Here is a 110,414-nt window from a genome sequence, read left to right on the forward strand (position 1 = left end):
CAAAAAAACTACTCACAACACATCGAAATCCATAATCATAGATTGCCCATGCGGCGTGTTCTCTTGAAGAACCAGATCCAAAATTTTTCCCGCCAACCAGAATTTTACCACTATAGATTGGATTGTTCAGCACAAATTGTTCTTTTGGGGAATTGTCAGCATGATATCTCCAATCACGAAAAAGGTTATCACCAAAACCCTTTCGCTCGGTTGCTTTAAGAAACCTCGCGGGGATAATCTGATCCGTATCTACATTTTCAATTGGCAGCGGAACAGCTGAAGTGCTTAAAACTTTAAATTTATCGTATGCCATTAGTATTTATTTCCTTTAATTATTATTCTAAAAATTATGCCGTTTCAAAAACCATCAACTCCCTTGGGTCTGTTACCTTTCCTGTAACTGCTGCGGCTGCAGCAACCAAAGGACTGGCCAGGAGTGTTCTTGATCCGGGACCTTGCCTGCCTTCAAAATTTCTGTTAGACGTACTAACAGCATATTTACCTGCTGGAATTTTGTCGTCATTCATGGCCAGACAAGCAGAACAGCCAGGTTCTCTTAATTCAAAACCGGCCTCATTTAGAATATCCAGGAGACCTTCTTTTTTAATGGCGTCTTCAACTTTATGGGAACCCGGAACCAACCAGGCCGTAACATTATTAGCCTTTTGTCTTCCTTTGACCAAACTGGCAAAGGCCCTGAAATCTTCTATCCTGCCATTAGTGCAACTTCCAAGGAAAACGAAATCTATATCTTTCCCCAGCATATTATCACCTTCTTCAAAGTTCATATATTCAAGCGATTTCTTATAGGTAGAGGCACCGCCCTGAATAGCATCAGATTTAGGGATACCACCTGAAATTCCAATTCCCATTCCCGGATTAGTCCCATAAGTAATCATTGGTTCAATATCTTCACCATTGAATGTAACTTCATGATCAAAAACAGCGTCCTCATCTGTAAACAACGTTTCCCAATAAGTCATTGCCTTATCCCAGGCTGCGCCTTTTGGAGTAAACTCTCTATTTTTTATATAGTCAAATGTCTTCTCATCAGGGGCAATCATACCACCTCGTGCACCCATTTCAATACTGAGGTTACATACAGTCATGCGTCCTTCCATGGACATCTGTCTAAAGACATCCCCAGCGTATTCAACAAAATACCCGGTTGCGCCTGAAGTACTCAATTTAGATATGATATAGAGTGCGACATCTTTTGGCGTAACCGCATTATTTAGTTTTCCATTTATGGAAATACGCATGCTTTTTGGTTTCGGTTGCATAATGCACTGGCTGGCTAAAACCATTTCTACTTCAGATGTGCCAATACCAAATGCTATAGCACCAAAAGCACCGTGTGTTGAAGTATGTGAGTCACCACAAACAATAGTTGCGCCAGGTAATGTAATCCCATTTTCAGGTCCTATTACATGTACAATACCGTTTTTTTCATGGCCCAGACCCCAGTACGGAATTTGGTGTTGCTTTGCGTTTAGTTCCAAAGCCTTCAATTGGTTCGCGGATAAAGGATCTTTAACCGGCAGATGTTGGTTTATTGTAGGCGTATTATGATCTGCTGTTGCAAAAGTCCGCTCAGGATATAAAACTTTAATATTTCTATTTTTTAATCCCAAAAATGCCACCGGACTAGTTACCTCGTGAACAAGATGACGGTCAATAAAGAGCACATCAGGTCCATTCAAGACCTTTTTGACTACATGTGAGTCCCAAACTTTATCAAATAGTGTTTTTTTCATAAATATTTAAATAACTAAGGAATAGCTTTTTAGCACAGCCAACAAATGTATGAAATACAAACAAAATCGAGTAAAACAATGTACCTTTAAATTACGATGTTCAATGAGCTTACCACATATATAAAATATTGATAATCAATTATATAAATACATTATAACTACTTAATAGTTTTATGTTAATGGTGGGCAGCATACTAGTATTTTAGCCACAGGCAAAAAATTCAATAACATTTTTATGCAATTCTGGTTTAATATGGCCAGACATTGGTTTAACATTATTGTAACTATTACATGCAAATCCTATTCCTATCTTTAGTAAAACCTAACAACTTATTTCACAATTAAAAAACAAACTCATGAAAAAAAATTACAAAAAAGCTTCACTATTTTTACTAGTAGCCTTAATGTTCTTTAGCATTAATGGCAATGCCCAATTAGATTTACCGAGAGGTAGTCAAAAAGCGAAAGTTTCACAGCGAATAGGAATAACTGATATCTCTATTACTTATTCAAGACCTGCCGTAAAAGGCAGGGAGATATGGGGAAAGTTAGTGCCTTATGGTATGAACAATCTGGGATTTGGAACGGCCAAAGAATCCCCATGGCGAGCCGGCGCAAATGAAAACACCATAATTAAATTTACAGATGACGTTAAGATTGAAGGGCAACCATTGAGTGCCGGTAAGTACGGACTGCACATGATTCTTCATGATGACAAAAATGCAACTGTAATTTTTTCTAAAAACTATGAGGCCTGGGGCAGCTATTTTTACGAACCTAATGAAGATGCATTAAGGGTCGATGTTAATACGAAGGAGATTCCACATGTTGAAGAGCTAACTTATCTTTTTACTGAGGTTGGTGCTAATTCTACAATGGCTTCATTAAACTGGGAAAAGAAACAAATACCTTTTAAAATTGAAGTTGATGTTTCTGATATAGTCCTGGCAGATATACGTCATAAACTACAGAATACTCCTGGTTTTAACCGGCAAACCTGGGAGCAGGCGGCTAATTATTCATTTAATAATGGAGGAGATCTTGATGAGGCACTTGGCTGGATAAATGCTACTATAGAAGGAATGTTTTTTAGTCAAAAAACTTTCAACAACCTCAGTACAAAGGCTAGAATTCTAACAAAACAGGGAAAAACTTCGGAAGCAGATGCCGTTATGGATGAAGCCTTGGGTCTTGCAACAGTGCTAGAAGTTCATGGCTATGGAAGACAATTAATTGCCCGGGGAGAAAAAGAAAAAGCAATGGAGGTTTTTAAAATGAATGCAAAAAATAATAAAGGACAGTGGCCCGTTGATTACGGATTAGCAAGAGCTTATTCTGCGATGGGTAACTATAAAACCGCATTAAAGCATTTAAAAATTGCAGCTAATAGAGCCCCTGATCAGATAAATAAGGATGCCATCGCCTCTAATTTAACAAAGCTTGAAAAAGGCGAAGATATTAACTAAATAACTTTTTCCTTTGATATAATATTAGGAGCCGGATAAATTCCGGCTCTTAACTTATATAATTCCAGATATCCTTGTGCTTCATTAATTGGGCATAAGTATATCTGATTGGTTTATTTTCTTCTTTCTGTAATGCGGGATCATCATTAAGAATCTTAATTGCATAATACCTTGCGGTTTTTAAGATATCATTGTCTTTTACAATATCGGCTATTTTTAGATTCAGAATACCACTTTGCTGGGTTCCCATAAGATCACCGGGTCCGCGAAGTTTCAAGTCCACTTCTGCAATTTCAAATCCGTCATTTGTGCTTGTCATGGTTTCAAGCCTGGTTTTAGCGTCTGAAGATAGCTTGTGACCTGTCATAAGGATACAATAGCTTTGTTCAGCTCCTCGGCCCACACGTCCCCTTAATTGGTGTAATTGAGAAAGACCGAAGCGTTCTGCACTTTCTATAATCATAACAGAAGCATTAGGGATGTTTACCCCTACCTCAATTACTGTTGTGGCAACCATAATTTGTGTTTCTCCCTTAACAAAGCGTTCCATCTCATAATCCTTATCTTGTGGTTTCATCTTCCCATGCACTATTGATATCTGATAATGGGGTAGTGGAAAATCGCGTGCAATACTCTCATAGCCGTCCATTAAATCCTTGTAATCCAATGCCTCTGACTCCTGAATTAGCGGATATACAATATATACTTGTCTTCCCTTCTTTATTTCATCTCGCAAAAACTGAAACACTTTCAATCGGTTTTTGTCAAATCTGTGTACGGTCTTTACGGCTTTTCTTCCAGGAGGGAGCTCATCAATCACAGATATATCAAGATCTCCATAAAGGCTCATGGCCAGGGTTCTTGGAATTGGGGTAGCGGTCATCACTAAGATATGAGGAGGAACCTCGTTCTTGTGCCATAATTTAGATCTTTGTGCAACACCAAACCTATGTTGCTCATCAATTATTGCCAATCCAAGATTTTTAAATTGTACTTTATCCTCTAATACAGCATGTGTGCCAATAAGAAGATTAAGTGTACCATCTTCGAGGTGCTCATGAATATGCTTTCTCTCAGCCTTTTTAACAGATCCGGTAAGTAAGGCTACATTAATTCCAATAGTACCCAGCAATTCTTTAATGCTTTTATAATGCTGATTTGCCAATATTTCCGTAGGAGCCATTAAACACGCCTGATAACCGTTATCCAGCGCTATTAAGATAGCCATTAGGGCAACTACGGTTTTACCAGATCCAACATCCCCTTGCAAAAGGCGGTTCATTTGGGCTTTACTGCCCAGGTCTGCCCTTATTTCTTTAATGACTTTCTTTTGAGCGGTTGTAAGTTCAAAGGGTAAATGGTCTTTATAAAATGTGTTAAATAATTCACCTACACTTTTAAAGGGATAACCTTTTATTTTTTGTTTTCGAATTAATTTCTTTGAAATGAGCTGTAGCTGTACGAAAAACAACTCTTCAAATTTGAGCCGGAATTGTGCTTTGGATAATAATTTCAGATCCTTGGGAAAATGTATATTGAACATAGCTTCCTTTTTAGAAATCAACCTGAGTTCATCTCTTAAAGCCGGTGCAAGGGTTTCTCTGAACTCTCCCTTTGTTTCAATAAATAATTGCTGTATTAATTTACTGAGCACTCTGTTTGTAATACCCTTTGCACTGAGTTTTTCTGTAGAGGGATATATTGGTTGTAAAGACACCCTTATACCTTTTTCATGCTCGGTGAGCAATTCCATATCGGGGTGCGGCATGGAGAATCTGCCACTAAACCAATTCGTTCTTCCAAAAATGACATAGGGCGTATTCAGTTTGATATTTTCCCTAATCCATTTCTGTCCGCGGAACCAAACCAGTTCCATTTCCCCGGTGTTATCCATGAACTTAGCGACGAAACGGCTTCCTCTTTTTTGCTCTACAGTTTTAATATTGATGATTTTCCCAATAATTTGAACATCTGCATTACCTCTTTGTAACTCATTAATTTTATAATATCTTGTTTTATCAATATACCTGTTAGGAAAAAGATTAATCAAATCCTGATAAGTCACTATCCCTAACTCAGACTTGAGTATTTCTGACCTGTTTGGACCAACACCTTTTAAATAGGTTACCGGGGTTTGGAGATAGTTCGAATTCATAAAACGAAAATAACGGTTACGGAATAATACTGCAATACCGCAAATTGCTAAATTTGGATTGACAATTGTATATTAAACTTTATGAACCTTATTAATTCGCTTTTAGCAATTCTTTTTTCAGGTTTTTTGTTTAGTCAGCCTCAGCCTTCAGTAGATTTCTATAAAGCAGATATTGATATAATTCCCAATGCAGCGGATAAAAAAATAAATGGTAAGATAATCTATTGGTTTAATATTCTCAGTAAAACGGATTCTGTTTTTTTAGACGCAAAAAACATGAATTTCTCTGCTGTTTTAATAAATGGTAAAAAAGTTCGCCATAAGAATACAAAGGACAAGATAATTGTTTATAAGAAACTCAAGGCAAACAGAGCGTATGAATTAACGCTGGACTATTCGGCAATTCCAAAGCAAACAGTTTACTTTTTAGGATGGGAAGATTCAATTGCCGATAACAATCAAATTTGGACTCAGGGCCAGGGAAAATATACCAGTCATTGGCTTCCAAGTTTTGATGATATGAATGAGAAGGTTGAATTTGATCTCGAACTCACTTTTGATAAGGACTATGAAGTTATCGCAAATGGTAAATTAAAAAATACATTATTAAAAGATTCACTGAGAACCTCGATTTTTGATATGAAAAAGCCAATGAGCAGCTATCTTCTGGCTTTTGCGATTGGAACTTATAACTGTAAGAAAATTAAAAGTAAGAATGGAATTCCAATAGAGCTCTATTATTATCCCGGAGACAGCTTAAAAGTTGAACCAACTTACAGGTATACCAGTGAAATTTTTGATTTTCTTTCAGAAGAAATCGGGATAGATTATCCATGGCAAAATTACAAACAGATACCTGTTCGTGATTTTTTGTATGCCGGCATGGAGAATACGGGAACTACCATATTTTCTGATGGCTATGTAATAGATAGTGTAGCTTTTATAGATAAAAATTATGTAAATGTTAACGCCCATGAAATGGCACACCAGTGGTTTGGAAACCTGGTTACCGAAAAAGATGGGAATCATCACTGGCTCCATGAAGGTTTTGCAACATACTATGCTTTGCTTGCAGAAAAAAAACTGTTTGGCGAAGAGTACTTTTATTGGAAACTTTATAAATCTGCAAAACAACTTCAAGACCTATATAGGGAGGGGAAAGGTGAAGCGTTAACAGATCCAAAGGCGAGTAGTTTAACCTTTTATGAAAAAGGGGCCTGGGCTCTTCATATATTGAGAACAAAACTTGGGGACAAGGTTTTCAAAGCAGGTATAAGGTCCTATCTTAACAAATATCAGTATTCTAATGTCACTATATCTGATTTTATCTCAGAGATGCAACTGGTAAGCAAATCAGATTTGCGTGAATTTGAGCAAACTTGGCTGAGAGATGTAAAATTTCCATTTGAGAAAGCAAAGTTACTACTTGCTTCATCTTCCGCTGATTTGCAGGCCTTTTTTAATCTTCAAAGTGAATTAACATCAAGCAATGCAATGAATGAGCCAATTATTACTAAGGTATGGACTAGCAATACATCTTCAATGCTAAGAGAAAATATCATCTTTGACTATCATAAATCCTTATCTGAAAGTTTTAGCAGGAATGCATTTGATACAAAAGATTTGAAGACGAGGCAGGCTTTATGCATAACAACCGATAGAATTCCTTTGGGACTTAAAAAGCAATTTGAATCCTTATTAAAAGATAAAAGTTATCTTACAATTGAAAATGCACTTTACCGTTTGTGGATTTCCTTTCCTGAAGACAGAATGGCCTATTTGGAAAAAACTAAAGGTATCATTGGACTTCCTAATAAAAATGTTCGTTTATTATGGTTGTTATTGGCAGTATTGACAAAAGACTATTTAAATGACTCACAGAAGGCCGCATTTGCCAACGAATTATTCCGATATACTTCAATGGAAAATTCTATTGAGGTAAGGCAAAATGCATTTTCTTTGATTTCTGAAGTTTTTCCTTTTACGGATCAAAACCTGAAAGATTTGGTCAATGCCTCTGTTCATCATTCCTGGCAATTCAGAAATTTTGCCAGAAACCAGATAGAAAGGCTACTAAAAGACGAAAAACAAAAAGGGCGGATACATGAATTGTCAAAAGAACTAAAGGGAGAAGAATTGCGTTATATACAAAGTAAACTGAATGTGAGATGAGAGCTTTAGTAATATCAGGGGGTGGGAGCAAGGGCGCCTTTGCAGGAGGCGTTGCCCAATACCTGATGCAGGAATTGAATCATAATTACGATCTATATCTCGGTACATCAACCGGAAGCTTGCTAATTTCACATCTGGCACTACAAAAGATTCAAAAAATTAAAGAAGTTTATACCTCCGTAGATCAGGACAGCATCTTTAGTAATTGCCCTTTTGTGATTCAAAAAAAATATGGCGTGGCCAATATTGGCATAAACCATTGGAATGTGCTAAAGAACTTCTACAAAGGCAGCCGAACTTTTGGCGAGAGTCACAATTTATTGAAACTTATAAAAAACACACTCACACCTGAGGAATTTGAAATTCTTAAATCAGGTTCTAAGGATATCGTAGTTACAGTATCCAATCTCTCTTTAAATACCGTAGAATATAAGTCCATTAAGGATTTTGACTATGAAGATTTTTGTGAATGGATTTGGATTTCATGTAATTACACACCTTTTATGAGCCTGGTCCGAAAAGAGGGTTGCGAATATGCTGATGGGGGACTTGGCAGTATGGTACCTATTGAAGAGGCCATTATGAGAGGGGCAACGGAAGTAGATGCTATTATTTTACATACTGAAGTGACTCATTTTAACAGAATGCCCTCTAAGAATGCATTTTCGCTCCTTACCAGCATGTTTGCATTTATGTTAGATAGAATAGAACGCCAGAATATCCGAATTGGAAAGTTTGTTGCCAATAACAACAATGCAATAATCAATTTCTATTATACGCCAACCGTATTAACAACAAATTCATTAATCTTCGATAAAGAGAAAATGACCTCCTGGTGGGAAAAGGGTCATGAGTTTGCAAGAAGTAAAAATGTGGAGCTAAGTGCTTTTGAACCCGAACAGTAATTTATATTACTTCTAAAAATTTACCAAATTTCTCCAATTTCCTTTTTTACAAAGGCGAGTGCCGTTGCCGAAGGAGATTGTTTTTCCATAGTTTCATTTAGAATGTCTTCACGCAACTTATCAGCAGAGTCTGATTCAGACATGCCAGCTTTTCTTATAGATTGAATAGTCGCATTTTTAGCAGCCTTTATAATATTCCAACAATCATCGCTCATATAGATCTGTTGGGATAAATTGTGATCGAACTCATTTTCAATAGTTCGAATCAATAATTGCTCATATGCATTTTTATCAGCAGATTTGGGTGCTACCCTAACAACAAGACTTGGTATTGAGATACGTTCTAAGAACAGTGCCATACGTTCATAGGCCTGCAAGCGTATAGGCATGGCATTTTTTTGTGAATCTTTGTGAAGTAAAAATCTTCTTCTACCTTCCTCGTTCCTGGTATGTAATCTAAAAAAATAAAAAGCCACGGCTCCGGTAACCACCGCAGGTAACAAAAATGCGAAAAGCTGAAAAATATCGTCCCCAGTCATGTTTTGGTAATTTAGTTTGGTTTATGGATGTAGAACGTAAGAATATTCAAAAAATTATAGCTCTTATTTTTCTCTTTAAGAAAGTAGCACTGTAATACTATTTGAGCATATTTTCTTTCATTTCTTCATATTTTGTCTCAACCTAAGGTAGAATAAATTGAAGTTGGGGTGAAGCTTGATATACAATGATTTAACCATATCGGTTTTTCTTGAAACTACGATTCTCTCTGCTTTTACATCAGTAGTATTTCCAATTATTGCAGCTACAGGAGCAGCCTGTGAATATACATTTTCCCAACTGTTTGCATCATCTGTATGGAATTCAAGGGTTACAGCCATCTCAGGATTTACTTTAATTACACCGGCTATCTTGTTCAGCATATCGGTAGCTGCTCCTTCAAGTATAACACCATTGGGAGTAGCACCAAACAAAGTAGAATTATCCATGATTACGGTGACAGCACCACTTTCAACTTTAATATTAGCGTTCTCACCCAGCGTTTGCTTAAAATTAGTAAGGACAAGTAGTGAAATGGAATCATTGCTGGTCAGAGTCTCATTAATAAATTTCAACTCTCCTTCTTTCTTTCTCAGCGCCTCCATGACACCGCTAAGCTTGTCCTGTCTTTGACTAGCTTGCCCGGTAAAGCTATTTAGGTTTTCTAATAATATAGCATTGTTTTCTTCCAGTCCTTTTAACTGACTTTCAAAGGAATCTGCTCTGGCCTGGCTTATTTTTTCATTTTTTTTAGATTCTAAAAGTTCGGCTTTTAAACCTTCCAATTCCGCATTCAAGCTGTTAACCTGTGCGATGAGCTCTTTCTTCTTCTGAGCTTGCAAAGTACTTCCCAGCAAAAGCAAAAAGAGTATTGATAAAGTAATTCTATTCATGGGTGTTATCGATTAATTAAAAAACAGGAATATTTACCTTTATTTAAATGAAAGACAAAAATAGGTTATTTATACGTTTACCAATTTACCTCGGTCAACTAATTCTATATAATATTTAACCAAATTCAATTCAATCATCCATATTCAGGTAATCAAGGCTCATTTCAGCAAGTGTTTTTACACCCAAAATCAATCCGCTGTCATCAATTATAAAATCTGGTGTATGATGCGGGAATGACTCAGTAGTACCAGCTGTCATCCCACCTAAAAAAAAGAAAAACCCGGGGACTTGTTCTTGAAAATAAGAAAAGTCTTCGGCGCCTGTAATAGCTTTTTGAATTTGAACATTTTCCATTCCACCAACGCGTTGCATGGTAGGTAACATTTTAACCACCAGATCCGGATCATTATTAGTTATGGCAGTCATTGTTTGAATGTCTATGGTAGCATCACCGCCATAGGCTTTCGCTATTGTAGGTACCATTTCCTCCATTCTTTGATTGATCATTTTTTGCATGTCATAATCCAGGGTACGGATTGTACCTATAAGTTCGGCACTTTCCGGAATAATATTAAAACGAACCCCGCTCTTAATTTTGCCTACTGAAATTACAGCCGCTTCATTAGTAAGATCAGATTCCCTGCTTATGATTGTCTGTAATCCATCAATTATTTTGGCACTTATAAGAATGGGATCAACACCTAACCACGGCTGTGAACCATGACTTTGCTTTCCTTTTACATTGATTACAAAACGCTGTGCAGCAGCCATAGCGCCCCCTGATTTATAGCGAATGACACCTACCGGGATTTCAGATTTTATGTGTAATCCGAAAATTGCATCTACATCCGGAGCTTTTAACACACCTTCCTTAACCATCATAATTGCACCGCCTTCTTCCCCGGGAGGAGCTCCTTCCTCTGCGGGTTGAAAAATAAACTTTACCGTTCCCTTTATCTTGTCTTTATTTTTGGATAAAACCTCTGCCACGCCCATTAAAATAGCTGTGTGTGTATCATGTCCGCAGGCATGCATAACTCCAACCTGCTCTCCGAGAAATTCGGCTGTAACTGTAGATTTAAATGCTAGATCATTACGCTCAGTCACCGGTAAGGCATCAATATCTGCCCTTAAGGCCACAACCTTACCTGGCTGATCTCCTTTCAGAATACCAACAACACCGGTATGAGCTACTCCGGTTTGCACAGCTATACCTAATGATTTTAAATGTGCAGCTATCTTTTCAGCAGTCTTGAATTCCCGATTGGACAATTCCGGGTTTTGATGTATTTCTCTTCTCCACTTAACAACCTTTCCTTCAATAAGCTCATAATCATTAGATAAATCTGTTCCCTGAGCCAGAACTATTGTTCCGACAAGAAGAAAAAATATTGTAATTAACTTTTTCATAGTATCAAAATTTTATTAGTTGAAAACCATCATCCTGAAGCTGAATTAATGCCGTCATAGCAGATAAAGCCAGCTCAACACCATCAATGGTCTCAGAAATAGGAATATTGCGTGAAATTGAGGACTGACCACAAAATATAACCTCAGTGCCAGCATCCAAAAGATTTTGTAATAGCTCTTCATTGGGATTGTCAGTGTTGTACCGACTTCTATATTCAGAATTTTTCAGAAGGTCTTTTGAAGCTTTGTTGTGAACTACGAGGGCAACTTTGAGATTTGAATGAGGCACCCCACTCTGAGCGTGCATATTTAGAAAGCGAGCTGCAGTTTCAATACTTCTGTTTAATTTATCTGGTGATTCTGAAGTATTCATAACATCAAAAACCACCTTGTACTCTTTTGCAGGATTTGTTTTGAAATCGGGATTCTTTATTCGCCAAACTTCCCCATACCCCGTAATAATAGGTCCGGATTCTTTTATTTGAGATAGCAGTGGCGAAAATCCTAAATGAAGGATAGTGAAGAGACTAAAAAAAATAATTCTTAACATATGGTTCAATAGAATTTCTAAATATATTCAAATTGTCTAAAATAAGAAGTCAAAGTTCATAAATAATGATACGTCACTTTTTCATGAGGTTAATTATGGCTAAATTCACATCATAAAATACTATTGGATTGAAGACTTTTCTTGATGAATTAAATGATGCTCAAAAAGGCCCTGTTTTACACAAGGAGGGACCCTTAATGGTTATTGCGGGTGCAGGCTCAGGTAAAACCAGGGTTCTTACCTATAGAATTGCTCATTTAATGAGGCAGGGTGTTGATCCTTTTAATATTCTGGCGCTTACATTTACAAACAAGGCTGCCAGGGAAATGAAAAAGCGAATTGCAAGTATTGTTGGGGGCTCTGAGGCCAAGAATTTATGGATGGGCACATTTCACTCCATTTTTGCACGTTTGCTTCGGTTTGATGGCGATAAATTGGGCTACCCAAGTAACTACACCATTTATGATACGCAAGATTCACAGCGTTTAATTTCATCTATAATTAAAGAGATGGGATTAGATAAGGATATTTATAAATACAAACAGATTCAAAATCGTATTTCATCCTATAAAAACAGTTTGATTACCGTAAAGGCCTATTTCCAGAATCCTGAATTAATTGAGGCGGATGCCATGGCTAAGAGGCCCAGGTTGGGAGATATATACCAAAACTATGTGGACCGTTGTTTTAAAGCGGGCGCAATGGATTTTGATGATTTACTTTTACGAACTAATGAATTATTGAGCCGATTTCCGGAAGTTTTAATGAAATATCAGGAGCGATTCCGATATATCCTGGTAGATGAGTATCAGGATACAAACCACTCGCAGTATTTGATTGTTAAAGCCCTGGCCGATCGGTTTCAAAATATTTGTGTTGTTGGTGATGATGCCCAGAGCATTTACTCTTTCAGAGGCGCAAACATCACAAATATCCTAAACTTTCAGAGAGATTATGACGATGTTGCAGTTTATAGGTTAGAGCAAAATTATCGGTCAACCAAGAATATAGTCAATGCTGCAAATTCTATTATTGCAAACAATAAGAATCAACTGGAAAAAGTAGTATGGACGGCAAATGATGAGGGCACAAAAATAAAACTTCACAGAAGCATCACTGATGCTGAGGAAGGAAGATATGTGGCAGGTTCAATTTTTGAAAACAAAATGCAAAACCAGCGTTTAAATAGCGATTTTGCAGTACTCTATCGAACAAACTCACAATCGCGTGGCATAGAGGATGCATTACGTAAAAGAGATATTCCGTACAGGATTTATGGGGGTCTTTCCTTTTATCAACGAAAAGAAATCAAGGACTTGTTATCATACCTTAGGCTTGTAATCAATCCAAAGGATGAAGAAGCTTTAAAAAGAGTTATAAATTTCCCCACACGCGGAATTGGGCAAACTACAGTAGATAGGCTTACAGTTGCGGCAAACCATTACTCAAAATCCATATTTGAAGTAATGGAGAATTTAGATAAAATTGATCTAAAAATAAACGCAGGCACTAAAAGAAAACTCGAAGATTTTACGAATATGATTAAGAGTTTTCAAATAATGAATGAGAGTGCAGATGCTTTTACTTTGGCCGAGCATGTGGCCAGAAAAACAGGGATACTCCTGGAGTTCAAGAAAGATGGTACCCCGGAAGGGATTGCCCGAATGGAGAATATTGAAGAACTATTAAATGGTATCAAAGACTTTGTGGAAGGACAAAAGGAACTGGCAGATGCAAAAGGAGATTTAACTGAGTTTCTGGAGGATGTAGCACTGGCCACAGATTTGGATAAAGACACGGGTGATGATGATCGGGTAGCCTTAATGACCATTCACCTTGCCAAAGGTTTGGAGTTTCCTTTTGTTTATATAGTGGGGATGGAAGAGGATCTTTTCCCATCTGCAATGAGCATGAATACAAGAAGTGAATTGGAAGAGGAACGCAGGTTATTTTATGTTGCTTTAACCCGAGCTGAGGAGCAGGCTTATTTAACCTACACGCAAAACAGATATCGTTGGGGTAAATTAATTGATGCCGAACCCAGTCGTTTCATTGAAGAAATTGAGGATAGATTTATAGAGAACCTTACTCCAGTAGATACTTATCAATATAAGCCCTTAATCAATACCGATATTTTTGGAGATATTGACAAGTCGAAACTTCGAAAGAAGAAACCGGAAAATGGTGTCCCGCCCGGGATTAGAAAACCTAACGAAAATCAATTAAGAAGACTAAGAAAACTTAAACCAGAATTAGCCAAACCTATCGGAAATAGTAATCCTATTGATCCAAATCTATCAGAAGGCGCTTTGGTAAATCATACACGTTTTGGCCGTGGCAAAGTATTGCGAATTGAAGGAGCAGGCAACGACAAGAAGGCAGAAATAAAATTTGAAAAAGGAGATGTAAAAAAGTTGCTACTTCGATTTGCAAAACTTGAAATAATTGATGATTAGTTAAGGCACATTTATTTATCACTTTGAAGGGAGGATTTGTCCAATCGAAGATATAATTGCCATGGCATAATTATTTCATATTATATTTGGATTGTATATTAAATTAATTTGCGCAATGTATAAGAAGATCATAATCATATTTTTGGTGTTACTAATAGGATGCAGTAAGAGTAGTCCGCAAGAAGCAGATCAGGGAGAGGTATCCGGACCTATAGATATTGGTGACGTACAGGATGTTAATGCACCTGACTATTGGGATAAGGCAGTTTTGGTTTGGCAGGACGAATTTGATGGTGATTCGTTATCCGAAGAGAATTGGGTTTCCGAGACGGGGGCCACTGGTTGGGGCAATAATGAACTTCAGAATTATACTGAAGACGAAAATGTGCTGGTAAGCGACGGAACCCTAAAAATAATAGCAAAGAAAATAGAATTGGGCCCTGGAACTGTTGGTTATACTTCTGCAAGATTAAACAGTACCTCCAGCTTTAAATATGGCAGAATGGAGATTAGGGCAAAAATACCAGATCATATAGGCAATGGTTTATGGCCGGCACTATGGATGCTGGGTTCAAACATTCAAACAGCGGGATGGCCGGCATGTGGTGAAATAGATATCATGGAGTACGTAAGTTTTGAGCCCAATCGAGTTCATTTTTCCATTCACAGTGTTGCCAACAATCACAAAGATGGAACCCAGGTAACTTCCGGTCCGGTTTTATTGGAAACTATAGAAGAAGAATTTCATAATTATGGAATTCTATGGACAGACAAATACCTTAAATTTTACATAGACGATATAGACAATATTAAACTTCTATTTCCTCGCCCAGCTGTTACAAATGCAGAGAATTGGCCTTTTTCAGGATCATTCTACTTTTTAATGAACATTGCTGTTGGAGGTGATTGGGGAGGATTAGAAGGTGTTGATAATAACATTTTTCCGGCAATTATGGAGGTCGATTATGTAAGGGTTTATCAGGTTAAATAAAAATCCCATTTGTTATCTGCAAAGAATAATTATGATTCCTCCAAATATTCAATAAGAAAATGGCCGAATTCATTAAGATTTATGAGCAGAATCCTAATCCAAAAGAAATAGACAAGGTTGTATCTATCCTGCAAAAAGGGGGATTAATTATATACCCAACAGATACAGTTTATGGCCTGGGTTGCGATATTACCAATACAAAGGCCATGGAAAAAATTGCCCGAATAAAGGGAATTAAACTCGAAAAGGCTTACTGGTCATTTGTTTGTGCAGATCTCAGCAATCTTTCAGATTACGTCCGGCAACTAGACACACCTACATTTAAGATTCTTAAAAGAGCCCTTCCCGGGCCTTACACTTTTGTGTTACCAGGGAGTAGTAAATTACCTAAGGTATTTAAGAAAAGAAAGACTGTAGGAATAAGGGTTCCGGATAATAATATTGCAAGGGCTCTTGTAAAAGGCCTGGGCAATCCCATTATATCTACGTCTATTAGAGATGAAGATGAGCTGTTGGAATATACTACAGACCCTGAATTGATCTTTGAAAAATGGCATAATTTGGTAGATGTAGTTGTTGACGGGGGGTATGGAGGCAATTTGGGCTCCACAGTTATAGATCTGTCGGGAGATGAACCAGAAGTACTTCGGACGGGGAAAGGAGATCCGGATATTGTATAATAAAAAAACCGCGGTTATTGACCGCGGTTTTTTTAAGATTATTCAAAGATTAGTCGTTAATGGCAGGATCTTTCATGCCTTCTTCGATCATGCTATAGAACTGATCAAGTTTGGGAAGAACAACGATTCTCGTCCTTCTGTTCTTAGCCTTATTAGTTGGAGAAAGTGGAATATACTCTGATCTACCTGCAGCCGTCATTCTCTTCGGATCTACACCATAATCGTTCTGTAATACACGCACAACGGCAGTTGATCTTTTAACACTCAAATCCCAGTTGTCTAACAGAATACCTTTTCTGTAAGGAACATCATCAGTATGTCCTTCTACCATAAATTCAAAGTCAGGTTTGTTGTTAACAACCTTAGCAACTTTGCCTAAGACTTCTTTAGCTCTTGAAGTAAGATTATAACTTCCACTGCTGAATAATAATTTGTCAGATATTGAAACAAAAACTACACCCTTCTCAACACTGATTTCTATATCTTCATCATCCAGATTTCCAAGTACTCCTTTTAAACTTTGAACCAATGCCAGATTAACAGAATCTCTCCTGGTAATGGCGTTCTGCAGCTTACGTATAGTAAGATCTTTTTCCTGAAGGCTTTCCAAAGACTTCTCAAGGTTTTCTGCACCCTTTGTTGTCAGGGTTGTTAAGTTACCCATATTGTTAATTAGCTCCTGATTGTTTGCTTTCAGAAATGCATTTTGATCTTCTAAAGTTTGTAATCTTGCATCTGCAGTTGCCTTTTCTTCAAGACAAGAGTTCAATTTAACTGTTGCAGAGTTTAACAGATCCTGTGTTTCTTTTTGTTTGGTTTCTAGTTCTGCATATTTCTTTTGCGATACGCAAGAGGATAAAAGAACCGCCATTCCTAAAAAGCCTAGAATAAGTTTTTTCATAATAATGTTTATATAAATTAATTATTTGTTTGTTTAAATCATCTATCACCTAATACAAGGTAAAATTATAACATTTGCTTTCCTTTAATTTTCAAAATTAGTTAATCTTTTACTAAAATGTTAAAATTCCTTATATGATCTACGAAATAGGACCATACTATGGATTTTGTTACGTAGTACATTATGATAAAATTGGCTTTTTCCCTTTTCCTGTACATTTTACCAAAATGCCTGTAATAACTTAAATGGGCCCTTATTACTGCCAGACAGTGAGCAGGTTTAAGCTGTAAAATAAATCGAATAGCCGCAATGCCGTCCAAAAGAAGACGCACAAAAATTATGGGAAATGCTTTTTTGCGGGGAAGATTTTTAGTTATTGAGTAAAGAGAGTTTCTAAAATTTAAATAGGTTTTTTTTGGGTTCATATTACTAAGTGTTGAACCTCCCAGATGGTAAACATGAGATGCTCCAACATAGTAAATCTTTAGTCCTTTATTTTGAGCCCGCCAACATAGATCAACCTCTTCCTGATGAGCAAAATAATCCTCATCAAATCCGCCCAGGCTATGGAATACTTCACTTTTAATGAACATACAGGCACCTGTTGCCCAGAAAATTTCTCTGGTATCATCATACTGTCCTTCGTCTTTCTCAATGGCCTGAAAAATACGACCCCTGCAGAATGGGTATCCAAACTGATCTAAAAATCCACCGCAAGCTCCGGCATATTCAAAGTATTCCTTGCGTAATAGGTCAAGAATTTTAGGCTGAATTATGGAAGCCTCGGGAAGCTTTAGAAATGCTTCTTTTATGGGTTCCAACCAACCGGGTGTAACTTGCACATCTGAATTTAAAAGACAATAAATATCCGCATCAACATTTTTTAAAGCATCGTTGTAGCCTTTTGCAAATCCATAATTAGAACTATTTTGAAGCAATTTTACGTTGGGAAAGTTCTCCTGTACAAAAGCCACAGAACCGTCCGTAGAGGCGTTATCAGCTACATATATGTCTGCGTCACCGGAATATTTCACCACAAGCGGCAAGTATCTCTCCAGGAGGGCTTCTCCATTCCAATTAAGTATTACGATTGCAAATTTCAAAACGGTAGCAAATTAACGGCTAAATTCAGGAATTTGCCTTAAAAAATAATATTTTTCTTGCTCATAGTTCATTTTGCAATAGAAATGATCCAAACCATTGGTCACCATAAGGTATTCTGCCTGCATTTTTAAATTATAACGTGCAATCTGATCAAAAACAGCTTGTGAGATTGTGATATTCGGTGATTTGCATTCAACCAAAATGTGGATGCTGCCATCGGTGTTGAAAACTACTATATCATATCTTTTTCTCAAACCATTTAATGACAAGGTTTTCTCAACATTAATTAAAGAGACCGGATATTTCTTATCTGTATTAAGAAAATGAATTACATGCTGTCGAACCCATTCTTCGGGCTGCAGGCTTACAAACTTTTTGCGTATAATATCAAAAATCTGCTGCTTATTTTCGCTACTTTTGAATCTGAACCGGTAGCGAGGAAAGTTGAGAGATAACATAAAACAAATTTGGTAATTTTTTTTGGATGGAAGAAGTAAAGCAAATTGTAAATAACATCCGAAGCAGTATCATATGCCCTATATATTTTTTAATGGGTGATGAGCCTTATTATATTGATAAAATAGCTCAGTTTATCAGTGATAATGTTTTAACTGAGGAAGAGAAAGGGTTTAATCAAATGGTGTTATATGGTAAGGAAACATCATTGGATCAGGTTTTGGCGAATGCCAAGAGATATCCCATGATGGCAGAAAGACAAGTTGTTATTGTGAAAGAGGCACAGCATTTAGCAAGAAATATTGAAGATTTATACTCTTATGCCGAAAACCCCCAAACTTCAACGGTACTGGTATTTTGTTATAAATATAAAAAGCTGGACAAACGAAAAAAGTTGCATAAAACTCTTCTTGCCAATGGAAGTGTAGTTTTCGAAAGCAAAAAACTATATGAAAATCAGGTTTCAGATTGGATAAGACTAACATTGAAACATAAGGGCTATGCGATTTCCCACAAAGCTGCAATTTTGTTAGTGGAGTACCTGGGAACCGACCTTAGCAGGATTAATAATGAACTGGAAAAATTACAATTGGTACTTCCGGATAAAACCGAAATTGATCCCGATCTCATTGAAAAACACATAGGAATAAGCAAGGACTATAATAATTTTGAATTAAAAAAAGCCATCGGAGAAAGAAATGTTGTAAAAGCAACCAGGATAATCAATTATTTTGCTCAAAATCCTAAGGATAATCCCTTTGTTGTTACTGTCAGTCTCCTGCATAATTTTTTCACACAGCTGCTACAGTATCATGGATTATCGGACCATTCTCCCAAAAATGTATCTTCCGCCCTGCGAATTAATCCTTATTTTGTTGGTGAGTTTCAGACTGCTTCCAGAAACTATCCAATGAAGAGGGTTAGCAGTATTATTTCATATTTAAGAGAACTGGACTTAAAAGGAAAAGGGGTAGGTGCTTATAATATTTCTCAGGCTGATCTTCTAAAAGAATTACTTGTAAAAATAATTTAGATAAATTATTTTTTGTCTATGCTGTAGCGCCCGGGTCCAAGTAGCATTATAACAACAAAAATGACTAAATACATAAGTGCGAGTTCTTTTTTGCCAAAGGGATCTGCACTATGAACGATAAAGGCTGCGACGGCCATAACAATTACAATAGGCAAGGAAGCCCAACGAGTTTTGAAACCAATAATAACAAGAATTGGACAGATGAATTCCCCAATTGTTGCAAGAAAGAGAGAAGGAGTAGGGCCTATGCCTATTGGGTCTGCAAATTGAAAATCTCCACCTAATAGTTTCTGTAATTTAGGAATGCCATGAGACAACAGAAAAGCAGAAGGCAGAATCCGAAGTACTGCCAAACCAATATCACTTTTTAGCTTTTTAGTCATTCATTTTAAGATTGGAGACTCTAAAATAAGCTTTTTTTTCTAACTTATGCCCATCTGGTTTAGATAGTTCAAATTTTTCCAGATTCCGTTAATTATTAATTAACAGTTAAATTTAGAAAAAGTGATTCCCGGAAGTCTATTTTTCTGAAACTCTTTTATAACGATATCTATTTCGTAAAGTCTTTTGTTCAGTATTCAGATAATCCACTTTTTTTTCTACTGTGTATTCATTTTCACTTATGTTATAAGTTTTATAGATCACTGCAAGTTTATTGTTGTCCTTACCACGATATCTTGTTACCAGCTTCATAGTTCCCATTTCCAGCTTTTTTTCAATAATCTCTTCATTATCTAAATATGTTCCGTTTTTCTTTATTTTGATACTTTCTCTGGAATTTGCTTTAGGTTCATCCGGATATTGAATATTCGTCAGGATCTTATTTCCTTCAATCAAAATTTGCATTTTACTCCTTAGTGTTACTTCTTTTCCATCTCCATAATTAATATACATGAGGCTGCCTGACCATTGGGTATTATTCAGGTTTTCAAAATCAGAAATAGTAACTCTAGGTTGTCCGAAAGAGGACGAGGTTACTAAAAGGCAGAGAACTAAAAAGGATAGAGTTTTCATGATCGCCAGAGTATTGGTCAATGGGTCTTAATTAAAAAATTTCAATTTTAGAGAATTAGAGATCTATAAATTCGAGTCCAAAATGATAAATGAGGTTATCTTTTAGCGGAGTTTAGGATATTCGATAGGATTAGCCTCATGCATTATATCATATACCCTTTCATATATATCCTCTTCATTTGGTTTAGAAAAATAGTCTCCATCTGAAGCATACGCTGGTCTGTGAGCTTTTGCTGTTAGGGTTTGAGGGGTACTGTCCAGATATTTATATGCCCCCTGACGCTCTATAATATCCTGCATCAGATAAGCCGCACATCCTCCTGGGACATCTTCATCGATGATCAAGAGTCTGTTGGTTTTTTTAATACTTGCTAAGACAGAATTACTAAGGTCAAAAGGGAGCAATGACTGTGCATCAATTACTTCCGAATCAATTCCTACTTCTTTTAATTCCTGCGCTACGTTTTGAACAATTCGCAGTGTAGAACCGTAAGACAAAAGTGTTATATCCGTACCTTCTTTAACAATTTCAACCTCTCCAATGGGAGTGGAAATTTCGCCCAGGTTACTCGGTTTGTCTTCCTTAAGCCTATACCCATTTAAACTTTCAATGATAAGCGCAGGTTCATCACTCTTCATAAGCGTATTGTAAAAACCAGCTGCTTTGGTCATATTCCTTGGAGTCAGGATATAGATTCCTCTTAGTAAGTGAATAATGCCACCCATTTGTGAGCCGGAGTGCCAAATACCTTCTAAACGATGGCCACGGGTTCTAATAATCAGAGGCGCTTTTTGTTTACCAACCGTACGATAAAGTAATGTTGCCAGGTCATCGCTAAGAGTTTGCAGGCCATATAAAAGATAATCCAGATATTGAATTTCTGCAATCGGTCGCAGGCCCCTAAGAGCAAGGCCAATTCCTTGACCTATGATAGTTGCTTCTCTGATACCTGTGTCTGCAACCCGCAATTCTCCATATTTTTTCTGAAGACCCTCCAACCCCTGATTTACATCGCCAATGGCACCGCTATCTTCTCCAAAAACTAGTGCTTGTGGGTATTTGCCAAAAAGCTTATCAAAATTATCTCTGAGAATAATCCGTCCATCTACCTTTTCGGGCTTCTCATCGTATATAGGTTTTATTTCTTCAATGTTTATAGCCTTGTTGGGTAATTCACTATAGAGGTGAGAGCTGAATTTGATTTGAGAGTCCTCAAGGAAATTTTCAATCCATTTTAGCAAGTTATCTTTATCAATAGAATTTTCTCCAATCAAATAACGAAGTGCCTTTCTTGAATTTTTGGCCAAATCCCTTTTTAGAGGTTCTTCTACGGCGATAAGGTCATTTTTTATTTTATTTATAAATGCCCTGTTAGGACTATTTACAGCTACTTTGTTCAACAGTTCTATTAATTCTTTTTTAGCCTCCCGATGAGGAGATAAAAATTCTATCCAGGCCTCTTTTTTTGCGTTCCTTACCTCCTTTTTAATAGCTAATTCTATAGCTTGCAAAGATTCATTGTCTATGATTTTGTTTTCAAGTATCCATTCCCTGAATCGTTTATTGCAGTCATTTTCTTTTTCCCATTTCAATCTATCCGCGCTCTTATACCTTTCCTGCGATCCCGAGGTTGAATGCCCCTGCGGTTGCGTTAGTTCAGTTACATGGATTAATACAGGTATATGTTCATCCCTTGCCAGTTCTGAGGCATTCTCATAGGTATGAATTAATGCGGTATAATCCCAGCCTTTTACCTTCAGAAGCTCAAAACCATTATTGTTTTCATCTCTTTGAAATCCTTTGAGTATTTCGGATATATCTTCTTTAGTAGTTTGAAATTTAGCAGGTACTGAAATTCCATATTGATCATCCCATACACTAATGATCATAGGTACTTGTAAAACTCCTGCTGCGTTAAATGTTTCAAAAAAATGCCCTTCAGAAGTACTGGCATTGCCAATGGTTCCCCACGCAACTTCGTTACCATTTTTAGAAAATTTTTCGCTATCAATTCCCTTTACATTGCGGTAGATCTTAGAAGCCTGTGCTAAACCAAGAAGTCTTGGCATTTGGCCCGCTGTAGGGGATATATCAGGACTACTATTTTTTTGAGCAGTGAGGTCTTTCCATGAACCGTCTTCATTAAGGCTATAAGACCCAAAATGGCCACCCATTTGCCTTCCGGCACTCATAGGCTCTTTTTCTATATCTGTTGTAGCATACAGGCCATGAAAGAAGTCTTTAGCGCTAAGTTGCCCCAAGGCCATCATGAAGGTTTGGTCTCTGTAGTAACCGCTTCTAAAATCACCATTTCTAAAAGATCTGGCCATTGCTAATTGTGGTAATTCTTTACCATCTCCAAAAATTCCGAATTTGGCTTTGCCTGTAAGAACTTCCCTTCTTCCTAAAAGACTACACTCGCGGCTGGTGATTGCTATTTCATAATCTTTTAAAATCTGTGCCCTAAAATCTTCAAAAGAAATATCGTCGCTGGTTTGTAATTTTAAACTCATTAGGGAAAGATTTGCAGCAAAAATAGGAAAACAGGATGATTTTTACAATCAAAAAAATTGGTTTTTTGTTAACAAATAAATAAAAAATACACAAAAATATAGGATGTAATTATAAATAATTTAAAAAAAAGGAAAATATCTAAGAATAGTATAATTCCTAAAACCACTTTCTGGTGAAAAGACCTATTAAAGTTTTAGGGCTAAGTGTAATCACAAATCGAATTCTTTCAGCATAGTTTGGTTGTGCAATTTCCCAACCATTACTGGAATACACAGGAAAATATAATTCAAAATAGTCTGTAAGTAAATTAAGACGAATACCAGAGTCGTATACAAATCTTGCAGGTAGACCTCTATTTTTTATAAATCCGATATCACCATACAATTCTACCCATCTCCAAATATTTACACTAGAATTCGTCGTCGCGATCCAGTCGTTTGCAAAAGGGTTCTCCAACCTTGATTTAAAACCACCCTCGGCAATAATTAGCTGTTGACTCCATATGCCCGAGTCCTCAGATCTGCCCAGATAATTATAGTCAAATAAATAATCTGTAGGTCGGTCCAGCGCAAAGCTAAAGTAATCTCCGGTTGTGTTGTTTCTCAAAAATTTACCGGCAAAAAAGCGAAAGTTGAATTGGGTATTGTTTACGAATAGTTTACGGTATTCCAGATTAAAAGCTAGTTTGGAAAAGTCCACCGAATACTGGGCATCTAAAAACCATTTAAAATAATCTATTATGCCATTATTTGAATTCGTGAATCTTGCATTGAGGACGCTATAATCCGGGTCAGTTTCTATATCGAGACTCGGGTCTATATTTCTAAAGACGTTGACGTATCTGAGTGTGAGTTGTTTTCGTTTATTGGATATGAGGTCTGCAGGACGCCAGCCCAATCTAATGGTTGGGGTAAATGTGCTGTAACGCGAATTTGTCTGAAAATGAGATGACGATCCTCTTAGTTCATAATTAGTGACATAGAAACCACTTTTACCGTGATAATGGCGATAATTAAGCCTGCCATAGCCTACAAAAGTTTTTTCCCTGATTGCGTAGGATGGTGCAACATCAAATATAAAGGGTCGCTCTAAAAGGGTTTTGTTTGTAAATCTGATACCCGGACTTAAACCATCATAGATGTTAAAGTTTAGGATGGGCATATAAAAAATTTGATTGTAATAGGGGTCTTCAGTGTCTTTGAAGAATTGAAATTTCAATTTTTTATTGCTAATAAAAAAGCCTTTCAGTGTTTTCCAGTTATCTCTCTGATTAAATTCCGGGATAGTCTGGTCATAATTTAGCACCAGTCTTTTTTCAAAGTTACGAGGTATAGTAAAAGTTTCTTCAGTTTTAATCCCGGTAAACCAATATTTGGAAACGACCTCATCGTTTCTAAGTCCAAATAAGGATATTGGAACTTCGGTTCCCGTTTTGTTCTTAAGGGTTACATATAGAGAATCCTTGGTTTTAATTACATTGGAAATCTTATAATCAATGCGGTCATCTGTCTCAACATAGGTCCTAAAAAACCAATCAATGTCCTTCTCCGAATTTTCTTTTAAAATTCGCTCAAAGTCTGATGGTTTAACAAGACTTAATTTATATTGTTCATAAAACTCTTTAATAGCAGTATCAATACTCTCAACGCTGGTATAATCTGCAAGATATGCCAGTCCCAGGCCAGCTTTGTATGTATTGGCTATTTTCTGATTAAATTTTATCAGGGAATCATTTGGAGTTGTCAGACCCTGATCAAGATTTTTTCTTGCTGTGAACATGTAAAGAAAAGGGTATTGCTCATTGTAATCCATTTGGGCCATATGAAATCCTTTGATAAGCCAACCCTTTGATAATTTTCCTAATAGTTTTTGATCCGGATAAAACTCCTCTACAAACTTTATCATTAAATAATTGATAACAGCATCACTTACCCATTTTTCTTTGCGGGGATTAAGAAATATTGATTCTTTTATGTAATTGTTCAGGGCAGTTTTCAAAAATGACATTTCAAACTGAAATTGTTTCTCATAGGGGCGTATAAAAGATGGCAGTTGATTTAATCCATAAATTGGGTTTTTATTAAAATCTACCTCACTTACAAGCAGTTGCTCATATGGAAAGTCTCCCAGATTTTCGTGAATAAACCGAGATATTCGATGAATAGAAACACCCTGTGAAATTTCATCAAATTTGGTTCTCCTGAGATCTGTAACCACTAATAGCTCGGGAGTGACATGTTTTGTGAACTTTTTTTGTGCATTCAGAATAATATAGCAACTCTTTCTATTAACACCTTCCAGAGTAGCTACCTGTTTTCCGGGATAGCTTGTTATGTCTACTTCCTTGAAATTAGTCCCCAAAAACAAAGAATCAGGATAACTGAAAATAATATTGCTATCCGTATTTCCCGTATGAAGGTCTTCAAGATTTTTGTTTGAATACAACTGCCATTCCCCACTATAAACAGCCGGCGTGAGATACCAATCTTTCAAATAATACCCGCCAGTAATGTTATAACCAAATGAAGTATATCTATTTGGAGGTAGTTTGACAGAATACGTAAAAAATAATTTAGCGGAGGCACCGGGAGCCAAAGGGGCATTTAATTCAACTTTAATTATGTCAAAACTTGAAGTCCTATTCCACGAGGTAGCCCTGTATTCATCATCGACTATACTGAAAATTAAAGTCCTCCCGCGATCTTTTTCTTTAGCCAGGTGGAGACTTTTTTTAAACTCTTCTGCGAAACGCTTGGCAAGGGCAGTGCTCTTATCGGAATAAGCATTTGCCCAATCATTAAAATAAAGGACTTTCAGGGTATCTTTTGAATTATTGATATATTCAAATTCCTGTTGAATATTTATTTCATTGGATTCTGATTCTAAAGAGGCTTTAATACTGTTATTATGCTGCGCATAAATACCACTAATGCCAATAAAATAAAGCATAGCAGTAATTAATTGTAAACTTTGAATGCGCTTTAGAAACATATATGAATTAGAAATTTGGGCTCAATGTATGGCCTTTATAGAAGGCATCAATAATTTCTACAACTTCTTCCTCTGTATCAACAAGGCTTATTAAATCGAGGTCTGTCTCACTAATATTACCTTCATTTAGCATAGTATCTTTTATCCAGTTTATCAAACCTTTCCAAAAGGATTTTCCGACAAGAATAATTGGAAATTTACCGATTTTATTCGTCTGAATAAGGGTAAGGGCTTCGAAGAGTTCATCAAGTGTACCGAAACCTCCAGGTAAAACCACAAACGCCTGTGAATACTTTACAAACATTACCTTGCGGACAAAGAAGTAATCAAAATCCAGGCTCTTATCATCATCGATATAGGGGTTGTCATTTTGTTCAAAAGGAAGTTCAATATTCAATCCCACTGAGGTTCCTCCGGCCAAATGCGCTCCTTTATTACCAGCTTCCATAATGCCCGGACCCCCTCCTGTGATAATACCATATCCGGCTTCAGAGACCTTTTTAGCTACATTGACTGTCAGTTTGTAATAATTAGCATTTTCTCTGGTTCTGGCTGAACCAAAAATTGTAACACAAGGGCCAATTTCACTCATTTTTTCAAATCCATTTACAAATTCACCCATTATTTTAAAAATGGCCCATGAGTCATTGGTTTTTATTTCATTCCATCCTTTATGGTGCTTTTCTTTCCTCATATTCTTTTTTTTACTTACAAGTACAGTTGTATTGTAATATTGATTTAACTACGAACTTCTAATTTGGAGTTCATTAATTCAAATTCCTTGTTAAGGTAAAATGACGTATAACTTTTATCATCTTTAGCAACTTCTTCCGGAGATCCTGCTGCAACTATCATGCCGCCCCCGCGACCGCCTTCGTAACCTATGTCGATTATATGATCGGCCATTTTTATAACGTCCATATTATGTTCTATTACTACAATGGTATTGCCTTTATTGACTAGTTTATTTAAAACCTCCATCAGTACTCTAATGTCCTCAAAATGAAGTCCGGTTGTGGGCTCGTCCAGAATATAAAAGGTGTTTCCAGTATCTCGTTTGGACAATTCAGTGGCAAGTTTTACCCTTTGTGCTTCTCCTCCTGAAAGTGTCGTTGATTGCTGTCCTAATGAAATATAACCCAGTCCGACATCCTGAATAGTCTTTAATTTCCGATGAATCTTTGGTATTTGATCAAAAAAGGCCACGGCTTCATCAATGGTCATTTCAAGAACGTCGGCAATAGATTGTCCCTTGTATCGTATTTCCAAAGTTTCCCTGTTAAATCGTTTTCCATTACAGGTTTCACATTCAACATATACATCAGGTAAAAAATTCATCTCTATAATTCTTAGTCCTCCTCCCTGACAAGTTTCACACCTTCCACCTTTTACATTAAAACTAAACCTCCCCGGTTTATAACCCCTGATAGCCGCCTCAGGTGTTTTAGAAAAAAGGGAACGGATTTCTCCGAAAACACCGGTATATGTAGCAGGATTAGACCTGGGAGTCCTTCCAATAGGTGACTGGTTTATGTCTATTACCTTATCAATATTTTCAAGTCCCTTAATAGCCGCATATGGCATTGGTTTTTTTACACCATTAAAATAGTGTGCATTCATTATGGGATAAAGCGTTTCGTTAATAAGGGTAGATTTGCCACTACCTGAAACACCTGTCACCGCAACCATTTTTCCCAAAGGGAATTCAACCGATACATTCTTCAAATTATTACCTGTACAGCCTGTCAAAATTATACTTTTTCCATTTCCCTTTCTCCTTGTCTCAGGTATAGGAATCACCTTTTCTCCCGTAATAAATTGGGATGTTAATGTATGTTGATCAATGAGTTCAGACGGAGTTCCCTCCGAGATAATTTCACCTCCATGTTTTCCTGCGTGTGGACCAATATCAATTACATGATCTGCATTTTCAATCATATCGCGGTCATGTTCAACAACAATTACAGAGTTTCCAATATCCCTTAGGGATTTCAATGATCTGATCAGTCGATTGTTGTCGCGCTGATGTAAGCCAATACTAGGTTCATCCATTATATATAACACCCCAACCAGCTGAGACCCTATTTGTGTAGCAAGTCTTATTCGCTGGGCTTCTCCTCCGGAAAGAGACTTTGAACTGCGATTCAGGGATAAATAATCAAGACCTACATCTAACAAAAACTTTAATCTGGATTTTATCTCTTTTATGATCTCTTCGGCAATCTTTCTTTGATTACCTTTTAATTTGGAGTCGAGTTGATCAAAAAAGCCAGCGAGATCGGATATATCCAATTGACATAATTCTGCTATATTCTTATCCTCAATTTTGTAATAAAGTGATTCTATTTTTAATCTTGAACCATTACAGGCAGGACAGGTTCTCTTATCCATAAAATCTCTGGCCCAGCGCTTAATTGATCTGGAATCTGCCTGGTGATATTGGTTTTTAATAAAGTTCGCTATGCCCTCATAGTCAATATGGTATACTCGTTTTACACCAAGGGTTTTAGAATCAACTTCAAACTGTTCAGAACCTCCATATAATATAGTTTTAAGCGCCTCATCCGGAATAGTGGATATGGTATCTGTAAGCTCAAATTGGTATCGTTTGGCGATTGTTTCTAATTGTTTAAAAGCCCAGGAACGTTTATATTCACCCAAGGGTGCAATACCCCCTGATTGAATGGATAATTTTTTATTCGGAAAAATTTTATTTTCGTTTACCTCGAAAACATGCCCCAATCCATTACATTCTTTACACATGCCCTTAGGAGAATTGAAGGAAAATGTATTGGGTTCAGGTGTTGGATATGAAATTCCGGTAGTAGGACACATTAAGTCTCTACTGAAATATCTTGGAATTACTTCGCCTTCTTCAAGAACCATTAAGACGTTGTCACCGCTATACATGGCCGTATTAATTGATTCAGAAAGTCTTTTCTTCAAATTTTCGTTATCGTCAATTTTCAGGCGGTCAATAACAATTTCTATATCATGTGTTTTATATCTATCGACCTTCATTCCTTTGGTGATATCCATTATTTCACCATCTACCCTTACTTTTACGAAGCCTTGTTTTCCAATTTGTTCAAAAAGTTCTCTATAATGCCCTTTCCTTGATTTAATAACCGGTGCCAGGATGTTTATCCTTTTTCCAGAATAACTTTTATTAATAAGTTCTTTAATTTTATCATCACTATAGCTAACCATTTTCTCACCAGTATTATAGCTATAGGCATCTGATGCCCTTGCAAACAATAATCTAAGAAAATCGTAAACTTCGGTAATTGTTCCTACTGTAGAACGTGGAGATTTTGAGGTTGTTTTTTGTTCTATTGCGATTACTGGAGACAACCCATCAATTTTATCTACGTCGGGCCGCTCCAAGCCACCTAAAAACTGCCGTGCATAAGAAGCAAAGGTTTCTATATAGCGTCGCTGGCCTTCGGCATAAATAGTATCAAAGGCCAATGAGGATTTACCACTTCCTGAAAGTCCGGTTATTACAACCAGCTTTTCTCTTGGGATGGTTACATCAATATTTTTTAAATTATGAACCCGGGCACCCTTGACTTCAATATTCTCCTCGTAATTTATCATTGAATTGAACAAAGTTGCAAAGGTACATTTTTGACGACTAAAAAGGAAGTCTGGTTTCTTTTGATTTTGTTAAACCGTTGTACATGTATAATTGCCAATTTCATTCCAGGTAACTTGTTCTATTAAGTTCAGCACAAATATTATAGACTTCTAAGATAGAATCGCATAATCTAAATAATTAAACAAGGTAGAAATACGACAAGAATTTTAGACACAATAATCCCTCGCCAAAATTTTAGTGCATTAAAGCCGGCAGGATAACAAAAACATGATTTAAAGAGATGAAATGGAAGAAATAAATTAAAATATCAGAATATAATTACTCATGATAAGAAGCCATTTCGTAGTTGCTATAAAATATATATACTATTAAATTATACCGCCTCCAGATCTTTCTGATATTTCCTGCGCGGTTTGCTAAATTGATGTGTATGTAATTTATTGGAAATTAAAGATTTCATAGAATTTTTTGCAAAATAGGTATCCCACAACGCTATAGCTTCAATGGGCTTAGTTTGGAAAGAACCATTTAAGGATTCTTTATTCGCATATATTTCTTTTGAATCCAAGGTTATTAATTGTATCGTATGAAGGTCATAATAAAGACCATAGTTGCGCTTTATATCATAGATTATCCATTGTCTGTCTCCAAAATTAGATCTGAAGTGTTTGGATACAAGCGGCAATAGGTTATACGACGGTTCGGCAATACTATAGTGAACACCATCTATTGAGACGTTGAACTTCATAAATGCCTCCATTTGACTTTTTTTCTTACTTACCATATTTGCTAAATGGTTTATTTTAAAAGCCATATCATCGGTTAAATCTAAATGATTATTCGACCCTTTGGCAACTATTTTTTCAATGTATGAATAGAGTAATTGTTCAATACCGGCCGTTTCACTTAGAAATGCAAAATAAATATTTTTCATTACGAGATTGCTTCTTTGGCTTATGCCATTCCAAACTCGTTTAGCTTTGGGTACCTGGGTTAAAATTGTTTGTGTATCGTTAAACAAGCCTTTTTGTACCTCGTCTTTTCTTTGAATGTTAATAACATTGATTTTTTGTTCAAATGCCATGAATACAGAAGTTAAGAATCCATTAAAACTTCCATCATATACCAATATTTTTTCTTTTTCCATAACTTTTAGAATAAACTTAATTGTTTGCTGATTGAATTCTGCGATATTTTTTTAGATGCCTTTTGCTTAATCCCAAATGGTCTCTTTTCTTTTTTTACTTCTCTAACACTTCTTGCAATAAGGCCATCATCTAATCCTCTTTGAGCCCATTGACTAAGTTTTTTGGTAATAATTTCATCTAACATAACTGTGTTCATTTGTATATAATCCAAAAATATGGAAAATATCCTAAATTAGGAAATATTCCTATAATATTTTGGAAATAATCCAAATTTTGTATCTTTGAGTACCCGGGGCTGAAATATATTTTGCAGCAACATAGTACCAGCAGTTTTTGAAAGGTGCATTAAAGAAGGATCGGGTTTTTAAATTGACGTATAGGTATTAAAGAGAAAATTAAGGAATATGGGAATAGAAAATGAGCTTACTATTAAGAGATTTATTGAGATAAGACGGGATTTGGGATATACACAAGCAGAATTTGCAAGGATACTCGGAATTCCCAATACAACTGCGGATATAGAGCGTGGTCGTACCAAATTATCGGGCAAGGTGGTTGTTGAATTGTTAAAGCAATTTAAAGTAAATCCACTATGGTTATTTGGTGATAGTAAGAATCAGCATTTAAATTATTCCGGGACCAGTGTTATTCCTAAAGTTGTTACTGTAGATTCTTCTGAAAATGACAATATGGTTTTGGTAAATGCAAAGGCTGCCGCAGGGTATCCTCAAAATATTCAGGATACGAGTTGGTACAAGCAGCTGCCTGCATTTGATCTCCCGCTGCCTGAATTCAGAAATGCCACTTACAGGGGTTTTCAGGTTGAAGGTGATAGCATGCTGCCTAATTTGCAGCCCGGGGAATGGGTTTTGGCAAAGGCGGTTGAGGGGCTGGATGATCTTAATCCAAATAAGATGTATGTGGTAGTTCTCCATGATGCTGTATTAGTCAAAAAGATTGAGAAATTACCGGGAAATTCGAAGATACTCTTAATATCACTAAATGAAATCTATCCACCTTACGAAATTGAAGCAGAGCAGATACAGGAACTTTGGCAGGTAAGCAGTAAAATAACTTTTGGGGTAGACGCTACAACAGAAAAAGGCTTGCTAAGACAGTTACAGGAATCAATGGAAGAGTTAAAAAATCAGCTAGGTAAATAAGTATTGTAAAACCGGATGCTATAATTGAGAAAAAATGGCTAATCCAAGCCTTTTTAAATCTAGAAACCTACTGCAGTATCATCTCCGCGTTTATCTGCACCACCTTCGAGTCGGCCGTCGGGTAATACTAAAATTGCATCCACTTTTCCCAAGATAGGTGTGCGATCTTCGTTAATAGGGTAACCTTTAGATTTTAGTTCATCTTTTAGCTTATCCGGAAAACCTCCTGTTTCAAAAACGATATAATCAGGCAACCATTGATGGTGAAATCTAGGTGCATTTACGGATTCTTGCATACTTAGATTGAATTCATATGTATTTAGAATCGTTTGAGCTACAGCAGTAATTATCGTGGATCCTCCGGGAGAACCCACAACCATCCATAGCTCACCATCTTTTTCGACAATAGTCGGCGTCATTGAGCTTAGCATTCGTTTCTCAGGGGCAATAGAATTGGCTTCAGCACCTATTAAACCAAACATATTTGGCACTCCTGGTTTGGCGCTAAAATCATCCATCTCATTATTTAAGAAGAACCCTAATTCATCACAATATAGTTTGGATCCATATGCCCCGTTCAAGGTAGTAGTCACCGAAACAGCATTTCCCATCTGATCAACAATGGAATAATGAGTAGTCTCTTTACTTTCTACAATTTCAATTTTACCGTGCTCCACCTCACTGGATGGTGTGGCCGCTTCAAATGAAAAGTTCTCCATGCGGTTTTTAAGATAATTCTTGCTTAATAAAACGTCGAGAGGGATAACAACAAAATCCGGATCTCCCAGGAAAAAGTTTCTGTCGGCATAGGCCCGCCTTGCTGCCTCCGTAAACAACTGAATAGATTTCGCAGAATTATGACCATAGTCTGAGATGTCATAAGGCTCAATCATCTTAAAAATTTGATTTATCGTTACTCCGCCACTACTTGGTGGACTCATTGAAATTATCCTTAAATCTTTGTAATTAAACACTATAGGTTGTCGCCACTTGGCCTCATACTTTGCCAAATCTTCCTCAGTTACAAATCCTCCCTCTTCCTGAATAAACCGGGCCAGTATTTTTGCAGTTTCTCCTTTATAAAATTCATCCCTTCCGTTTACGGCTATTCTTCTCAAAGTAGTAGCAAGGGCTGGATATCGAAGTGTGTCTCCAGGTTCGCATTTATTATAAAATAAAGTGTTTTCACCATTCACGCTTCTGATCTCATCCCAATACTTATCTAGTCTGGCGGCTTGTTTTGTGGTTACCTCAACCCCTTGATCAACTAATTCTATTACGGGGTCTATTATATCTTTTATAGGCAAAGTGCCGAATTTTTTATGTACTTCAAAGATGCCGGCAATAGTTCCGGGAACACCCGTGCCACTTGCCCCGATTGTGCTCATGCCCGGAATAACATTGCCCAGGGAATCCAGATACATATCTTTGTGGGCTGCCAATGGCGCTTTTTCACGGTAATCAATAGCGCCAATATTGCCATCATTTTTACGGTATACCATAAAACCCCCTCCACCAAGATTGCCGGCAAAAGGATAGGCCACAGCCAATGCAAGTTCAGTTCCAACCATAGCATCAAAAGCATTCCCACCTTTTTCTAGTATATCTGCACCTATTTTTGAAGCCTCTTTACGCGCAGATACTACCATGGCATTTTGGCTTACGACCCCAGTTGGAGGATTAGGTTGTCTTTTACAATGTGTAAAAAGGATTAGTGCAAAAAATAGAATTAGTATTCGCATATTGAAATATATTTTTGTTTCGAAAAGGCTTCTAATTCTTTAAAAAAAGAAGTAAACTCCCCCTCAAATGCATCATAGTCTTTTTCCAGATCAAGGATGGCGTAATTCATTTTGCTTTTGTTGTTGGTTCTTCTGTTCATTCCACTTAAAACCCTGCTTATCCCATCCATTTTGGCATAGTTGAGGAGCCAATTATCACTAATCATATATGGAATCATTCGTTTAGTATTATCAGGCAGTATGGTAATGTTATCTTTTAGCAAATCATAAAAATTATCTACATATAGTTCCAAAGGAGTATCCGAATACTGTTTCCAGTTTTTAGCTAAAAAGTGATCATAAAAAATATCGACTATTACCCTGCTGTAGTGACTGTAATTATTATGCAATCTTTTACTACTTGTTTTTGCTATTGGATGTGAATCTGTATAGGTATCTATTTCCCTATGCAATAATATCCCTTTTTGTATTCTGTCTGGCAGGTGTTTGTATTTATTGCCCCTTATACTGTCGGCAATGAAATTTCCGATAGTTATTTCGTCATCTCCGAAAGAGAGATATATATGAGCTAAAAAATTCATTTAGTACGAATATAATCTTCACAATGGAATTTACAAATTTGGAACGCATGTTAATTAACAAGACATGTATATTTGCAAAAACTATTTAGAAACATATGACATTAATAAAATCTATATCGGGTATAAGAGGTACCATAGGAGGGAAGCCAAATGATAATCTGACTCCCATTGATACCGTAAAATTTGCAGCAGCGTATGGTACATGGTTAAAAGACTATTCCAACTCAGATAAGTTAAAAGTTGTTGTTGGACGAGATGCCCGTCTATCTGGAGAAATGATTCAGAATTTGGTGATATCTACATTAGTTGGGCTTGGAATAGATGTGATAGACCTTGGATTGTCTACTACCCCTACCGTGGAAATAGCGGTTCCTTTGGAAAAGGCGCATGGCGGTAAATCCAAAACAATGGAATGCACTAAAACTTTTAAATGAAAAAGGTGAGTTTCTTGATGCAGCCCAGGGGGCAATTATTCTTGAATTGGCGGAAAAAGAAGATTTCAATTTTTCTGAAGTCGATGAACTTGGAACTATCTCAAAAAATAACGCTTATCTAGACATTCATATAGATGAAGTCCTGAATTTACCATTAGTCGATGCAGAGACGATTAAAAAGTCCGGGTTTAAGGTGGTAGTGGATGGAGTTAATTCTACCGGGGGAATAGCAATTCCCAAATTACTTGAAACTTTGGGAGTAGAAGTCATTAAGTTGTATTGTGAGCCTACCGGGCATTTTCCACATAATCCTGAACCACTAAAAGAACATTTAGAAGATATTTGTGAGCTTGTTGTAAAGGAAAAAGCCGATTTTGGAATAGTTGTAGATCCAGATGTAGACCGTTTGGCATTTATTTGTAATGATGGAGAAATGTTTGGAGAAGAATATACCTTAGTAGCTTGTGCAGACTATGTGCTTGGGAAAACAAAAGGAAATACCGTTTCCAATTTATCATCTTCCAGGGCACTGAGGGATATTACAATAAAGCACGATGGTCTTTATGAAGCAGCTGCTGTAGGCGAGGTGAATGTTGTAAAGAAAATGAAAGCCACTAATGCCATTATTGGAGGTGAGGGTAATGGGGGAATTATCTACCCTTCAAGTCATTACGGTAGGGACTCACTGGTAGGGACTGCCTTATTTTTAATGCTTATGGCGGAGAAAGGCGGTTCGGTTAGAGAACTTAGAGACAGCTATCCCAGTTACTTTATGAGTAAGAAGAAAATTCAATTAACACCTGAATTGGATGTTGATAGGATATTAGTGTCAATTTCTGAAAGCTACAAAGACAAAGAAATCTCTACAATTGATGGGGTAAAAATAGATTTTGAAGAAAGTTGGGTGCATTTAAGAAAGTCTAATACAGAACCAATTATTCGAATATACACTGAGGCAAAAACTCAGGTTGAAGCTGATTCTTTAGCAGATAAAATCATAGGAGAGATAAAAGAGATAGCAGGTATATAAGATATAATACGGGCTACAATAGAGTAAATACTCTATTTTAAAGAAATTTTTCAGGTACTTTATCCCTGTGTTTCCATCGACGGTGAGTCCACAGATAGTAAGCAGGGTTCTGTATTATTTCTTCTTCTGTAAGACGTAGGAACTGGTCAGTAATTTCATTCTCTTTAGTCTTACTACCTTCTTTGGCAATCGGAATGAATTCAGTGCTATAATACCCTCGTTTTACTTTGGTAACTTTTGCAAAGACAACGGCGTGGTTATACTTTCTGGCTAATATTTCAGGACTATTGTATACTGGCACCTTTATATTCATAAATTCTGTCCAGTATTGTGCTAGGTGCACCTGTGGGGACTGATCACTCACAATTCCGTATACGCCTCTAATGCCTTTTTGGTGATTGCGTGCCATTGTAATTACCGTCTCCTTTTGAGAAATTGGTGTTGTACTCCATATACCCCTGATTTTTTTAATCAATCTGTCAAAATAAACATTATCAATTTTTTGGTAGACAGCGAACCCCTTAGATTTCACATGAACATTGACTATGATACTCCATTCCCAATTGCCATAATGCGGAAACATAACGAGTATACTTCGTTCTTTTTCTAAATCCAGAAGAAAATCAATATTGGGCAGCGCGTAACGTTTCTTTAATTCTTCTTCACTAATATTCAGGGTTTTAACAGTTTCCAGTAACATATCGCACATGTGCTTATAAAATGCCTTCTGAATATCTTTTTTCTCTTTTTTAGTTTTATCAGGAAAAACCAGGGATAAATTATTATAAACAACTTTCTTTCTGTACCCAACTATGCGGTAAACCAGGAAATACATCAGATCAGAGAAAAAATAAAAAAGCCCGTACGGTAGTATTGAGATTAACCATAAAAATGGGTAGGCAAGAATATATACAAGACGTTGCATGTTTAAAATAAATATGGGCAAATATAGCTATATTTGGCGCTTAATTAAATTGACATTTTTATGAATTTACATCTCGCTACAATTGCAATAATAGTTGTAAATGTTTTAATATCCCTCAGAGGTTTCAACGATGTAATTTTCTTTGATCGCTATAAGTTTACAATAGGTGCAATTAAGGCGGGTCAACGCGATAGAATGGTGACTTCAGGATTTCTACATGTAGATATTTCTCACCTTTTCATGAATATGTTTACCTTATATTTCTTTGCTCCGGTTGTAATTAATTGGTTTGGCTGGGAAAAATTTTTGATAATTTATTTTGTTAGCCTTGTTGCAGGAAGTTTACTGGCCCTTTTTTTTCATAAAGATGAACCTTTTTATAGCGCTGTAGGAGCAAGTGGTGCAGTTACCGGAATATTGTACGCAGCCATTTTATTACAGCCCGATATGCGACTTGGAATAATGTTTATACCAATCCCCATCCCGGCATATGTTCTGGGTCTGGCCTATATGTTATATTCCATTTATGGCATGAAAAAGCGCCTGGGTAATATAGGGCATACCGCACACTTTGGTGGTGCTGTAGGGGGGTATGCTTCATCCTTGCTATTTAAACCGGATCTGATAGTAACGGATACCCTAATGGTAATACTTCTGGCCATTCCTATTATAATTCTGTTTATACTGGAAAAATTAGGTAAAATTTAGAAATACTATACTAGTATTGTAAGTTTAAACCTACTTATTTATCGGAAAAGATTAATAGTTTTAACTACTAATCCTACCGCTTATCGAAAAAAGCCTTGGTTTTATATACCTTTTTGGTAGTTTTACCGTTAATTAATCGCCCAAGATTAGTTAAATAACCTACTTATGATTAAAAGAATCCCCATTTTACTTATGGCCTCTATGGCCTTTTTTGTATCCTGTAGTGACGAAACAACCGTTTTCGTTGATGAACAACAGGAGAATCTTATCTTAGAAAATGATTTCTTAAAGTTAAGCGGCAGTGTCAATTTCGATAATTCCGGAGTGCTGGATATTTTTGAAGATGAACAAATTACAAATAAGCAATTCTCAACCGCGAAAGCAGATGAAGCAGGAGATTATCCTATTTCACTTGTAGCACAGGTAAATCCGCCAAGCCTTGGAGGAAGTACCGTTCTAACGGCATCTCATGTAGATGTTGAAGGAGATTATGCTTATGTCTCCTACAATTTAGCAGGTGAAGATTATTATGGTGCCATAGATATTGTTAATGTTGCAGATCCTCATAATCCTGTGGTAACCTCAAGACTTATCTATTTAAATTCCGATATAAACTCGTTAGAATATTCAGATGGATATTTATATGCGGTAGGGGGGCTGAATAAAGAGGCATCTTTTACTGCTACTTCCAGCGCATTTGTTACTAAAATAAAAATTAATGCCGGAGGTACGATGGATATAGGTGCCGGCATTCTTTATGGTTACCAACCTGGTGATAATGCAACAGATATAGAGGTGGATGGTAAGGAAGTTTATGTTACCAGTGGGAAAAATGGATCTGTCACGATTTATGACGCGAACGATTTTGATATTAAAAAGGAAGAATTATTTTCAGATCTGCGGTCTTTGGCGTTCGACAATAATAAACTAGCATTATTAGACGCAGGCTTTGGCTTACGCATACTGGATGATAATTTAAATACTAAAAAAGAAATTCCGATTAGTTCCGACTTTGGGTCATTTACTAAAAGAACAGTTGATTTTTTAGATGATAAAATTGTTGTAGCTGAAGGAAGTAATGGAGTTGGATTATATTCTTATGATTCGGGTACCCGTTTGCAATACATACCAATAAGTATTGATCCCAATAAAGAAGTAACAGGAGACGTAGTAAATAATGCAGTCGCTTTTAACAAGGATATGATATTTATGGCCAATGGCGGTGCCGGACTCTCCTTATCTGAAGACAGAGGACCCAGCGCTGCAACTTACGGGGTAATACAGATTAGTGGCTCTGTGAATTATGTAGAATCTAAAGGGGATTATGCGTTTGCTGCATCAGGAGCAGAAGGGTTACAAATCATTAAATTAAACAGGCTGTCACAAAGCTTAGCGGCAACTTGTGCAACACTAACAGAATATGAGGGCACGTCTAAACTTGTTATCAATGAAGGACAGGATATTGCCTTTAGAGGGGCAAAGCGTTTCAATTCTATACAAGTGAGCGGATCGTTATTAATGTGCGGTTCCTGGACTGTAATCAATGATGTGGATATTAAAAAAGAAAGTGGCCTTCTGGAAATGAATGGTAACTTATTGGTGGGGAGGAATAGGAAAAGGAAAGAAATTAAAATTGAAGAAGGAGCCACCTTGCGTATTGAAGGAAATCTTACTATTTATGGGGATTTAGATTTAAAAGACGGATCAACAATAGAATTCATAGGCTCTGACTCCGTAGTCAATATTTTTGGCGAGGTTAAAATTGGGGACAATGTAACCATTGCCGGTGAATTTGACGATTTGCAGAACAAGTTTTAAGCTCTATTGGATTACATAAAAAAACCCCTGATGTTTAAAACATCAGGGGTTTTGTAATTTATATTTTATCTACTGCAGTAGTTCGCTGATTTTATTTTCTAATGCAGGACCTCTTAAATTTTTTGCAATGATAACTCCGTTCTCATCAAGAATGAATGTTGCCGGGATTGCCTTTACATTATAAAGTTCAGCTATTTCATCAAAATATTTCACATTAGAAACATGGTTCCATTCCAAACCGTCGTCTTCAATGGCCTTAGTCCAGTCTTCAAAACGTCTGTCCAAAGAAACCCCCAGAATATTCAGGCCCTTGTCATGGTATTTTTTATAAACCTTAACCACATTAGGGTTTTCTGCCCTGCATGGTTTGCACCATGCCGCCCAAAAGTCTACTATAGTTACTTTTCCCAATACATCATTTAATGCCAATTCATCGCCGGATGGGGTAGGAGCTGAAAAATTTGGCGCCTTTTCACCAATAGAAGTACTTACAAGTTTGTCAAGTTTAGTTTTAATTCGCTGGCCAACAGAAGTTTCTTTGATACTTGGACTTAGCGCGTCATACAATTCTTTAATTTCCTTTTCTGAAAGCACCTTTGTTGTTAAAGCTTTTTCAATTATCAAAGCGGAAATAAGCGCTTCCGGGTTCTCTTTAACGAATGTTAATTCAAAAGTTTTAGCTTCTTCCTGCAATTCAAAATATTCGTCCCTCAAAGAGTTCATGGCCGCGGTGTCCTGCACAGCAGAAGCATTACGCATTTCATCAGACATAGATCTTGCCCTATTTGCCAAACCTCTGGATTCTTTAAGAAAACCAGCAAATAAGTCATTCTGTAGAGTACCTTTAATTTTAGCAAAGGCCAGGCTGTCTTTCTGCGCACTAACTTCAATAGTTCCATTTTCGATTACCACAGGAATGTTTCCTCGTACGCTATTAATCAATAAATAATGAAGCTCTGGCATTCCGGAAGAGCCGGTAAATGTAAATTTTCCGTTTTCTAAAGTCGTAGTGTCTACTTCAATTAACTGATTAGCTTCATCGGTTTTTTTAAGGAAGACCTGTGTGCCATTCTCCACTTCACCACTTAGGTTACCTTCTAGTTTAAATCCATCGGTTGTAGTGTTACATGCTACAAGTAGGCCTAATAGCAATGCTGGTAGTATTAATTTTTTCATCATTTTTTAAATAAGATGTGCAAAGGTACTTATATAAGACAGAATAAAAAAAGTCCTTAGACATAAGGTTATGTTAAGGACAGATCTATAAAAAAAGGTTTTGATTTAGAATTGATAACGTATGCCCAGGGCGATATCAAAGTCAAAATTATCCGTAAAATCATTATATCCTAAAATACCAAGTTCTGGCCGTAGATCTAAGGACAATAATAAAGGAATATCAAAATTATATTCTATTCCCACATTTCCTGCGGCAAAGACAAAAAACCCGCCGTCCGGAGTAAATGGCTCATTCCCGCCACTACCCGGCACTGGTTCAAAACTGACGCTTCCAAACCCTCCACCTGCACCGTAGTACCAGTTAAAATTACCATCTATATGGCGTACCCACTCATAAAGTGCGGATACTTTAAAAGCATCAAATTCCCTGCTGTCTCTCCAGCCCAGATTTAATTCCAGCCTATGATATCTGCTAAGTAATCGTTGATACGAAATTTCTGCTCCAAACCCATCGCTATCCCCCAGACGAAGTCCAAGAGCATTATCAGAAATTTCCTGTGCGCTAATTGTAATTGTAAAAAGGCATGTTAGAAGTAGAACCGGATTAAAAATTTTCATATGTTCTGATTTTAGTTTAGGTTTAAAATCCATCTCAGCTAATAAAAACTTAATTTTACAACTAAAATTGTTCTGGATTGGATAAAAATCTTTTAGCAGATCTTAGAAGCAGCCTTGATGGCACTTTGCAATTTGATACCCTGTCAAGGGCACTTTATGCAACAGATGCCTCGGTTTATCGTAAGGTACCTCTGGCAGTTGCTTTCCCAAAAGATCAAAATGACATTATAAAACTTATACTTTTTGCCCAAAAACATCAAGTTGGGCTCATACCGAGAACAGCCGGTACATCATTAGCCGGACAATGCGTTGGAGATGGCATTGTGGTTGACGTATCCAAACATATGACTAAAATTCTTCATCTTGATGTTGAAAGAAAAACAGTCACGGTTCAGCCCGGAGTTATACGCGATGAACTTAATGAATACCTCAAAGCTCATGGTTTGTTTTTTGGACCAAATACTTCAACTTCTAACCGCTGCATGATTGGCGGTATGGTTGGAAATAATTCAAGCGGTACAACGTCTATTCAATATGGTGTTACACGCGACAAAGTCATTGCTCTGAAAACAATACTTTCCGACGGTTTTCCGGCAACCTTTGAATCTATTACATCTGCTGAGTACAGAAAAAAAATGGATATGCCCAACCTTGAAGGAACCATATATATGGGAATATATTCGGAGTTGCAAAGCAAAGAGGTACAACAAAATATCAAGGAAGAATTTCCAAAGGAGAGTATTCATAGAAGAAATACCGGTTATGCAGTAGATGAATTATTGCATAGTAATCTTTTTGGCGGTCCTGAGGAGGAAATTAATATTTGTAAATTATTAAGTGGGAGTGAAGGAACTCTGGCCTTTACCACGGAAATCACTCTGCAATTAGATGAAGTTCCACCACCGATTTCAGCCATGGTGGTTACACATTATAAAACCCTTGAGGATTGTCTCAAGGATGTTGTTCCTGTTATGAAGCACAATCTACATTTGTGCGAAATGATGGATAAAGTGATTTTGGACTGTACAAAAAATAACAGAGAGCAATTAACGAACCGATACTTTGTTGAAGGTGATCCTGCAGCATTGCTTATGTTGGAGCTAAAAGATGATTCGGAAGAAGCTCTTGAAGGAAATTTGAAAAAGCTGTTAAAAACGATAGAGAAATCGGGTTTGAGTTATTCCAATCCCATTCTGAGGGGTAACGATATCAATAAAGCCATTGCTTTGAGAAAGGCGGGTCTTGGCCTTTTAGGAAATATGGTAGGAGACAGAAAGGCTGTAGCTTGTATTGAAGATACAGCGGTTTCTTTGCCAGACCTTAAAGCCTTTATAGGTGATTTCACAAAGATCATGAAAGATTATGGCCAGGACGCCGTGTATTATGCCCATGCCGGTGCAGGCGAGCTTCATTTAAGGCCAATTCTAAACTTAAAACGTGCCCAAGATGTCTCCCTTTTCAGAGCCATAACAACAGATGTAGCTAAACTGACCAAAAAATACGGGGGGTCGTTTAGCGGAGAACATGGTGATGGTATTGTAAGGGCTGAATTTATTCCTATGATGCTTGGCGAGCAGAACTATGAATTGCTTAAACGCATAAAGTCATATTTTGATCCTGATCATATTTTTAATCCGGGCAAAATTGTAGATGCATATCCAATGGATGAATCATTGCGATATGAAGTTGAGCGGGAAGAACCCGAGATCAGTACAATTTTTGATTTCTCAGACAGTGAGGGAATTTTAAAAGCATCTGAAAAATGTAATGGTAGCGGCGACTGCAGAAAGTCCCATAACGCTTCAGGAGGGATGTGTCCGAGTTATCAGGCAACAAAGAATGAAAAAGATACAACCCGGGGAAGGGCAAATGCATTGCGGGAGGTGCTAACAAATTCTCTTGGGCAAAACCGATTTAACTCTGATGAATTAGTGGAGGTATTCGATCTCTGTTTAAGCTGTAAAGCCTGTTCAAGTGAATGCCCTAGTAATGTTGATGTTTCAACTTTAAAATCGGAGTTTTTATATCAATATCAGGAGATCAACGGGTATAAATTCAGGAATAAACTGTTTGCATACAATACCCGGTTAAATGCTCTCGGAAGCAAAATGCCTAAAGTAACAAATACTATTTATAATTCCGGACCGCTTAGTAAAGTGATAAAGAAAATTTCGGGAATTGCACCTGAAAGGAGGTTACCTTTTGTATCAAGTATAAATTTCAATAAATACCTTCAAAATATTGATAAACAACTAAATAAAAAAAGTAGAAAGGTAGTTCTATATATTGATGAATTCACCAGGTATTTGGACACGGATCTTGGTATAGATGCGATAGACTTGTTTTCCGGATTGGGATATGAAGTAAGTCTTTACTACGCAGAGAGCGGACGAACATTTATTTCAAAAGGATTTTTGAAACAGGCTAAAAAGCTGGCAGAGAAAAATATTGCAACATTGTTCAATTACGCCCGGCAGGGTATTCCTATAGTCGGAATAGAACCCTCTGCCATTCTAACTTTCAGAGATGAATACAAAAGGTTTCATTTTGAGGCTGATAAAGTTGAAACAATTGCATCTGTGTCTTTCCTTATTGAGGAATTTCTTTCTAATGAGATCAAAAATGGAAATATTCGTAAGGAACAATTCACTAAGTCAGCTGCAAACGTCAAAATCCACAATCACTGTCATCAAAAGGCCCTATCTAACCAAAAAGTTACATTTGACATATTAAATCTGCCCGAAAACTACAAAGTTAGCATCATTTCTTCCGGTTGCTGTGGTATGGCCGGGTCTTTTGGTTATGAGCGTGAGCACTATAATACTAGCATGCAAATAGGAGAGTTAAAACTGTTTCCTTCAATAAGAAAATCTGGTGAAGATGTAATTATTTCCGCTAATGGAACGAGTTGCAGGCATCAGATTTATGATGGCACGGGAAGACAAGCGCAGCACCCTGTGACAATTTTAAAGAATGCCTTAAGCATCAATTGATTCGTCTTCTCCTTGTGATTGCTTTTGTTTTGGGGGGTGGGTCCTTTCTAATGTTTCAATAAGATCGCTTAAATCCATTAGCTTCAAATCTTCATCTGCAAAAAAAGGAGAGAGTTTATCGTAGCTATAATTGTAAACTTTCCATCGTTTGAACGAATATTCCAAAGCACTAAGGCTTTCTACCCAATCACCGGAATTCAGATAAGTACATTTTCCATTTTTTGTTTCAAAAGTTTCTTTTTCAGGCTGGTGAATATGTCCACAGATCACATAGTCATAGCCATTGGCAAGAGCTGTTTCTATTGCAGTTTGCTTAAAAATACTAATATACTTATCAGCATTTTTAACGCTGCTTTTTATTTTCCCGGTCAAAGAATATTTTTCTTTTCCAAATTTTGCAAAGAACCGGTTGAATACCCGATTAATGCAAAGTACAAGTCCGAATCCGGTATCACCCATTTTAGCAAGCCACTTTATTTGTGGAAAAGAAATATCAAAAACATCTCCATGAAAAATCCAGGCTTTCTGACCATCTAATTTTAAAACTAATTTGTCTTGTATTGATAAATTTCCTATCAGGGTATTACTAAACCTGCGTAATTTCTCATCATGATTTCCAGTAATATAAATGACTTCGGTGCCCTTTGAAGCCATACCTATAATTTTTTTTAGAATCTTTAAATGTGATGCAGGAAAAAAGTGATTTTTAAATTGCCAGATATCAATAATATTGCCATTCAGAATTAACTTTTTTGGATCTATACTGCTTAGATATGCCATCAGCTCATCTGCATGACAATTGGGATTGCCTAAATGCACATCAGATATTACCGCTACCTCTATAAGACGCTTTTTCACAGGATAAGGAAGTTTTGTGTAAAATTAGACCCATTGGTATAGTTTCACCTTAAGGCAAAGTCACTATTGCTTAAAACTAAGGTTAAGTTTGACGTCAAAAATTATTCATTTGTTACCTTACCATTAACTCAAGCTGTGTTTTGTTTCCCATTATTTAACATCTATCTTTGGCTCTTGAAAAAAAGAGTTATTACTTCTAACTAGATATAAAAGGATCTTGGCTTATGGCTGGTAATACATTTGGAAGACTTTTTAAACTTACTACTTTTGGAGAATCCCATGGGAAGGCAATTGGTGGTGTTATAGACGGATGTCCGTCCGGAATAAAGTTGAATTTGGAAGCAATACAGCAAGAGCTGGATAGGAGAAAGCCCGGCCAATCTGCTATAGTTACACAACGTAAGGAGCCGGATACTGTTGTTTTTTATTCCGGAATATTTGAAGGGCAGACCACTGGAACCCCAATTGGATTTGCGATTTATAATACAAATCAGAAATCAAAAGATTACTCGCATATAAAAGATTCATATCGCCCGTCTCATGCAGATTATGTATATGATAAAAAGTATGGTTTTAGGGACTATAGGGGAGGGGGCAGAAGTTCTGCTCGTGAAACAGCCAGTCGTGTAGTTGCGGGAGCTATCGCTAAACAATTTTTAAATGGCATTAGTATAAATGCCTACGTTTCCCAGGTTGGTTCCCTTAAACTTGAAAAACCCTATTCGGAACTGGATTTGAAATTAACCGAAAGTAATGCTGTGCGTTGTCCGGATCCTGACACCGCCACCAGAATGGAATCTTATATTAAAGAAGTTCGAAAGGAAGGTGATACAATTGGTGGAATCATTAGCTGTGTGATCAAAAATGTTCCCGTTGGACTTGGAGAACCTGTTTTTGATAAGCTTCATGCTGATCTTGGTAAAGCCATGTTATCTATTAATGCGGTCAAAGGATTTGAATATGGCAGCGGTTTTGAAGGAGTCAAAATGAAAGGTAGTGTTCATAATGATCAATTCAAACCGGATGGGAGTACAATTACCAATAACAGCGGTGGTATACAAGGTGGCATTAGCAATGGTATGGATATCTATTTTAATGTAGCCTTTAAACCGGTTGCGACAGTCATTCAGGCTTATGAAACTATCGATAAAGATGGCAATATGGTTAAAACTCAGGGCAAGGGTAGGCATGATCCGTGTGTCGTGCCAAGAGCTGTGCCCATTGTAGAAGCAATGGCGGCATTAGTACTTGCCGACTTTACTTTGCTAAATAGAACCATAAAATTATAAACCGCCTTTTTTAGGGGGTTTCCTGTCAAAATACTATCTTTCTAACCTAAACTTTTTATATGAAGAAACTGGAATTGCATTGGCAAATCCTAATAGGGATGATCCTTGGCCTTCTTTTTGGCTTCGCTATGACCTATATTGAATGGGGTCGTGGTTTTGTGCAGGATTGGATTAACCCTTTTGGAACTATTTTTGTTAAACTTCTCAAGTTAATTGCAATTCCACTTATTCTTGCTTCTTTAATTAAAGGAATATCTGATTTAAAGGACATTTCAAAGTTCAGAAATATTGGACTTCGGACAATAGCTATTTATGTATGTACCACAATAATTGCCATTACTATTGGTCTGGTTTTAGTTAATGTTTTGAAGCCAGGCGAAGGCATTTCAGATGAAACAATTACAAAATTAACGGATACCTATGCGACAGATAGCGGTGTAACCTCAAAGATTGAAGAAGCTTCAAGGCAAAAGGAAGTTGGTCCATTGCAGTTTATGGAAGACATGGTTCCTGATAATGCATTTGGCGCTCTAAGTGATAACAGCTTAATGCTTCAGGTCATCTTTTTCACAATATTCCTTGGTATAGCAATGCTGTTAATCGGAGAAAAAAGAGCTAAACCACTAAAAAAGTTTTTTGATTCACTCAATGATGTTGTACTCAAAATGGTAGATCTTATAATGCTCACCGCTCCGGTGGCAGTTTTTGCATTGTTAGCAAATGTTGTTGTCTCCTCTGGTGACCCGGATCTGTTACTGGCACTATTGAAATATGCCGGGGTAGTGGTTTTGGGACTATTTTTAATGATTGTATTTTATGCTGTGGTTGTTGCCACTTATACACAGAAAAATCCTTTCTGGTTTCTTAAGGAGATAAGTCCGGCTCAATTATTGGCATTTTCCACAAGTTCGAGCGCGGCAACTCTTCCGGTTACGATGGAAAGGGTAGAGGAGCATATAGGGGTAGATAAAGAGGTATCTAGTTTTGTACTCCCAGTAGGCGCTACCATTAATATGGATGGTACAAGCTTATATCAGGGTGTTGCGGCTGTTTTTATCGCCCAGGCTCTTGATTTTAATCTCTCTCTTGGCGGACAGCTGACTATTGTGCTTACCGCGTTACTGGCATCTATTGGCTCGGCAGCAGTCCCTGGAGCCGGTATGGTAATGCTGGTCATTGTTTTGGAATCTATAGGTTTTCCATCTGATAAACTGGCTATTGGACTGGCACTAATTTTTGCAGTAGACCGTCCATTAGATATGTGCAGAACTATTATTAATGTTACCGGAGACGCTACCGTTTCAATGATTGTTGCCAAGTCTGTCGGGAAATTAGGTAAACCCCGCATAGAAGACTGGGATAAGTTTTATGAAGAAGTAAAATAAACTAAAATTAAGTCCAATGAACATTTGTTTTCTTATGTATCCTTGGGAGGAGATTGATCCTGAGAATGATACAAGCCTTGCATTAATTCATGAATGCGTTAAACGCAACCACGGAGTAGCCTTGTGCACGCCTGCTAATCTTACTATTCGCAATAGTGTTACAAATGCCTTTTGCACCGTTATTGGCAGAATGGATAAAGTACCCGGCAGTCTTAAGTCTTTTTATAGAAAGGCTGAAATTAGGGAGGAAATGCTGCCGCTGGCCGGCTTTGATGTTATCTTCATGAGAGCCAATCCACCACTTGACCCTATTATGTTGAATTTTTTGGATTCTGTAAAGGACGATGTGTTCATAGTTAATTCACTGCAGGGTTTGAGGGAGGCGAATAACAAGTTGTACACTGCGGCTTTTGGTGATAGTCATGACAATATAATACCTACTACCCATGTTTCTAAGAATAAAAACTATCTGGTAAAGCAGATTAAAGAATCCAAAGCCGATAAAATGATCTTAAAGCCATTGAATGGCTTTGGAGGTTCGGGTGTTATCCTAATTGAGAAATCGGCAATGTCAAATATAAAGTCGCTATTGGATTTTTATATTTCAAGTTCCGATGGATCATCTAATTATGTCATTCTTCAGGAATATATTGAAGGAGCAGAGCAAGGTGATGTTAGAATTCTGATTTTAAACGGAGAACCAATTGGTGCAATGAGGCGTATACCGGGTTCTGATGATCATCGCTCCAATGTTTCTGCAGGAGGTTCTGTTGCAAAGCATACGCTTACAAAACAGGAAAAAGCATTATGCAAGCAAATTGGGCCCAAACTGGTTAAGGACGGGCTGTATTTTGTAGGAATCGATGTTATCGGCGGTAAATTAGTGGAGGTAAATGTTATGTCACCGGGCGGGATAACCTATATGAATAAGGTTTATAAAACCAAAATTCAGTCCAAAATAATAGACTTTATTGAGAGCAAGGTAGTTGACAAATTGCAAGCTTTTAACAGGCGTTCCAGATTGCGAAACGAGGTTGAGAATGCTTAAACTTTCGGTTGCCGATATTATCTCAAAAATTAAATCTGAGATTCCGTTTGAGGCAGTTTCAGATGATTATTCCTTTATTTTAAAAATAAGTGATTACGCCCCTTATATATGTGCAGCGGTGCACGATGGGCATCAATTTAGAAAATCACTCTGGGATAATTGCCTTCATACCGAGTACGATCGATGGTATGAAGAAGATCCATGTACAAGCGAAATGGTTGCTTCTCACCCCATAGTCTTAACCGGCTGTGACAGCAGGTTTGAATATGATCTTAATAGGCCTCCTGATGGAGCCATTTATTCAGATGCCTGGGGTAAGCCCTTGTGGAAAATACCAATATCTGCTCAGGAATACGATCACAGCATGCAAAAACATGCTTCATTTTATAGTGTTGTTCACGCTCTTGTTGAACAAATTGAAGCGAAATATGGAAAGGCCATTGTTTTTGATATGCACAGTTATAACTGGAAGCGCTGGGACCGGATTGTGCCTACGTGGAACCTTGGTACCAGTAATATAGATAACAATCGGTTCGGCGAAATAGTCACCGACTGGCAAGAAAAGCTGGAGACTATTAAATTACCGAATAATATAAAATCCAATTGTAAAATTAACGACACCTTTCAGGGAAATGGATTTTTTCTGAAATATATTACAACAACTTTTGGCAACACACTTGTTTTAGCAACTGAAATTGCAAAGGTCTATTGCGATGAGCTCACTGCTATTATTTATCCCGAGGTAGTACGTGCTGTGGAATTGCAATTAAAAGAATTAGTACCTTTGCAGGCTAAAGAATTTCACGAGAAAGATTTATGATTACCGAAGATCAGCGCCTGTCTATTAAATTAGAGTATCCCAATTTATTTGAAGTAGATGACAACCTGGATAGACTCATAAAGAATATTGAGTTGCTGAGCTATGTAAATCCGCTTAATGGTGAAAAAGAAAAACATAAGTTTTTTGCTTCCAAATTTGTAGAAAACCCCAAATTCAAATATCCAAAATTAAAGTTCGATCCTTATAAGCTTCATCGCTTGTTTTATTCACAAAGATTAGAGCGAATAAAAGATGCGGAATTAAAGGATTTATATACAGATATTATTTATTATTATGCCAATATGGTGCAATGCATCAAAACTATTGGCAAGGGGAAAGAGTTTTATTACAATTCTTTGAATATATATGGAACCCCAACTGAAAAGGATGTTCAAAATGCAAAATTTATACTTCATTTTGATGATGAGCCTGCAAGTGTTGATATGGAAACCGTATTTTCCACGGATGATGCCAGGGCCTATTTTGAAGATTTTGCCGCATCATATGAATTTCCGGTAAATATTAAATTTGCGACCCACATAGCAGCTGACGCTATGGTAAGCAATGCAACCAAAACATTACTTATAAAACGCAATGCAAGGTTTAGCCAAAACCAACTGCTCACATTGGCAAATCATGAAATTGGAGTACACCTGGTAACTACTTTTAATGCTTCTCTTCAACCTTTAAAAATATTTTCCAACGGTTTTCCAAAAAATGTAGAAACTCAGGAAGGATTGGCAGTTTTTAGCGAATACATGAGCGGAGCACTTACAATTAAAAGACTTAAAGAGCTAGCATATAGAGTTATAGCAGCAGATAGTTTAATTAAAGGTTATAGTTTCGCAGACACCTTCGATCTGATACACAACCAATACAAATTGAACCGAAATGACGCATTTTCAATTACTCTTAGGGCACATAGAGGCGGAGGTTTTACCAAGGATCGACTATATCTTAGTGGATTGAAAAAAATCTACAAACGTTATAGGAATGGCGAGTCTATGGATGTATTACTCACCGGAAAAGTAGCGATGAACAACGCTGATCAAATAAAATATTTACAAAATTTAGGTTTAGCTAAGCCCATAAGCCATAATAATCTGGCATATTCGACAAATAGGAGCTCAAATCCCACACTCGAATTTATTTTAAATAATTTGAAATAGACTAATCCAGAAATTTTGCCTTTAGTTCCGGGGTAGGGATCATGCAGTCATTTTGTTTACCAAACCAACTGTACCTGTTTTTGGCTATCAGGTCATAGATCCAATCTCTAATAGGTCTTGGAACCCATTCAAAAATACTTAACAGACGCCAGCCACCACCAAAAGACTTACCAATCTCCAAAGCCGCAGATGATTTAATGTAATAGGCAGTATTAGGGTCAATTAGAATGATTGAATCTATTTGTGATGAATCTATACCCCTTTGACTCAGAAGCATTTTGGCCGTATCACTTTGCAGGGCTGCAAACTTGTAACGATTTTTTTTATCGTGCTTAATGACAAACTGAATGGAACTATTGCAAAGGTTACAAACGCCATCAAACAAAATAATTTTTTTATCGTCTCTTGGTATCACAAGGCAAAAATAAAGCCTAAAACCTAGAATCCGATATGTTTTATAATCAATTTAAGAAACTTAGGGCATTGGATTTAGAGCGAATATTTAATTATATACATATATAAACATCTTTACCAACAACTACTTTTTGGTTTCGACCAATTCTAATTGATCCACACTCACATTAGTTGTAAACATCCCGTAATTGACTACCGCTTTATTTTTCTCAAGTTTATCTATACTTCCAACCGCACGGCCATCATGCATCCTTACCCGGTCGCCAATTTTAAATACGGGTCTTGGTTTATTCTTTTCCTTTAATTTGGCTTTCCTGCTATCAGTTTTCTTTTTCTCCCGGATCACTTTTACTTTTTTCTGAACTTCCTGTGCAGTTTCGAGCTTCTTTTGCCTTTCTACCTTGGCCTGAGTGACGGATTTCTTTTTTCGCTTACTATTTTCAGTCTCCACAATTCGCAAAAGCTCTGAGACCAAAACACGCTTTTTGTTATCTAAAAAATATTTTTCTGCTGCTGTGTTTATTTTATTACCCAAATGTATCATTCGCTGGTCATGATCATACAGCTCCTGATAATTTTCTAATTTAGACTTAATCTTCGCATTTAGTTTTTCCAACCTTATTGATTCATCACGCGCTTTGGATTCTTCTTCTTTTAGCCTGGATCCGGTCTGAGCCATTTTGTTACGTTCCTTTTGCATTTTGGCAATAGTGGCATCAAATCGTAATTTACCGCGTTCAACCTTCTTCTTAGCCTTATTGATCAAATTATACGGGATTCCATTTTTCTGCGCTACTTCAAATGTAAAAGAACTGCCTGGCTGCCCTAACTCTAATTGAAAGGTAGGTTCCAGAGTTTTAGAATTGAAAAGCATATTTGCATTAGTGGTATGCGGTAACTCATCAGCCAATGCCTTTAGGTTAGCATAATGTGTGGTAATAACGCCAAATGCACCACGTTCATAAAAAACTTCTAAAAATGCCTCTGCAAGGGCACCCCCTAATTCAGGATCACTTCCGGTCCCAAATTCATCAATAAGAAATAAAGTATTCTTATTGCACTTCCTAAGAAACCGATTCATGTTCTTAAGTCTGTAACTATAAGTACTCAGATGATTTTCAATAGATTGATTATCTCCTATATCCGTAAGTATATTTTTAAACAAGCATACAGAACTTCGTTCGTGAACTGGAATCAAAAGACCGCTTTGTAGCATAACCTGAAGTAATCCAATGGTTTTTAGCGTAATGCTTTTTCCTCCTGCATTCGGACCTGAAATTACGATTATCCTGTTTTCCGGATGTAGCTCAATAGTCTGTGGCCATGTCTTTTCACCGCTTTTTTTGTTAGTTAGAAAAAGCAATGGATGGAAAGCATCTCGCAAATAAAGCCTGCTAGAATTATTTATTTCAGGCAATAGTGCATTCATATCTCTTGCATATTTTGCCTTGGCAGCAGTAATATCGATCTGTGTTAGAAAACCTTGGTACTCCCGGAGGAGAGATTCGTAAGGTCTTATTAAATCTGTTAATTGATTAAGAATCCTTTGAACTTCCTCTTTTTCATCAAATTCCAGGTTATTGAGTTCCCTGCTGTACTTTAATGACGCTTCTGGTTCTATATAAACAATACTACCCGTTTTGGAGGTTCCCATTACAGTTCCCTTTACTTTACGCCTGTACATTGCTTTAACGGCCAATACCCTGCGATTTTCTACAACAGACTCTCGTATTTCATCTAAATATTCAGCAGACTGACTGGCATTAAGTGCAGTGGCAAAACTTTGATTGATCTTACCTTTAACCTGGTTTATTTGCCTGCGTATTATTTTTAATGCTTCCGAAGCATTGTCTTTGACCTCACCAAAGCGATCGATAACCAATCCAATATTAGTAGTTATCTCGGTATTGGATTCTATTTGTTCGATGCAAGAAAATAATAAGGGATAATATTCCTTAAATTTTTTAAAGAACTTTTTGTGTGTATTTACCAGAGTACAGATATGCGCAATCCGCCGGAAACCTGAAATTTCCAGGGTTGTATTTTCTATTTTGAGCAGCTTTAGCTCATTGTTTATTGTATCAAATCCGTGATTGGGGATCTTATTATCATTGCTAAAAGAAGCCAGATATTCAGATGTTTGGCCCAGGATTTCTAAGAGCTCTTTCTTTTCTGATATTGGCTGTATAGATAAAGCATCCATTTTTCCCAATTCAGTACTACAGCGGTCAGACAATTGTTGTAATACCAGCGGGAATTCTAAATCTTGTAAAGTCTTTTTATCTATTATTTGCATTACCGGGAATTGCAGATGGCAAAGGTATGGAATAGGTGTGATTTTGAAAATTCTATTGTTCAATGAGTAAAATGAGTGCATATTTTACTGTTAAGGGCAATAATCATACATAATCAACTGTTTTAATAGCTATAGACTAAGTATGCAGTTTTATATGAGAAGATATTACCATAGAATTTGCTTGTTGTTCCTGCTTGTAATTGTAATTAGTTGCAGTACTACAAGGAATGTTGATATTCTAACTATAGAGCCTGCACCGGTTTCTCTTTCCAATACGATTAAAAGAGTAGGGATAATAGGAGGGAAAGTACATTTAAAGGAAGAGAAAGAACAAACCGGACTGCACCAGCTCATTTCAAGAGAAAATCAACAACTTGCCAAAGAAGCAAGGGATGCGGCAATCAAAGGTTTATATAATGAACTTACTGGTGACAGTCGTTTTGATACCATCATATTGATGGAAGATTTAGTGCAAAATGAGAAAGATCCTGATAATAATGGAGACTATTTAAGCTGGGAGGTAGTTGAAGCACTATGCCAAAGACATCAGGTTGATGCTATTTTTTCAATGGCTTATTATGATTCAGACACCAGGGTATCTTTAAAGAAGACCACGATGGATCAACTTAATTTATTACGTGTTAAAGAAAAAGTTCCAGCGCACCAGATTACACTTGAAACTTTGATTGAAAACGGTTGGAGGATTTATGACCCTTCGAATAAGCTCCTAATAGATGAGTTTACTTTTAACAATCAGATTGTTTCTACTGCTAAGGGACTTGATCCTTATGAAGCACTGCAGGCAATAGAAGACAGAGCAAAAGATATTGTAGAACAGGGTAAACAAACAGGAAGTTCCTATGGTGCCAGACTGCAGCCCTATGAGCATAGTATAACCAGGGAATATTATGTAAAATGCACACCAATATTCGAAGAGGCCGAAGCCTATACACTATCTGGTAATTGGGAATTAGCTGCGGATCTATGGAAAAAAGAAACGGAAAATCCAGATCAGAAAATAAGCAGTAAAGCCTGCTATAACCTCGCAGTTTTGAATGAACGAAACAATAATCTAACAGCTGCAATGGAATGGGCAATAAGAGCTAATACTAAACACCAGTCAAAATACTTTGCGGCGTATATTGAAGCATTAGAGTACAGACAGCAGCAAAATCAATTGCTTAATTCACAAGAATCAGAACCTATAACTTCCAAATAGTTTTCCAGACAGATTAGAACATCGCTATTGATTTGGTAAAGTCGTTATTATTGATTTAATTTTACTACGATTACTAAGTCCTTTGTTAAATGAACGTTACTATTCATCCGAGCTGGCAGAGTCAGCTCCAATCCGAATTCCAAAAACCCTATTTCGATACTTTGGTACGGTTTGTTAGAGATGAATATCGTTCAACAACCTGCTATCCTAAAGGGAATAACATTTTTGCTGCCTTTGACCACTCCAATTTCGAGCTCACCAAAGTGGTGATCATTGGTCAGGACCCTTACCACGGGCCCAATCAGGCTAATGGCCTCTGTTTTTCCGTAAAAGACGGAATTCCGCATCCACCATCTTTAATAAATATATTTAAGGAAATAGAGACAGATATTGGGAAACCATACCCTAAAAGCGGTAACCTTGAACACTGGGCAGACCAGGGTGTTTTGTTGCTAAATGCCACTTTAACTGTCAGGGCGCATAGTGCCGGTAGTCATCAGAATAAGGGCTGGGAAGTTTTTACTGATTCAGTGATACGCAAGCTTTCAGCAGAGAAAAAAGGGTTGGTATTTCTGTTATGGGGAGGATATGCAAAAAAGAAGATTAGCTTGATTGATACCTCAAAACACTACATTCTTACTTCCGGACATCCCTCACCCTTAAGCGCCAACAGAGGTCTTTGGTTTGGGAACAAACACTTCAGTAAGACAAATGAACTCTTGAAGAATATGGGTAAAACGCCTATAAACTGGTGATTAGCTCGTCAATATCAAGTTTATTCTTGATCAATTTTAATTTAAAGAGATAATCCTGAACGATGTTTATTGTTTCCAGACTTATTTGTGATTGACTCCATTCTGTTAGGCCTAACCATTCTCGTACATCCTCAATCCGCTGTTCATATTTGTTAGAAATTGTCCTGTCAATACTTGGGATACGTTTGAATTCAGTGGTGTAAAGATTAATTACTTCTAAAATATGTTGGAGTATTTCTCTATTCTTATTTAGAAAAGATTCGGTAGCAGCGATAACAAAACACGGCCATGGAGTAGGGCAGTCTGCAAGTCTTCTGAATATACCTGAATCAACAATAGGTTTAGTCGTAAAGTGTTCCCACATAAAATAATCTGCTGTCCCCAATTTTAGAGCGTCTATAGCACCATCCAGGGTATTCACTATATGGAAATTAAGTGAAGATGTATCCCATCCGTTAGATTGGGCATTCACAAAGGACATAAGGTGGCTGCCACTGCCAAACCTGCTAATTGCCACAGTTGCATTTTGTAGATCCGCCATATTTTGGAATTCGCTATCAGCAGCTACATGGATACCCCATTGAAGGGGTGTAGCTATATACTCCTGGACTATTTTTACAGGATTTCCTTCAGTAATACTTTTTACAATGCCTTCAGTGAGAATAATAGCCAGGTCTGTCTGCCCTTCTTCTAACATGGCACACATCTTTCCTGTACCTTCCGGAACATCTGTCCATATCAGGTTAATCCCTCTTGTTTCAAATGCGCCTTCTTCTATAGCCATTAGCCAGGCATAATTAAAATGCTCGGGGACTCCAATAATCTTAACAGTTTTCAATATGCCGTGAGTTTTTCAAGCGTATACTTAATAAGAGCATCTATAGTTTTAACCGGATCTTTAGAAAACTGACCTGTACTTCTATTTGCTAATATACAGTTCATTGATGCCGCTCTGTGACCCATTAATTTTGAAAGGCCATAAATAGCTGATGTTTCCATTTCCAGATTAGTAATCCTCATTCCATTATACTCAAAAGAGCTTAACTTGGAATTCAGGTCATTGTCCTCCAATAGTAATCGCAATCTGCGTCCCTGGGGTCCATAGAAACCAACATTTGTACCTGTGAAGCCCATAATAACGTTATCTGAGCGTAGTTTTTCAGTTAATTGAAGATCAGACTCCACTACGTAGGGAATAGACTTAAAAACAGACCATTCCGTTTGATCTATAAAGGCAAGCTGAATTTCTGGGTGTTGAATATGTTCACTTTCGTAGAAATGAAGCACATTATCAAAACCAATGGCATATTCGCTTAATATAAAGGAATCTGTTTCAATATCTGGCTGTAAACCGCCCGATGTGCCAACACGGACAATGTCCAGACTAGTTTTATTTTCTTTTATTGTTCTGGTCTCGAAATCGATATTAACCAATGCATCGAGTTCATTAATTACAATATCAATATTGTCTGCTCCAATGCCTGATGAAACTACAGAAATTCTGGTTCCATTGAGCATTCCTGTATGAGTAATAAATTCCCTTTTTCCTTTTTTTACTTCTATTGTATCAAAATATTTAGAAACTAATGGAACTCGGTTTTGGTCACCGACAACAATGACGGTCTCTGCCAGGTCTTGAGGTAATAAATTAAGGTGATATATGCTGTTATCAGCATTAAGAATGAGCTCAGAAGCACTCAGCTGCATACTACAGTTTTAGAATTCTGTCGGACTCCGTATTATATAAGAAATTATACTTTAATGCGCCTCCCAGATAGTCTTCACTGTCTCTTATTTGAGAATAATAATTGGTTTGTCCATCTAGTATTTCTTTTCCTTTTGCGGTTAACCGTACGGGATTGAATGAAGAAAAAAGAGGCCGCAGGTTAGAAATTACTCGCTCGTATTGCGTGTCACCAAAACCATAAAATCCTTGATTTTCAAGTAGTTTACTAAGTAATTGTTTTTTAGATTTTGGTTTTTGTTGAAGAGAATATTCAAGAACGCGATTCTCCAGCTCGTTCAAACCATTTTTAATGGTAGGAAACCTTTTTAAGTGAACTTTGATAGCATCAGAGAGATAGTCAAATTGATAATTATCAAAATCCATCAGATTTTCTAATCGGATAGGATTATCGCTGCAATACAATTGCCAGACATAATCTGCATATTCTATATCATTCTGGGATAGCTTTGTCTTATTAGCATAAGAATTCAAAATTTGCTCATCATTTAAATCGCTGAGCCCGTACAAACGATTTGTTTCATCCTCATCCCCACTGCATACTAAATATATTTCAGCATATCTCCTGTGTTTCTTTAGCCAACTTAACACTGCGAGCATATTTATCTGGCAAAATAAGTCGTATTCAAACCAAAGTATAATCTGATCTTGTTGTTTATGATTACAAAGAGAACGATATTCTTTTAAGGTCTTCTCAACAAACCAGGACTTGCTGACCTTGTAATTTTTATGAAGAAAATCAAAACGAGTTTTCCAAAACGATTCACTACCTACATTAGTTTCCGTTTTTCCCTCACAAAGCATTTCCCGCCAGGTGATTATATCGCCCTTAAGTTTTAGTGATTTTAACTTTTGGGTGAAACTATCCCCGTTGGTGATATGCAATTGGGAACTCATTATGATTAGGTAGTTTAGTTTATAACGTTTAAAAGTAACATTTAATCGAAAAAAACAAAAACAAATTAACAGAAAAACCTCTGAAATTATAGTTAAATTTTTTTAACCGGGTTATTTGAGTATATAAAAACGGGCTCAAAGTTAACCTCCCACGCGTTTTGTCCTAAAACCCATTTCCTGAAGCAAGGTCATTATTTTGTCTCTGTAATCACCCTGAATTATTATTGAATTGTTTTTAAATGTACCACCCACACTTAATTTTTTCTTTAAATCCTGAGCTAATTTTTTAAAATCTTTTTCAGCTCCGTTATACCCCTCCAAAATAGTGATCGGTTTACCTTTTCTTTTTTCATATTTACAGATTATCGGCTCTTTCTGAAGCCACAATTCTGGTTTCTTCTCAGCAACTTTATCTGCCTCTGAGGAAATATGCTCCGGAAATAAATTCTTTAATTGATCTTTTAAATCCATTTTGGGACTTCTATGATTAAACGTCTAAGACGCAATAAGTTATAAAACCTAAATCCTTGATATATAATAATATAAACATTATTAATTAAAGTAATAAGTAATTATTTAATTAATCCCAGTTCTATTAGGCGTTCATTTAAAAACTCTCCTGCTGTTATATCATCAAAACGTTTGGGATGCTCTTGATCAATACAATTGTCAAGGCAATTAAGGGGCATACTGCTTATCGGATGCATAAAAAAGGGAATAGAGTATCTGGAAGTATTCCATAATTCACGGGGCGGATTAACCACCCTATGAACTGTAGATTTAAGTTTCTCATTAGATAGGCGAGAAAGCATATCCCCGACATTGATCATTAACTGATCCGTCGTGGCGATTGCATCAATCCATTCTCCCTTATGATTTTGAACCTGAAGGCCTCTGCCATGTGCTCCCATCAGCAAGGTTATGAGGTTTATATCTCCGTGAGCAGCCGCTCTCACTGCATTTTTAGGTTCATTAACAATTGGAGGATAGTGAATTGGTCTTAAAATAGAATTACCATTCTTAATATAACCATCAAAGTAAGTTTCAGAAAGATTCAGATGAAGCGCCAGTGCTCTAAGCACGTATTTGGCAGTCTTCTCCAGCATCTTATAAGTTTCTTTGCCAACTGTATTGAATTTTGGCAATTCTCTTACGATTACATTTTCCGGGTATTCCTTTTCAAGTATTGGGTCATCTTCAACATACTGACCAAAATGCCAAAACTCCTTTAAGTCTCCTTCCTTTCTTCCTTTTGCATGCTCTTTGCCAAAGGATGTATAGCCTCTTTGACCTCCAATACCATCTATTTCATACGAATCCTTCACACTCTGAGGTAATTCGAAGAACTTTTTAACTTCCCCATATAAATCTTTGACCAGTTCATCAGAAAGAAAATGACCACTTAGGGCAACAAAGCCAATATTTTCAAAAGCGCTGCCAATTTCTTTCGTAAACTTCTCTTTTCGCTCCGGATTGCCGCTAGTATAATCTCTTAAGTCTACACTGGGGATATTGCTCATAGCTAAGGTTTTAATATGCTTTCAAAGTTAATAAATATTAAGTGCAAACATGCATGGATTTCTACTGTTTTATTGAGGTCAATTTTGTTACATTTATACCCGTATCACAAGCACAAACTATTTGTTGAAATATGCAATATTCAAGCAAAGGGATAAGTAACGAAAAGCAACTGGAGCTCTACAGGGCTATGTTAAAGCCAAGAATGATCGAAGAAAAGATGCTAATTCTCTTACGTCAGGGAAAGATATCTAAATGGTTTAGTGGTATAGGTCAGGAAGCTATTGCAGTAGGTGTTGCCACTGCTTTGAATGAAGATGAATATATTCTTCCAATGCACAGAAACCTAGGAGTTTTTACAACACGGGGCATACCTTTATTTCGATTATTTACCCAATGGCAGGGTAAGTCCAGTGGATTTACAAATGGCCGCGATCGAAGTTTTCATTTTGGAACTCAGGAGTATAAGATTGTGGGCATGATTTCCCATCTGGGGCCTCAACTGGGTGTGGCAGATGGTATTGCTTTGGCAGATCTTCTAAAGAAAAGACAGAAAGTAACCGCTGTATTTACAGGTGAAGGTGCTACCAGCGAAGGCGACTTCCATGAAGCGCTCAATGTGGCTGCGGTGTGGGATTTACCCGTACTATTTTGTGTTGAAAACAATGGATACGGACTTTCTACACCAATATCCGAGCAGTTTAAATGTGAACATATTGCAGATAAAGGTAAAGGTTATGGAATGGAAGCCCATATCATAAACGGAAATAATATCCTTGAAGTTTACAGTAAAGTCAATGAATTATGTGAAAGTATCCGAAAAGAGCCAAGACCGGTCTTATTGGAATTCAAAACATTTAGAATGCGCGGACATGAAGAGGCTAGTGGCACCAAATATGTTCCTAAAAGACTATTGGAGGAATGGGCGGCGCTGGATCCTTTAGAAAATTATGTTGAGTATTTACACGCTCAGGGGATTCTTTCTGAGGAAAAGGAAGTTGAATATAAAAAGGAAATCATTCACGAAATAGATGATAATCTTAAGCTGGCTTTTGCGGAAGGAGAGGTGCAATTTAGTGAAAGTAAAGAATTAAATGATGTTTATAAAGAGTATAAATATCAAGATGTTAAACCAAATATAGAAGTACATAATATTCGCCTGGTTGATGCAATTTCGGAAAGTTTAAAACAATCAATGGAAAAGCATGAGGACTTGGTGATATTGGGTCAGGATATTGCCGATTATGGGGGTGTCTTTAAAATAACGGAAGGTTTTGTTGAAGCTTTTGGGGCAGAAAGGGTAAGAAATACACCTATATGTGAATCGGCAATTGTATCTGCAGCCATGGGGCTTTCTATCAATGGAATAAAATCCGTAATGGAAATGCAATTTGGCGATTTTGTCAGTTCAGGTTTTAATCCAATAATCAATTACCTTGCTAAAGTCCACTATCGGTGGAATGAAAATGCAGATGTGGTAATTAGAATGCCTTGTGGTGCAGGAGTGGGTGCCGGACCGTTTCATTCCCAGACCAATGAAGCGTGGTTCACAAAAACTCCGGGACTAAAAGTAGTGTATCCTGCTTTCCCTTATGACGCAAAAGGTCTTTTGGCAACAGCGATTAATGATCCCAACCCGGTAATGTTTTTTGAACATAAAGCGCTTTATCGCAGTGTTTACCAGGAGGTTCCCACTTCTTATTACACCTTACCATTTGGAAAAGCCAGCCTGTTGAAAGAAGGTGATGAAGTTTCAATAGTCACCTACGGTGCTGGTGTTCACTGGGCTCTTGAATGTTTGGAGCAACATCCAGAAATACGAGCAGATCTTTTAGATTTGCGCACACTCCAGCCTTTAGACACTCAGGCAATTTATGAATCTGTTAAAAAGACAGGGAAATTAATTATTCTACAGGAAGACAGTATGTTTGGAGGGATTGCCAGTGATATATCTGCACTTGTGATGGAGGAGTGTTTTGAATTTCTGGATGCTCCGGTGAAACGGGTCGCGAGTATGGAAACTCCGGTTCCATTTGCCAAATCATTGGAAAATAATTATTTACCCAAAGAAAGGTTTCTGACCTCTTTAATTGAGTTGATGGAATATTAAAAATATACCCCTGATTTAAAGAACCTGAATCAATAAAATTTTTACTTTAGTTACTTCTAAAATAATTACAAATAATCTTTTATGAAAAATACAGTTTTTTTAATCCTGGCAATACTTTTAGTTGCTTGTTCTGCAACGAATACAGCTACTTCCCAATCTTCTCAAATGAAGAAAAAAACACTTAAAGGAACCTGGTCTCTGACCAATATTCGTTTTGTTGGAGAAGAAGGGCTTTATAAAGCAGATTTATTTGGTATTGCCGATTCGCCTTGTTATAAAGGCGGTGAATGGATGTTTATTCCAAACAATGGAACGGGTAGGTTCTCCATTAACGGGTCTGAAAGATGCCAGGAAGGTACACACCGCATTCTTTGGTCTTTCTATGAACCAGGAGACGGGAGTACAGAACTACAGTTCAAATTGGTGGACACCAAAAATAAACCACTTAGTGGTGATAAAAGTGGCTACCGAATGAGTATAGAAAGCTTAAGTGAATCTAAGGTGGAATTCAGAGTAGAGGTTGATTATAAAGGAAAACCTTTTGATGTAGTCCTCAATTTAGAAAAGGTTTCTAAAGATGTAACGCTTTAAAATAAATTCAAAATAGTATTCAGATGACAAGAAAATTTACAAGTTTCCTATTGGTTGGGATGATGTTCCTTACGCTAAACAGCAGTTGTAACGCCATAAAAAACTCTAATAAAACACAAAGAGGGGCTGCTATTGGCGGAGCAGGTGGTGCTGTGGTTGGCGGCCTTATTGGCGGAAATATTGGTGGTGCATTGATCGGTGCTGCCATAGGTGGAGTTGCCGGGGGTCTCATTGGAAATAATATGGACAAGCAGGCACAGAAAATTGAAAATGAAATTCCAGGGGCGGATGTAAAACGTGTAGGAGAAGGGATCCATATAATTTTTGACGACAAAAGTGGCGTCAACTTTGCGTTTGACAGTTCTGACTTAACGGCAGAGGCCAAATCCAACCTGGATAAGGTCGCAGAAATATTTAATGAATTTCCGGACACGAATTTAATGATACAGGGATATACTGATAGTGTAGGCAACGATGAGTATAATTTAAAGTTATCAAAAAGGCGGGCTGATGCTGTTGCTAAATATATAGCCAATGCCGGCGTGGCTAAAAGCAGAATGACTGTTGAAGGTTTTGGTGAAGCTTCACCCAGATTTGACAATGCTACCAAAGAAGGACAGGCTAAGAACAGAAGGGTAGAAATAGGAGTGTCTGCCAATAAACAAATGATTGAAGATGCAAAGGCTCAGGCCAATTAATTAAGATTATTTAAGGATTAAAATTTTTTGTAAACCCGACTTTTGAGTCGGGTTTTTTTACAAAAACAACTATCTTCAATCAGTGGAAAAATACGATGTGATCATAATAGGTGGTGGGTTAGCTGGACTCACTTCCGCAATTCATTTGGCCAGGGAAGGATATAATTTGCTTCTTCTGGAACGCTATCCCTATCCACACCATAAAGTATGCGGTGAATATGTGTCTAACGAAATAGTACCTTACCTTGAAAGCCTGAATGTAACACTTCCCAAAACAGTTGCCATAGATACGCTTCAACTCTCTACAAAACAGGGAAAATTACTTCAAACAAAATTGCCTTTAGGAGGGTTTGGAATAAGCAGATATGCTTTTGATAATTCCCTTTACAAAAGAGTAATTTCATTAGGAGTCTCTGTTAAATTTGAGTCAGTAAAAAATGTAACCTTTTTAAATGACGTATTTTATGTAGATACAGAAAATGAAAATAGATACTCAGCTATAGTGACAATAGGGGCTTATGGAAAACGATCAGGGTTAGATAAACAGCTGGATCGAAATTTCATAAACAAAAAGGCACCATGGATAGGGGTAAAGGCACACTATGACTTGCAGGAATTCCCGGATAACCTGGTGGCATTGCATAATTTTGAAGGTGGGTACGGCGGCTTATCTAAAATTGAGTCCGGGGCTGTAAACTTTTGCTATCTGGCCTCCTATAAAAGTTTTCAAACTGAAAAAAATATTGAGAAATTTAATTCGAAGGTTGTTGCCGGGAATAAATTTCTAAATCACTTTCTTAGGAATGCAAAACCACTTTTCGACGAACCTATGAGCATCGCACAAGTATCTTTTGAACGCAAACAGGCAATAGAAAAACATATGCTGATGTGTGGTGACACGGCAGGTTTAATTCATCCGCTTTGCGGTAACGGTATGGCAATGGCTATTCATAGTGCTAAACTTGCATCGGAGCGAATTGACACTTTTTTTAAAAATTCAGATTACACCAGAGCTCAAATGGAATCTGATTACAACAAAGAATGGCAAAATACATTCAGACGAAGATTGCAAACCGGTAGGGTCTTACAGTCCTTATTATTAAATGAAGGAGCATCAAACATGCTTATGGGAACTATTGCAAAATCACCTGGACTAATAAGATCGCTTATCAAAAGAACTCATGGAAAACCAATATCCCTATAATGGATTTACGATATAGAAATACGGAATCTGAATTAATGGATGATCCAAATGTAGCAATTGATACGCTGCGATTGGTTTTTAATGACATTAATAAAAGTAATCGGCTTTTAGGAGGCAATAGAATAACGATTAATAATGTTTGCAAGCTCATAAAGGAATTCCCCAGGAAGCAATATACTATTGTGGACATAGGCTGCGGTGACGGGGAAATGCTTAGGGAACTTGCGAGTTATTTTAGGAATTCGGAGATTGAAATTGTGCTAATAGGCCTTGACCTTAATGAAAACGCATTGGCTATTGCGCGGGAATTATCAGTTGATTTTCCTGAGATTACATTCTTAAGACAGGATATTTTAGCCTTGAAACCGCTGAATTTTAAATGTGATATTCTGCTGTGCACACTCACAATGCATCATTTTAGCAATGAACAAATTCCAATATTCTTATCTCAATTCACAAACTTGGCCAAAATTGGTGTCATTATCAATGACTTACAAAGAAGTGCACTTGCATATTATCTTTTTAAAGGGTTTAGTGCTATTTTTATAAAAACAAAAATTGCGAAACATGATGGTCTTATCTCAATTAAAAGTGGATTTAAGAAAAAAGACTTGATTACTTTTTCAAAAGATTTATCACATTCAGCTCACACAATTAATTGGAAATGGGCTTTTAGATATGTATGGGTGATGGAGACAGCACGACTAAGACAATCATATGAATAATGTACGTATAGCAACAGTGGCTAAAGCATTGCCGCCTTTTTGTAGAGAAACTAAAGATATTTTACCTTTTGTTGAGCTATGGCTTAGTGGACAGGAAGATAGGTTCAGAAGAAAAGTGTTAAAAATATTTGAGGGTGCTGCCGTGGATAAACGTTATGGCATTATGGGAATAGAAGATGTGTTTACTGCTACCAGTCTTGAAGCTAAAAACGATATTTATGTAAGAGAAGTGAAAAAATTAGGGACTTCCGTACTCAAAAAAGCTTTAGGTAATAGCGGATGGAATCCGGATTCCCTTGATTATATAATTACCGTAAGCTGCACGGGTATCATGATTCCTTCGTTAGATGCATATATTGTTAATGATCTTGAGTTAAGGCAGGATATTGTAAGGTTACCGGTGACGGAAATGGGATGTGCAGCCGGTGTTTCGGGACTTATATATGCTGCCAACTTTTTAAGGGCAAATCCCGGGAAACGCGCTGCTGTAATAGCCGTGGAAAGCCCTACAGCAACATTCCAGCTTACAGATTTCTCTATGGCAAATATGGTTAGTGCCGCTATATTTGGCGATGGCGCAGCTTGTGTTTTACTCAGTTCGGAAAAAGAGGCCAATGGACCAAAAATTGTGGCCGAAGAGATGTATCATTTTAGAAATGCTACCCATATGATGGGATTTGACCTTACCAACACTGGGCTTAAAATGATTCTTGATCCCTCTGTTCCGGAAACCATTGCAGAACATTTTCCGAAAATAGTGCATCCTTTTTTAGAAAAGAACGGGACTTCTATTGAGCACGTAGATCACTTAGTCTTTCATCCCGGTGGAAAGAAGATTGTACAGACCGTTGAAGAATTGTTCGGAAAGCTGGGAAAAAACATTGATGATACGCGCGAAACATTGCGTTTATACGGAAATATGAGTAGTGCTACGGTGCTCTATGTACTGGAACGATTTATGTCGAAAGATATTGGAAAAGGTGAGCAAGGAATGATCTTGAGTTTTGGTCCCGGATTTTCAGCTCAACGCGTTTTGATGGAGTGGTAGGACTATAAAAATTAATAAAGTGGACATAGTTAAAGCAAATAATTGGGCACTAGTTTTGGGTGGTAGTAAAGGTCTTGGCCTTGCTTCTGCTAAAAAGCTTGCAAGAAATGGGTATCATATCCTTGTTGTTCATCGTGATCGTAGTATTGATATGCAAGATATAGCAAATGACTTTAAAGAAATTAGTAATGCCGGTGTACAGTTTAAGAGTTATAACCAGGATGCCATTCAAAAAAGCAATAGAGATGATTTAATACAGAAAATAAGGGATTTTATTCCTGATGGTCACAAGATCAAGGTCTTGGTGCATAGTATTGCAAAGGGTAACCTTAAACCAATGTATTCTTCGAGTGATAATGAACTAAGCAGCCAGGATTTCCAGATTACAATTAACGCAATGGCGATAAGTCTCTATGACTGGGTACAGGCATTAATTAAAGCAACTTTATTTGCAGAAGATTCGCGTATTATTGCATTTACAAGTGAGGGTTCTTCAAAAGCAATATCTAACTATGGTGCCGTTGCGGCCGCTAAAGCAGCCCTTGAAGCTATTTCCAGAAATATGGCTATGGAATTTGCCAAGCTTGGTATAAAATCCAATTGTATACAGGCGGGTGTCACTGATACCGAATCCTTGAGACGTATTCCCGGCAGTGAAAGTCTTATAAAGCAGGCAAAGTTAAAAAATCCGGGCGCTCGCCTTACTACACCGGAAGATGTGGCTGATGTGGTCTATTTGTTATGCACGGAAGAAGCTAAATGGATTAATGGAACTGTAATTAAGGTGGATGGTGGCGAAAGTTTAAATTAGATTATGGATTTTAAAAAGATCATAGAAAAGCTGCCATATTCAAAACCGTTTTTGTTTGTGGATGACCTATCAAAAATAGATAGGAATGGTGTCAACGGCAGTTTCTGTTTTAGCGAAGATCTTGAATTTTACCAAGGACATTTTAAAGAGCTACCAGTGACCCCTGGAGTTATACTTACAGAATGCTGTGCTCAAATTGGATTGGTTTGCCTGGGTATTATTTTGCTTTCGGAACAAAAAGACACCAACTTTGATAATATAGCTGTTGCCTTTAGTAGTTCTGAAATGGAGTTTTACCTCCCGGTATACCCTGGAGAGACTGTATTTGTAAGCTCGGAAAAACTTTACTTCAGATTCAATAAACTAAAGTGTAAGGTAAAGATGTATAATGCTTCTAAGGAATTAGTTTGTAAGGGTGAATTAGCCGGAATGATAAAAAACTCTCCCAATGGAAGATAGAGTGGTAGTGACAGGTTTGGGTATTTGTGCTCCAAATGGCGTAACACTTGAAGATTTTACTAATAGTCTCAAGGACGGTATTAGCGGAATAAGTTTTCAGCAAAAATTAAAAGACCTTAAATTTGGTTGTCAAGTTGCTGGTGTACCCAATATTGAAGCCGGATATATAAACAAATACTTTACATCACTTCAGCTAAGAGGTTTAAATGCAAGTGGATTGGTTTATGGAGTCATTGCGGGTACAGATGCCTGGACAGATGCCGGTTTAACCAAAGCGCAGAAAGATGAGCCAGATTGGGATAGTGGGATCATTTTTGGAACAGGAATTCTGGGGGTTGATAAATTCCGTGAATCAATTCATCTTGTAGATGCGGGAAATACTAGGAGATTAGGAAGTACATCGGTAATTCAAACCATGGCAAGCGGGATAAGTGCTTATTTGGGGGGAATACTCGGTTCTGGTAACCAGGTAACAACCAATTCCTCTGCGTGCACTACAGGTACGGAAGGTGTAATAATGGCTTATGACCGGATAAGATCAGGAAAAGCAAAACGCATCTTAACCGGAAGTTGCAGTGACAGTGGCCCATATGTCTGGGGAGGTTTTGATGCCATGCGCATACTCCCGAGAAAGTATAATGAAACTCCTACAGCAGCGAGCAGGCCTTTAAGCGCTTCGGCTTCCGGATTTGTTCCAGGGAGTGGGGCAGGGGCCTTGGTACTAGAATCATTGACTAGTGCAAAACAAAGAGGCGCAAAAATATACGCCGAAGTTTTAGGCGGCGCCGTCAATAGCGGAGGTCAAAGAGGGGGTGGCAGTATGACGGCTCCGAATAGTATATCTGTCCAGCGATGTATTAAAATGGCATTAAAAAATTCAGATATAGAAAGTAAAGATATTGAAGCAATAAATGGTCATTTAACTGCTACTGGAAAAGATCCTGTTGAAGTACGTAACTGGAGCATTGCATTACAGCGATCCGGCCTGGATTTCCCGTATATTAATTCTTTTAAAGGGATTATGGGTCATGGCCTCGCTGCCGCGGGCAGTATGGAATGCGTAGGGGCAGTGTTGCAATTTAAAGAAGAGCAAATTTTTGGAAATGTTAATATTGAAGATTTGCATCCCGAAATAGAAAAACTGGTAGATAAATCACGTATTCCTTTGAAAACCTTAAATTTCAGACCCAATACAATTGCAAAAGCAAGTTTTGGTTTTGGAGATGTAAATGCATGTGTTATTTTTAGAGACTTTAAGGCTTAGATAAAAAATATGAAAGAAGAAAATTATTATCAACAATTAAAAGGTATAGTTCAGCCTTATTTACCGGAGGATGTATCTGTAGATGATATATCACCGGATAGTCATTTCATAAATGAACTCAATATCAATTCTGCCAACCTGGTAGACATTGTCCTTGATGTTGAAGATACTTTTGAAATTACCCTTGAAAATGATGATATGGATCAAATGCAAACAGTGAATGATGCCATGGTCATTATTAATAAAAAACGAAGTTCTAAATAATCATGAAATCGTTTTATTCCTGGGCCCTGGACAAATTAAGGGTAGATCCCAGGCTTATACTTACCTATTGCATCATTTATTTTGCCTGGGGAATGCTAATGAACTGGTTAGGCACTGAGGTCCAAATTGCGAGGTTTACTTTCTGGTGGCAGGTAATCAGCGTCTATATTTTATATATGGTGCCAATTTCTCTGTTATTGCGAAAACTCCCTTTTCATGCTCAATATGCATATGGACTTGTAGCCATGGGGCTATTGGAATTTGGAGGATATTTCTTTAAAACATCCTATGCTTTTCCCGGAAATATTCTGGATGAACTAATAGGAATTCGAAATTTCACGCTCGGAATGGCGCTTTTCTTTGCCCTATATTTCCCCCTTGGTAATTGGGGCGTAGGTAAAATTTATGAATTGATTTTTAAAACTAGAGCATAGTTCACCCGATATTATTTTGGTTTGGTGTGTCTAAAAATTGAGGGGGTCAACCAAGTTCCAGTATCAGATTTATTTCTACTTTATTATCTTCCCGACCTTTTTTAATATTGATATTAAAATCAGAACTAAAAAGAGTAGCAGCTCCTCTTAGCGTATTGCCATCTCGCTCAAAAAACCATGTTAGTTTTTTGGATATTCCCTTAATTGTAATGGTTCCAATAACTTTAAGACCGTCCTCAATTACACTAACTTCTGAGCTTTTAAAAGTAATTACCGGGTAGGTTTCTTCATCAAAATATCTACCACTTTTCAAGTTCCAGTCGCGTAAGAAATTACCCGTTTTTATTGTGCCCACGGCAACAGAACCTTCGAATTTTGAACTTGTAAGATCTTCCGGGATAATTTCAGACGAAGACTGAAATCCTTCAACAGTACCATCTACGTCTTTGGATACAAAAACAAATTCAATTCGGGCTGAAGAAATGTTTTGCTGTGCATTCAAGAGTTGAATTGATACTAAAAAGAAGAGCAGGAATTTGGTAAAGAATTTCATAGGATATCTTATTTGTTGCCTGTAATCAAAGGTAATTAAAACTGCGAAACGATAAAGTGTCAAATTATATCGTTTTTAAGTCTGTAAACCAGTGATATTCCCTATTGTATTTAATTAAAAATCAGTACTTTGCAAAAGAGAGCACAGGCAATGAGTTTCATTAATAAAATACATTTAAGAAAATGCAGGCTGGCGGTTTTTCTTTTCGCTATTATCGCTATAGGGTATGGTCAGGACGAGACCCGAATTAACACTAAGGAAGAAATTGTGGTCAAAAAGAGGACAGTCCTGGAAAGGTTTGATTCTGATCTTGTAATTACTCCAGAAGAGAGGATGAAACTAAAACTAGAGCGTATTGCTACCATAGAAAAGCGCCTGGAGATTATTGATACTTTAAATATCTCAGACCGGAAAAGGCGCAGATTGCTTAAGGAGCTTTATCGATCTCCTTTTTCTGATGAATGGAATAAGGTAATAGCCGACCTTGAATTCGAGGAATTAACTCACTGAGTTTAATACAAGTAATCCATAGTAGTTAAAAGACTCCTGTAGTACCAAAATAGTTAAGGATTTTATTAAATAGTTAAAATTACGTTATCTGATTTTGTGGCGTTCTTTTTTTGTAGAAAATTTCGTACCTTAAAGGCACCATTAGTAAAACGATTACCCCCAAAATTACAATATTATGACTGCAACAGGACCCATTTCAGGCGTTCCCAGATATTCCAGCAGAAATAATGCCTTATTGCGTCTGGAACGTAACAACCGAAGCCTGCTATCACTGGAAGAAAAATTAAAGTCGTATGTCTGTGAGCCAAAAACGCGCAGTTTATACGAGAAAATGGAATCATTAAAAAATGGTTTGGGGAATTTAAAAAGTTCTAACCTGGAGATCATTACGGCCTTGAAGAATCATACGTTGTTCTTTGAGGATGCCAAAGACCGCATCAGAGAACAGCTGGAAAAATATAACGCTTTGGAGTTAAAGGTGCTGGAATATATTGGCATGGCCAAATTGCATTGCTAGGAGCCAATTTAGATGTCTTCAGTAACTTCTTCTTCCTTTTGAGGAATTAATAAGGATGCTATAACTCCACTTAATAGTGAAACAACAATTACCGATAGAGAGATCCATTCGCGGATATGGATGTAGTGAGAAAAAATCATTTTGAACCCAACAAACGCCAATATTACAACAAGGCTATAATGAATAAATCGAAACTTTGTCAACATCCTTGAAACCAGAAAATACATTGATCGCAATCCTAATATTGCAAGGATATTGGAACTAAAAACAATAAAAGGATCTGCGGTTATTGCGAGAATGGCAGGAATACTGTCCAAAGCAAACATTACATCCGTAATTTCAATCACAACAAGCGCAACAAATAATGGTGTTGCAACCGTTAATCCCATTTTCTTTATAAAAAAATTATGCCCCCTGATAACAGTAGTGATCGGATAAATTTTCTTGATCTGTTTGAACACAAAAGATTCATTGGGGTTAAAATCTGAATTTCCGGTCTTTAACATCTTAAATGCCGTATACAGAAGAAAGGCACCAAAGGCATATATTATCCATTCAAACTCGTTAACCAACGCTACTCCAAACAGGATCATAAAAGCCCTGAAAACAATTGCCCCTAATATTCCCCAAAATAATACACGGTGCTGATAAATAGGGGGGATACCAAAAGCCGAAAAAATAACAGCTATAACAAATACATTATCTATACTCAGGGAAAGCTCGATTAAATACCCAGTTATATATTTTAAAACTGCATCTCCCGGGGCCAAATTAGTTGGATTATCAATAATACCATTTGAGAAAAGCCAGTAGATAACTACGCTAAAACTCATGGCTACAGTAAACCAAATGCTTGTCCAGATACTGGCCTCTTTAGATTTTATAACATGATCTTTCTTATTGAATACACCCAGATCAAGTGCGAGAAAAATAAGAACAAGGAAGATAAAGGCACCCCAGATTATCATGCAAATGGAAATTAGCTCGCTAATATAAGAATCGTTTTTATAATTTTGGAATGGTAATTGGTTTATATAAAATATTAACATCCCATATTAATCAGTTAACTATAATTCTTAACTTGGGAAACAAAATAACTATTATGAAAGACTTGTTTAAAAATTTACCTAAGTGCTTACCTATTATCCTTACCCTGGTGTTTATTCATTCGGCAAGTGCGCAATTTGTACCAAAAAATGAAGTGGAAAAGCAAGCTGCTAAATTGGTACAGGCTTACCAGGCAGAAGTAGGGATGACCATAGAGCAGGCATCTGAAGTATATGAGAAGATAGTTGAAGTAATAGATAAAGAAAATTCAATTAGAAACAGTGAGCTTTCAACTGAGCAAAAGAAAATGAGCCTTATGAATTTGTCAAAACAGGAAACGGCACATATGGGCACTATATTGGACCCAAAGCAATTCAGGGAATATAAGAAAATGAAAAAGACATTGCAACCGATAAATTATTAGCTATATAGAATTTATTTGGTCATTCTATTAAAATATAACTACTTAATATATAATATATTATAATTTCTAATATGTAGTTTTACTTTATTTAAAAAAAGAGATCATTTTTTATAAATATCTTATAATTATTCATTTGCATAGCAATTTATCAATCTACTTTTTTATGGTCTTCAAGGTGGTATTTTCATTAGTCAATAACTAAATTTTCTTTAATTTTTCATTACATTCGAACTTCCAAAATTTTTACATTTATGAAGATTCGTAGTTATTATGCCTTTGCATTTATTTTTTGCCTGGGATTAGTTTTAAATATCCAGGCTCAGGAAACAAAAGAAGACCGAAAACGGTCAATTCAGGCACTACATGGAGCCCTATTTTTGATAAGGAAACTACATATTCGATAGGCTGCGTAACTATCGATCCCAATACTCCAAGTACAATTTGGGTAGGGTCGGGTGAAAATGTAGGTGGTCGTCATGTTGGTTATGGCGATGGCATATACTTAAGTAAAGACGACGGCAAGACATGGAAAAATATGGGTCTAAAGGAATCCGAACATATTTCCAAAATTCTGATTCATCCTGAAAATTCAAGTATCCTTTGGGTGGCAGTGCAAGGACCGCTTTGGAGCAAAGGTGGAGAACGAGGGGTATACAAGTCAATTGATGGAGGTGCAAGCTGGAATAGAACTTTGGGAAATGAAGTATGGACAGGTGCTACAGACCTACTTATTGATCCACGAAATCCCGATGTACTTTATGCTGCTACATGGGACAGGCACAGAACAGTGGCAGCCTACATGGGAGGAGGTCCTGGCTCTGGAATTCATAAAAGTACCGATGGCGGCGAAACCTGGGAAAAACTAAGTACGGGAATTCCAAAAGTAAAACTGGGCAAAATTGGCCTGGCCATGAATCCATTTAATCCTGATATGATCTACGCAGCCATTGAATTAGAGCGACTTACAGGGGGTATCTTTGTTTCTACTAATGGAGGCCAGTCCTGGACCAAGGAATCCAATACAGTTTCTGGAGGTACCGGCCCGCATTATTATCAGGAATTATATGCTTCTCCGCACAAAGAAGGCAGATTATACCTGATGAATAATTATGTAAAAATATCTGAAGATCACGGAAAAACATTCGTGAACATGAACGAAAAAGGGAAACATGTAGATAGCCATGCTATGGCTTTTAAAGCTTCTGACCCCAATTATGTACTTTTTGGAACAGATGGCGGTTTATATGAAAGTTTTGACCATACCAAAACCTGGAAATTTATCGCTAACCTTCCGGTAACACAATATTACAAAGTAGCAGTAGATGATAGTGAACCATTTTACAATATCTATGGGGGAACCCAGGACAATGGGTCACATGGGGGTCCTTCCAGAACCCGAAATGAAGCGGGGATATTAAATTCAGACTGGTGGATTACCCTAGGGGCTGATGGTCATCAATCTGCAACTGAACCCGGGAATCCGGATATTACTTACGGAGAGTTTCAGCAAGGCGTCCTATGGCGTGTAGACCAAACTACCGGAGAAACGGTGTTTATTCAGCCTCAACCTTCGGCAGGTGAACCTGCTGAACGCTTTAACTGGGATGCACCTATTTTGGTAAGTCCGCACAAACCCACAAGACTTTATTTTGCTTCCCAACGTGTCTGGAAATCTGAGAACAGAGGAGATGAATGGCAGGCAATTTCTAAGGATCTTACCAGAAATCAGGAACGTTTGGCCCTCCCTATCATGGGTGCAAAGCAAAGCTGGGACAATGCCTGGGATGTAAATGCCATGTCTAATTACAACACTATTACTTCTTTGGCTGAATCTCCAAAACAGGAAGGCTTGCTTTATGCCGGAACTGATGACGGAATCATACAGGTCTCAGAAGATGGAGGTGCTAATTGGCGAAAAGTAGAATTAGGCAGTATAAAAGGGGTGCCTTCCACGCCATTTGTAAACGATGTACGTGCAGACCTTTTTGATGTAAATATTGTTTATGCAGCTCTGGATAATCATAAATACGGGGATTATAAGCCTTATTTATTGAGAAGCACGGATAAAGGCCGGACCTGGAGTTTAATGAATGGAAATTTTCCGAATCGTTTACTGACGTGGCGTTTGGTACAGGATCATGTTAACAAGGACCTGCTTTTTGCCGCAACAGAAAATGGCGTTTATTTTACCGCTAACGGAGGTGGCAACTGGAGTCAGCTAAAAGGAGGCATGCCAACAATTGCAATACGTGATATTACCATTCAAAGAAGGGAGAACGATTTGGTAGCAGCTTCTTTTGGGAGAGGTTTTTATATTCTTGATGATATTACACCCTTACGGGATTTTAACGCTGCTGTGAGGAATGCAGAAGCGACTCTTTTTGATGTGAAACCAGCTTATTGGTACGTACCCAAATCTGCACGCTATGCTCAGGGAAGCAATCAGTACGCGGCTAAAAACCCTGAATTCGGAGCAATTTTTACATATTATCTGAAGGATTCGCTCTCCTCGCTAAAGTCTGCACGAAAGTTGGCCGAAAAAGGAAAAGCTTCAGTCCCATTTCCGGGCTGGGATGCCTTGGAGGATGAGAAAGTACAACAACAGCCTAAGTTCTTGCTTACAGTTAAAGACAGCAAAGGACAGGTTGTTAATGTAGTGGAAGGAACCAATAAAAAGGGATTCAACCGTGTAAACTGGGCCCTTGATGTTGCGGATAGAGGAGGAGAAGATCTTGAGCCACCAAAAGAAACGGATGATTATTATAGTGATGCTGTTATGGTTACTCCCGGAGATTATTCGGTTGCCTTATCCAAGCTGGTAGATGGCCAGTTGGAGCAAGTGGGAGGCCCTAAAAGTTTTAGAGTGGTTCCTCTGTCTGAAGGAGCATTAAAAGGCGCTTCTTATGAAGAGATAGACGCTTTTAGAGTGGCCTATCATGCTTTTAAACAAGATTTGAAGGCAACTGGCGCAGTTTTAAAAGAAAGTTCCTTAAAAGTAGCCGCAATGCAGCGTGCTTTAGAAAAAGCGACATCTCCTTCTGCCGATCTGGTTCAAAAGTTACATGCGGCCAGAACGATGCTACAGGAGATGGATTCCAAAGTAAATGGAAATCCTGCTAAGAATGAAATAGGAGAAAGGAATGAACCAAGTCCAAATTCCGGAAATACTATTGGCCGTCGTGCCCTGACAAGCAGTACTTACGGACCAACGGCTAATCATAAAGCCGCCTTTGGAGCTGCCCAGACTATGTTGCAAGGTATAAAAACAGAACTCAACGGGTTTGTAAAATCACAATTACCGTCACTTGAAGCTGAGTTAAAAGCAGCAGGAGCGCCATGGATAGAGGGTCAGGGATTGATTCAAAATTAAAAATAATAACCTATAAAGCAGACCCGCGAGTTTTTTCAATTCGCGGGTTTTTTTATATATATCAAAAGTCAGAGCAAGACTTTTTTAATTGGAATATTTTAGTAAATCAAGGGCATTTGAAAAGTGGTTGTATGCCTAAAACGGACTTTGGACGCCCTTTTTGGAAAGAAAAAAATAGGCTAAAACCATAAATGAGATCAACCCACAGACCAAAAAACCAATAAACATGGGAAGTACACTGTCTATAACAAATTTACCGATATAAGCGCTTATAGCTACACCCATTATAGTAGCAATAAAACCGGTTATGGCAGCCCCTATACCTGCAATATGGCCCACAGGCTCCATGGCAATGGAGCGAAGGTTCCCAAAAAGAAATCCAAGAGCGAAGAACTGCAATGCGAAAAAGAGGAGTAGTACTCCAAAAGGAGGGTTACTTTTACCAGCAAATAGTACAATATAGAGTAGGGATATTAGCACATAGGATGCCATAGAAACAGTTACCAATCTCAACATGCCATATCGCAAAACCAGTGTTCCATTAAGCAGGGTAGCGGTGCCAATAGTTATTGCAAGGGCAGCGAAAATATAAGGGAAAGCTTCCTTCAGGGCGTATTGCTCCTGGAAAATCTGCTGCGAAGTACTCAGGTAAACCAAAAAGGAACCTGTAATAAAACCCCAGATGATAGTAAATAACATTGTTTGCCGGTAATTAAGTAATTCCTTGTAACCACTAACAAAGACACTGCCACGAAATGAAGTTCTTTTGCGGGGAACAAGCGTTTCCGGTTGTCTTTTCCAGAACCAGACAGCGACCAGAATTCCAAATACTACCTGGACATGAAAAATGGCCTTCCAACCGTAGAAATCCAGGATCCATTTTCCCAAAGCCGGAGCAATTATGGGTACGAGAATAAAGACAACAGTCACAAAAGACATTATCCTGGCCATATAATTCCCACTGTACTTATCACGAATCATCGCTATGCTAATGGTTCTCGGAGCAGAAAGGGCAAAACCCTGTAAGACACGACCCGTAATCATTATCTCCAGACTGTTGGCATAAACACATATGAGGCTGGCAAAAATAAAGAGTCCAAATCCCATAAAAACTACAGGTTTCCGACCCAAACTATCTGAAATTGGTCCGAACAAAAGCGGGCCGGTTCCCAGACCCAAAAAGAAAAGTAAAATGAGCAATTGATTATGTGCCGGGTTAGTAACACCTACTGCATTTCCAATAATATCCAGTGCAGGCAATAGCGCATCCAATGCCAAAGCAGCAATGGACATAAGAGCTGCCATAAGGGCGACAAATTCTAACTGGGATTGCACTTTTTTTACCATCCGGCAAAAGTACATCAAACCAAAGAAAGAAACTTAGCTAATTAGAAGGATCTGATGAAGAAATGTTTGGGAAGTTTTTTTAGAATAGCTCAAAAACATAACCCAGCAGCCAATAGAGTATTATAAATACAAAAATGGTTCCAAAGCAGCCACATTTTCCGCCTCCTATTTTTTTGGCGCCAATGGCCGCAAGTATTGCTCTGACTAAGTTTTTCATATGGCTTCAAATTTGTATTGAAGAAGATACGAAAATTCGCATTTATAATTCAAGATGTTTCAATACTTCGTAGACAATAAATGCCGGCCATAAAAGAGCTTTAATAAATCCTATCACCCCGGCCCAAAAGCTAGTGGCCATTTGAATGTAATATACAGCAGCGCCTAATAATCCCAATCCGTATACTGCATTAGAAGCCTGGTTTGTGTGGGTAATGTTTTTCGTGGACATAATTTTATCATTTTAGACAACAAAATTCCACTGCCTAATTAGGATCACCTATGATATATGTCAGTTTCGTTATTTAAGCATAAAGATGGGCGCTGAAAGAAGAAGAAATCTGAATAAGTCGTACATTTAGAAAGCAATAAGTTACAGCAGGATGAAGATTAGGATTTTAGGAAATTCAGTACGTTTCAGGCTTACCCGTACAGAAGTAAATACCCTTTGTGCCAAAGGGTATATAGAGAATCAAACAAAATTTAATACCGATGTTTTTACCTATGCGGTTCGATTAGTGGCTAATTCAGAAAAACTTGATGCACAATTCAGGGACAATACCATTACATTAAACCTACCTCAATCGCTGGGTAGTAATTGGCATCTCACAGAACGGGTAGGATTTAGTGAAACTATCGATATTAAAGACAATGGCGGTTTGTCACTCCTGTTAGAAAAAGATTTTACCTGCCTGGATGAGCGTCAGGAGGATCAGTCCGACAACTACCCAAACCCTAAAGCATTACTTTAATCAGATGAAGGAAAACAATTCTAAAAGAAATGTTTGTGTTAGAGGACCGGATGCATTTTCAGATCTCAAAATAACTGATCCTAAACCCTTTGCTGCAGGGAAAGAAGGGATTACTGCCGCAATGAAACACAGCTTCAAAGAAATGGGGGTTTTTAGAGCTATGACTACTTTGGTGCATATGAATCAGAAAGATGGTTTTGATTGTCCCAGTTGTGCATGGCCAGATCCGGAAAAGCCATCCAGACTAGGGGAGTACTGTGAAAACGGTGCTAAGGCTTTGGCCGATGAGGCTACAAACTCAACTATTGGAGCAGAGTTCTTTGCAAGATTTTCCGTAGAAGAATTGTCACTAAAAACCGATTATGAACTAAACTCCCTGGGTAGGTTAACGGAACCTATGGTTTTAAGGCAAGGGAGAATACATTATGAACCTATTTTATGGAAAGAGGCCTTTACACTTATTGCAGATAACCTTCATAATCTAGAAAGCCCTAACGAAGCTATTTTCTATACATCCGGACGTTCAAGCAATGAAGCGGCATTTTTATATGGTTTGTTTGCCAGGGCCTTTGGAACAAATAATTTACCCGATTGTTCCAATATGTGTCATGAATCCAGTGGTGTAGCACTTTCAGAAACTCTTGGAATAGGAAAAGGTTCTGTAAAACTCGAAGATCTATATAGAGCGGAAGTGATCATTGTAGCCGGACAAAACCCCGGAACAAATCATCCCCGGATGCTTTCGGCTTTAGAGAAATGCAAGGAAAACGGCGGTTATATTATTAGTATCAACCCTCTTGAAGAATCTGGACTGATGAATTTTAAAAATCCCCAACGTTTAAAAGGTTTATTGGGTTCAGGAGAACAGATAACAGACCTTCACCTCCCGGTAAAAATAAATCAGGATATCCCCTTGATAAAGCTAATCCTAAAAAAACTGGCTGCACTGGACGAGTTAGAGGGTAATATCTTTGATACTGACTTTATTGAGGAATATACAATAGGAGCAGAGGCCTTATTAAAAGATTTGGAATCTTATTCTGCGAAAGAACTATTAAAATTATGCGGTGTGCCCATGGAAAAAGTGGATGCCGCTGTAAAAATATTAGCTGAGAAACAGAAAATAATAGTTTGTTGGGCTATGGGACTAACCCAGCACAAGAATGGGGTAGAAACCATCAGAGAATATGTAAATCTTTTATTGCTAAAGGGAGCTATTGGCAAGCCTTTTAGTGGTACATGTCCGGTAAGAGGCCATAGTAACGTCCAGGGAGACAGGAGTGTAGGCATTATGCATTATGTGGACAAGAGTTTTAATAAGCGTATTGAAACTCATTTGGGATTTACACCACCTGCCGAAGCCGGTCTAGATGTAGTAGGAGCAATGCAGGCAATGCATGAAGGAAAAGGTAAAATATTTATAGCCCTTGGGGGAAATTTTTTAATGGCAGCATCAGATACCGATTATACGGCTGAAGCTTTGCAAAAGTGTGAACTTACGGTGCAGGTGAGCACCAAATTAAACCGAAGTCACCTTGTTACCGGTAAAACAGCATTGATTTTGCCCACTTACGGACGTTCTGAAAAGGAACAGGGTAATAATCGCTTTGTAACCGTAGAAAACAGCATGGGACGAGTGCGCAGATCAAAAGGAGTCTTAAAAGCTGCATCTGACCATTTGAAAAGTGAACCGGAACTAATTGCAAGTCTCGCGGATAATTATTTTAAGGGAGATCATGCGGTGGATTGGAAGCATTTGGGAACTGACTACAGTAAGATCAGGGAAATGATAGATAAGGTGGCAAAAGGCTTTGAAAATACTGAATCAAGAGCTAATGGAGTGGGTTACTATCTACCAAATAATGTTAGAGAACGGGATTTTAGCAAGTTACCCAATGGTAAAGCCAGAATAACAATAAACAAACTGCCGGAACATACCTTGAAAGCTGATGAATTTATGCTTATGACTATTCGGTCTCACGACCAGTTTAATACCACCATATATGGTATGGACGACAGATACCGGGGGGTATATAATGAAAGAAGGATAGTGTTTATGAATCCGGATGATATGGTAGAAAATGGTTTGGAGAAAATGGAGATTGTAAATCTGAACAGTACGTACGATGCCAAGACCAGAACAGCTTACAATTTTAAGGTTTTGCCTTATAAAATTCCAAGGGGTAATTTGGCAGCCTATTTTCCGGAGACTAATGCATTGGTACCTTATAATCACTTTGCGGATAGAAGTCGGACCCCGATTAGTAAATCCATCAGAGTGAGGGTTTGTAAACCGAAAACGCTTAAAAAACTAATATAGGAGCATAAGTGATGTATAGTAATAACGAGTTATTGATCGAATAAAATGTTCCTTAAACACCCTCTTATGGTTTGTTAAGGAAAATGACTTAATTTGGGTTTGAATAGGAGACACTTAAAATGAAAAAAATTCCATTACTTTTGCTTTGTGCGGGCATGTATTTCTTTGGCGCCAATGATCTTATTGCACAGCAAAGCCCTCAAAAACATGCCAAATTACAGGACGAAGAGGACAAGGGACCTGCACTGTTTAAATTTGAACCCGATTATCTGGCTGCCGAGGAGGCACGACGAAAAGAAATACTTCTGATGAGGACTTTAATAGATTCGATGGATATCTCGGAGGGTAAGCGGCAAAGGCTTGTACGGGATCTTTACAGGAATAAGGATTCCAAACTCCTTACCAAAATTTTATTGGCAAATAACAAATTTGAAGAATTGGAGGACTAACGTATATGAAAAATGGCACCTTTTATGCTCTGTTAAGTTTCTTCATTATACTGTTGTCGTGTGGCGAAAAAGTTAAAAATAAAATTAAGAAGGTTCATTATATTGATTCTCCTGCAGCAGAGAATAGTTCTTTGCCCAATTTGTTTTCTTCCAAAGAAAAGACGCTGATGTCCTGGATTGAAATGAGGGAGGATACCATAGCCATCTTGTTCTATGCTGAACTCAAAAATGGAGAATGGCAGACACCAAACGAAATAATAAGGGGTGCGGACTGGTTTGTGAATTGGGCCGATTTTCCTATGATTACTGAAAATGAAGGGCATTTAATGTCGCATGTACTTAAGAAAACTTCTTCGGATACATATTCGTATGATATAAAACTCAATGTAATTCCAAAAGATTCCACGGATTGGATCACTGATTTACCCCTGCACACAGACGAAACACCAACGGAACATGGATTTGTAACGGCTTTACCCTACAAAGAAGACTCCTTTTTTATAAGCTGGCTCGATGGGCGCAATTCTCAGGAAAAAGTAGACGGTTCCAGGGGTGCTATGGCCCTTAGGGCAGCTGAAGTTTCAGCATATGGACAAGTGGGTAATGAAATCGAATTGGATTCTAGAACCTGCGATTGCTGCCAGACCACTGCTGTTATAACGCACAACGGCCCTGTAGTAATTTACAGGGATCGCTCAGAGGAAGAAATAAGGGATATAAGTATTGTAAGGAATGTGGCAGGTAAATGGACTTCTCCTAAGACAATATATCCTGATAACTGGTTGATAAAAGGATGCCCCGTTAATGGGCCTAAGGCAGCAAATTTAGGCAATAACCTGGCTGTAGCATGGTTTACAGCCGCCATAGACCAACCAAAGGTAAACCTGGTATTTTCTAAAGATGGAGGGGTTAGTTTTGATAATCCTATCCAAATAAATGATGCCACTGCAATAGGCAGGGTAGATGTTTTATTATTGAAGAAGGGGATCGCCATTGTAAGCTGGATGCAAATGGAAGATAAAGGTGCAGTGTTAAAAGCAGTAAAAGTAGACAGCTCCGGAAACAGGGGAGAACCAGTTTTAATTGCCAGGCTGGAAGGTTCTCGCAGTACCGGTTTCCCGCAAATGGAATTGGTTGATGACAATGTTTATTTTGCATGGACACTTGTATCGGAGGCGGGAAGCAGTGTTAAAACAGCCTATATTAATTCAGACCAGTTCTAGTAACCTACCATGAAACAATAGAGTAATTGGATTTAAGGTAACAGCACCACATCACTTATCTTTGCTCTTATGGATTTAAAGAAGGCCATTTATTTTATGCTCCTGAGTACCCTGGCCTTTACGCTTATGAACGGACTACTGAAGTTCCTAACTTCGTACAGCGCTTATCAGATGGTTTTCTTCAGATCACTCGGTTCACTTTTTTTTACTTTTGGGTTTTTGCTTAACAGAGGTATTCCGGTGTTAGGAACACATCGCAAACTATTGATATTAAGAGGTTTAGTAGGCTCTACTTCAATGGTTTTATTTTTTATGGCCCTGCATTATATGCCTCTGGGTTCTGCTGTAGGTTTACGATATATTGCACCAATATTTGCCGCTATTTTTGCCATTTTGTTGCTAAGGGAAAAAGTAAAACCTATTCAGTGGTTGTTTTTTATTATCTCTTTTTTAGGAGTTTTGGTGCTAAAAGGCCTTGACAGGAACGTTCCATTAATTGGTTTGGCTTTAGTACTCATAGCTTCTGTCTTTAGTGGACTTGTATATATTATAATCCGGAAAATAGGTAGTAGGGAACATCCAGTGGTTATAGTAAATTATTTTATGTGTATTGCTACCATCATTGGTGGAGTGGGAGCCATTTTTAATTGGAAAACTCCTGTTGGAATAGATTGGTTCTTATTATCCAGCCTTGGGGTTTTTGGCTATTTTGGACAGTTGTTTATGACCAAAGCATTTCAAATGGGAGAGACAAATGCTATAGCACCTTTAAAATATTTAGAAGTCTTTTTTGCTGTAATCGTTGGAGTTATATTTTTAGTTGAAGAATACGTTATCTGGAGTTTTGTTGGGATGGCCATGATAATAGGCGGCTTATTGCTCAACATTTGGTTTAAACAGCGATTGCTAAAGAAATAGGATTATAGATGGGAGGGGAGGGCTTAAAAATATATCATAATGTTAATAGAAAAATGTGATTAAATTTATTATCTTATTGATTATTAAGGGAATATAATAGTTTTAAAATGAAAAAGGGGTTTATTGCATTAGGATTATTAACTGTTTTATGGAGCTGTGGAAGTTCCCAAAAGACAGCAGCTTCGACAGTGCAGAGCCAGGTGTTGGAGAAACTGGTGGAGCAAAAGTCTTTTCAAATTGTATCTGAATGGGCACAACCCATGAATACGAATGCCATGAATAGTATTGCCAGCAGCGGATTGCTACTCCCGGGTAATTCTGGCAGTAATATTAGCTTAATTGCTAATCCGAATTATCTGAAGATGAAGGGCGATTCTGTCGCTGCTTATTTGCCTTATTTTGGGGAACGCCAGCTATCCGGGGGATATGGAATTGGAAGTGCCATTGAATTTAAAGGACTTCCTGATAAATTGGAGGTATCACAGAATATTAAGAAAGAAACCTATACAATAGTCTTCACGATCAAAGAAAAATCAGAAGTATATCAGGTAACGGTAACTTTGTTTAACAGCCTTGCCAGTCATGTAACTATTAATAGTTCGCAGCGTAATTTTATCCGTTATATAGGAAAAGTCTCAGAACTGTCTAAGGAGGGAGATGGCTTGCAGTGATTGCAAACTGGAACAAAAAAAAACTCCTGACATTTTAGTTTAAACAGGAGTTGTTTATTTTACAAAAACAGGATTCTTAATTAGCGTTTATCCCAATATCAGCAATGGCCACAACATCCGGGTTAGTGCTGCTCTCCTCGATCCTTACATGCCCATCCAGATTTAAGAGTTTGTCAAAATCAATTGGGGTACCGTCATCTAACTGGGTTACCACGGTAGTACTGACTGCACAGGTACAGGGCTCGAGGGTAATAGCTACAGGGCCACCTTCAGCAGCTGTATTAAAACGGATATTTGCCGGGTGTTCGTCTGTATTGGTATTAAGTAGCTCAATAAGAATAGTTGTGTTGTCATTGCTATCCCTGGTAAAGGAAGCGGTACCGGTAATACCTGATGCATTTACGGGGCTTAATTCGTAATCGATCTGATCAACAATAATTTCATTTACTCCGGTGGGTTCTATATCGCTATTATTACAACTAAATAGTAGTGTTAACGCGATGAACATGAAAAAAGTTGGGGCTTTTTTCATCTTCGCCAATTTTATAGGTTATTTTCTTAAGGTTATTTTCCTAAACAAATTTACGCAACAAACTAACAAATTTTTATAAATGGTTCATTTTATTCGCTAATATGAATTAATATTTCGCTGACAGGAAATTTCAGACCTGACTAAAGTAATATGAAAAAATGCTAATTGAGACTTTATGTCCGAAGTGGGGTAAAGATCTATAAACCCTAACTTGTATTTAAGCCAGGACTTGTTTTTTTTCAACCTAACGAAACCTTAATTTGCGTTTGTGCCTATATCCGCTACTGAAACAACCATATTTGGGTTGGCACTGCTTTCCCCAATACTTACATGTCCATCCAGATTTAAAAGCTTGTCAAAATCTACGGGGGTACCATCATCTAAACGAGTCACCACTGTTGTGCCAACAGCACATTCGCAAACCTCAAGAGTTATAGCAATGGTGCTGCCGCCTTCAGCTGCACTGCCGAAACGAACAAAGGCAGGGTGTTCTTTAGTTGTGGTATTTTGAAGTTCAATTAGGATAGTTGTATTGTCGTTGCTATCTCGGGTTAGAGTTGCTTTTCCTGTAATTCCGGAGCCATTAACAGCGCTTAATGAGTAATCGATCTGATCAACAATTATTTCATTTACTCCTGTGGGTTCTATATTATTGTCTTTACCGCAACTCGAAAGAATTGTTAAAGCGATGAGCAATAAAAAATAAGGGGCTTTTTTCATTTTCATATTTTTTTTGGCTATTTTCTTCCACGAATTTATATAAAGCAATTTGTAATACTTCGCGAAGAATTCATTTATTCGGTGAATTGTTATTAAAAATCGTTTAACGCAATATTAAGAGTTTGCAAGATTATTCTTTTGGCCACGTAAGAACTGGATGTATTATTACGTGTATGTATACGTAATAATATTTATAAGTTATTGAGAAACAGCGGCTCCGAAAAGTGTATTAGCTTTAGTATTCGAACTTATTTTAGGGACCAAAGAGAATATGGGAGGTAAGTTCTGAAAAAGTCTATTTGACATACAACATCTTTTAAAATTATCCTGCGGATGATTTTAAAAGGGTGCGAGCTGATGCGGCTGGGATTATGTCAACAACATCGATATGGGGGAGTATTGAAATATTCTATTTGACATAATATAAATTATGGTTCAAATATGTCTGTATTGTAAAACGGCGCATACCCCGTATTTGATATAATTGTAGATATAGCTGACACGCCAGTGTTCTATATCGTCAACAATTATGTCAAAGCCGTTTTACTGAAAGGCTTGTTTATATTCGTAAGTCATAATTCTATTATGTAAAATATCCTTCAACATTTTCCCTTCCAATTGTAACAGATCAGCTCTTGTTCTAAGGGATAAAAAAAACGCCTTACCAATATGATAAGACGTTTTGTTCCATATTGGGATTGACTGTTCTATAGTATGTCTACCAATTCGAGATCAAACACAAGATCCTGGCCCGCTAAGGGATGGTTGGCATCTATTATAATATCTTCTGCTTCAACTTTAGCAATTCTGAATTGTTGTTGAGATCCATCAGCATTATTGCCTACTAAACCCATTCCAACTTCCGGCTTAATATCTTCAGGCAGATCTTTTTTAGGGACTTTATGAAAAAGTGCCTCATTTACCTCGCCATAAGCTTCATTCTTTTCAATCTTAATTGTTTTCTTCTCATTTACCTCCATATCAATCAGTCCTTTTTCAAAACCAGGGATTAACTGGCCTTTTCCAAGCTCCACTTGTAATGGTTCTCGTTCTAATGAACTATCAAAAACTTGTCCATCATTTAGTTTCCCTGTATAATGGACTTTTACCACGTCATTTTCTTTTACTTTACTCATAATTATTCGTTTGTATTTTTAAAAAACGATGCAAAGATATGTGGTATAAAATGGTTAAAAGAAGGAATTCAAAAAAACATTACTTTCTACATAACCTTGCTTACAGAAAGTGTTTATACGCAAGGATCATCTTATTGGAATAGCATTCCTGAAAATAAAGTATAGGATTACAGCTAAAAGAAATAAATCGTGAAACTTCTAAACAAACTCGTGTAGCATACCCTTTTTATAGTATTTCCTCTCCCCTGCCAAATCATAAAATTGTTAAATATTTCTTAATATAGTACCTTTTTATACATAGTACTGTAACAAAAAATATTAACCGTCGTCTATTGCATAAAGACAACAACTAAAAAAACAAAGTGATGTTTAATTTCGCAATCTTTATTTTTACCAAAGCGATTAAAATGTTCGGAATTTCCGCAGCAGTATATGACATTTACTTTAGCCTGTTCAGTTCAATGGAGATTAACTTTACCCTCTTAATTTATACCCTGGTCATTGAATCCTTTTTTGTGTTTATGAAAACTACCCATATTGAAATTCCATTATGGCTGGAAGCCATAGAAGATTTTATTTAAAATCAGAGCGTCTCAATACCTTTATCTCCTTAAATATTTACCTCCCCTTCCGTTTGGCAGTTAATGCAAGAAATTCTATTACAAAATGATAGTTAGGAAATACCGTGTGTTTTTACGTTTTTATCGATTTGATGAACAAGCCCCCTTAAAAAATTACCGGGACCAATCTCGGTAAATTCAGTGGCTCCATCCTCTATCATATGGAGAATGGTATGCCTCCACATTACCGGATGCGTTAATTGATCAACTAAATTTTTCTTAATCAAAGCCACATCTTCTGTTGGTCTTCCTGCAATATTCTGGTAAATAGGACAAATAGGTTTTTTAAATTCGGTTTCCTCTATGGCTGCTTTAAACTCTTCCACTATTGGTTCCATAAAGGGCGAATGAAATGCACCACTTACCGGCAAATTTACCACCGCCTTGGCACCCGGCCTCAATTTATCACAAGCTTCTTTCAGGGCTTTCTTCTCACCCGAAATAACAACCTGATGTAGCGCATTGTAATTGGCAGGGACCACTACCCCATCTACATGCTCACAGATATCTTTAACGATTACATCATATAACCCAACCACAACGGCCATTCCGGTATTCTCATCTTGACATACTTTTTGCATAGCAGTGGCGCGTCTGGAGATAAGTTTCAGGGCCGCTTCAAAATCCAAAGCTTCAATAGCAGCCAATGCTGATATCTCGCCCAGGGAATGCCCGGCAACCATATCGGGTTTAAAATCCGCTCCCATGGTTTTTGACAAGATATAGGAATGTAGAAAAATTGCAGGCTGGGAAAATTTTGTTTGTTTCAGATCTCTTGCAGAGCCTTTAAACATGACATCCGTAATAGAAAATCCTAAAAGTTCATTAGCCCTGTTAAAATATTCCCGTGCCAATTCAGATTTCTGATATAATTTTTTCCCCATACCAGGGAATTGTGTGCCTTGACCAGGAAATAAGTACGCATGCATAAATACAGTAGATTTTTAGTGAATCAATTTATATCAGACTTAAGTAGATAAGAAATTACTGCCTTGTTGATAACAAGAACCGTAGCATTCTTATCATGAATATAAAGAAACTATATTTTCTTACAAATTTTGTTTAAAAACGATAATATTCAAGTTTAATGGTTATAAGTCATTTCATGCACTCATCTTCGTTCAACTTCATCGGACAGGTATAAGCCAGAACACTTTAGAACAGATGCACCAGTAATTTGTATAAAGGGCGTAAGGACTATTCTTTAATTGTTAAGCTTTTAATTTTTTAATTGCTATCGGACCATTTTCTGTGGATAAGAAAAGTAATGATCCTCCACCATTAATTCTTGCTGTATTAATTATTGGTTGCCTGGAATACTGTTTTGAATTTAGATTGATGATTTTCTTATCAGAATCTATATTAAAATCCGATTCAACATAGCCATTTTTGCGTGAAATCAACCTTAAATCGCGTTTAGCGGTATGAGGCAAAGCTACTGTTACTCCACCATTAATAGTTACTAATGAAATGGGCTGTTTTTTATCAATTGTATCAAAACTTGTAGCTATCTCTCCATTAGCTGCATTGACAAGGGCATATTTACCGATTCGCTCTAATTTTACTGAACCGTTTAGGGTATTTATTTCAACTCCATTTCTAAGGTTCTCGGCATAAATTTCACCTCCTTTTAAAAGCTCAATTTCAAGAAATAAATTTTCTGGAATTTTTAAGTTCAAATCTATGGATTCAAAGCCTTTTGGTTTTCTGGTTTGTATATAGAGTTTCTTCTTTATTACCTCAAAACTCACAAAATTTGATAGATCATCAATGCTTACAGTTTTTTTTGAAGTATCTGTGTGCTTTGCCTCTATGTTAAAGACTTTTTTCTTATTAATAGTAGTTCCAATGACATTAATGTTGCCCCAATAGGAAGTAATATATACCCCTTCTATATCTTTATAATCAGACAGATCTTTTTGGCTGTAACTATTTGTGCTAACTACTAGCAGAAGTGTTATTAGAATAAGATTAATTGTTTTCATAATTGTTCGTTTTTTGATGTTTTTACTGATTTGATAAAATATATTTTACTTTTTGCCTAACCGTCTTATCCAAATCTTTTCTTTGATTAAAAACTAATAATTCACTTGAAAAATCGATATGCTCCGAGGATTCAAGCGAGTTTAGAAGTGCCATTTGAACTGATGGAATGGATTCAGATTTAAGACTGTTATAAAATTCGTTATCTAATTTAGATTGATAATTAGCCAACAAATCAACTATGGTAACTTTAATATTCGGATTAATTTCATTTTTTAATTCACTTTTCAGCCAACTTATATCTCCTGAGCTTAATTGCTGTTTGTTCAACTCATAAATAAAACCCAGTCTATCCGGATTCGACCGGAGTTTCCTATAATCATATTCAAAACCATTATTGCTATTAGTGAGCATAAAAAATAGGATGATTATACTTGCAGCTGCAGTCAAATATGGCCACCACGCTTTAAATTTTATTATCGGTTTTGAATTAGTGTTTTTTTCCTCAACAAATTTGTAGAATTTAGCATCTGTTGCTGGACTAACTTTCTCATGAGGGATTCCTTTTAATTCTGATAGTATCTGTTTTAATTCTTCTCCTTGCTCAGAAACTTCTTCATTCACTGGTTTATTGGTAACGCCGTCTAAATAATCCATTATTTCTTTATCAAACTGATCTTCTTTCATAGTTCTGAATCTTTTAGTAGTTCTTTTAAATTTTTAAGCGCTCTGCATACCTTAATACGCGCATTATTAATGGATATATTTTCATTGGCAGCAATGTCTTCATAGGTCATTTCCAACAGGTAATACATGTTTATGATATTTCTTTGAGGAGGTTTTAATTTATTGAGAGCGGCATGCAACAGTTTGTCTCTACTTTTTGTTTCATCAGGAAGCTCAGGCTGAATCATTATAATTTCCTGCTTCAATTTATCAATGGATTGACGTTTACCCCACTTCTTATAATAATCCTTTGAAAGATTGGAAGCTATTTGAAATATCCATGGACGTGCCTTTTTGGTTGCACTATAACTGCTTCTATATTTATAAATTCTTTCAAAGGTTTCCATTAAGAGATCATTGCTTGCATTATAATCCTGAATTGTTCGTATAAAAAAAGTAAACAGGATATTTTTATACCGCTCATAAAGAACACCCAGGCTCTTGGTATCGCCATTTTTTATATTGGTCATTAAGTGTTCGTCAGTTAAGCCGGTCATATAGTATATATACTTAAAATTTCCTTTTTCATTTCACTTTTAATTTAATAAAATCTTACTGCACGAATTTTACTTCGCTTCTTTATAGCTAAAAATGAGTGTTTGCCAGCTCCCATCCTTTCCTCCTCCGCTCATTCTTTCTGGAAGAGCCTATGCTTCCAAAATGTGCTTTAAGATGGTTTGGGGTACAAAAAAGCCAGTACACAAGTATACTGGCTTTGTCTTTTAAAATTGGATTTATCGTTAGCTTTTCAGGGATTTCATATCAATTACAAAGCGATACTTAACATCGCTTTTCAGCATCCGTTCATAAGCAGCATTTATGTCCTGCATATTAATCACTTCTATGTCTGAAGTAATATTATGTTTACCGCAGAAATCCAGTAGCTCTTGAGTTTCGGCTATTCCACCAATCAGAGATCCGGCTACTGATTTACGACCCATAATAAGCGGAACCGTCACCAGCATTGGATCTAATGGTCCTAAATAGCCTACAACAACCAACGTACCATTAGTATTCAATGTGCCTATATAAGGATTTAAATCGTGTTCATAAGGAACCGTGTCAATAATTATGTCAAAACGGCCCATAGCACTCTGCATTTGAGACTCGTCCGTAGAAATAATTATTTCATCTGCACCCAAAGCTTTTGCATCATCTATTTTGTTTGTTGATCTGGAAAACAAAGTAACATGAGCCCCTAAAGCATCTGCTAATTTAATAGCCATATGACCCAGGCCACCCAAACCAACAACAGCCACTTTGCTATCTTTACCAACATTCCAGTGACGCAAGGGCGACCAGGTAGTAATTCCTGCACATAAAACCGGCGCAATACCTGCTAAATCCAGATTTTCCGGTATACTTAAAACAAAAGCTTCGTCAACTACAATTGTTTCGGAATACCCTCCATGGGTATTTGTATCCAGATGTTTATCAAAACCTCCATACGTTCCAACCCATTCCGGACAGTATTGCTCCTCATCATTTTTGCAACTGCCGCAGGTTCTGCAGGAATCAACCAAACATCCGACTGCAACTAAATCACCTTCTTTATACTGCTTTACATCTACCCCTACTTTTAATACCTTCCCTACTATTTCATGTCCCGGGACTACTGGATATTGGGTCATGCCCCAGTCGTTACGTGCAAAATGCAAATCCGAATGGCATACTCCACAATAAAGAATATCTATTTCAACATCTTTTGGAGTCACTTCCCTCCTGTTAATATCCAGTTGTTTTAAATCTGCATCTGCAGCTACTGTTCCATAAGCTTTGATATTTTTTACCTTCATATTTTCTTGAATTTAGCGTATTATTTGATTACTTATTACTGGTTTTATTGCTATGATGTTAAAATACAAAAAGTAACATAAAAATGTAGTCATGTTAACCTTGCAAATTGTGTTTTTCTTCTTCTGATCTTTAAGCCAATCAGTAACTATCGGGACACTAATGTCTTAGGATATAAACTAATCCTTGGTTTGTTCTTGCCAGCAATATCTCGCAGCAATAGTTTTTCCTGTTCCGCCTCCTTTTGTGATTTTCAGATCCTCAAGGATTTGTATCTGGTTACCGGTTCGAATTTTCATTTGCGCTTACAGGCATGAGACTGTGCTAGTTACTTTTTTGTCGGCATTTGGCGTATAAATTTTTGGGATGAGTTCTGGGCATTCGGACAAATTTTTCTACCTTTAAAAGAATCAATCGATTAATACTCTTTGATCATTAATTATTAATTAACAAAACATATATATTATGAGACGATTAAAAGAACTTAGATACTTTACTTTAGTACTACTTTTATTTGGTTTTATTGCAGCCGGCACTATAAGCTCTTGCAGAGACCAGAAGAAGAAAGAAAGTACCGAAGAACCGGCAGCAGAAGCTGAGAGTGAGGAGCATCCTACAGAAGCCAGTCCTGAAAGTGAAGAACATCCCTCAGCAGAAGGGGAAGAACACCCAACTAAAGAAGGTGATGAGCACCCTAGTAAAGAAGGTGATGAGCACCCTACTAAAGAAGGGGAAGAACATCCTAAAGATACCGTATCATAGCGTACTGTTGCTAGGAGGTTTCTTTCGCTGATTTCCTTTTAAAAGAGAAAAATGTTTTTGGAAATGCAGGCGTTTTGCCTATTTCCATGACGGGATATGCCAAAAAGTTGATAGGTCCTGTAATCGGACCGGGTTCCAGGATTAGATCCCGTCCCTGGGTAAATTCAATGCGATTTGCCGGATGCCTGCCAAAATAGTAAGTGGCCAGTGCACTGTATTTATTAGCTTCACTAATATCTACTGGCCACCATTTTCCCTCGGCATAAAATTCTGCCCAGCAGTGGTATCCATCAATACCCCCTTCGTCACGATCTGATGGGATTGAAGCTCCTACCGCAAACCGTGACGGGATTCCCGCAGATCTGGCCAACGAAATAAAAAGTGAGTGAAACTCCGTGCAATTGCCGGTTAGCGCATCACAAGCGTAAACCGCATCACCCGTACCATATTTACCCGCCTTTATATAACGCATGTTGTCTATGACATAATCGTACAAGGCCCTTGCCTGCATGATGGTGCCTTCACTGTTTTTTGATCCAATAATGGAATCTGCCAAAACTTTAAATCTATCACCGACAGGCATCAGTAAACTGGGGTTCAGATATTTAGCAAGATCCGAATCATCTTCATAAGGCTTTTTTTCCTGTCTTTGAACATCGTAGACAAGTTCCAATTTCTTTCCACTATGTTCCGGAGAAAGTTCCATATAAAATACGGAATTGCCATAATTGTTTTCCTCGAGTATCTGATGCTCCACAGGGGCCTCAATACTTAGCAATTCAATAGTTTGATAATCATCGCTCTGCGGCATAGGAATCCACATTTTAGCCGGTTCTTTTATTTCAGGCAATGTAACTTCATAAGAAAATTCAAATTTGTCATCTCCTTCAACAACCCCAAGCAGATCTGATGTTGCGTTCTGCACCGGCATTCTGTACCAGGTTTTGTCTTCACGCTGTTTCCAGGTATAAAAAGGTTTCCCGTTAAGCTTGTGCAAGGTAGTTTCTGTGACTGTCATACTACCCGGATCTCCTTCCAGAAAAAAATCCACATCGTAAACATCACCGCTCACGTCCGCCAAATCTACACATGCAAAATGACGCCGGGGACCTAAATTTGAAAGGTATTCGGTATGTACGCGTACCAATTTTAGCCGCAGTTCCTGTCCGTCTGAGGTCATGTTAAAATACCCTCCTCCTTCCTCTACCTTTTTAGCGATATTGGCTTTAATTCCTTCTTCGATATCTGCAGTAACTACTTTGGGTATATTGTTGTCAGCTAGTACTTTAGCTTCTTTTTTCTGCTTTGTGGCTGTATTACAGCCCATCAGCAAGGCGAGTAAAGATGCAAAGAAAATCCTGGGTACTTTCATTTTATAAACCAATTATTTGTTGTATGAATTTACAATAATTCCTCCGTTATCCCAATAAAGCGTGTAATACGCCACGAATCGTTCCTAATCCGGGTTTAAGTCATCAACATGCTGCATGTAGGTAGCTATGGTTTGTAGTTCTTCATCAGAAATATTCTGTAGAAAGCCATCAATATTTGCCTGCATAATTGCAACTTGTTCGGGAGTGGTGTCTACAATAGGCTCAGCTCTGCCTTTTAAAAATTCAAAGATGTCGCCATTTTGGGTTCGATAGATGTCCATGATTTCTTTAACGGAAGGACCGACGGTTGACTTATGCACATCATGACAGGTAACACAGGTCTTTTCAGAGAATAACCGGTTCCCTAAAAATATTTGAGAGTCCCAACTCAATTCCCCGCGTTGGGGCATCACATTGTTTTTAACAGGCATTGTTTTCTTATCCAACTTACAGCTGAATAGCACGAGAAATAAAACTAAGAATGATAGTAAACGCATATTATTTCTAATAGCTAACTTGAGGAATCGATTTAATATGTGCAAAAACATCAATCCCATGGATGGTGGTTTCTATATTTCCGGGTTTCAACTTAATACCCTTAACTGCATTTGTAGTCCCATCCGGGGAAACAGCAACAACATTATAAAAAATTATACCTTCATCAATAGCCCTGATATGTACAATATTCCCTGATTTACTAACACCTTTCACGGGTAGCACTATTCCTCCCTCGGTAATCGCCTTAATATCTAATATATTTCCTTCCTCGTCAATGGCTTTAACCGGATGGTATTTTTCTTCTCCTACTAACATTTTAACGGGCAACCTTTTTCCTTTTACGAATGCCTTAACATCCAGAAAACTTGTTTGTTCAGAATTTTGAATGGCTTTCACATCGTACATTCTGCCTTTCTTGTCAATCGCCTTTATTTTTAAATATTTCATTTCAGGTTTAAAGGCTTTTACATGCCATATTATTTCTTTGAATTCCTCATTTTCTGTTGTATTTTTTTGAGAATTACCAACATTAAAGCATATCGAAACGGACAGACAAATTAAAATGTATTGTTTCATAACTGAACAACTTATAGCACGAAGCATTAAAGCTACAAATTCACAATTGTACGAGGTATGACAATTATCAGTTATTCAAAAAGAGGGCATTTTTTGTTAACAGGTGGTATAGAAAGCAATGTTTATCCGAGTCAGGATAATACTGGCTATTTAAGTTTTGCGAGGCCCAGGCTTTGTTCAAATAAGATTGTGGATTTTGTCGCTCGACATTAAAAATCAATGACAATTCCAATACTTGGAATTATCTGGCCGCTTTCGTTTTCGATAACTACCAGGCTCTCTGGCTGAATGATGTTCCCCGTTGAATCTCTGTTAAGTCCGTATTCAGGAGGACTCGGGATATTTTGTCCTAAAAGATTCTGGACCTCAATAAAAAGATCAAAGGCAAATTTTTTAAAGTTCCATTTCTTATCAATCCGGACATCCAATTGACTAAAAATGGGCAGTTTCTCCTCCCCTAATCTGGAATAATCCAGGACAACAACCGGGTAATTTTCTAAAGTTGCATCCAAATCTACCGGCACGAAAGGAGTTTCCCCTGCAAAGCGATAACGGGCACTTAATTCCCAATTCCTGGCAAACTTATAACCGCCTGTAAAGGATATCAAATGCCTGCTATCCCATACGGAGGGTCTGTATATCTCCCTGTCGAAGCCTGTAAATTCACTAAAGAAATAGGTGTAGGCAAAGATGCCGTAGAAATTCTTCGATAATTTTTGTTGGAATTGAAGTTCCAACCCATAGCTCCTACCCTTTCCAACAGTTTCAATGGGTTCACTACCCAATACTTCAAAACCACCTCCCTTATTAGCCAAAGAAACACTATCACGCACAGAAACCGGATAATCATAATAGGCTTTATAGAAGCCTTCCACAGATATACTCGAGGAAGGAGAAAAGTAATGCTGTACCCCTAAAACAAAATGATCAGACCTGGTATAATCTACATCCCGGTTTACCAATTCGTTCTCATTGTTTCTAAATCCAAGAATAGTATAAGGAGGAATTTTAAAATAACGACCTACCGAGGCGTTCAAACGCCAGTCTGTGGCAAACTCATATGAGGCCGAAAAACGTGGTGAAAAGGTGCTCAAAAGACTTTCGTTTTGGGTAAAGCCATCATCATCCATTCGGATTCCAAAAGAAAGGTCCAGCTTATTATTAAAAAATGAGCGTGTTAAATTGGCAAAAACCCCATATTTCATAAAGTCTATTTCCGTGTTAAACAAAGCACTATTAGTAAGATCTAATGTGTTGTTTTTGTAATCTGCATACTGAAGGTTAAAACCGGTACTAAGTTTCCAGTCTGAAAAAAATTGGGTGTATTCATACCGAAGTTTGGTTTCAGATTCGGTCGCATCATTATTAAAGATTACCCCCGTTTCGTTTATGGGATCATCGTATCTTGTAAAGTCATTTGCCAGCCTGTTATTACTTAAAGTAGTAAGCATATAACCATTACCATTTTTAAAGCGTTTACGCCAACTAAGGCCAATGGTATTGGAACGTTGTTTGATAAATGGTGCCTGTTCCAGTTGGGCTTCGGATTCCGGATCAAACTCATCGGGTGGAGCAGCAGAAAAATCATCAATAGATCCTAAACCTATTAAGCTAAGGTTATTAAAGTCATCTATTTGATGGTCTACTTTGAACTGATAATCCCAGTAATCCGGTCGGAAAGGCAGTCCAATAGTTTCAAATAAAAACTTTAAATAGCTGCGTCGCACAGATGCCAGAAAGGTAGTTTGGGAAGTTTCTTCCCCTTTTTTAAACAGGGGTCCTTCTAAGGTTACCGCAGCCTCACTGGCACTTACCCTGAAGTTGCCTGCAAAATTTCTGTTATTCCCATTGCGTTGTTCGAATTGCAGTACGCCGGATAAGGGGTTGTCATAACGGGCATTAAAGGCAGATGTGGATAAGGTAACATTGTCTATAAATGATACATTAATTAATCCTACCGGGCCGCCTGCACTCCCCTGTGTACTAAAATGGTTTATATTCGGTATTTCCATCCCGTCTAAATAATATACCGATTCATTTGGTGCCCCACCCCTTATGATAAGATCGTTCCGAAATCCGCCAATAGAAGGTGATACCCCGGGCAAGGTCTGCGCAACCTGTACCACATCATTATTACTTCCGGGATAGGTGGCGATTTCTACTGCTGAAAGCGTTTGTGTAGACAAAGGGGTTTCTTTTGGCCTGCTGATTATGTTGGCATTAGACACCACCACTTCCTTTAGTTGTTCCGTTTCTACTTCTAGAACAAAATTATAGGCCGGGGTTCCTTTAGAACGAACAATGATATTATATCTTGTTTGGGATTTATAACCCAGATAAGTAACAATAAGATTGTAAGACCCAGGCGGAACCGCTTTGATTTCATATGTACCATCAAAATCGGTTTGTGCACCTAGTTGGGTACCCTCCAAAAAAACAGAAGCTCCAAAAAGGGGTGCTTCGAGTTCGTCCAAGACTTTACCATAAACTGTTGTGGTTACTTGTGAATGGAGACTCTCTGAAACGAATAAGATGATGGCAAATAAAATTACCTTTCCAAATCTGAGCATAATAATGTTTAAGATTCAATCCATAAATATTAAACAAAATAACTACTAAATAATAGCTCTGCCTTATAAAAATCTGTTAAAAACTAATGGACGATTATAAAATATCTATAGAATAAGGCAGAGTGAACTTACTTTTTTTGGAATAGATCATAGTATCACCAAAACGGCACTATTTGACTCAAAAATATTGGCTATCTTACCCATCTTTTGAGAACCTTCACTGGCAACCAACGCTAATCAATGGCAGAAAAGAAGAAGTTTGGAACTTTTGCAGGAGTCTTTACCCCTTCCATACTCACGATTTTAGGGGTTATCATGTATATGCGCTTGGGCTGGGTAGTTGGTAATGCAGGTCTGTTAGGTACCATTGTTATTATTATAATTGCGCATGTTATTGCTGTTACCACGGGTTTAAGTGTATCTTCAGTAGCCACCGACAAAAAGATTGGAGCCGGTGGTATTTATTATGTACTATCAAGGAGTATGGGTATTCCCATAGGGGGTTCAATTGGGATAGCCCTGGCTGTAGGTACTGCATTTTCTATTGCCCTTTATTTGGTGGGTTTTTCGGAAAGCTTTAATGCGTACTTCGGTTTTGGAATGACCGTCAATGACATCAGAATAACAGGAACCATTGCCTTATTATCCTTAACGGTGATTGCTTTAATTAGTACATCATTGGCCTTAAAAGCGCAATATATAATCCTTGCAGCCATTTTCGTTTCCTTGCTTGCTATCTTTTTCGGATCTTCTGAATTTGTCCCGGAAACAGTTCCAATCCTGGCAACAGAAGGCTCCGCACCCCTTGAGGTGGTTTTTGCCATATTTTTTCCTGCGGTTACCGGTTTTACTGCAGGTATTGCCATGAGCGGGGATTTAAAAGATCCTAAAAAATCGATTCCCACAGGAACTTTATCCGCTATTGGTGTAGGGCTGGTAGTCTATCTTGTTCTAGCCGTTTTTATAGCTTTTACTATCAATTCAGATGTATTGAAAACGGACTATAATATTCTAATGAAAATTGCCCTGTTTGCACCTGCGGTTGTAGCCGGGATATGGGGTGCTACCCTATCTTCGGCCTTAGGAGGCATTCTTGGCGGACCAAGAATTTTACAGGCTATGTCAATTGACAAGGTGACCCCTAAAATATTTAGTAAAGGAAAGGGAACAAATAATGAACCGGTCAATGCACTTTTAATGGTTTTTATTATTGCAGAGGCTGGCATTCTCATTGGGGAATTGGATATTATTGCCCGTGTGGTCTCTATGTTTTATCTGACCGCCTATGGGTTTATCAATATTACATATTTCCTGGAAAGTTGGGCGAATCCTGATTTTCAGCCAAGTTTTAAGATTAAACGCTGGATTGGTCTGCTTGGGTTTGTTGCTTGTTTTGCGGTAATGTTTAAGTTAGATATGATTGCCATGTTAGCGGCATTGGCTGTAATTGGGGGTTTGTATTTCGGCCTCCAACGAAAAGAAGTAAAACTGCAATCGAATGACGTATGGCGAAGTGTTTGGGAGAATGTGGTAAACAAAGGGTTAAAAAAAATAGATGCAGAAGAGGACGAAAATGCTAGTTGGAATCCAAATATTATTCTCTTTAGCGGTAAAAGTGATCATCAGCACTATTTATTGGAGTTATGTAAAACAGTCTCGGGCCGTACCGGGATTGTTACTAATTTTAAGCTTATCCTGGATACTAAAGATGATACTCCTTTAAAAAAGACAGATCAAGTTGTTCGTGATGAATCCCTTAAGGAGCTTGGTATTTTTGGCAGGCAGGTAAAAGTGGATAACATCTACAGTGGTATTACTAATATTGCTACCGTCTTTGGATTTTCAGGTGTTGAACCCAATACCATAATGATGGGTTGGCCCAAAGGTTTGGAAAATTCATGGGAATATGCCAAAATGACCAAGACTTTACTGTATTTGGATTACAATTTATTGTATTTGGATTTTGACCGTAAAACCAAATTTGGCAATTATAGTACAGTAGACCTTTGGTGGCGGGAAACCGACAGTAAGAATGCTGAGATGATGCTCAATATTGCCAGGTTCATTATTGCCTCCCCAAAATGGAACAATACAATTATCAGGGTTTTGTTCGTAAACAACAACAATGTTGACAGTACCCAGATACATTCAAATATTTCCAAACTTGTTGAAGATTTAAGAGTTAATGTTGAAATAAGAATTATTAATAATGCCGTAGAGCAAAAACCATTTTATGAAATCATTGAACAGGAATCTGCCTCTACTGATCTTACCCTGGTGGGGATACCGAATTTTAAAATAGAAAAACAGGCTCAGTTTGTTTTAAAAACAAATCAATTGTTTGAAACCATAGGCTCTACCCTATTGGTGAAGGCAGCAAATAATTTTAATGAGCTCGACTTGAATGTGATGGAACATGAATCTGATGTTAAGCAAAGTGAGGTTTAACTTATATCAAGTCTTTGGATATAAAAAAACCCATCAAATTCTTGATGGGTTTTTGTTTCAAAGTAGAATCGTATATGTTAAATAACTTTTACGTTTACTGCATTTAATCCTTTTTTTCCTTCTGTAAGATCAAATTCAACTTCATCGCCTTCACGAATCTCATCAATTAATCCGGAAAAATGTACAAAATGTTCTTTGTTTGAACCTTCTTCAGTTATAAAACCGTAACCTTTGGAATCGTTGAAGAATTTTACTGTTCCTTTACTCATTGTAATTTAATTTAAATGTATTTATAATACTTATTAGAGTTCAAAGATGGTACCAAAAATTTAAAAAACAGCAATTTCGATAATAAATTTTTAGTCAATGACCAATTTTTGCTCTAACAAACTTCCATACAATCTCCTGCAGGGGATTCTATTTTGGGTCACCATATTCACATTTTCCTGCCCGTCTGTCAGCAAGGAACTCAGTTAGACGTTCTAAGATAATGGATTATTGAAAATCATATTTCAAAATATCATTTCCCAGATTTGTTATATAAAGTGTTTGGCCATCATTAGAGAAGAACATCCCTGTGAGTAATCCCGGAAGGGGATGAAACAGATCCGGCGTTAGTAATTCAAGTCGTTCCATTCCCAAACGACTTCTACGGGTATATTCGTTGCTAACCTTTGAATTAGCATTTGTGGAGGCATCAAAAATCACATGCTGCGAATGATTCTCAAAATCTACAGCAACTACCTGATTATATAGAGGAGAAGCAACAATTAACCGACCTTCCTGATCTATTAATAAATTATCAGGAGAACCTACATTTGCAGCCACGCCGGCATATTTGGCACTACCGCTATTTGTATCTACTTCAAATTTATGCACTCTATCCATCATAGTTTCAGAAATATAAAGATGCTTTTCGTCCTTGTCCATTGTAATACCATTGGCAAAATAGAGACTGTCCATAATTTGAACAGGCGGGCTGTCAAAGTCGGCCATTCTAAAAACGGCTCCATGGGGTACAGGAATGTTTACATCACGAAACATTTCATTCAAATTAGTACTCTCCGTAGACTGTGAAAACCATAATGCCCCGGTTTTATCTCTGTAAATTGTATTAACCCCATAAGGATGATCATAGATCATTTCTACTTTTTCTGAGTCTATATTTACTCTGTAAATCTTTCCGTCTGCGACATCTGACATCAAAATATGTTTTCCGTCGTATTCCAGAACCATACCATTAGGTGATGCAGTCTCCTCCGGTGGAAGATGCACAAAACCGGCTGCTGCGAAATCACCGAATGGTCTGTTAGAACCATCTTTTTCAACTAGTCTAAGGCCATTGGCCTGATCTACTACTACAACTCGCCCATCTTCCAGTTCAACCCCGTCTTCAGCCCTGAGTAAGCTGCCATCTCCGGGAAACAAATTTTCTTTTTGAAACGTTAAATATGGAAGTGATTTTGTGGATTCTTCTTTTTCACTATTCTTATCGGCCGGTTTAGGCGTATTGCAGCTAATAAAAGTAAAAGCGAAAAGAAATAAAGTGCAGATGGATAGTTTCATAATTGAGTGGTTTGGTTTTTATAAAGATATGAGAATTTAGATTAATGGTTTAGGGAAATTAGTATCCATAAAAGTGTTTGATACCAACAGATCCTGTTAGTTCCATTTCAATTGCTTTCGTTCTTCCCAATAGGCGTTTGGATCTATTTTGAACGCCGCCAATTCCTGTAGCTCATCTTCTGTAAGACGGAAAGTATTAAATTTTAAATTTTGCTTCAACTGCTTACTGCTACTTGCACCACTCAAGACGATACTTTTTGGGATCCTTTGCCCACAAAATTGTAATGCAATAGCATCTGTTCCTACCCCATATTTGTTAGCTAATCGCTCAAGTTTATCATAAAGGCTATCATAATGCTTATACCCTTTGTTCCTAAAAACCCTGCCATTGGCCAGAGCCTCTTTAATGATTATTTTTTTCTCTAGTCGTACAAGTTCCCCTGATATCTCATCCAAACTTTGATCCAGCATATTGTAGGTTACCTGAAATGCATCAAACAGCTGTTTACCTCCTATGGCGACATCCAGCGCCTTTTTAATGATAGCTAGCTGATTTGCCCCTGTTACAGTAATACCTATTTCCAAAAGATATTCCTGTTTTATAAACGCTAAATGATCGAGTACAGCTTTATTATCCAATACGCCGGATTCCAATGTAGCCGAATGTATCTGATACACCCTTAAATGTGGTATGAGTGCTTTGGAAACCTCCCATTGTTCACGTAGTTTCTTTAAAGTGTGTTCCTTTATTTCATGAATAGTAGCATTTGCATCAAAATTGGCTACATAGGTATATCCCCATTTTGTGGCTATTTGTATGTTGGGGTCATTTTTAGTTCGTAACCATTCCAGAACCAACTGCTCTGCCAATCCATAGCCCGGGGCAGTATCAAAATAACGAATGCCAAGATTGTAGGCGTTTTCTAAAACAGCAAATCCCTGTTCTTTAAAGGTTTCTAAATCCTGTCCTTTAGGTTTTTCCTGGCGCAGATTAATATATTGTGGTCGGCCCAGAGCGGCTGTTCCCAATCCTAACTGCATATAATTAGTATAAAATTTGAATGTGCTCCAAAAAATGAATCACTTTTTGTTCTGGCATTTCACAGGGCTTTAAGTGCTCATTATGTTTAGTAATATAATAATTCAAACTTATAAAATCATTACCCCGTAGTTCCTTACCGTATATTTTATAAGATCTGCCATCATTGAAAGATTCCTTTGTAATGCTATACTTTTTTGTATTGTAAATGCCTTCAGAATAGCCCTCCGGTATTTTTTGTATTAATTGTAGCACTTCAACCAGGTATTAAATGAAGGTATAAGATTGCTTTATAAGCTGAAGCAATTTACGTACAATTAAGTAATTACATACTCCTACTGTTCTGTTTCCATCTTCTTTAACATGGATTTTGAATTCTTGGCAGTTGCACCTTCAGGATCTAGATGTATGGCTTTATTGTAATATTCTTTGGCCTTTACCAGATCACCGGATTTCCAGTAACCCTCTGCCAGGCTGTCCCAGGTATTAGGAGATTCCGGAAAAAGTTTGGTATTCATTTCAAAGACATACAGCGCTCCTTCAAATTGGCCGGAGCCCAATAGCTGATAACCCGCTTTATTAAATTCTCCCTCAAAATTGAAAAACTTATACGCAGGATCCTGTACCAGTCGTTGTGCTTCCGTGGCTAAAAATTCAAATTTTTGATCCATAAATAACTGGGTTAAGTACCCCATAGGATCTATGATAAAATTATCGGCAGAAAAATTGAGAGCGGCCTCCAATACCGGATCTTCATTGGCACTATAGTCCTCAAAGGCGGGTTCTACAGCCAAATGTGGCACAGTATAATCTGCATTTTCCCATTGTGGCTTATCCTGCCACCAGGCAAAGGATAGGTAAATGGCCAGCTTGGAGTTTGGCAATTCTACACGGTTGTTGTCCCCATAAAAATTAATATTCTCACCGGTAGGTTCACCTACAAAAATAGCATTGGTATAATTATCAAGCTCGTTCACTAAATTCTGACAAGCAGAAAATGTGCGACGCCCTATGATCACAAAGAATTTTCCGGGTTGATTGATCTTTTGATTTTCTATTATTCCTGTAACTATAGGCTTATTCTTATAGTTATTACCACCACCGTTAAGTCGCACGTCCAGCACTAATTTCTCTACTTCATTGCTGTCAATAAATTCAAACAGGCGTTCGTAAAATGCAGGGATATTTTCATCAGGATCATCTTGTATCTGGCTATGGCGCACATAAACCGCCTTATGTTCCGGCAGGTATTCAAAATAATAGATCTTGTCCAGGTTTTTTAGGTAATAAGGGCTGTTTGACTGATCTCTTGCCCCTACCCAATCTGTCTCCGGTTTTACCTCCCCATAGGCAAGGTGACCATTTTGTGGCTCTCCGGCAGTTACTTCTGTAGTGAAGGTCTTTCCTTCCTTTTCTACTTTAAAAGTAATCTTATTTTTAAGGCTTTTTGTTATGCCCTGCGCGTGCAGCACTTCGGGGACAATTAAATAATTACCCCCATAGGCCTTAAAAAATTGCTCGTTTTCGGCAGGAACTACAGGATATATTGCCTCCAAGACATTTGCTATAGATTTCCCTTCTACTTCCAGGATTTTTGCACCTACTATAGATTCATACGCTTTATGTGCTCCATGAATATAAATTCCATCTTTATAATAGTGAGTATAGATGGGAAGTTCATGGTATTGTACAGGTCCTTCAGAATAACTTACTCTGGTATGCCCGTATTTGAACATCCCTATTATCTTACTGAAACCAACAAGAACCTCATGATCCTGCATTTGAGGAATGGCCTTATCAAATTCAGCTATAGCTTCGTCAAAAGCCCCTGCCGTGGTCTTTTTAAACAGAAAAGGATAATCCTTATGAACGGTATTTTGTAAAAAACGCAGGTCTTCCTGCCATTGTGAGCTTGTAAATTTTTCCTGCGCCGGTACCTGCCAAAGTATCAGTATAGCAGCGAATAAAAATAATTTGTTCATACGAGTATTAGTTAGATGTAAAACTTAAAAAGTTTAATATGTTCTTAATTAGACAACTCTTTTTATAAAATGTTACAAGAAAATTTCTAACTGGCTCTTCCTTTCAGGATTTTTATCCTGAACGCTGCATAAATCCCTACCAGCAAAATATACTCCAGTCCAATAAACCAAAACCAGGCGTCTGTAAAAAATGTAAGATGACTTCCACCCGCCGGGATAATAAATAAGGGAACAGTTATTATGGCATCAAAACAAATAGTTACCAAAAACATGAAAACCCCTAATTTAAAACCATGTGTTTCTGCTCCGGTTTTATAGTAATATTTTGCCCCAAGGATTACACTTGGTATCAAAGCCAAAGTGAGTACAATATTTGCCTGTAATTCCGGATTATCCAGGATTTTTACAAAAAAAGATAGGATATATGCCGTAACGCCTATGGCCCATACTATTGCTGCTGATATTATTGCTCTTTTAATTTCCATTGTATTTATGTTATTAGGTTTATATAATAGATGATCCAAAATGGATTGGTTAAGAATACTGTTATACGCGCTCCATCCCTACTCCATCCCACACATGAGATTTCGCAACTTCATGGGCATATGTAGTAAAATCAATAGGTTTTCTTCCCAATACTTTTTCAATATCGTTGGTGACAATTGAATTACTCTCTACCAAAACTTCTTCAAACAAATAATTGATTAACCATAGATAGTCATCAGGTAAGTTAAATTCCTTCATCATTGCATTATATTCTTCCATGCTAATTGGTGTGAATTGAATTTCCCTGCCTGTTGCCTCAGATATTTCACGGACCACATCTGAAAAAGTAAGCGTACGTGGGCCGGTTAACTCATATATTTCGTTATTATGCTTATCATCAAGTAAAGCGGCAACCACCACATCTGCAATATCATTGGCATCTACATAAGGTACCTGAGCCTCATTCTTTGGTAAAGCTACATGGCCTGCCAAAATAGGATCCAGGAAGAAACTTTCACTAAAATTCTGATTAAACCAGCTCGCTCTCACAATGGTCCAATCCAAACCGGAATTCATGACAATTCGCTCACATTCCTCAGCTTCTTGCTCCCCTTTTCCTGATAGGAGTACTACTTTCCGAACACCGGATTTAACCGCCAGGTTTGTAAATCCTTCAATGGCTTCTTTTGCTCCCGGAACCGCCAAATCTGGTTGAAACGTAATATAAACGCTCTCCATTCCTTGCAATGCTCCTTTCCATGTTAAAGGATCTTCCCAATCAAAAGAGGGTTTTTCACTACGTGATCCAATTCTAACGGTTTGCCCTTTTTCAATTAAACGGCTTGCAACGCGACGGCCTGTTTTTCCTTTGCCGCCTAATACTAAAATGTTTTGTTTTTTTCTCATGATGTTAATTTTTAAGATTTATAGATTATGTATTTATGGTATTTATTCTGCTAAGACAGATAATAATCAGTAATAAGAATGATAGTACTGTACTTACAGTTCTGATAAGATGAAACCTGTTCCACTTTACTTCGAACTTGTCCCGTAACAGTTTTAATTCTTCGGCACTGGCCTGCATCAAATCTGTTTTATCCAATAGCTCATTCAAGGGCACATTTCCGAATATGGTGACTGCTACTAACCCGATGATATACAGAGCGGCTGATACCATAACCAGCCATAATATGGCTCCCGAAGATGTTTTGAATAAAAAAATATTGGCTATATGCAAAAAGAAAGGGCCAAAGAATACGATTAGAAATATTGGGTTAATAATGGCCCTGTTCATCTCCTGAAAAGAGCGCAAATAGCCCATATCAACCAGTTGACCAACACCAGGAGTAACCGCATTGTTCCAGGTAAAGCATAGACCTGCTGTAAGTCCGGTTAAAAGTGTTGCCAGTACTAATACTATGGTTTGTGTATCAAAATTTAAAGAAGTCATTATTACATTGTTTTAAGATTACAATGCAAATTTGCGACTAAGCGTTATGACTTATTTGTTTGAAAAGGATTGAAATTTGTTCGAAAAGGATTATGACTTTACCTCACTTGGTCTAAAGCCATACTTTTTGATAAAGGCGTTCGAAAATGAACTCAGGCTTTCATAGCCTACGGACCATGCTGCTTCCTGTATGCTAACTTCTTTAGAGCTTAAAAGCTCATGAGCCTTTATAAGACGTTCATTTTGCAGGTATTTGTAAACAGGAAAACCAAACAATTCCTTGAAACTCTTTTTGAGTTTAAAATCATTCAAACCTATGAGTCTCGAAAGTTCAGCTATAGATGGAGGGGTCTCCATATTCTTAGTAAGTATTTCTTTGGCCTCATATAACTTTTGTCTTTCAGTATCCTTTATTGTTTTGGTTTTGTCTTTGGTTGAACCTGAAACTTTGGCAAAAAAATGTGCTAATAATTCTGTAACCTGACTCCTTAAAAATAAGGACCTGGCCGGGCCCTTGTAAGTGTTTGCAAAAATTTTATCGACCGCATTTTGCATGTTATGATCCATAAAAAAAGTAGGGCCCTCCACATAATCATTACTCGGGTTAATAAGTTCGTTAACATACTGTGCATACAATTCACGTTCCGTGTCCGGGAGTTCTTTTAAATTTTTTATACTATACAAAATGACTACACAAGACAGTTTTTTATTCTTAGAAACAGTGTGTATAAACTTAACATTTCCATTGGCAAAAAAAGACATAGCCAACCCCTTGGTATTGTTGTAGTTTTGCTGTTTATAACTGCATTCTACTTTTAAATCTACATTCCCCGAACCATAAAAGGCAAACGCAATCACATCTTCATCAAAACCGCAGCTATCAATAATCTCCTCTTTAGAATCTGCATATTCTAATAGTACTACGAAGTCATTTATTTCTATAAAATCTCTGGTCATACCTAATGCTAAGATACTTATTTTAGTAATTCGTTATGAGATTGAATTTAGACGGTTCATTTAACCCGGGCAGTCGAATTACCAAACTACATTAGGTCAGTTTGGGCTAACAAGTTTACCCAAGGCGATACAGAATTTTTTTTGCTCCTCACTAGACTTGTATATCAGAGGATTATTTCTGGAATAGGCTATGGCGAATAAATTAAACTGTACCCGCTCAAGCATTCGTTGATATTCAATTTCAGCATTTGCGTATTTGTCATTAAGTTGAGTTAGTTTTTTGTTCCACCAGGCCATATCTGCATTTTGGGGTTGATTGTAGTCTGAATTGAAGCGTTCATAAAAGATTCGGGTCCATTCCTTCTCTTCAGCCAGGGCTTTGGTTCTGGACTTCAATGCCCTTTTATAAGCACTCTCCTTTTTAAGGAGATTCAAGTGCGAAGAAATCGTATCCAGTTTATAAATAGAACCATAGGTACTTAAGATACGCTCATAGTGTTCTGCCACTTTTAGTATATCAGCATCTGCTTCAGATTTTTTTGCAAATTCATAAGTAAGCCTAAAACTTTTTTGAAGTTCTTCTTCTGTTTTTACTTTCTTTCCTTTAATATGAGACTCAATGGCGAGCCATTCAAATGCCCGGTTAATCTCTGCAGCAGGGGGCCAGTCATGACCGCCATCGAATGTAAATAGTGTATTACTAATCTTTTTATTTGTGAGATAGGTTTTTACATCCAGCATTTCTCCAAAATTCATATCACTGTTGCCACATATGCCTGCATAAGAGAATTCTTGTTTTTGAAGTATAGCAGGGGATGCTTCAGATACGCCTGCACCACAGGCAATTACTCCTGTTAGGTTCCCGGCGGCAAGGGCTATGGCCCAGGCCAATCTGGACCCTCCTGAAAAACCAGCCAGAACCATTTGATTTTTATCAATGGTAAATCGTGAAAATATATGATCGAAAAGGTTGGCAGCTATGTTAAAATTGCGCTCATAAGGTGCATTTCTGGAGTCATTTGAACAGACCAGAATATGACCATAAGATTCGGAGGCCTCTATAAAAGTTTCTACTCCGATCCTTCCCCTCCCACCGGGATCGAAAATAAAAAGGATAGGGGACTCATTTGAAGGCTCAAAGGAGGTGGGCAAGTAAAGCGCAAAAGTTTCATTGGCGGTATTAGAAACCGGAATAGAATCGATTACTTTACCCGGCTTAAAAGCCTGTTGGGCGCCTAACTGGCTAATAAATCCCAATAAAAAGATGTAATACGTAAGCCTCATAATTTAAGCGGGATACTGCTTTTCTGTCCCTCTACAAAATACATTTTTAGACTCCCCCGGTTCTTTACTTTTATTTCTCCCCGGAAGGCACAGTCATAACTGTCTTTTATCAACTCATAGGTATTTTCACTGATATTGATCTTCCCGGCTTCCGAATTCGATTCCATACGTGAGGCCACATTTACCGTATCGCCCCAGATATCATAGGCAAATTTATTGGTCCCAACTACCCCGGCCACAACCGGACCGGTATTGATGCCGATGCGGATATCAAAAGTTAATTCACTTGCAGCGATATTATTTTTGGTATCCTCCACAAAGGCGGCTATTTCCATGGCAGCCAAAACCATTTTGCCGGCGTGGTCCTTTTCATTATCATGCAAGCCTCCGGCGCACATATAGGCGTCCCCTATGGTTTTAATTTTTTCCAGGCCGTGTTTTACTATAATGGCGTCAAACTTTGAAAAGTAAAAATCCACGGTTTCTACCAAAGCTTCGGGAGACAGTTTTTCGGAATAACTCGTAAAACCTTTAAAATCTGAAAACAAAACCGTTACGGCATCGTATTTTTTGGCTTTTACCTTTCCTTTTTCCTTCAATTCCAGCGCCGTTTCTTCGGGCAGGATGTTGAGCAATAGCTTATCCGAGCGTTCTTTTTCTTCTTCAATGATCTGTTTTGTTTTTCTGATATAGTTATTTCGCCTAAATAACCCAATTGCCATCAGCAAAAACATGAACAAACCTATAGCGGTTGCAATAGATATATTGCGCTGATTTTTACGTCTTTGGTCTGCCAGATCCACTTCAATCTGTTTTTGGGAAACTTCGTAATTGGTCCGCAGATCAGCCGCTTGCTGTACATTTTCCAAATTTATTAAGCTGTCTCTATAAGTGATATGATCTTTATAATATTTATACGAAGTTGCCAGGTCTCCGGTCACCTCATAAAGTTCTGAAAGCTTTAGGTTGGCGTCGCTAATTTGTTCCTTTAACCCATATTGGGTAGCCAGCTCCAGGCTTCTTGTTGCATAACTCAAAGCGGTTGGAAAATTATTCTTTCTTATATAGATGTCTGACATATAGGTTAAATACACTGAAATAGGGTAATAATCCTCCAGTTCCTCCAGGATGGATATGGCACTGTTGATATAGGCTTCCGCCAATTTATCTTTTTCCTGTTCTGCATATATCATCCCCAAATTTCCCAAACTATAAGCCTGACCAAGCGAGTAATTGATCTTTTCAAATATGTCCACTGCTTCGGATGTATAAATAAGTGCGGAATCTAATTTGTTAGAATTAAAATAATCATCCCCGGCGTTTAACAATGCGGTAGCAATTTTAATAGAGTCATTTACTTTACGTAAAACCTCTATTCCTTTACTGAAGTAGGTTTGGGCATTTTTGAAATTATCCATGGCCGTATAGGTGCCTGCTATAGAGATCATAAGTGAACCAATTCCTTTTTCATCATCAGTACGGTTCGCAAATTCAAGACTTTTAAAATAGGATTCTAATGCCTCTGCATTGTTACCTTTAAATTGGAGTGCATTGCCTTTCTGTAAATAGCCATAATGAAGATAAATGAAGGAGGAGAATTATATTTCAGAATAAGGCTATCTGCCAATTTCTGATCTTGACCAATTAGAATGACGGTCATAAAATAGAATAAGCCTATTATATAATAGGCTTTTCTTTTAAATGACATTATTATTCATAAATAACAAGTTTTTTCTTCAATTCATTTGAAGTCTTGGATCATCCCAAGTCTCTGGTACTGTTGGATCAGTAGGTGGGGGAAAAGATTGAAAGTATCCTATTTGGTAATTTTCAAAGGCTTTTGCCTCACCTGGTTTGGCAGGAGGTGGAGTTGCAAGTACAGTGGCAGTAATCACACCCATTGGATCTGGTGTATATTCTGCTGAATATTCTGCATTTTCGAGTAATTGTTGAGAATTTAAATACGGACCTGGTGCAGGAATAGCGGCTTTTACATGTACAAGTGTCAAATTATTATTGCGCCCGGGATCTGGATGTTGATCCACCGACCATCTGACAGTATCACTTGGATCTACGCCTGCTACTAGTGTATCATTGTCTGGATCATCGGGCGTTCCCGGTATAGCTGTCCCTAATCTTAAGCTTAGTTGACCTGAATTTGCAATCTTGCTTACATAAATATTAATAGTTGCCATAATGTTATAAATTTAATATAATTATCCGTTAGTTTTGTAATTATTGTTAATTAATGTATTGCAATTACTTTAAATATATTTCTAATATACCAATCCGGGCAAAATAATTATTTGATTAACGGACGAACCCCTACATTTTTTGTCCGAAACCCCTTATTTTTTTATCAAAGAATTTTCTGAGCATTTAATTACTATTTTTTAAACCTGGATAAAAGCATTATTTTTTTTCTGGTGTTAATAAAATACACCCCGGTAAGCAACACAATAGCGGCAATTATGGATTGCAGGGTGATGGGTTCATTCAAAAAATAACTACCCAGAAACATCGCAACAATGGGGTTAACATAGGTATTGGTGGCCACCTTTTCCGGGGAAACATTTTTTAAAAGGTAATTAAAGGAAGTAAAGGCCACTATACTGCCAAAAATAATAAGTAGTAGCATGGACCAGTTGGTT

101 protein-coding genes and 2 pseudogenes (1 of these 103 running past the window's edge) are annotated in these 110,414 nt (G+C 37.4%); 43 read left to right on the top strand and 60 right to left on the bottom strand.

Features of this window, described 5'->3' with window-relative positions; all coding sequences use genetic code 11:
* Positions 1 to 313, bottom strand: a pseudogene (gene leuD / locus Q0X89_RS06180) (3-isopropylmalate dehydratase small subunit) (it extends 290 nt beyond the left edge of the window).
* A 34-nt stretch (positions 314 to 347) separates the two neighbouring features.
* Complete coding sequence (gene leuC / locus Q0X89_RS06185; RefSeq protein WP_297692205.1) at positions 348 to 1,757, bottom strand: 3-isopropylmalate dehydratase large subunit; 1,410 nt, start codon at positions 1,755 to 1,757, stop codon at positions 348 to 350.
* A 356-nt stretch (positions 1,758 to 2,113) separates the two neighbouring features.
* On the opposite strand from leuC, the gene Q0X89_RS06190 reads away from it, so the two are divergent.
* A complete protein-coding gene (locus Q0X89_RS06190) occupies positions 2,114 to 3,223 on the top strand; it encodes a DUF2911 domain-containing protein (protein ID WP_297692207.1) in 1,110 nt (369 codons plus the stop codon).
* A 49-nt stretch (positions 3,224 to 3,272) separates the two neighbouring features.
* Here the strand turns inward: Q0X89_RS06190 and recG are convergent, their stop codons facing one another.
* Entirely contained in the window at positions 3,273 to 5,378 is a 2,106-nt protein-coding gene (gene recG / locus Q0X89_RS06195) for an ATP-dependent DNA helicase RecG (RefSeq protein WP_297692209.1), read from the bottom strand.
* An 81-nt stretch (positions 5,379 to 5,459) separates the two neighbouring features.
* On the opposite strand from recG, the gene Q0X89_RS06200 reads away from it, so the two are divergent.
* Both Q0X89_RS06200 and Q0X89_RS06205 read left to right on the top strand, forming a co-directional pair.
* Positions 5,460 to 7,550 (top strand): M1 family metallopeptidase, encoded by a 2,091-nt coding sequence (locus Q0X89_RS06200; RefSeq protein ID WP_297692211.1) that lies wholly within the window; start codon positions 5,460 to 5,462, stop codon positions 7,548 to 7,550.
* Complete coding sequence (locus tag Q0X89_RS06205; protein ID WP_297692213.1) at positions 7,547 to 8,455, top strand: patatin-like phospholipase family protein; 909 nt, start codon at positions 7,547 to 7,549, stop codon at positions 8,453 to 8,455. The genes Q0X89_RS06200 and Q0X89_RS06205 overlap by 4 nt, the downstream gene beginning before the upstream one ends.
* Positions 8,456 to 8,475: 20 nt before the next feature.
* Here Q0X89_RS06205 and Q0X89_RS06210 read toward each other — a convergent pair whose 3' ends face one another.
* From Q0X89_RS06210 to Q0X89_RS06225, 4 genes are all read right to left on the bottom strand, one after another.
* Positions 8,476 to 8,994 carry a hypothetical protein gene (locus Q0X89_RS06210; RefSeq protein ID WP_297692215.1) on the bottom strand — a complete coding sequence of 173 codons (519 nt, stop codon included), beginning with the start codon at positions 8,992 to 8,994 and terminating at the stop codon, positions 8,476 to 8,478.
* Positions 8,995 to 9,111: 117 nt separating this feature from the next.
* Positions 9,112 to 9,885, bottom strand: a complete 774-nt coding sequence (locus tag Q0X89_RS06215; protein ID WP_297692216.1) for a hypothetical protein — start codon at positions 9,883 to 9,885, stop codon at positions 9,112 to 9,114.
* Between the two features lie 130 nt (positions 9,886 to 10,015).
* Positions 10,016 to 11,296 (bottom strand): amidohydrolase, encoded by a 1,281-nt coding sequence (locus tag Q0X89_RS06220; RefSeq protein WP_297692218.1) that lies wholly within the window; start codon positions 11,294 to 11,296, stop codon positions 10,016 to 10,018.
* Positions 11,297 to 11,300: 4 nt separating this feature from the next.
* Positions 11,301 to 11,846: a DsrE family protein gene (locus Q0X89_RS06225; protein WP_297692220.1), complete on the bottom strand. Its 546-nt coding sequence runs from the start codon at positions 11,844 to 11,846 to the stop codon at positions 11,301 to 11,303.
* Between the two features lie 128 nt (positions 11,847 to 11,974).
* Here Q0X89_RS06225 and Q0X89_RS06230 point away from each other — a divergent pair, with 128 nt between their 5' ends.
* The 3 genes from Q0X89_RS06230 (at position 11,975) to Q0X89_RS06240 (ending at position 15,973) form a co-directional block, all read left to right on the top strand.
* Positions 11,975 to 14,302, top strand: coding sequence for an ATP-dependent helicase (locus tag Q0X89_RS06230; RefSeq protein WP_297692222.1), 2,328 nt, complete (start codon positions 11,975 to 11,977; stop codon positions 14,300 to 14,302).
* Positions 14,303 to 14,417: 115 nt separating this feature from the next.
* Entirely contained in the window at positions 14,418 to 15,293 is an 876-nt protein-coding gene (locus Q0X89_RS06235; protein ID WP_297692224.1) for a glycoside hydrolase family 16 protein, read from the top strand.
* A 59-nt stretch (positions 15,294 to 15,352) separates the two neighbouring features.
* The gene (locus Q0X89_RS06240; protein ID WP_297692226.1) at positions 15,353 to 15,973 is read left to right on the top strand and encodes an L-threonylcarbamoyladenylate synthase; all 621 of its coding nucleotides are present in this window, start codon (positions 15,353 to 15,355) and stop codon (positions 15,971 to 15,973) included.
* A gap of 49 nt (positions 15,974 to 16,022) precedes the next feature.
* Here Q0X89_RS06240 and Q0X89_RS06245 read toward each other — a convergent pair whose 3' ends face one another.
* The 3 genes from Q0X89_RS06245 to Q0X89_RS06255 form a co-directional block, all read right to left on the bottom strand.
* Positions 16,023 to 16,874: an OmpA family protein gene (locus Q0X89_RS06245; RefSeq protein ID WP_297692228.1), complete on the bottom strand. Its 852-nt coding sequence runs from the start codon at positions 16,872 to 16,874 to the stop codon at positions 16,023 to 16,025.
* Between the two features lie 101 nt (positions 16,875 to 16,975).
* Positions 16,976 to 17,977, bottom strand: coding sequence for a glycosyltransferase (locus tag Q0X89_RS06250; RefSeq protein ID WP_297692230.1), 1,002 nt, complete (start codon positions 17,975 to 17,977; stop codon positions 16,976 to 16,978).
* A gap of 12 nt (positions 17,978 to 17,989) precedes the next feature.
* The gene (locus tag Q0X89_RS06255) at positions 17,990 to 18,436 is read right to left on the bottom strand and encodes a type I restriction enzyme HsdR N-terminal domain-containing protein (RefSeq protein ID WP_297692232.1); all 447 of its coding nucleotides are present in this window, start codon (positions 18,434 to 18,436) and stop codon (positions 17,990 to 17,992) included.
* Positions 18,437 to 18,462: 26 nt separating this feature from the next.
* Between Q0X89_RS06255 and holA the strand changes: the two genes are divergently transcribed.
* Positions 18,463 to 19,467 (top strand): DNA polymerase III subunit delta, encoded by a 1,005-nt coding sequence (gene holA / locus Q0X89_RS06260; RefSeq protein WP_297692234.1) that lies wholly within the window; start codon positions 18,463 to 18,465, stop codon positions 19,465 to 19,467.
* A 5-nt stretch (positions 19,468 to 19,472) separates the two neighbouring features.
* Here holA and Q0X89_RS06265 read toward each other — a convergent pair whose 3' ends face one another.
* From Q0X89_RS06265 to Q0X89_RS06300, 8 genes are all read right to left on the bottom strand, one after another.
* Complete coding sequence (locus tag Q0X89_RS06265; RefSeq protein ID WP_297692237.1) at positions 19,473 to 19,850, bottom strand: DoxX family protein; 378 nt, start codon at positions 19,848 to 19,850, stop codon at positions 19,473 to 19,475.
* 136 nt (positions 19,851 to 19,986) lie between these two features.
* Complete coding sequence (locus Q0X89_RS06270) at positions 19,987 to 20,481, bottom strand: hypothetical protein (RefSeq protein WP_297692239.1); 495 nt, start codon at positions 20,479 to 20,481, stop codon at positions 19,987 to 19,989.
* A 102-nt stretch (positions 20,482 to 20,583) separates the two neighbouring features.
* Entirely contained in the window at positions 20,584 to 22,995 is a 2,412-nt protein-coding gene (locus Q0X89_RS06275; protein WP_297692241.1) for a thiamine pyrophosphate-dependent enzyme, read from the bottom strand.
* A 157-nt stretch (positions 22,996 to 23,152) separates the two neighbouring features.
* Positions 23,153 to 25,987 (bottom strand): metalloprotease, encoded by a 2,835-nt coding sequence (locus Q0X89_RS06280; protein WP_297692244.1) that lies wholly within the window; start codon positions 25,985 to 25,987, stop codon positions 23,153 to 23,155.
* Positions 25,988 to 25,994: 7 nt separating this feature from the next.
* Entirely contained in the window at positions 25,995 to 26,681 is a 687-nt protein-coding gene (locus Q0X89_RS06285; RefSeq protein WP_297692246.1) for a TIGR00730 family Rossman fold protein, read from the bottom strand.
* Between the two features lie 44 nt (positions 26,682 to 26,725).
* A complete protein-coding gene (gene uvrA, locus Q0X89_RS06290; protein ID WP_297692248.1) occupies positions 26,726 to 29,587 on the bottom strand; it encodes an excinuclease ABC subunit UvrA in 2,862 nt (953 codons plus the stop codon).
* 374 nt (positions 29,588 to 29,961) lie between these two features.
* Positions 29,962 to 30,735, bottom strand: coding sequence for a TIGR03915 family putative DNA repair protein (locus Q0X89_RS06295; RefSeq protein WP_297692250.1), 774 nt, complete (start codon positions 30,733 to 30,735; stop codon positions 29,962 to 29,964).
* Between the two features lie 5 nt (positions 30,736 to 30,740).
* A complete protein-coding gene (locus Q0X89_RS06300) occupies positions 30,741 to 30,932 on the bottom strand; it encodes a hypothetical protein (protein WP_297692252.1) in 192 nt (63 codons plus the stop codon).
* 208 nt (positions 30,933 to 31,140) lie between these two features.
* Here Q0X89_RS06300 and Q0X89_RS06305 point away from each other — a divergent pair, with 208 nt between their 5' ends.
* Complete coding sequence (locus tag Q0X89_RS06305; RefSeq protein ID WP_297692254.1) at positions 31,141 to 31,899, top strand: LexA family transcriptional regulator; 759 nt, start codon at positions 31,141 to 31,143, stop codon at positions 31,897 to 31,899.
* 59 nt (positions 31,900 to 31,958) lie between these two features.
* On the opposite strand, the gene ggt is transcribed toward Q0X89_RS06305, so the two are convergent.
* Entirely contained in the window at positions 31,959 to 33,641 is a 1,683-nt protein-coding gene (ggt, locus tag Q0X89_RS06310; RefSeq protein ID WP_297692256.1) for a gamma-glutamyltransferase, read from the bottom strand.
* On the bottom strand, positions 33,629 to 34,222 hold the full coding sequence (locus Q0X89_RS06315; protein ID WP_297692258.1) for an acyl carrier protein phosphodiesterase: 594 nt from the start codon (positions 34,220 to 34,222) through the stop codon (positions 33,629 to 33,631). Before Q0X89_RS06315 ends, ggt begins: the two co-directional genes overlap by 13 nt.
* 95 nt (positions 34,223 to 34,317) lie before the next feature.
* On the opposite strand from Q0X89_RS06315, the pseudogene glmM reads away from it, so the two are divergent.
* Positions 34,318 to 35,686 (top strand): annotated as a pseudogene (glmM, locus tag Q0X89_RS06320) (phosphoglucosamine mutase).
* A gap of 37 nt (positions 35,687 to 35,723) precedes the next feature.
* On the opposite strand, the gene Q0X89_RS06325 reads toward glmM, so the two are convergent.
* Complete coding sequence (locus Q0X89_RS06325; protein ID WP_297692260.1) at positions 35,724 to 36,611, bottom strand: lysophospholipid acyltransferase family protein; 888 nt, start codon at positions 36,609 to 36,611, stop codon at positions 35,724 to 35,726.
* A 60-nt stretch (positions 36,612 to 36,671) separates the two neighbouring features.
* Here Q0X89_RS06325 and Q0X89_RS06330 point away from each other — a divergent pair, with 60 nt between their 5' ends.
* Positions 36,672 to 37,319 carry a rhomboid family intramembrane serine protease gene (locus tag Q0X89_RS06330; RefSeq protein ID WP_297692262.1) on the top strand — a complete coding sequence of 216 codons (648 nt, stop codon included), beginning with the start codon at positions 36,672 to 36,674 and terminating at the stop codon, positions 37,317 to 37,319.
* Positions 37,320 to 37,484: 165 nt separating this feature from the next.
* Positions 37,485 to 39,137 (top strand): hypothetical protein, encoded by a 1,653-nt coding sequence (locus Q0X89_RS06335; RefSeq protein WP_297692264.1) that lies wholly within the window; start codon positions 37,485 to 37,487, stop codon positions 39,135 to 39,137.
* 69 nt (positions 39,138 to 39,206) lie between these two features.
* Here Q0X89_RS06335 and Q0X89_RS06340 read toward each other — a convergent pair whose 3' ends face one another.
* Both Q0X89_RS06340 and Q0X89_RS06345 read right to left on the bottom strand, forming a co-directional pair.
* Positions 39,207 to 40,316 carry a redoxin domain-containing protein gene (locus Q0X89_RS06340; protein ID WP_367177023.1) on the bottom strand — a complete coding sequence of 370 codons (1,110 nt, stop codon included), beginning with the start codon at positions 40,314 to 40,316 and terminating at the stop codon, positions 39,207 to 39,209.
* 102 nt (positions 40,317 to 40,418) lie between these two features.
* A complete protein-coding gene (locus Q0X89_RS06345) occupies positions 40,419 to 40,931 on the bottom strand; it encodes a hypothetical protein (RefSeq protein WP_297692266.1) in 513 nt (170 codons plus the stop codon).
* A gap of 77 nt (positions 40,932 to 41,008) precedes the next feature.
* On the opposite strand from Q0X89_RS06345, the gene Q0X89_RS06350 reads away from it, so the two are divergent.
* Positions 41,009 to 43,924, top strand: coding sequence for an FAD-binding and (Fe-S)-binding domain-containing protein (locus Q0X89_RS06350; protein WP_297692268.1), 2,916 nt, complete (start codon positions 41,009 to 41,011; stop codon positions 43,922 to 43,924).
* On the opposite strand, the gene Q0X89_RS06355 is transcribed toward Q0X89_RS06350, so the two are convergent.
* Positions 43,910 to 44,782, bottom strand: coding sequence for a UDP-2,3-diacylglucosamine diphosphatase (locus tag Q0X89_RS06355; RefSeq protein WP_297692270.1), 873 nt, complete (start codon positions 44,780 to 44,782; stop codon positions 43,910 to 43,912). The genes Q0X89_RS06350 and Q0X89_RS06355 overlap by 15 nt on opposite strands.
* A 224-nt stretch (positions 44,783 to 45,006) precedes the next feature.
* Between Q0X89_RS06355 and aroC the strand changes: the two genes are divergently transcribed.
* From aroC to Q0X89_RS06380, 5 genes are read left to right on the top strand one after another with little or no spacing between them, the layout of a single operon-like run.
* Positions 45,007 to 46,071, top strand: a complete 1,065-nt coding sequence (gene aroC, locus Q0X89_RS06360; RefSeq protein WP_297692272.1) for a chorismate synthase — start codon at positions 45,007 to 45,009, stop codon at positions 46,069 to 46,071.
* Between the two features lie 59 nt (positions 46,072 to 46,130).
* Positions 46,131 to 47,456 (top strand): dicarboxylate/amino acid:cation symporter, encoded by a 1,326-nt coding sequence (locus tag Q0X89_RS06365; protein WP_297692274.1) that lies wholly within the window; start codon positions 46,131 to 46,133, stop codon positions 47,454 to 47,456.
* Between the two features lie 16 nt (positions 47,457 to 47,472).
* A complete protein-coding gene (gene gshB / locus Q0X89_RS06370) occupies positions 47,473 to 48,504 on the top strand; it encodes a glutathione synthase (protein WP_297692276.1) in 1,032 nt (343 codons plus the stop codon).
* The gene (locus Q0X89_RS06375) at positions 48,497 to 49,324 is read left to right on the top strand and encodes an N-formylglutamate amidohydrolase (protein ID WP_297692279.1); all 828 of its coding nucleotides are present in this window, start codon (positions 48,497 to 48,499) and stop codon (positions 49,322 to 49,324) included. The genes gshB and Q0X89_RS06375 overlap by 8 nt, the downstream gene beginning before the upstream one ends.
* Entirely contained in the window at positions 49,321 to 50,493 is a 1,173-nt protein-coding gene (locus Q0X89_RS06380; RefSeq protein ID WP_297692281.1) for a flavohemoglobin expression-modulating QEGLA motif protein, read from the top strand. The genes Q0X89_RS06375 and Q0X89_RS06380 overlap by 4 nt, the downstream gene beginning before the upstream one ends.
* Before the next feature lies 1 nt (position 50,494).
* Here the strand turns inward: Q0X89_RS06380 and Q0X89_RS06385 are convergent, their stop codons facing one another.
* Positions 50,495 to 50,908 (bottom strand): thiol-disulfide oxidoreductase DCC family protein, encoded by a 414-nt coding sequence (locus Q0X89_RS06385; RefSeq protein WP_297692283.1) that lies wholly within the window; start codon positions 50,906 to 50,908, stop codon positions 50,495 to 50,497.
* A gap of 123 nt (positions 50,909 to 51,031) precedes the next feature.
* Positions 51,032 to 53,203, bottom strand: a complete 2,172-nt coding sequence (locus tag Q0X89_RS06390; RefSeq protein ID WP_297692286.1) for a DNA mismatch repair protein MutS — start codon at positions 53,201 to 53,203, stop codon at positions 51,032 to 51,034.
* Between the two features lie 154 nt (positions 53,204 to 53,357).
* Here Q0X89_RS06390 and Q0X89_RS06395 point away from each other — a divergent pair, with 154 nt between their 5' ends.
* Both Q0X89_RS06395 and Q0X89_RS06400 read left to right on the top strand, forming a co-directional pair.
* Positions 53,358 to 54,422 carry a DUF6340 family protein gene (locus Q0X89_RS06395; protein ID WP_297692288.1) on the top strand — a complete coding sequence of 355 codons (1,065 nt, stop codon included), beginning with the start codon at positions 53,358 to 53,360 and terminating at the stop codon, positions 54,420 to 54,422.
* A gap of 89 nt (positions 54,423 to 54,511) precedes the next feature.
* Entirely contained in the window at positions 54,512 to 55,177 is a 666-nt protein-coding gene (locus Q0X89_RS06400) for a uracil-DNA glycosylase (RefSeq protein ID WP_297692290.1), read from the top strand.
* On the opposite strand, the gene Q0X89_RS06405 is transcribed toward Q0X89_RS06400, so the two are convergent.
* From Q0X89_RS06405 to Q0X89_RS06425, 5 genes are all read right to left on the bottom strand, one after another.
* On the bottom strand, positions 55,164 to 56,015 hold the full coding sequence (locus tag Q0X89_RS06405; RefSeq protein ID WP_297692292.1) for a substrate-binding domain-containing protein: 852 nt from the start codon (positions 56,013 to 56,015) through the stop codon (positions 55,164 to 55,166). The two genes, Q0X89_RS06400 and Q0X89_RS06405, sit on opposite strands and share 14 nt — an antisense overlap.
* Complete coding sequence (locus Q0X89_RS06410; RefSeq protein ID WP_297692294.1) at positions 56,012 to 56,884, bottom strand: nucleoside phosphorylase; 873 nt, start codon at positions 56,882 to 56,884, stop codon at positions 56,012 to 56,014. The genes Q0X89_RS06405 and Q0X89_RS06410 overlap by 4 nt, the downstream gene beginning before the upstream one ends.
* Before the next feature lies 1 nt (position 56,885).
* On the bottom strand, positions 56,886 to 57,818 hold the full coding sequence (locus Q0X89_RS06415; RefSeq protein ID WP_297692296.1) for a DUF1835 domain-containing protein: 933 nt from the start codon (positions 57,816 to 57,818) through the stop codon (positions 56,886 to 56,888).
* A gap of 141 nt (positions 57,819 to 57,959) precedes the next feature.
* Positions 57,960 to 58,289: a translation initiation factor gene (locus tag Q0X89_RS06420; RefSeq protein ID WP_297692298.1), complete on the bottom strand. Its 330-nt coding sequence runs from the start codon at positions 58,287 to 58,289 to the stop codon at positions 57,960 to 57,962.
* A gap of 101 nt (positions 58,290 to 58,390) precedes the next feature.
* Positions 58,391 to 59,338: a 2-oxoglutarate and iron-dependent oxygenase domain-containing protein gene (locus Q0X89_RS06425; RefSeq protein WP_297692300.1), complete on the bottom strand. Its 948-nt coding sequence runs from the start codon at positions 59,336 to 59,338 to the stop codon at positions 58,391 to 58,393.
* 131 nt (positions 59,339 to 59,469) lie between these two features.
* Here Q0X89_RS06425 and Q0X89_RS06430 point away from each other — a divergent pair, with 131 nt between their 5' ends.
* From Q0X89_RS06430 to Q0X89_RS06480, 11 genes are all read left to right on the top strand, one after another.
* Positions 59,470 to 61,446, top strand: a complete 1,977-nt coding sequence (locus Q0X89_RS06430) for a dehydrogenase E1 component subunit alpha/beta (RefSeq protein WP_297692303.1) — start codon at positions 59,470 to 59,472, stop codon at positions 61,444 to 61,446.
* Positions 61,447 to 61,527: 81 nt separating this feature from the next.
* Positions 61,528 to 62,037, top strand: coding sequence for a lipocalin family protein (locus Q0X89_RS06435; protein WP_297692306.1), 510 nt, complete (start codon positions 61,528 to 61,530; stop codon positions 62,035 to 62,037).
* A gap of 23 nt (positions 62,038 to 62,060) precedes the next feature.
* A complete protein-coding gene (locus Q0X89_RS06440) occupies positions 62,061 to 62,735 on the top strand; it encodes an OmpA family protein (protein WP_297692308.1) in 675 nt (224 codons plus the stop codon).
* Positions 62,736 to 62,817: 82 nt separating this feature from the next.
* The gene (locus Q0X89_RS06445) at positions 62,818 to 63,939 is read left to right on the top strand and encodes an NAD(P)/FAD-dependent oxidoreductase (protein ID WP_297692310.1); all 1,122 of its coding nucleotides are present in this window, start codon (positions 62,818 to 62,820) and stop codon (positions 63,937 to 63,939) included.
* Positions 63,939 to 64,664 (top strand): methyltransferase domain-containing protein, encoded by a 726-nt coding sequence (locus Q0X89_RS06450; RefSeq protein WP_297692312.1) that lies wholly within the window; start codon positions 63,939 to 63,941, stop codon positions 64,662 to 64,664. Before Q0X89_RS06445 ends, Q0X89_RS06450 begins: the two co-directional genes overlap by 1 nt.
* Positions 64,657 to 65,712: a type III polyketide synthase gene (locus Q0X89_RS06455; protein ID WP_297692314.1), complete on the top strand. Its 1,056-nt coding sequence runs from the start codon at positions 64,657 to 64,659 to the stop codon at positions 65,710 to 65,712. The genes Q0X89_RS06450 and Q0X89_RS06455 overlap by 8 nt, the downstream gene beginning before the upstream one ends.
* Positions 65,713 to 65,731: 19 nt before the next feature.
* Positions 65,732 to 66,523 carry an SDR family oxidoreductase gene (locus tag Q0X89_RS06460; RefSeq protein WP_297692316.1) on the top strand — a complete coding sequence of 264 codons (792 nt, stop codon included), beginning with the start codon at positions 65,732 to 65,734 and terminating at the stop codon, positions 66,521 to 66,523.
* A gap of 3 nt (positions 66,524 to 66,526) precedes the next feature.
* Complete coding sequence (locus Q0X89_RS06465) at positions 66,527 to 66,982, top strand: hydroxymyristoyl-ACP dehydratase (RefSeq protein ID WP_297692317.1); 456 nt, start codon at positions 66,527 to 66,529, stop codon at positions 66,980 to 66,982.
* Positions 66,972 to 68,246, top strand: a complete 1,275-nt coding sequence (locus Q0X89_RS06470; protein ID WP_297692319.1) for a beta-ketoacyl synthase — start codon at positions 66,972 to 66,974, stop codon at positions 68,244 to 68,246. Before Q0X89_RS06465 ends, Q0X89_RS06470 begins: the two co-directional genes overlap by 11 nt.
* Positions 68,247 to 68,255: 9 nt before the next feature.
* Positions 68,256 to 68,510: an acyl carrier protein gene (locus Q0X89_RS06475; protein WP_297692321.1), complete on the top strand. Its 255-nt coding sequence runs from the start codon at positions 68,256 to 68,258 to the stop codon at positions 68,508 to 68,510.
* Between the two features lie 2 nt (positions 68,511 to 68,512).
* Positions 68,513 to 68,944, top strand: coding sequence for a hypothetical protein (locus tag Q0X89_RS06480; RefSeq protein WP_297692323.1), 432 nt, complete (start codon positions 68,513 to 68,515; stop codon positions 68,942 to 68,944).
* Positions 68,945 to 68,990: 46 nt separating this feature from the next.
* Here the strand turns inward: Q0X89_RS06480 and Q0X89_RS06485 are convergent, their stop codons facing one another.
* Positions 68,991 to 69,497: a YceI family protein gene (locus Q0X89_RS06485; RefSeq protein ID WP_297692325.1), complete on the bottom strand. Its 507-nt coding sequence runs from the start codon at positions 69,495 to 69,497 to the stop codon at positions 68,991 to 68,993.
* Positions 69,498 to 69,626: 129 nt separating this feature from the next.
* Here Q0X89_RS06485 and Q0X89_RS06490 point away from each other — a divergent pair, with 129 nt between their 5' ends.
* Both Q0X89_RS06490 and Q0X89_RS06495 read left to right on the top strand, forming a co-directional pair.
* Positions 69,627 to 70,007, top strand: coding sequence for a hypothetical protein (locus tag Q0X89_RS06490; RefSeq protein WP_297692327.1), 381 nt, complete (start codon positions 69,627 to 69,629; stop codon positions 70,005 to 70,007).
* 175 nt (positions 70,008 to 70,182) lie between these two features.
* Positions 70,183 to 70,524: a hypothetical protein gene (locus Q0X89_RS06495; RefSeq protein WP_297692329.1), complete on the top strand. Its 342-nt coding sequence runs from the start codon at positions 70,183 to 70,185 to the stop codon at positions 70,522 to 70,524.
* Positions 70,525 to 70,532: 8 nt separating this feature from the next.
* Here Q0X89_RS06495 and Q0X89_RS06500 read toward each other — a convergent pair whose 3' ends face one another.
* A complete protein-coding gene (locus tag Q0X89_RS06500; protein WP_297692331.1) occupies positions 70,533 to 71,492 on the bottom strand; it encodes a TerC family protein in 960 nt (319 codons plus the stop codon).
* Positions 71,493 to 71,626: 134 nt separating this feature from the next.
* Between Q0X89_RS06500 and Q0X89_RS06505 the strand changes: the two genes are divergently transcribed.
* Together Q0X89_RS06505 and Q0X89_RS06510 are read left to right on the top strand one after the other, a co-directional pair.
* The gene (locus tag Q0X89_RS06505; protein WP_297692333.1) at positions 71,627 to 71,995 is read left to right on the top strand and encodes a hypothetical protein; all 369 of its coding nucleotides are present in this window, start codon (positions 71,627 to 71,629) and stop codon (positions 71,993 to 71,995) included.
* Between the two features lie 289 nt (positions 71,996 to 72,284).
* Positions 72,285 to 75,365, top strand: a complete 3,081-nt coding sequence (locus tag Q0X89_RS06510; RefSeq protein WP_297692335.1) for a glycosyl hydrolase — start codon at positions 72,285 to 72,287, stop codon at positions 75,363 to 75,365.
* Positions 75,366 to 75,500: 135 nt separating this feature from the next.
* Here Q0X89_RS06510 and Q0X89_RS06515 read toward each other — a convergent pair whose 3' ends face one another.
* From Q0X89_RS06515 to Q0X89_RS06525, 3 genes are all read right to left on the bottom strand, one after another.
* Entirely contained in the window at positions 75,501 to 76,712 is a 1,212-nt protein-coding gene (locus Q0X89_RS06515) for a multidrug effflux MFS transporter (protein ID WP_297692337.1), read from the bottom strand.
* A 79-nt stretch (positions 76,713 to 76,791) separates the two neighbouring features.
* Complete coding sequence (locus tag Q0X89_RS06520; RefSeq protein WP_297692339.1) at positions 76,792 to 76,929, bottom strand: hypothetical protein; 138 nt, start codon at positions 76,927 to 76,929, stop codon at positions 76,792 to 76,794.
* Between the two features lie 42 nt (positions 76,930 to 76,971).
* Positions 76,972 to 77,160, bottom strand: a complete 189-nt coding sequence (locus Q0X89_RS06525; RefSeq protein ID WP_297692340.1) for a hypothetical protein — start codon at positions 77,158 to 77,160, stop codon at positions 76,972 to 76,974.
* A 151-nt stretch (positions 77,161 to 77,311) separates the two neighbouring features.
* Here Q0X89_RS06525 and Q0X89_RS06530 point away from each other — a divergent pair, with 151 nt between their 5' ends.
* The 6 genes from Q0X89_RS06530 to Q0X89_RS06555 all read left to right on the top strand — a co-directional run bounded on the left by Q0X89_RS06530 (position 77,312) and on the right by Q0X89_RS06555 (position 83,261).
* Positions 77,312 to 77,680, top strand: a complete 369-nt coding sequence (locus tag Q0X89_RS06530; RefSeq protein ID WP_297692342.1) for a hypothetical protein — start codon at positions 77,312 to 77,314, stop codon at positions 77,678 to 77,680.
* A 4-nt stretch (positions 77,681 to 77,684) separates the two neighbouring features.
* Complete coding sequence (locus Q0X89_RS06535) at positions 77,685 to 80,000, top strand: FdhF/YdeP family oxidoreductase (protein WP_297692344.1); 2,316 nt, start codon at positions 77,685 to 77,687, stop codon at positions 79,998 to 80,000.
* A 119-nt stretch (positions 80,001 to 80,119) separates the two neighbouring features.
* Positions 80,120 to 80,449: a hypothetical protein gene (locus Q0X89_RS06540; protein WP_297692346.1), complete on the top strand. Its 330-nt coding sequence runs from the start codon at positions 80,120 to 80,122 to the stop codon at positions 80,447 to 80,449.
* A 5-nt stretch (positions 80,450 to 80,454) separates the two neighbouring features.
* On the top strand, positions 80,455 to 81,672 hold the full coding sequence (locus Q0X89_RS06545) for a hypothetical protein (RefSeq protein WP_297692348.1): 1,218 nt from the start codon (positions 80,455 to 80,457) through the stop codon (positions 81,670 to 81,672).
* Positions 81,673 to 81,741: 69 nt separating this feature from the next.
* Positions 81,742 to 82,590, top strand: coding sequence for a DMT family transporter (locus tag Q0X89_RS06550; RefSeq protein WP_297692350.1), 849 nt, complete (start codon positions 81,742 to 81,744; stop codon positions 82,588 to 82,590).
* 107 nt (positions 82,591 to 82,697) lie between these two features.
* A complete protein-coding gene (locus Q0X89_RS06555) occupies positions 82,698 to 83,261 on the top strand; it encodes a DUF4251 domain-containing protein (RefSeq protein WP_297692352.1) in 564 nt (187 codons plus the stop codon).
* 76 nt (positions 83,262 to 83,337) lie between these two features.
* Here Q0X89_RS06555 and Q0X89_RS06560 read toward each other — a convergent pair whose 3' ends face one another.
* From Q0X89_RS06560 to Q0X89_RS06570, 3 genes are all read right to left on the bottom strand, one after another.
* Positions 83,338 to 83,793 carry a hypothetical protein gene (locus Q0X89_RS06560; RefSeq protein ID WP_297692354.1) on the bottom strand — a complete coding sequence of 152 codons (456 nt, stop codon included), beginning with the start codon at positions 83,791 to 83,793 and terminating at the stop codon, positions 83,338 to 83,340.
* Positions 83,794 to 84,048: 255 nt separating this feature from the next.
* A complete protein-coding gene (locus Q0X89_RS06565) occupies positions 84,049 to 84,513 on the bottom strand; it encodes a hypothetical protein (RefSeq protein ID WP_297692356.1) in 465 nt (154 codons plus the stop codon).
* A 707-nt stretch (positions 84,514 to 85,220) separates the two neighbouring features.
* The gene (locus Q0X89_RS06570; protein WP_297692358.1) at positions 85,221 to 85,649 is read right to left on the bottom strand and encodes a peptidylprolyl isomerase; all 429 of its coding nucleotides are present in this window, start codon (positions 85,647 to 85,649) and stop codon (positions 85,221 to 85,223) included.
* Between the two features lie 365 nt (positions 85,650 to 86,014).
* On the opposite strand from Q0X89_RS06570, the gene Q0X89_RS06575 reads away from it, so the two are divergent.
* Positions 86,015 to 86,230, top strand: a complete 216-nt coding sequence (locus Q0X89_RS06575; protein ID WP_297692360.1) for a hypothetical protein — start codon at positions 86,015 to 86,017, stop codon at positions 86,228 to 86,230.
* 92 nt (positions 86,231 to 86,322) lie between these two features.
* Here the strand turns inward: Q0X89_RS06575 and fabD are convergent, their stop codons facing one another.
* From fabD to Q0X89_RS06600, 5 genes are all read right to left on the bottom strand, one after another.
* Positions 86,323 to 87,198: an ACP S-malonyltransferase gene (gene fabD, locus Q0X89_RS06580; protein ID WP_297692362.1), complete on the bottom strand. Its 876-nt coding sequence runs from the start codon at positions 87,196 to 87,198 to the stop codon at positions 86,323 to 86,325.
* 282 nt (positions 87,199 to 87,480) lie between these two features.
* On the bottom strand, positions 87,481 to 88,254 hold the full coding sequence (locus Q0X89_RS06585) for a hypothetical protein (protein ID WP_297692364.1): 774 nt from the start codon (positions 88,252 to 88,254) through the stop codon (positions 87,481 to 87,483).
* A gap of 22 nt (positions 88,255 to 88,276) precedes the next feature.
* Positions 88,277 to 88,939 carry a hypothetical protein gene (locus tag Q0X89_RS06590; RefSeq protein ID WP_297692366.1) on the bottom strand — a complete coding sequence of 221 codons (663 nt, stop codon included), beginning with the start codon at positions 88,937 to 88,939 and terminating at the stop codon, positions 88,277 to 88,279.
* Positions 88,936 to 89,475, bottom strand: coding sequence for an RNA polymerase sigma factor (locus tag Q0X89_RS06595; RefSeq protein ID WP_297692368.1), 540 nt, complete (start codon positions 89,473 to 89,475; stop codon positions 88,936 to 88,938). Before Q0X89_RS06595 ends, Q0X89_RS06590 begins: the two co-directional genes overlap by 4 nt.
* Positions 89,476 to 89,718: 243 nt before the next feature.
* Entirely contained in the window at positions 89,719 to 90,774 is a 1,056-nt protein-coding gene (locus tag Q0X89_RS06600; protein WP_297692370.1) for an NAD(P)-dependent alcohol dehydrogenase, read from the bottom strand.
* A gap of 463 nt (positions 90,775 to 91,237) precedes the next feature.
* Here Q0X89_RS06600 and Q0X89_RS06605 point away from each other — a divergent pair, with 463 nt between their 5' ends.
* On the top strand, positions 91,238 to 91,534 hold the full coding sequence (locus tag Q0X89_RS06605) for a hypothetical protein (RefSeq protein ID WP_297692373.1): 297 nt from the start codon (positions 91,238 to 91,240) through the stop codon (positions 91,532 to 91,534).
* Between the two features lie 10 nt (positions 91,535 to 91,544).
* On the opposite strand, the gene Q0X89_RS06610 is transcribed toward Q0X89_RS06605, so the two are convergent.
* The 4 genes from Q0X89_RS06610 to Q0X89_RS06625 form a co-directional block, all read right to left on the bottom strand.
* Positions 91,545 to 92,906 (bottom strand): transglutaminase-like domain-containing protein, encoded by a 1,362-nt coding sequence (locus tag Q0X89_RS06610; protein ID WP_297692375.1) that lies wholly within the window; start codon positions 92,904 to 92,906, stop codon positions 91,545 to 91,547.
* 84 nt (positions 92,907 to 92,990) lie between these two features.
* On the bottom strand, positions 92,991 to 93,338 hold the full coding sequence (locus tag Q0X89_RS06615; RefSeq protein WP_297692377.1) for a c-type cytochrome: 348 nt from the start codon (positions 93,336 to 93,338) through the stop codon (positions 92,991 to 92,993).
* A gap of 73 nt (positions 93,339 to 93,411) precedes the next feature.
* Positions 93,412 to 93,981 (bottom strand): hypothetical protein, encoded by a 570-nt coding sequence (locus tag Q0X89_RS06620; RefSeq protein ID WP_297692379.1) that lies wholly within the window; start codon positions 93,979 to 93,981, stop codon positions 93,412 to 93,414.
* A gap of 209 nt (positions 93,982 to 94,190) precedes the next feature.
* Complete coding sequence (locus Q0X89_RS06625; protein WP_297692381.1) at positions 94,191 to 96,551, bottom strand: TonB-dependent receptor; 2,361 nt, start codon at positions 96,549 to 96,551, stop codon at positions 94,191 to 94,193.
* Between the two features lie 240 nt (positions 96,552 to 96,791).
* Here Q0X89_RS06625 and Q0X89_RS06630 point away from each other — a divergent pair, with 240 nt between their 5' ends.
* Positions 96,792 to 98,999, top strand: coding sequence for an amino acid permease (locus Q0X89_RS06630; protein ID WP_297692383.1), 2,208 nt, complete (start codon positions 96,792 to 96,794; stop codon positions 98,997 to 98,999).
* A 77-nt stretch (positions 99,000 to 99,076) separates the two neighbouring features.
* Here the strand turns inward: Q0X89_RS06630 and Q0X89_RS06635 are convergent, their stop codons facing one another.
* From Q0X89_RS06635 to Q0X89_RS06695, 12 genes are all read right to left on the bottom strand, one after another.
* A complete protein-coding gene (locus Q0X89_RS06635) occupies positions 99,077 to 99,268 on the bottom strand; it encodes a cold-shock protein (protein ID WP_297692385.1) in 192 nt (63 codons plus the stop codon).
* Between the two features lie 226 nt (positions 99,269 to 99,494).
* The gene (locus tag Q0X89_RS06640; protein ID WP_297692387.1) at positions 99,495 to 100,565 is read right to left on the bottom strand and encodes an SMP-30/gluconolactonase/LRE family protein; all 1,071 of its coding nucleotides are present in this window, start codon (positions 100,563 to 100,565) and stop codon (positions 99,495 to 99,497) included.
* 96 nt (positions 100,566 to 100,661) lie between these two features.
* Positions 100,662 to 101,606, bottom strand: coding sequence for an aldo/keto reductase (locus Q0X89_RS06645; protein ID WP_297692389.1), 945 nt, complete (start codon positions 101,604 to 101,606; stop codon positions 100,662 to 100,664).
* A gap of 333 nt (positions 101,607 to 101,939) precedes the next feature.
* Positions 101,940 to 103,586 (bottom strand): tetratricopeptide repeat protein, encoded by a 1,647-nt coding sequence (locus Q0X89_RS06655; protein ID WP_297692393.1) that lies wholly within the window; start codon positions 103,584 to 103,586, stop codon positions 101,940 to 101,942.
* An 86-nt stretch (positions 103,587 to 103,672) separates the two neighbouring features.
* On the bottom strand, positions 103,673 to 104,071 hold the full coding sequence (locus tag Q0X89_RS06660; protein WP_297692395.1) for a DUF5367 family protein: 399 nt from the start codon (positions 104,069 to 104,071) through the stop codon (positions 103,673 to 103,675).
* A 61-nt stretch (positions 104,072 to 104,132) separates the two neighbouring features.
* Complete coding sequence (locus Q0X89_RS06665; protein WP_297692397.1) at positions 104,133 to 104,978, bottom strand: NAD(P)H-binding protein; 846 nt, start codon at positions 104,976 to 104,978, stop codon at positions 104,133 to 104,135.
* A 25-nt stretch (positions 104,979 to 105,003) separates the two neighbouring features.
* Positions 105,004 to 105,522 carry a DUF1772 domain-containing protein gene (locus tag Q0X89_RS06670; protein WP_297692399.1) on the bottom strand — a complete coding sequence of 173 codons (519 nt, stop codon included), beginning with the start codon at positions 105,520 to 105,522 and terminating at the stop codon, positions 105,004 to 105,006.
* Positions 105,523 to 105,612: 90 nt separating this feature from the next.
* A complete protein-coding gene (locus Q0X89_RS06675) occupies positions 105,613 to 106,479 on the bottom strand; it encodes an AraC family transcriptional regulator (protein WP_297692400.1) in 867 nt (288 codons plus the stop codon).
* Positions 106,480 to 106,575: 96 nt separating this feature from the next.
* Complete coding sequence (locus Q0X89_RS06680; RefSeq protein ID WP_297692402.1) at positions 106,576 to 107,763, bottom strand: hypothetical protein; 1,188 nt, start codon at positions 107,761 to 107,763, stop codon at positions 106,576 to 106,578.
* Positions 107,760 to 109,211 (bottom strand): adenylate/guanylate cyclase domain-containing protein, encoded by a 1,452-nt coding sequence (locus Q0X89_RS06685; protein WP_297692404.1) that lies wholly within the window; start codon positions 109,209 to 109,211, stop codon positions 107,760 to 107,762. Before Q0X89_RS06685 ends, Q0X89_RS06680 begins: the two co-directional genes overlap by 4 nt.
* A gap of 288 nt (positions 109,212 to 109,499) precedes the next feature.
* Positions 109,500 to 109,958 carry a hypothetical protein gene (locus Q0X89_RS06690; RefSeq protein WP_297692406.1) on the bottom strand — a complete coding sequence of 153 codons (459 nt, stop codon included), beginning with the start codon at positions 109,956 to 109,958 and terminating at the stop codon, positions 109,500 to 109,502.
* A gap of 191 nt (positions 109,959 to 110,149) precedes the next feature.
* Positions 110,150 to 110,414: EamA family transporter (locus Q0X89_RS06695; protein ID WP_297692408.1), on the bottom strand; the 265-nt coding region annotated here is incomplete at its 5' end.

This window comes from uncultured Eudoraea sp. (assembly GCF_947258525.1).
GTDB lineage: Bacteria > Bacteroidota > Bacteroidia > Flavobacteriales > Flavobacteriaceae > Eudoraea.

Bases quoted from the DNA above. Each gene is read 5' to 3' on its own strand.
- Q0X89_RS06210 (WP_297692215.1), bottom strand. From the start codon at position 8,994: ATGACTGGGGACGATATTTTTCAGCTTTTCGCATTTTTGTTACCTGCG.
- Q0X89_RS06470 (WP_297692319.1), top strand. From the start codon at position 66,972: ATGGAAGATAGAGTGGTAGTGACAGGTTTGGGTATTTGTGCTCCAAAT.
- Q0X89_RS06610 (WP_297692375.1), bottom strand. From the start codon at position 92,906: ATGAAAGTACCCAGGATTTTCTTTGCATCTTTACTCGCCTTGCTGATG.
- Q0X89_RS06485 (WP_297692325.1), bottom strand. From the start codon at position 69,497: ATGAAATTCTTTACCAAATTCCTGCTCTTCTTTTTAGTATCAATTCAA.
- aroC (WP_297692272.1), top strand. From the start codon at position 45,007: ATGGCTGGTAATACATTTGGAAGACTTTTTAAACTTACTACTTTTGGA.
- Q0X89_RS06645 (WP_297692389.1), bottom strand. From the start codon at position 101,606: ATGCAGTTAGGATTGGGAACAGCCGCTCTGGGCCGACCACAATATATT.
- Q0X89_RS06390 (WP_297692286.1), bottom strand. From the start codon at position 53,203: ATGCAAATAATAGATAAAAAGACTTTACAAGATTTAGAATTCCCGCTG.
- Q0X89_RS06205 (WP_297692213.1), top strand. From the start codon at position 7,547: ATGAGAGCTTTAGTAATATCAGGGGGTGGGAGCAAGGGCGCCTTTGCA.
- Q0X89_RS06640 (WP_297692387.1), bottom strand. From the start codon at position 100,565: ATGAAACTATCCATCTGCACTTTATTTCTTTTCGCTTTTACTTTTATT.
- Q0X89_RS06615 (WP_297692377.1), bottom strand. From the start codon at position 93,338: ATGCCTGTTAAAAACAATGTGATGCCCCAACGCGGGGAATTGAGTTGG.
- Q0X89_RS06495 (WP_297692329.1), top strand. From the start codon at position 70,183: ATGACTGCAACAGGACCCATTTCAGGCGTTCCCAGATATTCCAGCAGA.
- Q0X89_RS06540 (WP_297692346.1), top strand. From the start codon at position 80,120: ATGAAAAAAATTCCATTACTTTTGCTTTGTGCGGGCATGTATTTCTTT.
- Q0X89_RS06325 (WP_297692260.1), bottom strand. From the start codon at position 36,611: ATGCAACGTCTTGTATATATTCTTGCCTACCCATTTTTATGGTTAATC.
- Q0X89_RS06455 (WP_297692314.1), top strand. From the start codon at position 64,657: ATGAATAATGTACGTATAGCAACAGTGGCTAAAGCATTGCCGCCTTTT.
- Q0X89_RS06450 (WP_297692312.1), top strand. From the start codon at position 63,939: ATGGATTTACGATATAGAAATACGGAATCTGAATTAATGGATGATCCA.
- Q0X89_RS06415 (WP_297692296.1), bottom strand. From the start codon at position 57,818: ATGAGTTCCCAATTGCATATCACCAACGGGGATAGTTTCACCCAAAAG.
- Q0X89_RS06520 (WP_297692339.1), bottom strand. From the start codon at position 76,929: ATGAAAAACTTAGTCAGAGCAATACTTGCGGCCATTGGCGCCAAAAAA.
- Q0X89_RS06435 (WP_297692306.1), top strand. From the start codon at position 61,528: ATGAAAAATACAGTTTTTTTAATCCTGGCAATACTTTTAGTTGCTTGT.
- Q0X89_RS06675 (WP_297692400.1), bottom strand. From the start codon at position 106,479: ATGACCAGAGATTTTATAGAAATAAATGACTTCGTAGTACTATTAGAA.
- Q0X89_RS06665 (WP_297692397.1), bottom strand. From the start codon at position 104,978: ATGAGAAAAAAACAAAACATTTTAGTATTAGGCGGCAAAGGAAAAACA.
- Q0X89_RS06410 (WP_297692294.1), bottom strand. From the start codon at position 56,884: ATGCAGCTGAGTGCTTCTGAGCTCATTCTTAATGCTGATAACAGCATA.
- Q0X89_RS06635 (WP_297692385.1), bottom strand. From the start codon at position 99,268: ATGAGTAAAGGAACAGTAAAATTCTTCAACGATTCCAAAGGTTACGGT.
- Q0X89_RS06555 (WP_297692352.1), top strand. From the start codon at position 82,698: ATGAAAAAGGGGTTTATTGCATTAGGATTATTAACTGTTTTATGGAGC.
- Q0X89_RS06550 (WP_297692350.1), top strand. From the start codon at position 81,742: ATGGATTTAAAGAAGGCCATTTATTTTATGCTCCTGAGTACCCTGGCC.
- Q0X89_RS06685 (WP_297692404.1), bottom strand. From the start codon at position 109,211: ATGATCTCTATAGCAGGCACCTATACGGCCATGGATAATTTCAAAAAT.
- Q0X89_RS06505 (WP_297692333.1), top strand. From the start codon at position 71,627: ATGAAAGACTTGTTTAAAAATTTACCTAAGTGCTTACCTATTATCCTT.
- Q0X89_RS06275 (WP_297692241.1), bottom strand. From the start codon at position 22,995: ATGAGTTTAAAATTACAAACCAGCGACGATATTTCTTTTGAAGATTTT.
- uvrA (WP_297692248.1), bottom strand. From the start codon at position 29,587: ATGATAAATTACGAGGAGAATATTGAAGTCAAGGGTGCCCGGGTTCAT.
- Q0X89_RS06270 (WP_297692239.1), bottom strand. From the start codon at position 20,481: ATGAAAACTCTATCCTTTTTAGTTCTCTGCCTTTTAGTAACCTCGTCC.
- fabD (WP_297692362.1), bottom strand. From the start codon at position 87,198: ATGCATGCGTACTTATTTCCTGGTCAAGGCACACAATTCCCTGGTATG.
- Q0X89_RS06215 (WP_297692216.1), bottom strand. From the start codon at position 9,885: ATGAATAGAATTACTTTATCAATACTCTTTTTGCTTTTGCTGGGAAGT.
- Q0X89_RS06545 (WP_297692348.1), top strand. From the start codon at position 80,455: ATGAAAAATGGCACCTTTTATGCTCTGTTAAGTTTCTTCATTATACTG.
- Q0X89_RS06235 (WP_297692224.1), top strand. From the start codon at position 14,418: ATGTATAAGAAGATCATAATCATATTTTTGGTGTTACTAATAGGATGC.
- Q0X89_RS06465 (WP_297692317.1), top strand. From the start codon at position 66,527: ATGGATTTTAAAAAGATCATAGAAAAGCTGCCATATTCAAAACCGTTT.
- Q0X89_RS06330 (WP_297692262.1), top strand. From the start codon at position 36,672: ATGAATTTACATCTCGCTACAATTGCAATAATAGTTGTAAATGTTTTA.
- Q0X89_RS06425 (WP_297692300.1), bottom strand. From the start codon at position 59,338: ATGAGCAATATCCCCAGTGTAGACTTAAGAGATTATACTAGCGGCAAT.
- Q0X89_RS06475 (WP_297692321.1), top strand. From the start codon at position 68,256: ATGAAAGAAGAAAATTATTATCAACAATTAAAAGGTATAGTTCAGCCT.
- ggt (WP_297692256.1), bottom strand. From the start codon at position 33,641: ATGCGAATACTAATTCTATTTTTTGCACTAATCCTTTTTACACATTGT.
- Q0X89_RS06340 (WP_367177023.1), bottom strand. From the start codon at position 40,316: ATGATGAAAAAATTAATACTACCAGCATTGCTATTAGGCCTACTTGTA.
- Q0X89_RS06515 (WP_297692337.1), bottom strand. From the start codon at position 76,712: ATGGTAAAAAAAGTGCAATCCCAGTTAGAATTTGTCGCCCTTATGGCA.
- Q0X89_RS06530 (WP_297692342.1), top strand. From the start codon at position 77,312: ATGAAGATTAGGATTTTAGGAAATTCAGTACGTTTCAGGCTTACCCGT.
- recG (WP_297692209.1), bottom strand. From the start codon at position 5,378: ATGAATTCGAACTATCTCCAAACCCCGGTAACCTATTTAAAAGGTGTT.
- Q0X89_RS06280 (WP_297692244.1), bottom strand. From the start codon at position 25,987: ATGTTTCTAAAGCGCATTCAAAGTTTACAATTAATTACTGCTATGCTT.
- Q0X89_RS06630 (WP_297692383.1), top strand. From the start codon at position 96,792: ATGGCAGAAAAGAAGAAGTTTGGAACTTTTGCAGGAGTCTTTACCCCT.
- Q0X89_RS06225 (WP_297692220.1), bottom strand. From the start codon at position 11,846: ATGTTAAGAATTATTTTTTTTAGTCTCTTCACTATCCTTCATTTAGGA.
- Q0X89_RS06220 (WP_297692218.1), bottom strand. From the start codon at position 11,296: ATGAAAAAGTTAATTACAATATTTTTTCTTCTTGTCGGAACAATAGTT.
- Q0X89_RS06620 (WP_297692379.1), bottom strand. From the start codon at position 93,981: ATGAAACAATACATTTTAATTTGTCTGTCCGTTTCGATATGCTTTAAT.
- gshB (WP_297692276.1), top strand. From the start codon at position 47,473: ATGAACATTTGTTTTCTTATGTATCCTTGGGAGGAGATTGATCCTGAG.
- Q0X89_RS06660 (WP_297692395.1), bottom strand. From the start codon at position 104,071: ATGGAAATTAAAAGAGCAATAATATCAGCAGCAATAGTATGGGCCATA.
- Q0X89_RS06535 (WP_297692344.1), top strand. From the start codon at position 77,685: ATGAAGGAAAACAATTCTAAAAGAAATGTTTGTGTTAGAGGACCGGAT.
- Q0X89_RS06245 (WP_297692228.1), bottom strand. From the start codon at position 16,874: ATGAAAAAACTTATTCTAGGCTTTTTAGGAATGGCGGTTCTTTTATCC.
- Q0X89_RS06295 (WP_297692250.1), bottom strand. From the start codon at position 30,735: ATGGAAAAAGAAAAAATATTGGTATATGATGGAAGTTTTAATGGATTC.
- Q0X89_RS06345 (WP_297692266.1), bottom strand. From the start codon at position 40,931: ATGAAAATTTTTAATCCGGTTCTACTTCTAACATGCCTTTTTACAATT.
- Q0X89_RS06265 (WP_297692237.1), bottom strand. From the start codon at position 19,850: ATGACTAAAAAGCTAAAAAGTGATATTGGTTTGGCAGTACTTCGGATT.
- Q0X89_RS06200 (WP_297692211.1), top strand. From the start codon at position 5,460: ATGAACCTTATTAATTCGCTTTTAGCAATTCTTTTTTCAGGTTTTTTG.
- Q0X89_RS06525 (WP_297692340.1), bottom strand. From the start codon at position 77,160: ATGTCCACGAAAAACATTACCCACACAAACCAGGCTTCTAATGCAGTA.
- Q0X89_RS06595 (WP_297692368.1), bottom strand. From the start codon at position 89,475: ATGACCGGCTTAACTGACGAACACTTAATGACCAATATAAAAAATGGC.
- Q0X89_RS06480 (WP_297692323.1), top strand. From the start codon at position 68,513: ATGAAATCGTTTTATTCCTGGGCCCTGGACAAATTAAGGGTAGATCCC.
- Q0X89_RS06560 (WP_297692354.1), bottom strand. From the start codon at position 83,793: ATGAAAAAAGCCCCAACTTTTTTCATGTTCATCGCGTTAACACTACTA.
- Q0X89_RS06365 (WP_297692274.1), top strand. From the start codon at position 46,131: ATGAAGAAACTGGAATTGCATTGGCAAATCCTAATAGGGATGATCCTT.
- Q0X89_RS06420 (WP_297692298.1), bottom strand. From the start codon at position 58,289: ATGGATTTAAAAGATCAATTAAAGAATTTATTTCCGGAGCATATTTCC.
- Q0X89_RS06585 (WP_297692364.1), bottom strand. From the start codon at position 88,254: ATGAAAACAATTAATCTTATTCTAATAACACTTCTGCTAGTAGTTAGC.
- Q0X89_RS06380 (WP_297692281.1), top strand. From the start codon at position 49,321: ATGATTACCGAAGATCAGCGCCTGTCTATTAAATTAGAGTATCCCAAT.
- Q0X89_RS06430 (WP_297692303.1), top strand. From the start codon at position 59,470: ATGCAATATTCAAGCAAAGGGATAAGTAACGAAAAGCAACTGGAGCTC.
- Q0X89_RS06625 (WP_297692381.1), bottom strand. From the start codon at position 96,551: ATGCTCAGATTTGGAAAGGTAATTTTATTTGCCATCATCTTATTCGTT.
- Q0X89_RS06315 (WP_297692258.1), bottom strand. From the start codon at position 34,222: ATGAATTTTTTAGCTCATATATATCTCTCTTTCGGAGATGACGAAATA.
- Q0X89_RS06690 (WP_297692406.1), bottom strand. From the start codon at position 109,958: ATGGCAACTATTAATATTTATGTAAGCAAGATTGCAAATTCAGGTCAA.
- Q0X89_RS06255 (WP_297692232.1), bottom strand. From the start codon at position 18,436: ATGTTATCTCTCAACTTTCCTCGCTACCGGTTCAGATTCAAAAGTAGC.
- Q0X89_RS06655 (WP_297692393.1), bottom strand. From the start codon at position 103,586: ATGAACAAATTATTTTTATTCGCTGCTATACTGATACTTTGGCAGGTA.
- Q0X89_RS06395 (WP_297692288.1), top strand. From the start codon at position 53,358: ATGAGAAGATATTACCATAGAATTTGCTTGTTGTTCCTGCTTGTAATT.
- Q0X89_RS06240 (WP_297692226.1), top strand. From the start codon at position 15,353: ATGGCCGAATTCATTAAGATTTATGAGCAGAATCCTAATCCAAAAGAA.
- Q0X89_RS06575 (WP_297692360.1), top strand. From the start codon at position 86,015: ATGTTTAATTTCGCAATCTTTATTTTTACCAAAGCGATTAAAATGTTC.
- Q0X89_RS06375 (WP_297692279.1), top strand. From the start codon at position 48,497: ATGCTTAAACTTTCGGTTGCCGATATTATCTCAAAAATTAAATCTGAG.
- Q0X89_RS06190 (WP_297692207.1), top strand. From the start codon at position 2,114: ATGAAAAAAAATTACAAAAAAGCTTCACTATTTTTACTAGTAGCCTTA.
- Q0X89_RS06590 (WP_297692366.1), bottom strand. From the start codon at position 88,939: ATGAAAGAAGATCAGTTTGATAAAGAAATAATGGATTATTTAGACGGC.
- leuC (WP_297692205.1), bottom strand. From the start codon at position 1,757: ATGAAAAAAACACTATTTGATAAAGTTTGGGACTCACATGTAGTCAAA.
- Q0X89_RS06440 (WP_297692308.1), top strand. From the start codon at position 62,061: ATGACAAGAAAATTTACAAGTTTCCTATTGGTTGGGATGATGTTCCTT.
- holA (WP_297692234.1), top strand. From the start codon at position 18,463: ATGGAAGAAGTAAAGCAAATTGTAAATAACATCCGAAGCAGTATCATA.
- Q0X89_RS06335 (WP_297692264.1), top strand. From the start codon at position 37,485: ATGATTAAAAGAATCCCCATTTTACTTATGGCCTCTATGGCCTTTTTT.
- Q0X89_RS06300 (WP_297692252.1), bottom strand. From the start codon at position 30,932: ATGAACACAGTTATGTTAGATGAAATTATTACCAAAAAACTTAGTCAA.
- Q0X89_RS06600 (WP_297692370.1), bottom strand. From the start codon at position 90,774: ATGAAGGTAAAAAATATCAAAGCTTATGGAACAGTAGCTGCAGATGCA.
- Q0X89_RS06605 (WP_297692373.1), top strand. From the start codon at position 91,238: ATGAGACGATTAAAAGAACTTAGATACTTTACTTTAGTACTACTTTTA.
- Q0X89_RS06565 (WP_297692356.1), bottom strand. From the start codon at position 84,513: ATGAAAAAAGCCCCTTATTTTTTATTGCTCATCGCTTTAACAATTCTT.
- Q0X89_RS06305 (WP_297692254.1), top strand. From the start codon at position 31,141: ATGGGAATAGAAAATGAGCTTACTATTAAGAGATTTATTGAGATAAGA.
- Q0X89_RS06285 (WP_297692246.1), bottom strand. From the start codon at position 26,681: ATGAGGAAAGAAAAGCACCATAAAGGATGGAATGAAATAAAAACCAAT.
- Q0X89_RS06500 (WP_297692331.1), bottom strand. From the start codon at position 71,492: ATGATAATCTGGGGTGCCTTTATCTTCCTTGTTCTTATTTTTCTCGCA.
- Q0X89_RS06680 (WP_297692402.1), bottom strand. From the start codon at position 107,763: ATGAGGCTTACGTATTACATCTTTTTATTGGGATTTATTAGCCAGTTA.
- Q0X89_RS06400 (WP_297692290.1), top strand. From the start codon at position 54,512: ATGAACGTTACTATTCATCCGAGCTGGCAGAGTCAGCTCCAATCCGAA.
- Q0X89_RS06670 (WP_297692399.1), bottom strand. From the start codon at position 105,522: ATGACTTCTTTAAATTTTGATACACAAACCATAGTATTAGTACTGGCA.
- Q0X89_RS06570 (WP_297692358.1), bottom strand. From the start codon at position 85,649: ATGAGTAAAGTAAAAGAAAATGACGTGGTAAAAGTCCATTATACAGGG.